This window comes from Bacillus sp. FSL K6-0073 (assembly GCF_038006085.1).
Lineage (GTDB): Bacteria > Bacillota > Bacilli > Bacillales > Bacillaceae_G > Bacillus_A > Bacillus_A cereus.
This window is the reverse complement of sequence record NZ_JBBOUN010000001.1, coordinates 4,081,498-4,195,129: the sequence shown is the minus strand read 5'-3', so window position 1 is coordinate 4,195,129 and position 113,632 is coordinate 4,081,498. Positions and strand designations below refer to the sequence as shown.

Below are 113,632 nucleotides of genomic sequence, written 5' to 3'. Positions count from 1 at the left end.
TCATTCACAATCTGTAGAAGCGATGTTTGCAAACCAACCAGGTTTAAAAATCGTTATCCCTTCTACACCATATGATGCAAAAGGCTTATTAAAAGCAGCCATTCGTGATGAAGATCCAGTATTATTCTTCGAACATAAACGTGCATATCGTTTAATTAAAGGTGAAGTACCAGAGGATGACTACGTATTACCAATCGGAAAAGCAGATGTAAAACGTGAAGGTGATGATATTACAGTTATCACGTACGGATTATGTGTTCATTTTGCTCTTCAAGCGGCTGAAAAGTTAGCACAAGATGGCATCTCTGCACACATTCTTGATTTACGTACTGTATATCCATTAGATAAAGAAGCAATCATTGAAGCAGCTTCTAAAACAGGTAAAGTTCTTCTTGTAACAGAAGACAATAAAGAAGGAAGCATTATGAGTGAAGTGGCAGCAATTATCGCTGAAAACTGTCTATTTGATTTAGATGCGCCAATCGCACGTCTTGCAGGTCCAGACGTTCCAGCAATGCCATATGCACCAACAATGGAAAAATTCTTTATGGTAAATCCAGATAAAGTTGAAAAAGCAATGCGTGAACTTGCGGAATTTTAATCGGGGGGACTATACATGGCTGTAGAAAATATTACAATGCCTCAGCTCGGGGAGAGCGTTACAGAGGGCACAATTAGTAAATGGCTCGTTAATGTTGGCGATCACGTAAATAAGTATGATCCGCTTGCAGAAGTAATGACTGATAAAGTAAATGCTGAAGTACCATCTTCTTTCACGGGTGTTGTGAAAGAGTTAATCGCTGGTGAAGGTGATACGTTAGCTGTAGGTGAAGTAGTTTGTGTTATTCAAGTAGAAGGCGCAGATGAAGTAGCAGCAACAGCTGTTGAGGAAAAAACTAAAGAAGAATCAAAGGCAGAAGTAGCTACGTCTGAAAAAGCACCGAAAGTAAAACAACCAACTGATGGAAAACCACGTTTTTCACCAGCTGTGTTAAAGCTTGCGGGTGAGCATAACGTTGATTTAGATCTAGTAGAAGGTACGGGAGCAAACGGCCGTATCACTCGTAAAGATATTTTAAAGCTAGTGGAATCTGGAAATATCCCACAAGCAGGTGCGGCGAAGAAAGAGGAAGCTGTAGCGGCAGTAGTAGAAGCTCGCCCAGAAGCACCAAAAGCAGCACCAGTAGCGCAAAAAGTAGAAGCTGCGAAACCAGTTTCTGTACCTACAATGCCTGGAGATATCGAAATTCCAGTAACAGGTGTGCGTAAAGCAATCGCAGCAAACATGTTACGTAGTAAACACGAAGCACCACATGCTTGGATGATGATTGAAGTAGATGTGACAAACCTTGTGTCATACCGTAACTCAATTAAAGGTGACTTTAAGAAGCGTGAAGGCTTTAACTTAACGTTCTTTGCTTTCTTCGTAAAAGCAGTAGCACAAGCGTTAAAAGAGTATCCTCAAATTAATTCAATGTGGGCTGGCGATAAAATTGTTCAGAAGAAAGATATTAACCTTTCTATCGCTGTTGCAACAGAGGAAGAACTATTTGTACCAGTAATTAAGCAAGCGGACGAGAAAACAATTAAAGGTATCGCTCGTGAAATTACAGAACTTGCAGGAAAAGTACGTACGAAATCGTTAAAAGCAGACGAAATGCAAGGTGGAACATTTACAATTAATAACACAGGATCATTCGGTTCTGTTCAATCTATGGGTATTATTAATTACCCACAAGCGGCTATTTTACAAGTTGAATCAATTGTAAAACGCCCAGTAATTATGGATAACGGTATGTTCGGTGCTCGTGATATGGTTAACTTATGTTTATCACTTGATCACCGAGTACTTGATGGTTTAATTTGTGGTAAGTTCTTAGGACGTGTTAAAGAAATTTTAGAAAACATGTCAGAAAATAATACATCTGTATATTAATAAAAAGCTCGCTTATGCGAGCTTTTTATTATCTTATTTCTTCATCTACATCCTACTATATGTATAAATATCTTTCCCAGTAATCTTACAATAAACGATTATGTATTAGGAATTTACGAAAATACATTGCTGATATATGGTATATGGATATAAAATAAGAAAAGAATAATTTTTTTGGCAAATCTTACTGATGAAACTGTAGTATAATATATTGTATTGTATGAAAAAGAGAGTTATTCTATATAAGTGTTTTATAGATAATGTGTAATCAGTCGTCAAAACATGAAGAATGTTGACTCCTGGTTTTTTATTTTTGCCGTAACAATGTTTCAGGAGGATGTCATGAAAAGAAGTACCGAGTTTCTAAAAAGTTTAGATGTAAAATTAATTTTAATTTTGTGTGCACTATGTGTGACGAGTATAGCTGCTATATATAGCAGTCAGCAAACGGGACAGTATGGAGCTGCAAACTTTGCTATGAAACAAGGTGTTAACTACATAATTGGGGTTGTATTGTTACTTCTTGTTGCAAGCATCGACTTAGATCAATTGCAAAAATTATCTTGGCCGCTTTATATTGCTGGATTTGCTTCACTTATTCTTTTGAAAGTATTACCACCATCAGGTTTTACACCTGAAAAATTAGGTGCAAAAAGATGGTTTGTTTTCCCAGTATTTGGGCAAATTCAGCCGTCTGAGTTTTTCAAAATTGCATTGCTACTTGTAGTAGCGAGTATAGCAGTGAAACATAATGCACAGTATATGGCAAGGACATTCCAAACAGATTTAAAGCTAGTAGGTAAAATTATGCTAGTGTCACTTCCACCTATGGCGGTTGTATATAGTCAACCTGATACAGGTATGGTGTTCTTATACGCTGCTGCTATTGCATGTATTTTATTTATGTCAGGTATTCAAAAGAAATTGATAGCATTATGTACAGTTATTCCGTTGACCATATTATCTGCTTTAATATTTATTTTCTTTAAGTATCAAGACTTTTTCTATAATAATTTAGTTACTTTACTAAAACCTCACCAACAGTCGCGTATTGTAGGTTGGTTAAATCCATTTGAAAATGCAGATCAAGGTTATCAAACACAGCAATCGATTTTAGCTGTAGGTAGTGGAGGAATGGAAGGTAAAGGGTTTGGGGGAGGAAGCGTCTATATCCCAGAGAAGCATACTGACTTTATTTTCGCTACAATTGCCGAAGAAGGTGGATTTATCGTAGCAGCCTTAGTTGTCTTCTTGTTCCTATTACTACTATATCGAACAATTATTATTGGTTATTCCGCTGATAATTTATTTGGTACATTATTATGCGCTGGATCAATCGGTATATTAACAGTTCAAATATTCCAAAACATCGGTATGATCGTTGGATTAATGCCTGTAAAAGGTATTGCATTACCTTTCTTATCGTATGGGGGAAGTTCCTTATTCTCAAATATGATTATGATGGGGCTCATATTATCGGTACGGAAAACGTATAAAAAATATATGTTTTCAGTTAAGTAAAAAAAGCTGGTTCGTTTTTAAACGAACCAGCTTTTTTACATATATGCTCATAAACGTTGCAAACTAAAACAGGATAGCAGTTTGAGACGGGTAAGGAGTGCAAAGTGATGCATATGCATATTTTTGAAGGAGCACGGCATCTTTCTAATAGTGAATGGGTTATTCGGGCTATTATAGCATACATATTTTTAATATTAGTTGCGAAAGCGATGGGGCAAAGGTCTATCGCACAACTTCGTTTTTTAGATGTTGTATTAGTGTTATTGCTTGGTGGGAATATTTCTAACGCATTGTCTGATGAAAAAGTAGGGTTACTGGGATCGATGATTACAACGTTCATACTTGTTGTACTTCATATTATAAGCTCAGTTTTAATGCTGAAATGGGATAGATGGAGACGTTTTTTAGAGCCTGCACCTATTATTCTTATACACAATGGTTCCATTAATTTTAGCAATTTGAAAAAGGCGAGAATTACCTTGGAATATTTGTTTTCGGAACTTCGTATGCGAAATGTGAGCGATATTCAAACGATTAAATTAGCATTATGGGAAGCAAACGGTGTCGTTTCTATATTTCGGTATCCAGAATATGAAGCAGTTTCGCGGCTGGATCTTAAAGTGGCGGGAAAAAAATCCCCAGTTTCTTTTGTATTAGTAAAGGATGGGAGGATACAGAAAGATGTTCTTGCATTATTAGGAAAAACAGAAGCGTGGGCGAGAGAATTTCTAGAGGAGAGTACAGAAGTCGAATCTATTATGTTAGCTACAGTAGATGAATCACATAAAATAAATATTTTGTTAAAAAAATGAAAAATATACGCATTTTGTCGTTTCGTACATATGATACAATAGTGTGGACAACGAAAAAGGAGGCGATACGGTGGGATATGTAGAAGAATTACGAAAAATAGTTGGTCATCGCCCTTTAATTTTAGTTGGTGCTGTTGTACTCGTTATAAATGAAAATGGATATGTTTTATTGCAGCAGCGGACAGAGCCGTACGGAAAATGGGGGCTACCTGGCGGGCTAATGGAGCTTAGTGAATCACCAGAAGAAACAGCTTATCGTGAAGTATATGAAGAGACAGGAATAAAAGTGAAGAACTTGCGACTAATCAATGTATTTTCTGGAGCGAACTACTTTACAAAATTAGAAAACGGTGATGAATTTCAATCTGTAACAACCGCCTATTATACGGATGAATACGAAGGGGATTTTGTTATGAATAAAGAAGAAGCAGTTCAGCTTAAATTCTTTTCAGTAACAGAACTACCTGACTATATTGTAGGATCGCATAAAAAAATGATTGCTGAATATATGAAGATTATGGAAAAAAAGATATAATAATAGTGAAAGAAATACAAAAACACAGCTCTGGTTGGTAGTCCAGACGCATGATTTCATGTCAGTAACCTTCCCCTCCGGGATGTCCCGTATTTCTAATCTTTTAAAGGAGGGGCTGTCAATGGATTTGACAGTATATCACGATGGCCAATTTTTTGTTGGAATCATTACATGTAAAGAAAAAGGGAAATTGTATGGGGCGAGGTATATTTTTGGGGCGGAACCGTCAGATGAAGAAGTGCTTATGTTTGTGAATGGTTCACTTTTAGAGCATTTTCAGCACTTTGCAAAATGTGGTGTAGAAGTTAAAGAAAAACAGCGTCCTAAAAACATAAAGCGTATCATGCGACAAGCAGCAAAAGAAACAACTATTAAACGTTTTACTAAGGCGCAAGAGGCGATTAGTTTATCTTATGAATTGCATAAACAAGAAAAGAAACTGCAGTCTAAAGAGAAGCGAGAAGCTGAAAAAGAAAGAAGACGTTTAATGAAAGTACAAAAAGCAAAGCAAAAACATCGTGGTCATTAAAGAAAAGGTGTTAGAGCAAGAGCTCTAACACCTTTTCTATACTTAAATACAAGTAAACTTACTTGTATTTCATAAACATTAACTGGTAAGATACAAATAGGTAGTTTTAGAGGAGGGAAAAGAGTGATTAATTTTAACTTTTTTATGAATGATGTTGTCCGCCAAGCGCGTGAAGAGATTGTCTCTGCTGGATATACAGAATTGACGACGCCGGAAGCGGTAGAAGAAGCGTTTAAAAGAAATGGAACAACACTTGTAATGGTAAACTCTGTATGTGGTTGTGCAGGTGGTATTGCTCGTCCTGCTGCTGCGCATTCCGTACATTATGATAAACGTCCTAACCACCTTGTAACGGTGTTTGCAGGTCAAGATAAAGAAGCGACAGCAAGAGCGCGTGAATATTTCGAAGGGTACCCACCTTCTTCTCCATCATTTGCTTTATTAAAAGATGGAAAAATTGTAACGATGGTAGAGCGTCATGAAATTGAAGGTCATGAACCGATGCAAGTTATTGCGAAACTACAATCATATTTCGAAGAGAATTGTGAAGAACTATAAAAAATAAGAGAAAAGGCGGCACGTCCACAATCAAGTGGATGTGCCGCCTTTTTTATTTATTATTAAAATTTCTGAGATATGCATAGTTATGTTATTTTATGCATCATTTTATACATAACAAACAGCATTTATATTGTTTCTTTATTTATTTTTATTTTATATATTGCATAAAAATAAAAGTGCTGATACAATACAAACATCGAATAAATATTCTATTAAACTTTTAAATATACATTATTAGGGGGAAGAAAGATGAAGAAGTTAGTATCAATATCGTTTGCACTTATTTTAATTGTAAGTATATTCAGCGCTTGTAGTAATGGGGAATCGAAAGAAACAAAAGGAAATAAAAAAGTACTCGTAATGGGAACTTCAGCAGATTATAAACCTTATGAATATGTAGATGCGTCAAAGAGCGATGAAATTATTGGCTTTGATGTTGATGTTGCTAAATATATCGGAAAAGAACTTGGGTATGAAGTGAAAGTGAAAGATATGGATTTTGGTGGTTTATTAGCATCTCTTAGTTCAGGAAAAGTTGATTTCGTAATGGCAGGTATGACGCCAACTGCAGAGCGTAAAAATAATGTTGATTTTACAGATATTTATTTTGTTGCGAAAAATATGGTCGTTTCTAAAAAGGATTCTAACATTAAATCTGTAGAGGATTTAAAAGGGAAAAAAGTAGGGGTACAAACAGGGTCTATTCAAGAAGAGAAAGCTTCAGAATTTAAAAAACAAGTAGATTTCCAAGTTGAGGGACGTGACCGTATACCAGAAATCGTACAAGAAATTAAAGCTGGTCGTTTTGACGCTGCAATTATAGAAGATACAGTTGCTAAAAATTATTTAGAGAAAATGAAAGATTTACAAGGAATTGAAATTAAAGAAGCACCAGAAGAAGTTGGAGCAGCAATTGCCCTTCCAAAAAACAGTGATAAAACAGCTGAATTTAATAAAGTAATTAAAAAAATGCAAGAAAATGGAGAAATGGATAAATTAGTGAAGAAATGGTTTGGCAGCGGAAAATAAGCTGCCTTTCACTTTTCTGTGAGGGGAATGAAAAGAATGAACTTAGATTTTTCGGCGATTACGCCTTCGATACCATATATACTAAAAGGTTTAGAAGTTACTTTGAAAATTGTAGCAGTATCAGCTTTAGCAGGATTTATTTTAGGAACGCTATTAGCACTTTGTAAAATTGCTAGAATACGAGCATTAAATATAGCAGCAGATTTTTATACATCAATTTTTCGTGGTACACCCCTTGTATTGCAATTAATGATTATTTATTTCGGCGTCCCACAAATAATTGGTTATGAAATACCAGCATTCTTAGCTGCTGTACTTGCATTTAGCTTGAATTCAGGTGCATACATGTCAGAAGTAATTCGTGCTGGTATTCAAGCGGTTGATAAAGGACAAACAGAAGCAGCAATGGCTTTAGGGATACCGTACGGAAAAATGATGAGAAATATTATTTTCCCTCAAGCATTAAAAAATATATTACCAGCGCTTGTGAACGAATTTGCGACACTTACGAAAGAATCGGCTGTAGTAACAGTAATAGGCGCGACTGATTTAATGCGTCGTGCTTACATTGTAGGCGGTGAGACATTTAAATATCTTGAACCATTACTTTTTGTTGGACTGATTTATTATATGTTAGTCATTATTCTTACATTAGTCGGGAAGGCAATTGAAGGGAGAATGAAGAAAAGTGATTAAAATTGAAAACCTTCATAAATCATTTGGTAAAAACGAAGTATTAAAAGGAATTACAACAACAATTGAAAAAGGGGAAGTAGTCGCAATTATAGGGCCTTCTGGATCAGGAAAATCAACATTTTTACGTTGTATGAATATGTTAGAAGCACCAACGGATGGTCACATTTGGATTGGGACGGAAGAAGTAACGAATCCGAAAACGAATGTTATGCATGTTCGTGAAAATGTTGGTATGGTATTTCAACATTTTCACTTATTTCCTCATATGACTGTATTAGAAAATATTACGTATGCTCCTATCAATGTAAAAGGGGTAACGAAGCAAGAAGCTGAAAAGAAAGCTGAGAAACTTTTAGAAAAGGTTGGATTAGTAGATAAAAAAGATACGTATCCAAATCGTCTTTCGGGAGGACAAAAGCAACGTGTAGCAATTGCAAGAGCGTTAGCGATGGAACCGGAAGTTATGTTATTTGATGAACCGACATCGGCGCTAGATCCAGAGATGGTGAAAGAAGTGTTAGAAGTTATGAAATCGTTAGTTACGACAGGAATGACGATGGCTATCGTTACACATGAAATGGGCTTTGCAAAAGAAGTGGCAGATCGTGTTCTTTTCTTGGACGGAGGAAAGCTTGTAGAAGATAGTGCGCCAGAAGAATTTTTTGCAGCGCCGAAAAGTGAACGTGCGCAACAATTTTTACAAAAAATATTGTAATATGAAAAGGTTATGTGAATAATAAGTAGAAAAGGATGACATTGTGTCATCCTTTTTTTATACTAGCTGTAAATACGTTTATACATATAGGAGTAATGATATGTTTAAAATTGGATATCGTACAGTAAAAACAGCAATAGGGACAGGTGCGGCAGTTTTTATTGCTCAGTTATTAGGGTTAGAATTTTATAGTTCAGCAGGCATTTTAGTTATTTTATGTGTACAAAATACGAAGCGTAAATCACTTCAAGTGTCGTTACATCGTTTTCTAGCGTGTGTATTATCAATGGCATTCGCGTTTTGTATTTTTGAAACGATTGGCTATACACCACTTGCAATTAGCATATTGTTACTTACATTTATTCCGACTGCAGTAATGCTTAAAATTCAAGAAGGTATTGTCACGAGTTCAGTTATTGTTATGCATCTATATTCATTGAAGCAAATTACATGGCTTATAGTTGGAAATGAAATTGCTATATTAACGATAGGGATTAGCGTGGCGTTATTAGTAAATATGTATATGCCGAGTAGTGAAAATAAGCTAAAAGAGTATCAGGATAAAATAGAGAATAATTTTAAAACGATTTTGTTTGAAATGGTTGTGTATTTACGAAATCGAGAAAGTAGTTGGAGTGGAGCAGAACTCATTGAAACCGAGAATATGTTAAATGAAGCAAGAGATTTATCGTTTAAAAAACTTGAGAATGCATTTATGCGAGAAGATGATTATTACTATCGTTATTTTAATATGCGTATGCAACAATTCGAAATTTTAGAGCGAATGATACCACTAGCAGCTTCTTTATCGTGGACATATGAACAAGCTGACATGATTGCAGATGTTGTTGAAAACATTGGTAATGCTATTAGCCCTGAGAGTACTGGCGTTATTTCCTTAAGGCAGCTTCAAGAAATGAGGGGATTATTTAGAGACATGCCATTGCCAGCTACACGCGAAGAATTTGAGATACGTGCGAAACTTGTTCAACTTGTGTATGAAATGGAACAATATTTACTCATTAAAAGTCGCTTTAAGGGAAAGGATAATATAAAAGAACTTATATAGAAGGTAGGAATTATCTATGCCGTATCTTCTCTCTATCATATTATGTCTTTCTTTATCGCCGATTTGGCCTCTTGGGGATAATCCACGTGCCGGAGATCCTTTTATTATTGTAAATAAAGCAACGAATAAATTAGCTTACATTGACGATGGAAAGATTCAAAAGGTTTTTCCAGTAGCGACAGGGAAAACGAATGAATTAACTCCAGAAGGAACTTTTGATGTTGTAATGAAAGCAAAGGATCCGTATTACATTGCGAAGGATATTCCAGGTGGATCGCCAAAAAATCCACTTGGGTCAAGGTGGATTGGATTTAATGCAAGAGGAACTGATGGAAGTAAATATGGAATACATGGAACAAACCAACCGAGTTCAATTGGAAAGTATATTTCACAAGGGTGTATAAGAATGAAGAAAAACGATGTGGAATATTTGTTTGATCGCATTCCAATTGGAACGAAAGTATGGATTGTGAAATCGAAAAAATCATTTCAGCAATTGGCAAAAGAAAAAGGAGCCGTTGCATATGAAAAAGCCAACAAAAAGGTTGGCTTTTTCTATTATAATAAGTTGTCTTGACATGTGTACATAACCGTGCGTTAATGAGAGTATAGAAAGATAAAATTAGATAAAGGGGTTGCTCATATGTACTTGAATCCAAAACTTTCGTATATGCAGTTTTTTATGGGATTTCTATTTGTTATTACATTCATATTGGCAACTTTTAATATATGTTCTTATCTTGTAGCGATTGTATGTATGGCATTACTTAATCTCACTTTTGTTATTGGGGCATTTCAGCAGAAACAATATACAAGTTTTGTAATAGCGCTTGTAATGTCATTTTCCTTTAGTATTGTAGCGATTGTGTTTTATATAAAATAAACCATCTCGATGTCGAGATGGTTTATTTTGTTATGTGTAAAAAGTAAAAAAAGGACGAACACATCGCCCTTTTTACCAAAACATACTCGCGCCAGCAAGTAATGTTGTTACAAGCATAGAAATTAGCATCACATAAACCATAACTTTTTGAGCTTTTTTATGCATCGTTATACCTCCTTGCAAATCAGTACAATTTCATTGTAACGAGAAATGAAATTATGGACAAGGGGAGAGTGAGGACAAAATTCGGGAGGGGATTGCAAAATATAACAGGAAATTTGAGAGTGTGTAGAGAATATAGTAAAAGGGTATATTGTTAATTTTTAGTTGGGCAAGCTGAAGAATGGAGATACGATGATGAAAATATACGAAACAGATCGTTTATACTTAAGGGAAATTGATGAGTCGTATGCTGAAACAGTTCTTCAATATTACGACAGAAATCGTGAATTTTTAAAAGCTTGGGAAGAGTATAGACCGGATGATTTTTTTACGCTAGATTATCAAAAGAAAAAGTTGCAAAAGGATAGAAAAGAGTTCGAAGAAGGGAAAATCATCAGACTATGGATTTTTAAAAAGGGTGATGATACGAAAATAATTGGGTGTATTTCATTTAATTTAATCGTTCGTGGCATTTATCAATCTTGTGTACTTAGTTATAAATTAGATAAAGCAGAGTTAAACAAAGGGTATACGACAGAAGCGCTTAGAAAAGCAATTCAAGTTGCTTTTGGGGAATTTCAGTTACATCGTATAGAAGCTCCGATTATGCCTCGTAATTTAGCATCTATACAAGTAGTAACGAAGATAGGTTTTCAATATGAAGGCGTGTCTAGGAAGATGTTAATGGTAAATGGTGTGTGGGAAGATCATATGCGCTGGGTATTGTTAAATGAGTAATAGAAAGCAGATGGTTATCTAGACATGTAAACCATCTGTTTTTTGTCTTGTATTTCGAAACTTTTGCGAAATTCTGTTATAATTAATAGTGTTACATACATAATGGTAGTGCAGGAGGCGCAGTCTTATGATTAATCAAGAACGTTTAGTAAATGAATTTATGGAATTAGTACAAGTAGATTCTGAAACGAAATTTGAAGCAGAAATCTGCAAAGTATTAACGAAGAAATTTACAGATTTAGGTGTAGAAGTATTTGAAGATGACACAATGGCTGTAACTGGTCATGGTGCAGGTAACTTAATTTGTACTTTACCAGCAACAAAAGATGGTGTTGATACAATTTACTTTACTTCTCATATGGATACAGTAGTTCCTGGTAATGGAATTAAGCCTTCTATTAAAGATGGATATATCGTATCAGATGGTACAACAATTTTAGGTGCGGATGATAAAGCTGGATTAGCATCAATGTTCGAAGCAATCCGTGTTTTAAAAGAGAAAAATATCCCTCATGGTAAAATTGAATTTATTATTACAGTCGGAGAAGAATCAGGTCTTGTTGGTGCAAAAGCATTAGACCGTGAGCGTATTACAGCGAAATATGGCTACGCATTAGATAGCGATGGAAAAGTTGGTGAAATCGTTGTTGCAGCTCCAACACAAGCGAAAGTGAACGCAATTATTCGCGGGAAAACAGCTCACGCTGGTGTAGCGCCGGAGAAAGGTGTATCTGCAATTACTATCGCAGCGAAAGCAATTGCGAAGATGCCACTTGGTCGCATTGACTCTGAAACGACTGCAAATATTGGACGTTTTGAAGGTGGTACACAAACGAATATCGTTTGCGATCATGTACAAATCTTTGCAGAAGCTCGTTCTTTAATCAATGAGAAAATGGAAGCACAAGTTGCTAAAATGAAAGAAGCATTTGAAACAACTGCAAAAGAAATGGGCGGGCATGCAGACGTTGAAGTAAACGTTATGTACCCAGGATTTAAATTTGCTGATGGCGATCACGTTGTAGAAGTTGCAAAACGTGCAGCTGAAAAAATTGGTCGTACACCTTCTCTTCACCAAAGTGGTGGCGGAAGTGATGCAAACGTAATTGCAGGACATGGTATCCCAACAGTTAACTTAGCAGTTGGTTATGAAGAAATTCATACAACAAACGAGAAGATTCCTGTTGAAGAATTAGCAAAAACAGCAGAATTAGTTGTTGCAATTATTGAAGAAGTAGCGAAGTAATGAAATAGAAAAAGCGTGTAAATCAATTGTGATTTACACGCTTTTTATTTTGATTCGATTGCTTTGACAAGACGTATAAGCCAATATAAGAAAACCTATGGAAGTATATACGTTGTTGCTACATGTACTAGACGAAGGAATAATCCTAACGTATTTATATTGAAAATCTGAAGTAGTAAATAATTAATTGCAATGATTAATATAACTACAAGGAATGTATAGTTGAGTTTATCCCGCTATTTGCCGGACAGTAAGCTCCCTACCTCAAAATTCAGCGAAAGTAAAGAAGTTAGGTGGGGGCCCTGCTGCCCGCAAAAACCCGATTGGTGAGGGTTGATTAAAGTTTCACTTTATTAGTTGATCTCATCATAATCAGACCCTTTCACATATATATCCTCTTTATATCGATTATAAAAAAGAACAAGTAATTATTATAATTATTGTGCAAAATTTGATATAATGAAAGAACGAACGTTCTGATTAGGGAGTGAGTACTATGCGAGAAATGTATCCGAAAAATGGTCGTGTTATTTTACATGTAGATATGAATTGCTTTTTCGCATCTGTTGAAATTGCTCATGATCCATCATTACAAGGAAAGCCATTAGCGGTTGCTGGAAATGAAAAAGAGAGAAAAGGAATTATTATAACATGTAGTTATGAGGCGAGAGAATACGGCATACGTACGACGATGCCCCTTTGGGAAGCGAAAAGGTTATGCCCGCAATTAGTTGTAAGGCGTCCTAATTTCACATTATATCGCGAAGCTTCATTTCAAATGTTTCAAGTCCTTTCTCGTTTTACAGAAAAGATACAACCAGTCTCAATAGATGAAGGATATTTAGATATTACAGATTGCTACGCACTTGGTTCGCCTCTTGAAATAGCAAAGATGATTCAACAAGCACTATTAACAGAGTTGCAGCTTCCGTGTAGTATCGGAATTGCTCCAAATCTTTTCCTAGCAAAAACAGCTTCTGATATGAAAAAACCTCTCGGTATTACCGTACTTCGAAAACGTGATATTCCAGAAATGATTTGGCCACTTCCAGTTGAAGCAATGCATGGGATTGGAGAAAAAACAGCTGAAAAATTAAATGAAATTCATATACATACAATTGAACAGTTAGCGAAGGGAGACGAGCATATCATTCGCGCTAAAATTGGGAAGCACGGTATTGATTTACAAAAGCGTGCAAAAGGTACGGATGATAGGGAAGTGGATCCGAGTCAAATGGGCCAACATAAAAGTGTCGGTAACTCGATGACTTTTTCAAAGGATATGGATGAAGAGAAAGAATTACTTGATATGTTAGAACGGTTATCAAAATCAGTGAGTAAAAGATTACAAAAGCGAACCCTTGTCAGCTATAATATTCAAATTATGATTAAATACCATGATAGGCGAACAGTAACACGGAGTAAGCAATTGAAAAATGCAATTTGGGAAGAACGCGATATTTTTCAAGCAGCATCCCGTTTATGGAAGCAACATTGGGATGGTGATTCCGTTCGTTTACTAGGTGTTACAGCTACTGAAATAGAGTGGAAGACAGAATCGGTGAAACAATTAGATTTGTTTTCATTTGAAGAGGATGCGAAAAAAGAGCCACTACTTGCTGTCATTGATCAAATTAACGATAAATATGGAACACCGATTTTACAACGAGGTAGTCAACTACTACGTAAGCAAGAGAAGTCGTTTCAACAAAAGTTAGAAAATAAGTTTATGTAGAAGGTGTCATGAAGTAGTAAAATCATGACACCTTTCCTATTATACAGGTACCAAGTGATACGAGAGCATTTGTCCGTAACCCAGCCATTCCGTGTCTCCATTGTCTTTCCATTCCAATGCAAGCTCCTACAATAATTACGATAACTAATCTGAATACAATGTCGTACCATACCATCATGGTCACCTCCATAAATAAATATGTGTTATGTCTTTTAGAATGAGCGGGGAATACCCACTCATTCTTATTTTTACAACCAGCTATGAAACTTTTTAATATAAAGCTTTTTTAGGAATTGTGTTAAAAAAGCGTAGCCTAATAGTATTCCTACTAACCAAGGGAAGTAGTTAAGTGGCAATGCTTGTAAACCAACGGCTGCACCAAGTGGTGAGAATGGAATATAAATCCCGATTGCCATAATAAGAGCAGTTAATAAAACGACTGGTGTTGATGCAGTGCTTTGAATAAATGGAATCTTTTGTGTTCTTATCATGTGAACAATTAAAGTTTGTGTTAACAATCCAACGACAAACCATCCGGACTGGAATAATGATTGCTCGCTCGGTGTATTTGCACCAAATACATTCCACATGACTACGTATGTGATAATATCAAATATGGAACTAATTGGGCCGATACAAATAATGAAGTTTCGTAAGTTTGCAGTATCCCATTTTCGTGGTTTTTCTAGAAACTCTTTATCCATTTTGTCCCATGGAATAGAAAGTTGTGAAATATCATAAAGTAAGTTTTGAATTAAAAGATGAATGGCAAGCATCGGTAAAAAAGGAATGAAAGCACTTGCTACTAACACGCTAAACACATTACCGAAGTTAGAGCTAGCTGTCATCTTAATATATTTTAAAATATTTCCGAATGTAGTACGTCCTTCTAAAATACCTGCTTCTAATATAGTTAAACTTTTTTCGAGTAGAATAATATCGGAAGCTTCTTTCGCAATATCAGTAGCAGTATTAACAGATATTCCGACATCAGCTTCACGTAATGCTACAGCATCGTTAATGCCGTCTCCCATGTAACCTACAGTGTGTCCATTTCCTTGTAATGCGTGTATAATACGAGATTTTTGCATTGGATTAAGCTTCGCAAATACAGTCGTTTCTTCAGCAAGTTTTGCTAATGCTTTATCTGGTAAAGAATCAATCTCGTAACCGAGGATTGGTTCGCCGATATCTAATCCAACTTCTTTACAAACCTTTCTTGTAACAATTTCGTTATCGCCAGTTAAAATTTTCACTTGTACACCATGTTTTTGTAATGCTTGAATTGCAGCTGCTGCAGATGGTTTCGGTGGATCTAAAAAGCCGATATATCCAGCGAGAATCATATCAGTTTCGTCTTTTACTGCGTACTCTGTATCATTTATTCTTCTATCTTTTTTATAAGCCACAGCAATAACCCGCATACCTTCACTATTTAGTGTCTCACTTAGTTTTTTGACATTTGAACGTATTTCCTCGGTGAGTGGAACGATTTTTTCATCCACTTCAGTGTAGTTACAAATTGATAAAATTTCTTCTACGGCACCTTTACAAACCATTGTATGTTCACCTGAAATATCCTTTACGATAACTGACATACGCCGGCGGGCGAAATCGAATGGAATTTCATCTAGCTTTTGAAAAGCTGATGGATTAAATTTATTGTTTTCCTCTGTATGCTTAATAACAGCTTTATCTATTAAATTTTTCAATCCAGTTTGATAGAAACTATTTAAATAGGCAAATTGCAAGACGCGATTGCATTCATTTCCCTTGGGATCTAAGTGACGAACAAGGACCACTTTATCTTCTGTTAAAGTTCCGGTTTTATCTGTACAAAGAATGTTCATAGCACCTAAGTTTTGAATAGAATTTAGCTGTTTTACAATTACTTTTTGTTTAGACATGTTAACGGCACCTTTAGCTAAATTAGCAGTTACAATCATTGGTAACATTTCAGGTGTAAGGCCAACAGCGACGGCAATAGCGAAGAAGAAAGCTTCTTGCCAATCTCCTTTTGTGAATCCATTAATGAGAAGGACAATAGGTGCCATAATAAGCATGAATGTAATTAAGAGCCAGCTTACTTTGTTTACACCTTTATCAAAGCTTGTTTCTACACGCTTTCCAATTACCTTATTTGCTAAAGAGCCGAAATACGTATCGGTACTTGTTGAGATGACAACAGCTTTTGCGCTACCACTTACAATATTTGTTCCCATGAAGCAAAGGTTTTCCATATCGAGTGGATTGTAATTTTTTTTCATGTTTTTCGGTAAGATATGCTTATTTTCTGTATGGTAGCAGTGTTCGTATTTTTCTACAGGAAGTGCTTCCCCTGTCAAAGAAGATTGATTAACAAATAAATCTTTAGCGGATACAACACGCACATCAGCTGGAACGATATCACCAGCTGAAAGGGAAATAATATCGCCAGGTACAAGTTCCTCAATTGGAATTTCTGTTGTGTAATTTCGGTTTAAATTCTTTACATTTTTTGTTTCATGTACAAATCCATTTATTCTAAATACGCTCGCAGTTGTTCGAACCATAGCTTTTAACTTATCGGAAGCTTTTTGAGAACGAAATTCTTGGGAAAACCGAATCGTTGCACTAAGTAGGACCATTACAGATACGACAATCGTTCCTTGCATATCATCTGTGAAAAAGGAGAGTGCTCCAAGAGCTAATAAAACGAAAATAAATGGATTTTTAAATGCCAATAGAAATTGAATGTACCACGGCGCCATTTTATTATGAGCTATTTCATTCGGACCATATAAAGAAAGTCTACGAGACGCTTCTTGTTTAGATAATCCACCTTGTGTTGTTTCTAAAAGTTTTAACGCAGAGCTTACATCTTGTGTTGCAACCTCCACTAATAATTCGTTATTTGTTTGCATGCTATCTTGCTCATAAGCATGCTTTGTTTCTTGTCTTTGTAAATTAAACATCGGTAGTTCCTCCTCTGTCATGAAGGAGGAAACAATCTGTTACCTAACTATTTGAAATGGTGAGGAACAGTTTCTTTCCTACCTACATGATGAAATATGAATGTAAAACGTATGGGTATCTGGGCCGAATCATCAATTGCCAACTGTTCCTCACCTCCGTACAATTTAGTAGTTTCTGAATATGCTATGTTTGTTTCATAGTAAGGTGCATATAGACGTAAAAAGACCTTTACTCAAAACGAGTAAAGGTCTGAATTCGCAGTTAAAAGAGTCCACAACAAAGACTGTTAGTAGACATAAATAAAAACAGTTTTTGTGTATGACAAAATACATGCACCTCTCCCTCGTTGAGTTTTAGCACTGTATAGCATAGGTACTGAAACCAGCTACGTTAAAAAAGGCCTTCATTCCGACCTTTCCTGTTGACCCATTGGCGTCTCTCGACATTTTTGGGCAGCAGCGTTTCTCTATACAGGAGCCTCACCTAACAGAGACCATATTCAATTACATGTTGAATGTTAGCAATGGAAAATCGTAGTGTCAATATCTTTTTTATCTGTGTTTTTAAAATATTAAACGGATTTATAATAGATATGTGGGATGAAATGCATGATATTGATTATGAATAATATGGAAAAATATTTTTATAAAAGGGGAATTTGTAATGGGACCACAAAATTTTATTATAAATATTGAGAATCAAAAATGGTTGTTTAATGAGCATGAAGATTTATGTTCTCATGGAGAAATATATTTAAATGTGGCTGGAACGATTATTACGCAGACAGGTATGGATGAGGAATGGGGAATAAGTGAATCAGCTTTAGCTTTGTTACGAACTTTAGATAAAGAATATATTTGTGATATTGAAAATGAAGCGGGGCTTATTTTGCACGGATGTGGCACTATGCTAATGTTAGGATGCCCAATTTCAATTCATTGGACTATAAATCATATAGGTGAAAACGTGATTTTAAAGGACTTTGTCAAAGTTATTTCTACTAATCAAAAGGCTATATACTATGAAGGACTTCATATAGAATTGAATGAAAATGAATATAGAAAACAAATTGTTTCTTTTGCACTACAAGCAAAAGAATTATTTAATAAATCAAGTGAAAAGATAATTTCAAATGAGTTTGAGCGAAGTATGTATACCGACTTTTGGACGGAATATGATCATTTGTTAAATAACTATAAATAAAAAAGCACTGTAACCAGTGCTTTTTTATTATAGATTACGAGATTGTAGGGTTTTCAAAAATAACAATTTCTGAACTGTTTGTAGTTGAAACACGTTGGGCGTAATATGTTAAAGCTGAAGAAATATATGCTGGTAACGTATCATTTGTATGTGATGTTGTATATTCATGGATTAATTCCTTTAAAGTTGTCCATTCTAATTGTGCTGGGTGATCAGACACGAAAGAACTTACCCAGCGATCAAATGAAGATGAAAAATCAGTTTGTAAACGAAATACTTCTTTCATAATAAAACGCTCCCTTAAAATGTAGTATAATCATTTTACCATAAAACACGAACAATGGCTAAGTTTTTTAAGTATAACGTTCGTGTTATATAGTTGTCTAGATGATTGGTTATGTAAATTCAATTTGCCATTTGAAATAACATTCCGTAAGATGAGAGATAGAGTATATTTAGAGCTGGAGGAAAGAAAGTGGAATTTGTATTTTTAGGAACTGGTGCAGGTGTTCCTTCAAAAGGAAGGAACGTTTCAGCAATTGCTTTACAATTGTTAGAAGAACGAGGACAAACTTGGTTATTTGATTGTGGCGAGGCCACGCAACATCAAATATTACATACATCTGTACGTCCGCGCCGCATTGAAAAAATATTTATTACGCATTTACATGGCGATCATATTTTTGGATTGCCTGGTTTATTAGGTAGCCGTTCATTTCAAGGAGGAACTACGCCTTTAACGGTGTATGGACCGAAAGGAATTAAACAATTTATTGAAGTGGCATTATCGGTAAGTACGACACATGTGAAATATCCACTTGAAGTTGTGGAGATAACAGAAGAAGGTACCGTATTTGAAGATAATGAATTTTATGTAGAAACGAAAAGATTGTCACACGGTATAGAATGTTTTGGATATCGTATTGTAGAGAAAGATATACAAGGTGCTCTTTTAGTTGATAAGTTGCTTGAGATGGGTGTGAAACCAGGTCCAATCTTTAAACGTTTAAAAGATGGTGAAGCAGTTGAATTAGAGGATGGCACGATATTAAATGGAAATGAGTTTATCGGCCCACCTCAAAAAGGGAGAATTATTACTATCTTAGGTGATACGCGATATTGCGAAGCGAGTAGGGAGCTTGCGCAAGATGCAGATGTACTTGTCCATGAAGCGACTTTCGCAGCAGAAGATGAGCAACAAGCGTATGATTATTTTCATTCTACATCTAAGCAAGCTGCGAGCATTGCACTTCAGGCAAATGCGAAGCGACTAATATTAACTCACATTAGTTCTCGCTATCAAGGAGATACATATAAGGAATTATTGAAAGAGGCTAGAGAGTTGTTTTCTAATACAGAAATAGCGACGGATTTGAAATCATTCCCAGTAGAAAAATGATAATTTTATAAAAAATGGTAACGGCGGGTTACCATTTTTTTATGTCTAAAAAAATTTAAAAATAAAACTGTTATTATTTTATACTTATACTTGGATGATACAGAAAATTAGGATGGTTTGAATATATAGGATAAAAATACGAAATAATAATTATTTAGAAAAACTGTTATATAAGTCAGATGACATACAAGTGATACAAATAGCAGAAATGGACTTTTATTCAGAACTTTTAAAATTCAACAAAAGTAAGCGTTTTATAAAAAACAAGCTATAATGAGGGCAGATTATAATTTATGATAAGTCACATGTATTTTAGTCATTATCGTAACAAGTGAAGTTGACTAAATCATGAGAGAGTAACACGAGAATTATAATAGGAAAGATATTACTATTATTTGTCATAAGTCTTTTTCACTTTTTAGCTAAACGATATGATTAGCGAGTGTATCTATTGCAAGTTCCTTAGTTGAAGCTTTTTATTAATAAGGTGGTGGAGATTTAATTGGTATACCATTCTTTAAAAGAGTTCAGAACATCAGCAGGTAGTCTAGGTGGAATAGCGGATGCAAATTTAGTTGCATTAGCAATGGTTATATCACTTGTTTATGCTATGCTTGCAATGGCTTCTGTGTTAAACTTTGGATTGCTACCAGACTTTATTGTGGATTATCTTGTATCATTTTTAAATGAAAATAATGCTAAGGTTCTTATGTATTATGATAACTGGTATTATTTCAGGTTATATTGAATTACTTTTATTCAAAAACTATCCAATTCGTATAGCAGAACAAATTCGTGGTACAACTGGAAAAGCGACAGATGTAGCAGCTTAATAGAATAGTAGAATAAATTTTTTTCATAGAGGTTTAGGGGGAGTTATGATGAAGTATCGCTCAGTATTTGATATTATCGGTCCAGTTATGATTGGACCATCAAGTTCACATACAGCAGGCGCGGCAAGAATGGGGCAAGTTGCTCGCCAGCTGTTTCGTCATGAACCAGAAAGAGTAAGCATTTCGTTATATGGATCATTTGCAAAGACGTATCGTGGGCATGGTACGGATGTAGCGCTAATCGGTGGAATATTAGGATTTGAAACAGATGACTTACGTATTCCAGAGGCGCTAGAAATAGCAAAAGAGCGCGAAATTGAAGTGGAATTCATTGAAGAAGATGCCAATGCACCTCATCCAAATACAGCGAGAATTCGTTTGTATAAAGGTGAAGAGGAAATTGAAGTTGTTGCTTGCTCAATTGGTGGCGGTAAAATTGAAGTTGTAGAGTTAAACGGATTCGATCTTCAATTATCAGGCACGAGCCCAGCACTACTTATTGTAAATAACGATCGCTTCGGTGCTATTGCAGCGGTAGCTTCAATCCTTGCGAAACATGAGATTAACATTAGTACGATGAGTGTATCTCGTAAAGAAAAAGGAAGAAGAGCGCTTATGGTCATCGAAACAGATGAATTATTAGCAGATGAAGTAATTGAAGAAATAAAAGCGCAACAAAATATTTGTCAAGTAACTATTATGGAATAATTGCAGGGGGGACACACCATGTTTCGGAACGCAGCGGAACTAGTGGCGCAAGCTAAAGAACAAAATGTAAAAATCGCAGAAATTATGATTCAATGTGAAATGGAAACAAGAAGTATTTCACGTGAAGAAGTAATTGCTGGTATGGAAAAGAACTTAGTAGTGATGGAGCAAGCAGTAGAACGTGGTATTCGCGGCGTGAAATCACCAACTGGTTTAACTGGTGGAGATGCTGTAAAAGTTCAAGCGTATATGAAGAGTGGAAAAGGCTTATCTGGAGATACGATTTTGGATGCAGTAAGCAAAGCTGTTGCAACAAATGAAGTAAACGCAGCGATGGGAATTATTTGTGCAACACCAACAGCAGGGTCTGCTGGAACAGTGCCAGGTGTACTATTTGCACTAAGAGAAAAATTGCAACCTACACGTGAAGAAATGATTGAATTCTTATTTACAGCAGGAGCTTTCGGTATGGTTGTTGCGAATAACGCTTGTATTTCTGGTGCGGCAGGAGGATGCCAAGCTGAAGTTGGTTCAGCAAGTGGAATGGCGGCTGCAGCTGCAGTTGAGATGGCTGGTGGAACACAAGATCAAGCAGCTACAGCGATGGCAATTTCATTAAAGAACATGCTTGGTTTAGTGTGTGATCCTGTTGCAGGACTTGTAGAAGTACCTTGTGTAAAACGTAATGCAGCAGGAGCTGCAAATGCGATGATCTCAGCAGATTTAGCATTAGCTGGTGTAACGAGTACAATTCCATGTGATGAAGTAATTGAGGCAATGTTTAGAATCGGACAAACGATGCCAGTAGCACTTCGTGAAACAGCAGAAGGTGGACTTGCAGCAACGCCGACTGGTCGTCGCCTGCAAGAAGAGATTTTTGGGAAGAACAATAACTAAGTGTAATTATAGAAAAAGGAGCTCAAATAAACTTGAGCTCCTTTTTCTATTTTTCTTTTGTTAGTTGTTCTAATGTTTTTCCAAGATTATGTGATCGTTTCGTTGCCTGTGTAATACAAGAAATAAGTGCTTGTTGAAATTTATGTTCTTGTAATACTTCAATACCTGCTTCGGTAGTTCCACCAGGAGAAGTAATTTCCTTTCGCAAAATAGAAGGGTGTTTGTCACTTGCTTTTAGCATTTCAGCAGCACCAATCATCGTTTGAAGAATAAGTGATTTTGCAACATCTTCTTTTAAACCAATTTTTGTTGCAGCTTCTTCCATAGCTTCCACTACGTAATAAATATAAGCAGGTCCACTTCCGGATAATGCAGTGACAGCATGCATATCTTCTTCCTCTACAACAGAGACGAGACCAATCGTTTCAAATAAAGATGTTGCAGTGCGAATATGTTCCGCTGTTGCATGTTTTGAAGGGGAGATAGCGGTAGCTGATTTTAAAATGGCTGCGGATGTATTTGGCATTGCACGAATAATTGGAACGTCTTTTTGAAGTAGTTTTCTAATTGAGTGAGTAGAAACACCTGCTAGTAATGAAATAATAAGCACGTTATTATTTATGTATTCTTTAAAAGGGGTAAGCGCCTCTGCAACATCCTTTGGTTTCATTGCTAGAAAAAGAATATTTGCATCAGTAAGTAATTCTTTTTTATTATGAGTACCTTTTACACCGTATTTTTTATGTAGCTCTTGTAATCTTGTCTCGTTAGAACGATTACTTACAGTAATTTGTTCACCTTTAACGACATTTGCATGTAACAAGCCACCAATAATAGCTTCGGCAATAGAGCCTGCACCGAGAAAGGAAATGTTTTGAATAGACATGATGTTCCTCCTTTAATTTTGGTTAGAAATTCTTATAAATGTACATACATTCGTTTTTTTATAGGAAACACCTCTTTTTATCTGAAAATAATGACAAATATATATAGAAGTTGTAAACTGAAGAAGTATTCATTTTTGAACCGGAAAGAGACAGGGGGGCTAAGCATGACGGCGATTCACCGAATGGAGATTCCTGTACCATTTGCAGTGGAAACTGTGAATGTGTTTTTAGTTGAGGGGGAGACATTAACATTAATTGATACAGGGACGAATACAGAAGAGGCAAGGAATGCGTTAGAAAGTCAATTAGGTGCATTAGGACATACGATAGAAGATATTGAAACAGTAGTCATTACGCATCATCATGCAGATCATTGTGGACTTTTAAATATATTTTCTGAGAAGACGAATATTATTGGACATCCTTGGAATGAGCCTTGGATCACACAAAATCCAGAATTTTTAAAGCGGTATCATGAATTTTTTAGAGAGACGGCCTTACAGTTTGGTGTGCCAGCAGCATTTTTGAAAGACGAGTCGTTATTGACGACGAGGACACTTAAATATTCTTGTAATAGATCGTTAACGCATACTGTGAGAGAAGGAGATCGTATTGATTCTTTGCCTGGATTTATAGTAATTGAAACACCAGGTCATGCTTCTACTCATATTTCTTTATATAGAGAATCTGATGGAATATTAATTGGTGGAGATGCTCTCATCAGTCATATTTCTTCGAATCCAATACTAGAACCACCATATGAAGGGCAAACAGAACGGGCACGCCCATTACTACAATACAATCAAACATTACAGCGTTTAAGCGAAATGAATATTTCACGCATTTTATCAGGGCATGGGGAAGATGTTCTAAATGTGAAACAACTTATTGAAACGAGATTACAAAAGCAAGAAACACGTGCTTTTAAAGTACTTGAGTTATTAAAGGAAAAACCAATGACAGCATTTGAAGTATGTGTAAAACTATTTCCGGTATTATATAAAGAACAATTACCACTTACTATTTCAGAAACGGTTGGACAATTGGACTATTTAGCATATAATCAACAAGTGATGATTGATGAGTCATCGCAACAATTGATTTATTATGCAAAGTAGGTGACAGCAATGACAGGACGTTTACAAAATAAAGTAATCGTCATTACAGGTGCTTCTAGTGGGATTGGTGAGCAAGTTGCAATGCAAGTTGCAGCACAGGGAGCGACTCCAGTATTAATGGCTCGAACAGAAGAGAAACTACAAGCGTTAGTAGACAAAATTAAAGAAACTTATAATACGCCTTGCTATTATTATGTATTAGATGTAAGTGAAGAGATGGAAGTACAGTCTGTTTTTTCAAAGGTATTACAAGAAGTGGGACGTATTGATATATTAGTAAACAATGCGGGATTTGGTATTTTTAAAACGTTTGAAGATGCGTCAATGGATGAAGTGAAAGATATGTTCCAAGTAAATGTATTTGGATTAGTAGCATGTACGAAAGCGGTACTACCTTATATGGTAAACAAGAACGAAGGACATATTATTAATATTGCTTCCCTTGCCGGAAAAATTGCAACTCCGAAATCAAGTGCGTATGCAGCAACGAAACATGCTGTATTAGGATTTACGAATAGTTTACGCATGGAATTAGCGAATACAGATATTTATGTTACAGCAATTAATCCAGGTCCGATAGATACAAACTTTTTTGAAATAGCGGATCAATCTGGTACATATGTAAAGAATATGGGACGTTACATGTTAAAACCAACATACGTAGCAGAACAAATCGTAAAGTCGATGCACACGAAAAAACGTGAAGTAAATTTACCGAAGTGGATGGGAATTGGCCCGAAACTTTATGCTTTATTCCCAGGTTTATTTGAACGTGTAGCAGGTAAATCATTAAGTAAAAAATAGGAGATTTCCACATGGAAATCTCCTATTTTTTATTGTTTTCCAGTCACATAATCATAAACAATATCCTCAATCTCCTCGTATAAATCAATTTCAATATTTGAATGAGTCACCGTTTGAATATGTTTCACTAGCATTTCCTGATCTTCTTTTGATATTGGACTGCATTGATATTGCTGAAAACTTTTTATAATCATTTTCTCAATTAATTTTTCGTTCATATTTTTTCCCGCCTGTATGTACGTATGTATTGTTTTATTGTACTTGAAGTGAAATAAAAAAACTACTATGCACTATTTTTGTATAAAAATTCGGTTGTGTATATTGTTTTTCTAGTAAAATTAAGTTTTTTAAGTTTGTAAAATTTATAAATATTTAATTGACTCTATAAATATACAATATTATAATCATACTTAATTTAAAGAATCGATTTGAGGAGGAACTTATGAAAGTCGCAATTATTGGAGCCACTGGATATGGGGGCATTGAGTTAATTCGTTTATTAGAACAACATTCATATTTTTCTATAGCATCTCTTCATTCTTTTTCACAAGTTGGTGAGTGTATAACAAATGTATATCCGCATCTTCGAAATGTCCTCGTTCATACGTTACAAGAAATTGATGTGGAGACAATAGGGAAAGAAGCAGAAATCGTATTTCTAGCAACACCAGCAGGAGTATCGGCGGAGTTAACTCCCAAGTTATTAGCAGAAGGTTTAAAAGTAATTGACCTATCTGGAGACTTTCGTATGATAGATCCTTCGTCATATGAACTGTGGTATAAAAGGCCAGCAGCGAAAGAAGAAATTCTTAGAAAAGCAGTGTATGGGTTAAGTGAATGGAAAAGGACTGAGATTCAAAAGGCAAATTTAATTGCAAACCCAGGATGTTTTGCTACAGCCACATTGCTAGCGATAGCACCGTTAGTACGTAGTAGCAGGATTGAAGAAGATTCGATTATTATTGACGCGAAATCAGGGGTAACAGGAGCAGGTAAAACACCAACAACAATGACTCATTTTCCTGAGCTATACGATAACTTACACATCTATAAAGTAAACCAGCATCAGCACGTTCCAGAGATTGAGCAAATGCTTACAGAATGGAATAGTGAATTACAGCCAATTACATTTAGCACACATTTAATACCGATATCACGAGGAATCATGATTACACTTTATGCAAAAGTAAAACAAAAGATGGAAATAAAGCAACTTCAAAAATTGTATGAAGAAACGTATGAACAATCGCCTTTCATCCGAACTTGTACGCAAGGGAAATTTCCAAGTCCAAAAGAAGTGAGAGGCTCAAATTATTGTGATATTGGCATAGCTTACGATGAAAGAACAGAAAGAGTTACGGTCGTTTCTGTTATAGACAATATGATGAAAGGCGCGGCTGGGCAAGCGATTCAAAATGCAAACATAATAGCGGGACTAGAAGAGACAACAGGTTTACAACATATGCCGCTTTATCTATAAGGGGGACATGATGATTAAAGTAGCGTCTATTACAAAATTAGAAAATGGTTCAATTGTAACGCCGAAAGGCTTTTCGGCAATTGGTACTGCAAATGGTCTGAAAAAGGAGAAAAAGGATTTAGGGGCAATCGTTTGTGACGTACCAGCATCATGTGCCGCTGTGTATACAACGAATCAAATACAAGCAGCCCCTTTACAAGTAACGAAGGATAGTATAACGGCAGAAGGGAAGTTACAAGCAATTATCGTTAATAGTGGAAATGCAAATGCTTGTACTGGAATGCAAGGATTACAAGACGCATACGAGATGCGCGCATTAGGGGCGGAACATTTTGGGATGAAAGAAAATTACGTTGCAGTAGCTTCAACAGGTGTAATTGGTGTTCCACTGCCGATGGATATAATCCGAAAGGGAGTTGCAACTCTTATACCGACGAAGGAAGAAAGTGAAGCATATTCTTTTTCTGAAGCAATTTTAACGACGGATCTCATAACGAAAGAAACTTGCTATGAAATGATTATTGATGGGAAGAAAGTGGCGATTGCGGGTGTTGCAAAAGGTTCAGGGATGATTCATCCGAATATGGCAACGATGCTTAGTTTTATTACGACAGATGCTCATATAGAGCATGACGTATTGCAAACAGCATTATCACAAATAACGAATCATACATTTAATCAAATTACGGTGGATGGAGATACTTCTACGAATGATATGGTCATCGTTATGGCAAGTGGATTATCAGAAACAAGGCCGATAAATATGGAACATACAGATTGGGAAACTTTCGTATGTGCTTTACAGAAGGTATGTGAAGATTTAGCAAAGAAAATTGCGCAAGATGGTGAAGGCGCTACAAAGTTAATAGAAGTAAATGTGCTAGGAGCTCAAACGAATGAAGAGGCAAAAAAAATTGCAAAGCAAATAGTCGGTTCGAGTCTTGTGAAAACAGCAATACATGGTGAAGATCCAAACTGGGGGCGAATTATTAGCAGTATTGGACAAAGTGAAGTAGCTATTAATCCGAATACAATTGACATTACTCTTCAATCTATATTGGTATTAAAAAATAGTGAGCCTCAAACATTTTCTGAAGAAGAAATGAAAGAGAGATTACAAGAAGATGAAATAGTCATTAATGTGTACTTACACTTAGGAGAAGAGACAGGATCAGCTTGGGGCTGTGACTTAAGCTATGAATATGTGAAAATAAACGCTTGTTATCGTACATAAGGAGAGAGAAGATGAGCGAATATATTGTAGTGAAATGCGGCGGTAGTATGTTGAATCAATTAAAAGCTGTGTTTTTTGAATGTATAAAGAAATTGCAACAGAAGTATAAAGTAGTGATTGTTCATGGTGGTGGGCCAGAAATTGATGCCAAATTAAAAGATTGTAACATCAACGTAGAAAAAAGAGATGGATTACGCGTAACACCAAAAGAAGTTATGGATGTTGTTCAAATGGTGCTATGCGGAAGTACGAATAAAAAACTCGTAATGAATTTACAAAAGCATAATTTACTTGCGGTAGGTTGTTCAGGATGTGACGGCAATTTACTTCAAGTTCAACCTGTCAGTGAAGAGATAGGATATGTGGGGGAAGTAAGTTATGTAGAAACAGCCTTATTAAAAGGATTAATAAATATGGAGTATATTCCTGTTATTGCTCCAATCGGGGTAAATGGTAATGAAGTTTATAACATAAATGCGGACAATGCTGCAGCTGGGATTGCGGCTGCGTTAGGGGCAAAAGAGCTTATTTTTATTACGGATGTAGATGGAATATTACATGAAGGGAATTTGGTAAAGGAAACGGATGAATCTGAAATTGCTACTTTTATAGAAACAGGTGTTATTACAGGTGGGATGATTCCGAAAGTACAGGCGGCACTAGCATCATTAAAAATGGGAGTGCAAAAGATAAGTATTGTGAATGGTACAAAAGATTTTACTGAGGTTACGGGAGAGTGTATTGGAACGACGGTAACGAAAGGTGTGAGTATTGCATGACGAGTCATCTTTTTCAAACGTATGGCAGAAGAACTATTGAGTTTGTAAAGGGAACTGGAACGAAAGTTATTGATAATAACGGTAAGGAATATTTAGATTTCACATCAGGAATTGGCGTATGTAATTTAGGACATTGTCACCCTACTGTTCTCAAAGGTGTACAAGAGCAACTTGATGATATATGGCATATATCTAACCTGTTTACAAACAGCTTGCAAGAAGAAGTTGCGTCATTATTAACAGAAAATAGAGCATTAGATTATGTGTTTTTCTGTAATAGTGGGGCAGAGGCAAATGAAGCAGCTTTAAAGTTAGCACGTAAGCATACTGGAAAATCTCTCGTCGTAACATGCCAGCAGTCTTTTCACGGTAGAACATTTGGAACGATGAGTGCAACGGGCCAAGATAAGGTAAAAGAAGGATTTGGTCCATTACTTCCATCTTTTTTACATATCCCTTTTAACGATATTAAAGCATTAGAGGAAGTAATGAATGAAGAAGTTGCGGCGGTAATGGTAGAAGTTGTTCAAGGAGAGGGAGGAGTAATACCTGCTGATCTATCTTTTTTGAAAGAGATTGAAACATTATGTAATAAGTTCGGTTCCTTATTTATTATAGACGAAGTACAAACGGGGATAGGAAGAACTGGAACACTATTCGCTTATGAACAAGTGGGAATAGAGCCTGATATCGTTACCGTTGCAAAGGCGCTTGGGAATGGGATTCCTGTCGGAGCGATGATTGGCCGGAAAGAGCTCGGAGCGTCGTTTACTGCAGGATCACACGGTTCAACTTTTGGCGGGAATTACATCGCGATGGCTGCAGCGAAAGAAGTATTGCAAGTAAGTAAAAAACCATCGTTTTTAAAAGAAGTACAAGAAAAAGGCGAGTACGTATTAGAGAAGTTGCAAGAGGAATTACAGCATGTCGAATGTATTCAAAATATACGTGGTAAGGGGCTTATGATTGGGATTGAGTGTAAGCATGAAGTTGCAAGTTTTATAGAACAACTAGAAAACGAAGGACTTCTCGTATTACAAGCAGGTCCTAATGTGATAAGACTATTACCGCCACTCATTGTCACGAATGAAGAGTTAGAACAGGCAGTATATATAATAAAAAAAGTAGTTTGTACAAAAAACGTATCAATCATATAAGGGGGAAGTTTCATGTCAACTGTACAAGTACCGAAATTAAATACGAAAGATCTTTTAACACTAGAAGAATTAACGAAAGAAGAAATTATTTCTTTAATTGAGTTCGCTATATATTTAAAAAAGAATAAGCAAGAGCCTTTATTACAAGGCAAAATATTAGGGCTTATTTTTGATAAGCATTCCACTCGTACTCGTGTATCTTTTGAAGCGGGAATGGTACAACTCGGGGGACATGGTATGTTTTTAAGTGGGAAAGAGATGCAAATGGGAAGAGGAGAAAGCGTTTCAGATACTGCAAAAGTATTATCGCAGTATATTGACGGGATCATGATACGTACATTCTCACACGCGGATGTAGAAGAGCTTGCAAAAGAATCAAGTATTCCTGTTATTAACGGTTTAACGGATGATCATCATCCTTGTCAAGCATTGGCAGACCTTATGACGATATACGAAGAAACAAATACATTTAAAGGAATAAAATTGGCTTACGTAGGTGACGGAAATAATGTATGTCATTCATTGTTGCTAGCGAGTGCAAAAGTCGGAATGCATATGACTGTGGCAACGCCTGTAGGGTATGAACCGAATGAAGAGATTGTAAAAAAAGCGTTAGCAATTGCCAAGGAAACAGGAGCTGAAATTGAAGTTTTGCATGATCCTGAATTAGCGGTGAATGAAGCAGATTTCATTTATACTGACGTTTGGATGAGCATGGGGCAAGAGGGCGAAGAAGAGAAGTATACTTTATTTCAACCTTACCAAATCAATAACGAACTTGTTAAGCATGCGAAGCAAACATATCGTTTCTTACACTGTTTACCTGCCCATCGTGAAGAAGAAGTAACAGGAGAAATTATAGATGGACCGCAGTCTATCGTCTTTGAGCAAGCTGGTAATCGATTGCATGCTCAAAAAGCGTTATTAGTGAGTTTATTTAAAAATGTAGAAGAGCCTTCCTAAAAGGGAGGTTTTTTTATATTAAAATGTCGGATGTATATTTGGTTAACCATTTCGATATCATTTATAATAAAAGAGAAAACTAAATTTGTTTTTCAGAGTGTGTAAGGACATACTACATATAAAAATATAGTTAAAGAGATGATGAGGGTGAAAACAACTAAGAAAACATATTCGTTTTTCCAGCGGATGTGGAGAATATTAAAGTTTCAATATTATAAGTTGCTTCGATCGCCAGAAGGCGCAAAGAAAGTATCGTTAGGGTTTGCTATAGGATTCGGCTTAGAAATGTTAGTCATTTATACGGCATCGCTCGTATATGTAATATTTTATCCAATCGTCAGGTTAGCAAAGGGATCTTTTCCTGCGGCAGTTATTGGCAATATTATTGGGAAAATATCGTTTCTCCCAGTATTTTTATTTCCGCTTGCGTATGCGCTAGGAAAAATGATTTATCCATTTCATGTACAGAAAATTCATCATGAACCATTTACCATATCGGACTTGTTTTCAAGTCACATTTTTACGATATTAAAGAGCTTATTACAAAGTGAAGTGTATGTATTAATTGGAATGACGATTTTAGGAGTTGTGTTTGGTCTCATTTCATATTTCGTTGTGCATTATTTATACGAAAAGAACCGTAAGTTACGTTTGAAGAAAAGGAAGAAACGAGTGAGAGAACCACTTGTACAATTATAAACAATGTCACATTCATTTTCTCCTTTGAATATGTTTAAGAAAAAGGAGGAGAGGATAATGTATTATTATTACGTGCCTCAAGTATATCCATATGTAAATTATTATCCGGTTTATGATACGAGTAGACAACACGAATTATATCGGCAACAACAATTACAGCAATTATCACAAATACCACAATTACCAACACAACAGCCTACACAGGAAAAAAAACCATATTTAACAACATGGCCATATTCCAATGTATACTATGGTAATTATTACGAATCATAAAGCTGCTTCTATTTAGAAGCAGCTTTATACGTTTGTTTTCAAAATTAAATTTTGAATGGTTTGAAGAGAATGAATGAGCTTTTCGCGCTCTTCCTCAGATAATGTTTGGAAATTTTCTTTTAGTTTGTCTAAAATGAATTGCTGATACTGATTTACTAATAATTTCCCTTCAGCTGTTAGAGAAATTAAAATGACCCGTCGATCTTTTTCGCTATAATGACGCTCTATTAGTTCTTCTTGAATAAGTTTGTTTAATAGAGGTGTCATGTTAGGCCGTGAAATCGCTAGCCGCTTGCCGATTTCGGAAACTGCTAATGTGCCGTTTTCATGCAAAAGCAGTAATACTTGTGTATGTGATGGCGGCATATGTCTTTGAGAAGAAAATTCTCCAGGAAGCATAAATTTGCGATAAAAAAGAGGCACTAGCGAAAGAAGATGATCAACAATACGTTCCCACTCGCGTGATTCCATATAAAGGCCCCCTTCCACTATCATTGTAACAAAAAAGACATGTTATAAAAATAGAATTGTTTCATGGTCGCTTTAATATTTGTAGGATAACACTTGCTTTGTAAATGTGTTGGCAATAATTGCATAGCCGTTATCATTTGGGTGTACTTGGTCAAATAATAACTCTTTTTTATCATTCGATATTAATTTGCGAATTGGTAAAACGATAGATGGTTGATTTGCTTTGGAAATGGAATAAACAGATTCATTCCAGCCATCTAAAAACATATCTGCATAACTTGCGATGGAGTCATCGAGTTGTAACGGGTTATAGAGTTCTGAGAGAATGAGTAAAGCGTCCGGATTTTGATCTCGAACTGTCTTTACAATACTTTTTATATCCGCTTCAAAATGGGCTTTTTCTTTATTTAACATTTTTATACCATCTATAACACCAACATCACGATTTAAACGAAATAAATTATTTCCTCCAATATTAATTGTAATTATATTTGCTGCTCTAATTTTTTCCTTTACATCTTCTGATTGAACTTTTTTAGCGAGAAGATCTGTTGTAAGACCGTTTACCCCAAGGTTTTCTACTGTAATTGGTTTATGAATTTGTGCTTCTATTTGCTTAGAAGCTAATTCAGCAAATCCACCTTGTGTCGATCCATATCCTTTAGCGAGTGAATCACCTAATACAAGATGATAAAAAGATTCGTTTGTTTGCTTATCAATCCAATTTGGGGCAGATGTTTTTTCTGTTTTTTCTTCAGATTCATTTTGTTTTGTCTCGTCGTTCTTTTCAAAATAAGAATAAGAAATGATCAGAAGGAGGAGACAAACAATTGTTAAGATGACTTTTTTCATAAATTCATCCTCCTTGTAATTGGTAATTGTATCATATTCAGCAGTATTAGCAATGTAAGGGCATATTATATGTTTATGAAAAGTTTATAATAACTTTACAGAAAATTTGTTGAAGTTTGTCAAAAAATATTGACGATAGGAAAGAACTTTATATATGATAATGTCAGATAAGGTGAAACTTTAATGAGTGGGAGCTTTATTTCCTATTAATTAATAGTCTTCATCAATCGGGCGTTTAAGGGGACTACTCGTTAGCGCAGGGTGAAATGAAAATTGTGTCTCTAATAGAAGAAAAAAGGTATGTGGTTAGAGACAGATAGGGATTCATTTCATTATTTCTGGTAATTGTATAAGGGGGATTTTTTGTGAAAAAGTCAAAAAAAATGCTAGCTGGAGCAACTCTTGCGATTGGTGTTATAGCACCGCAAGTAATGCCAACAACAGCTCATGCAGATGAGAACACTGGGGAGAGTACAGTTAACTTACGAATTCTAGAAACATCAGATATTCACGTTAACTTAATGAATTACGATTATTATCAAACGAAAACAGATAATAAAGTAGGTCTCGTGCAAACTGCAACACTCGTTAATAAAGCACGTGAAGAAGCGAAAAACTCTGTCCTATTTGATGATGGAGATGCATTACAAGGGACACCGCTTGGAGATTATGTAGCAAATAAAATAAAAGATCCGAAGAATCCTGTGGATCCTAGTTATACACATCCATTATATCGTGTAATGAATTTAATGAAGTATGACGTCATCTCTCTTGGGAATCATGAATTTAACTACGGCTTAGACTATTTAAACAAAGTAATTAGTAAAACGGAATTCCCGGTTATTAACTCGAATGTTTATAAAGATGATCATGATAATAATGAAGCGAACGATGAAAATTATTTTAAACCATATCATATTTTAGAGAAAGAAGTAGTGGATGAAGCAGGCCAAAAACAAATAGTAAAAATTGGTGTAATAGGATTTGTCCCACCTCAAGTTATGAACTGGGATAAGGCAAATTTAGAAGGAAAAGTAAAAGCGAAAGATATTGTCAAAACAGCGAATAAATTAGTACCGAAACTGAAAAATGAGGAACATGCAGATATTGTCGTTGCACTAGCGCATTCAGGTGTTGATAAGAGTGGATACAACGAAGGAATGGAAAATGCATCATATCATTTAGCAACACAAGTTCCTGGCGTAGATGCAGTATTAATGGGACATTCACATACTGAAGTGAAGGATGTATTTAATGGTGTTCCAGTTGTAATGCCTGGTGTTTTTGGTAGTAACTTAGGTATTATTGATATGCAATTGAAAAAGGTAAACGGAAAATGGGAAGTACAAAAAGATCAATCTAAGCCACAACTTCGCCCGATTGCTAATAGTAAAGGTACCCCATTAGTAGAATCTGATCAAAAATTAGTTAATGAAATTAAAGATGAGCATCAAGCGACAATCGACTATGTAAATACACCTGTAGGTGAAACGAAAGCACCAATTAATAGTTATTTTTCATTAGTACAAGATGATCCTTCCGTACAAATTGTGACAAATGCGCAAAAATGGTATGTAGAACAAGAACTTAAAAAACCAGAGTACGAAAAGATTAAAGATATTCCGGTTTTATCTGCAGGCGCACCATTTAAAGCAGGTGGCCGAAACGGTGCTACATATTATACGGATATTCCAGCTGGAACGTTAGCAATTAAAAACGTTGCAGATTTATACGTGTATCCAAATACGTTATATGCTGTAAAAGTAAATGGGGCACAAGTGAAAGAATGGCTTGAAATGTCTGCAGGTCAGTTTAATACAATTGATCCAAAGAAAACAGAAGAACAGCCATTAGTAAATATAGGCTATCCTACATATAACTTCGATATTTTAGATGGCTTAAAATACGAAATTGATGTAACACAACCGGCGAAATACGATAAAGATGGAAAAGTTGTAAATGCAAATGCTAATCGTATTGTAAATATGACATATGAAGGTAAGCTAGTAGCTGACAAGCAAGAGTTCATCGTCGCTACAAATAACTATCGTGGAAGTAGCCAAACGTTCCCAGGTGTAAGTAAAGGGGAAGTTGTATACCAATCACAAGATGAAACACGTCAAATCATTGTGAAGTATATGCAAAAAATAAAAGATATTGATCCAGCAGCTGATCAAAATTGGACATTTAAACCGATTGTTGCAGATAAATTAAATACAACATTTGATTCTTCACCAAATGCACAAAAGTATATAAAGAAAGATGGAAAGATGTCATATGTTGGACCATCTGAAAATGAATTTGCGAAATATGCAATTGATATAACGAAGAAAAATGATGATAAAGAAACTGGTGAAGGAAATCCAACGACACCGCCAACAGGTGGTGGAGAAAATCCGACGACACCGCCAACAGGTGGGGGAGAAAATCCAACAACACCGCCAACAGGTAATGGAGAAAACCCAACACCACCAACAGAAGAAGGTAATAATGGTAATGAACCAAAACAAGATGGAAACAATACTGGATCTGGACAAACTACAACAGATGATCAAAATACAAAAGAAACAACAACAACTGTAAGTGAAAATAAAGAAGCTGAAAAAGATGAACGTGATTTACCGAAAACAGGTGCAAGTATTGCTTCTACAATTGGAGCTGGTCTTGCGTTTGTTGGAGCGGGATTACTTATGTTATTTAGAAAAAAGAAAGCGAATAGATAGTCGAGAAATATAAAAAGGATTACCGATTTGGTAATCCTTTTTGTTATATTATGAAACTGGTACTGCTTTTTCTTTTTTCCATGAAAGACCGAATCCAGTAAAGCCGACGATAATGGTTACGACTGGACACGCTAAACAGAAGATTGCGTATGGCAGGTAATCGAATGTTGGAACGCTAAGAACGTTTGTTAAGAATACGCCACTTACACCCCATGGTACGAGTGGATTAATTACTGTACCAGCATCTTCTAATACTCGTGATAAATTACGACGTTCTAAACCGACTTCATCGTATTTATTAGCAAATGCTTGTCCTGTTAAAACGATGGATAAGTACTGCTCACCGAGTAAGAAGTTTACACCAATTGCAGTTGAAGCAGTAGAAATAATTAAGCGTGTACTAGTTTTTACGAAGCTAGAGATAATATTCATCAGCTGCGCTATAATACCCATTCCTTGTAATAATCCTCCCATACAAAGAGCTAGAAAAATAAGAGCAATTGACATCATCATACTTTGCAGGCCACCGCGAGATAATAAGCTATCAATATCTTTGATACCAGTTTTAGAAACGTAACCGTCTTGCATAATTTTTATTAAATCAGCTAAAGAAGTGCTAGGTTTAAAAATAAAGAGAATAATAATCCCTACCACAATTCCTGCAAGTAATGTTGGAACTGCAGGTACCTTTTTAAATGCGAATAGGAACAGTAATAAAATAGGAATAAGTGTAACGATAGAAATCGTTGCATTTTTTTCTAATGTGTTAATAAATGCTGAGAAATCAACGTTTCCATCAGATCCGCTTCCTAAAATGAAAAATGCGATAAAAGCAATAATGAAAGCTGGCACTGTTGTCCAAAGCATGTTACGAATATGTTCAAATAAATCTACACCCGTTACAGCAGGCGCTAAGTTTGTTGTATCAGATAAAGGAGACATTTTATCTCCGAAGAATGCACCAGAAATAATTGCACCAGCAATAAGAGCTGGATCGTATCCAAGGGCAGTACCCATTCCCATAAAGGCAAGTCCTACAGTTGCAGCAGTTGTAAAAGCACTACCGATACTCGTTCCAACAATTGCACAAACAACAAAAACAGTTGGAACGAAAATTTTTGGAGATACAAGTTGGAAGCCGTATACCATTAAAGTCGGAATAGTTCCAGCTGCGATCCAAACGCTAATTAATACGCCTACAAGTAAGAAAATAAATATAGATGGAATACCAGCTGAAATACTACTAATCATCCCTTTCTCCATAGTAGACCAAGAGATTCTCTTCAAGAATCCAAATGCTAATAAAAGAACGATACCAAATAAAATTGGGATGTGTGGTGAAACTTCTAATTGAATAACACTAAAACCAATACAGAAAAAGATAAAAATTGTTAAAAGAACAGACTCAATTTTTGAAACCATTGTTTTCCCCTCCTAAGTAATATGAAATAGCTCTTTTTTATATAAAATTCGCCAATATTGTATATTTCCTTCTAAATTTTAGAATTTTGTGACAAATTACCGGTAATTGTTTGTTCTTCTATATGATACGGAAATAATTGGATAAAAAAACGTCCCTGCATATAATTATGCAGGGACGAAGAAATCGCGGTACCACCCTAGCTTGTGAAATGAATGTATCACAAAATAAAGGGTCATATGATATGCGCTTATAAAATAAAAAACGCCCCTGCAATATATGCAGGGACGAAAAATTCGCGGTACCACCCTAAATTGTGAAACAGTGTCGTTTCACCACTCTTTAGACATAACGGTCTATAACCGTCTTTCACTACTCCTCACGTTTCGTAAAAGAAGCTCCAGGGGGTAATTCATAATTCGCTCTGTACTGGTTCGCACCGACCACCAGCTCTCTGAAATCAGAAATCGAAATACTACTAAATCCTATCAACGCCGATTCATATGATGTTAGTTAAATTTTTATCATATTTTCATCTTACATGTCAATAAAAATATTAAATGTTTTTTTAGGGAAATAAAGGATAATTGTTTTTAATGCTGTAAAAATGTACGTTATAATGAATTTGAAAGGGGGAGGAAAGAGTGAAGAAAAAAATAATTCTTTTTACCACTTTATTAGTTATTGGAGGAAGTGCTGGAATTTACACAGCTTTTGCGGCTGAATCAGAGCAGCTGAAACAAAAGCAAATACAACAATCAGAAGTGAAGAAAGTAAAAGAAATAGAAGAGAAGAAATCAATGGAAAAAACAGCAGAGAAACTAGGAGTTTCTACAGAGGGAAAAACAAAAGAAGAGATTACGAAAGAAGTAAATACCGCTAGGTTTGAGAAGCGTCATGATTTATTAATTGAGCACGCTAAGCAACTTGGAATTGATACAGAGTGGAAAAAAGATGAAGAAATTATTTTAGAAATTGGAAAGATACAGCATGGAAAGTAGAACAACTTATCGTATGATAAGTTGTTCTTTTTTAAGAACTATTTGATTTTAAAATAATTGACAGTCATTCAGATTTAATGTTAACTGTATTTATAAACAAGTTAACATTAGGGGTGACAATTGTGACAATAAATAGTAAAACGATTGAAAAATCATCTTATACATATGAAGAATTAGCAGAGAAAAATAAAGCTTACGTATGGCACCCATTTACACAAATGAAAGATTATTTAGAAGAAGATCCTGTCATTATTGAACGTGGAGAGGGAAGAAAGCTATACGATGTAAATGGTAATGAATATTGGGATGGTGTTTCATCTATATGGTTAAATGTTCACGGACATCAAGTACCGGAATTAGATGAAGCAATTCGTGAGCAATTAAATAAAATTGCTCATTCTACTATGTTAGGACTTGCTAACGTTCCATCTATTTTATTAGCAGAAAAAATTATTGAGGTTGTACCAGATGGATTGAAGAAGGTATTCTATTCTGATTCAGGTTCTACCGCTGTTGAAATTGCAATTAAGATGGCTTTCCAATATTGGCAGCATAAAGGGAAACGAAAGAAACAAAGATTCGTTACATTAAAAGAAGCATATCACGGTGATACAATTGGAGCTGTTTCGGTAGGAGCAATAGACTTGTTTCACCAAGTGTATAGTTCGCTCTTATTTGATGCGATTAAAATGCCGTATCCATATACATATCGTTCTCCTTACGGAAATAATAGGGAGGAAATTGTAAAAAGCCATTTAGAAGAAATGGAAGAATTGTTGAAAGAAAAGCATGAAGAAGTAGCTGCCATCATTGTGGAGCCATTAATGCAAGGTGCTGGCGGGATGATTACAATGCCAAAAGGATATTTAAAAGGACTGCGCGATTTATGTACTAAGTACAATGTATTATTTATTACAGATGAGGTAGCGACTGGATTTGGGCGTACAGGGAAAATGTTTGCGTGTGAACATGAAAATGTGACGCCAGACATTTTAACTGCTGGGAAAGGTTTAACAGGTGGATATTTACCAATTGCAGTTACGGTAACGACGGATGAAATATATAATGCCTTCTTAGGAGAATATGAAGAACAAAAAACATTTTTCCATGGACATAGCTACACAGGCAATCCGTTAGGGTGTGCCGTAGCAATCGCGAATTTAGAGCTATACGAAAAAACAAATTTAATAGAAGAAGTGGCACATAAAACGGATTATGTGGCAGCGCAATTAGAAAAGCTCTTTGCGTATAAACATGTAGGTGATATTCGTCAGTGCGGATTAATGGTTGGTATTGAGCTTGTGAAGAATAAGGAAACGAAAGAAGCGTTTGACTGGACAGAAAGAGTCGGTGTTCAAGTATGTAAACGCGCAAGAGAGCTGGGTATGATCTTGCGACCGCTCGGTAATACGATTGTATTTATGCCACCTCTTGCTTCTACAATTGAGGAGATTGATGATATGTTACGTATTTTGTATAAAGCAATCTCGGATGTTACGGAGGGAGAATAATGCGCGGTTTTTTTATAACAGCAACAGATACTGAAGTGGGGAAAACTGTCGTTGCCGGTGCATTAGCCGGTGTATTTAGAGAATTGGGATATAACATCGGAGTATATAAACCGTTGCAAAGTGGGCATGTTGCATCAAACCCTGAGGGAGATGCGGCAAGGTTAAAAGCATTATCAGGTGTGCCGACACAAGAAAATGAAATTTGCCCTTATTCTATTGAAGCACCACTTGCTCCGAGACTTGCCATGAAAAGAGCTGGAAGAGTAGTAAAGTTAAAAGAAATTACTGATTACTATAATGAACTATTAAAAGAGTTTAATAGCTTATTTGTAGAAGGGGCAGGTGGGCTTGCTGTCCCATATACAGAAGATGCTTTAGTAATTGATTTTGCAAAAGAATTACAGTTGCCTCTTATTGTAGTAGCTCGTCCTACATTAGGAACAGTAAATCATACAGTGTTAACGATTGCTTATGCAAAGGCGCATGGCTTAACCGTAGCGGGTGTCATTTTATCAGGTTGCAAAGAATGTGAAATGGAAAGAGTGCAAGAAAATAAAGAGATGATTGAAGAGCTGAGCGGGGTACCAGTTTTAGGATTATTACCATTCTTTGAAGGTGAGTTTACGAAAGAAGAAGTATTAGAATCTGCAAAAGAACATATTATGATTTCAAAATTAGAGGAGTTTATCCAAAATGAATCAAACGTGGCGGGCGCACCTTCAATGTAAATTACAACAATTACATGAGCAAGGGCAGTATCGTGATTTGCATGTAACAGAGAAGGCAGAAGAGACTTGGCTTATTCGAGATAAAAAAAGGATGTTAAATTTAGCGTCAAATAATTATTTAGGGTTAGCTGGAGATGAAAGGTTAAAAGAAGCTGCTATTGCCTGTACAAAAAGATATGGAACTGGAGCGACTGCCTCTCGTCTCGTTGTAGGAAATCATCCATTATATGAAGAGGTTGAGAGAATCATATGTGACTGGAAAGGTACTGAAAGAGCTTTAATTGTAAATAGTGGGTATACGGCAAATATAGGTGCCATATCTTCTTTGGCCTCTCGGCACGATATTGTTTTTAGTGACAAGTTAAATCACGCAAGTATTGTTGATGGAATCATATTAAGCGGGGCAGAGCATAAAAGGTATCGTCATAATGATTTGGATCATTTAGAGAAGCTGTTGAAAATGGCTTCGCCTGAAAGCAGAAAATTAATCGTAACAGATACCGTTTTTAGTATGGATGGTGATACTGCGTATTTGAGAGATTTAGTACAGCTGAAAGAGAAATACGGGGCAATCATTATAGTCGATGAAGCACATGCGAGTGGAATATATGGAATCGGCGGAGCTGGGTTATCTCATATAGAAAAAAATCTTGCTCAAAAAATTGATATACATATGGGGACGTTTAGCAAGGCTTTAGGGTGTTATGGTGCGTATTTGACAGGTGATGAAATTTATATAGAGTATTTACAAAATATGATGAGAAGCTTTATTTTTACTACAGCTTTACCACCAAGTACGTTAGGAGCAGTGCAAAAAGCAATTGAAATTGTAAAAGAAGATAACGAAAGAAGAGAGAACCTTATAGCAAACGGAGAATACTTCAGAACTAAATTAAGGGATGCTGGTTTTGATATTGGGAATAGTTCAACTCATATTGTACCGATTGTAGTCGGTTCAAATGAACATGCTTTACGATTTAGTAAAAGGTTGCAAGAGGTAGGGATTGCGGCCATTGCAATTCGTCCGCCAACTGTGCCGGTTCATAGTTCTCGAATTCGCTTTGCAGTTACATCGCAACATACAATAGCTGATTTAAAATGGGCTATTGACCGAATTATTCACATTGCGAAAGAAGAGGAGATTTTCGTATGAACGAGCTAAAGATTATTTTTATCCCCGGATGGGGAATGGAAGAGAATATTTGGGATTTAGTACTTCCGTATTTTAAAGGATATCCTGTTGAATGCGTAGATTGGCGTAATGTGAAAGAACGAAGTGAATTTGCGGAACGAATTATAGATGTAGCGCATAACGACAACGTAATTTTAGTTGGATGGTCACTAGGAGCGTTAGCAGCAGTTGAAGCTTATAAAAAGATTCAGGCAAAAGGCATCGTATTAATTGGTGGGACTGCTAAATTTACAAATACGAGCGACTATAGTAATGGATGGAATGCTTTGCATGTAGAACGGCTGAAAAGGAATTTGGCGAGAAGGAGAGAGGATACGCTCAAGCGTTTTTATGAAAATATGTTTACGAAAGATGAGCTAAAAGGGAATAAAAACTTTGAAGACATTGTAGACCGTTTTAAAGGTGATTCTATTCAGTCTTTACAACTAGGTTTGGATTATTTAATAGAAACAGATATGAGAGAAGAACTAAAAGAAATTAAAGTACCTATACTACTTATTCACGGAGAACAGGATGTAATATGCCCATTGTCTGCGGCACGTAGTATGACGGAGAATAGCAGCAGCGAGCTGAAAGTAGTAAGTGAAGCAGGGCATGCATTATGTGTAACGAATTTTGAATATTGTGCAAATGAGATAATTCAATTTGTAGAGGGGATACGACATGATCAACAAAACGTTACTACAAAAACGGTTTAATGGGGCAGCCGTATCTTACGATCGATATGCAAATGTACAAAAAAAGATGGCACATTCATTACTTTCAATCTTAAAGGAACGATATAGTGAAACGGCATCAATACGTATTTTAGAACTGGGATGCGGGACGGGGTATGTAACAGAGCAATTATCAAAGTTATTTCCGAAAGCACATATTACAGCAGTTGATTTTGCTGAAAGTATGATTGCGATTGCGCAAACTAAACAAAATGTAAAAAATGTAACGTTTCACTGTGAAGATATTGAGCAATTACGATTAGAAGAATCATATGATGTCATTATTTCAAATGCTACATTTCAATGGTTAAATAATTTACAACAAGTGTTAAGAAATTTATTTCAACATTTGTCTATAGATGGGATATTACTCTTTTCAACGTTTGGACATGAAACATTTCAAGAATTGCATGCTTCGTTCCAACGTGCGAAAGAAGAAAGAAATATAAAAAATGAAACATCGATTGGTCAACGTTTTTATTCAAAAGATCAGTTGCTTCATATATGTAAGATAGAAACAGGGGATGTGCATGTTTCTGAAACATGTTACATAGAGAGTTTTACAGAAGTTAAGGAGTTTCTGCATTCTATTCGAAAAGTAGGAGCAACTAATAGCAATGAAGGATCATATTGTCAAAGTCCCTCACTCTTTCGTGCGATGCTACGCATATACGAAAGAGACTTCACGGGAAATGAAGGGATAATGGCAACGTATCATGCTTTATTTATACACATAACAAAAGAGGGGAAGAGATGAAATGAAACAAGTACAAACAAAAAGGGATTGGAAAAAACTTGCATACGACGTAGTGGAAGAGAAAATGATTACGAAAGAAGATGCAATAGCGATATTAGAAGCTGATGATACAGAAGTTTTAGAAATTATGAATGCAGCTTACATTATTCGCCATCATCACTTTGGTAAGAAAGTAAAATTGAATATGATTATTAATACGAAATCTGGATTATGTCCTGAAGATTGTGGATATTGCTCACAGTCTATTATTTCAGAAGCACCAATTGATAAATATGCATGGTTAACGCAGGAGAAGATTGTAGAAGGGGCACATGAAGCAATACGCCGTAAAGCAGGTACATATTGTATTGTAGCGTCTGGTCGTCGTCCAACGGATAAAGAGGTAAATCACGTAATTGGAGCAGTTAAGGAAATTCGTGAAACGACAGACTTGAAGATTTGTTGTTGTTTAGGTTTCTTAAATGAAGATCAAGCAGGACGTTTAGCGGAAGCAGGCGTGCACCGTTATAATCACAACTTAAATACACATGCAAATAATTACGATAGTATTTGTTCAACTCATACGTATGATGATCGTGTTGATACAGTTCAAAAAGCAAAACAAGCTGGTATTTCACCATGCTCTGGAGCAATTTTTGGCATGGGAGAAACAATTGAAGAGCGTGCTGAAATTGCATTTGAATTACAACGTATAGATGCAGATTCTATCCCTTGTAATTTCCTTGTTGCTGTAAAGGGGACACCTCTTGAAGGGCAAAAAGAGTTAACGCCAGTAGAATGTTTAAAAGTACTTGCAATGATGCGTTTTGTAAACCCAACAAAAGAAATTCGTATTTCAGGAGGACGTGAAATCAATTTACGTTCTGTACAGCCAATCGGTTTATTTGCAGCAAATTCTATTTTTGTCGGGGACTACTTAACGACAGCTGGACAAGAGCCGACTGCGGACTGGGGTATGATTGCAGATTTAGGATTTGAGATTGAAGAATGTGCATTATAAGATAGATGAAAAAGCAAACTTGTAAAAGGGTTTGCTTTTTTTGTAAATAAAATGTAATAAATAGTTGTGAACGCTTGATATTATTGGTTTTTGAGCGAAAAAAAGAATTTTTGTGGACGAATTTTCCAAGCCCTAGTTGTACATAGTAAATATGTAATTTATATTGGGTTGGAGGATTTTACATGTACAAATACATATTAGCGATTATGACTTGTTTAATTTTAATAAAAGCAATAAGTTCTGATCCAGTTAAGGCTGCTGAAAATCCTGAACAAAAAGAGATGCAACAAAGAATCGAACAACACTTTCGAACGAAAGCTGAACATTTTGGATTGAAAACGGAAGGAAAAGATTTAAAGGAAGTTAGAAAAGAAATTACTATTATAGAAGAAGCGAAAAAAAGAGAGAATGTATGGAGAACAGCACAAGCTCTTCATATAAAAACAGAAGGAAAAACGATGAATGAATTAATAAAAGATGTACAAAAAAAGGTGAAAAAATAAAAAGAGGCCGCAGCCTCTTTTTTTTATGTCCATTGTTTTGATAAGTGAGCCATTTCAATTGCAGCAACAGCTGATTCATATCCTTTATTACCAGCTTTCGTACCTGCGCGTTCAATCGCTTGTTCAATTGTTTCTGTCGTTAATACGCCGAAAATAACTGGGATGTCCATTTGTAGTGATAAAGACGCAACACCTTTTGCTACCTCATTACAAACGTAATCGTAGTGTGTTGTAGCACCTCGGATTACAGTACCTAATGTAATAACAGCATCATACTTTCCGCTACTAGCCATCTTTTTAGCGATTAAAGGAATTTCAAATGCACCAGGAACCCAAGCAACATCAATATCACTTTCTTCTACACCGTGACGCTTTAATCCGTCTAAAGCTCCGCCAAGTAACTTACTTGTAATAAATTCGTTAAAACGTCCAACAACAACTCCAACTTTTAATCCTGTACCAACTAAATGACCTTCGAATACCATAATAAATCTCTCCTTTAATTATAAGTTTAGTAAGTGTCCTAATTTATTTACTTTCGTTTGTAAATACGATTTATTTTCTTCTTTTGCCGGCATTTGCAACGGTACACGCTCGACTACTTCTAAATCGTAACCTTGTAAGCCAGCAATTTTTCTTGGGTTATTCGTTAATAATCGTAAGCTTTGTAAACCTAAATCTTTTAATATTTGAGCACCGATACCGTAATCACGAAGATCAGCAGGGAAGCCGAGTTTTTCATTTGCTTCTACAGTATCGAATCCTTCTTCTTGTAATTTATAAGCGCGAAGCTTATTAAGAAGCCCAATGCCTCTTCCTTCTTGTCTCATATAAAGAAGAACACCTTTTCCTTCACGCTCAATTTGAGCAAGTGCTGCATGGAGTTGTGGTCCGCAATCGCAGCGATGTGAACCGAATACATCTCCTGTTAAGCATTCAGAATGAACACGTACAAGTACCGGTTCACCTGTTGAAATATCACCTTTTACAAGTGCGATATGTTCTTTCGTATCTAATGAGTTAGAATAGCCAATTGCGTGGAAAGTACCGAAATCTGTAGGTAATGTAATTTCCACTTCTCTCGTCACAAGTGTTTCATGATGGCGGCGATAAGCAATTAAATCTTCTATTGTAATCATTTTTATATCAAATTGTTTTGCACATTCTATTAAATCAGGTACACGTGCCATCGTGCCGTCCTCATTTATAATTTCGCAAATAACTCCAGCTGGTTCGGCACCGCATAGCTTTGCTAAATCAACAGCAGCTTCTGTATGACCTGCACGACGCAGGACACCGCCTTCTTTCGCAATTAATGGAAAGATATGTCCAGGTCGATTGAAATCAGCGCCTTTTGATGCGGGGTTTAACAATTCTTGTATCGTAGTTGCACGTTCGTGAGCGCTAATCCCTGTTGTTGTAGAAACATGGTCAATGCTCACTGTAAACGCAGTATGATGTGAATCTGTATTATGAGATACCATTGGTTCTAATTGTAGACGTTCTGCGTACCCTGCTGTAATCGGTACACAAACGAGACCACGGCCATGTGTAATCATAAAATTAATTGTTTCTGGTGTAATGTACTCTGCTAAAGCAATAAAATCGCCTTCATTTTCTCGGTTTTCATCATCACATACGATAACGACTTTACCTTGTTTTAAATCTTCTAGAGCTTCTTCAATACGATGAAACATTGTGCTTCCCCCTTATAGAAATCCGTTTTCTTGTAAAAAGCTTTCAGTCATTGAACCTACTCGTTTTGTAGGTTTAGTAATAAAGCGTTCGATATATTTACCAATCATGTCACACTCAATGTTTACGATATCTCCGGCATTTTTTTCTCCAATGACAGACTCGCTTACTGTGTGCGGGATGAGTGAAATCGTTATGGAAGATTCGTCTATATCAAATATCGTTAAACTCGTTCCATCAACAGCAATGGACCCTTTCTGCAAACAATAGCGCAGCAGTTCATCAGAAATTGCTATTTTGTAATAGACGGCATTGTAATGTTGTTTTTTATTTAAAATCGTTCCGATGCCATCAATATGTCCTGAAACGAAATGTCCACCGAATCGTCCATTTGCAGCCATTGCTCGCTCTAAATTTACTTTAGAGTGCGGTTTAAGCATGCGAAGTGATGTCGACTGCATCGTTTCAGGCATTGCATCAACTGTAAATGAAGTAGTTGTAAAGCTTGTTACAGTTAAGCAAATGCCGTTAACAGCGATACTATCACCTAAGTGAACATCTGATAAAATTTTGTTTGCATGAATCGTTAATTTCATCGCTTCTCCGCTTTGTTGCATGTTTGCTATCGTTCCTAATTCTTCTACAATTCCTGTAAACATTTCGTCACCTCGTTTCGGGCATTCGCAACGATTTTTATATCATCACCAATTTGTTTCATCTCTTGAATTTTCAAGGAAAGCGCATCTTGTAATTTTGAAAAACCATTTCCTCCAAATAAAGTAGGAGCATCTTTCCCACCAATTAATTTCGGACTTATATAGGTTACAATTTCATTAAAATTGTTTGTTTTTAAGAAACTTGCATGAATCGATTGGCCACCTTCAACGAATAGAGAAAGAATTTGTTTCTCTCCAAGAAAGGAAAGAAGGTCTTCGATTTCTATATACTTCGTTTCCGTTTGGAATATAGCTATATTTTTAGATTCATAAGAAGATATCTTCTCTTTCTTTACATCCTTACCGACAATAATCCACGTCGGTGCTAAACCATCTGTTATGACATGAGAAGATGGTGGCGTTCGTAAATGGGTATCTAAAATAACGCGAATAGGATGTTTCCCACCATTTGGAATTCTTGTTGTTAAATGAGGATTATCAGCTATAACTGTATTCACTCCAACAAGAATTGCATCATGTGTATGGCGATATTGGTGAACATCAGCACGTGCTTGTTCACCTGTAATCCACTTACTTTCACCAGTTACAGTTGCTGTTTTTCCATCTAAGCTCATCGCTGTTTTGATTGTTACAAAAGGGCGTTTCGTTTTCATGTAGTGAAAAAAGTAGCGATTTAATAAAACTGCTTCTGCTTCAAGAACACCGGTAGTTACTTCAATTCTAGCTTCCTCTAATCTTCTTTTTCCGTTACCAGAAACGAGCGGATTACAATCGAGAGTAGCAATTACAACACGCTTAACTCCTCTTTCGATGAGCAATTCACAGCAAGGTGGTGTTTTTCCAAAGTGGCTACACGGTTCCAGTGTTACATAAACGGTAGCGTCTTTGGCGTTCTGACCAGCCATTTGAAGGGCATGAACTTCTGCGTGTTCTTCACCAGCTCGTAAATGAGCCCCCATACCAACGATGTTTCCATCTTTTACAACAACAGCACCAACCATAGGATTTGGACTTGTTTGTCCTGATGTTCCTTCTGCTAACTGCAGGGCAATCCTCATATATTCTTGATCTGTCATTTTCTTCACCTCTCCAAAAAAAATCAAAAAACCCCAAGGATTTAATATCCTTGGGGTTTGGGAGACGTGATTTCTAGAAATATAGTTTGAATACGAAAGCATAGGAAAGAAACCTAACGATAATTGATATTTCTGTATAAGGAAAAAACCTAGCAAAATATCGAATTTTTAAACGCTAGTTGTCTCTTTTTATTTCAGTATAAAAAATAAGTATAGAAAATTAAACATATATAAAGAATCAAAATGAATCTTTAAAAATATGCATACTGAAATAAAAGTGTATTCACTATATAAAAAACTAGAAACATATCCTTCTCCCATCCAGACTATACTGTCGGCCCTAGAGTTTCACTAGATCCACCGTTTTCGAGTTGAAAACGGGTCACGGACTTAGAAGTTTTCACTTCATCACCGCCGGTTGGGAATTTCACCCGACCCCGAAGGATGCTGTTTGCTCAAATTATAGCACAAAAAAAATAAAAGGCTAGTAAAAAATATTCGAATGTGAAGAATTGTGTGAAAATATATGCAGGCTGGAATGGAAATAAAAGTATTAGAAATGTTGTAAAGAGAAGGGATATAACGGAGTTGCTAAAAAGAAAAAACATGCACAAAAAAATGTGCATGTCACATGTAAAATTATTCTGCCTCTGGTGCTCTAACAACAGACTCGAATTTACCTTTATGCGAAGCGTCGCAATAAGGCATATTTTTTGATAAACCACAACGGCATAAAGAAAATGCCGGTTTTGCTGGGAATACATTCCCTTGTGAGTCGACTAATTCCACGTCCCCTGTAACGCGAAAAGAGCCATTATCATTTACTTTAATTTGTACTTTTGCCAACGTTATCCCTCCTTCCCAAACGCTTAATTTCATCATATAATCAAGGGAAGTGCTTGGCAATATAAAGTGAAACTTTAATTAGTGGGGGAGGCATCCCCCACTAATTATTAGTTGAACCAATCGGGCTTTTAGGGGCAGTTAATCTCCCACCTAACTTCTTTGTTTCAGCCGAATTTTGAGGTGGGAGTTTTACTGCCCGCAAATAGCGGGGAAAAAGAGCACTTTGTTTGAGAAAGAAGAGAGTGTTATAATAGTTTTCATAACTGACTAGAGTAAGGTGACGAGAGATGGATAAACAATTACATACATTACGAAACATTGCAAATGAGCGCACGTGGGCATCATTTTTGAATGATAATCATCCATATAGTTTGTTGCATTGGTCCATTGCAGGTGTAGGGCAAGAGGCAAAGGATGTTTGGTTACTGCAAGATGAAGTAACATTTCAAACGACAGAATTCCCAACGTTAGATGATGCAATGCAATGGATTTCTGAAAATATGGAACAAGTTACAGACGTTTTAGCGCAATAAAAAACAGGCTTATGCAAGCCTGTTTTTTGTTTCTTTCACATATGTGTTTAAAAATTGATCGACGGCTGCTTCGTACTCTTCTTTATTTTCGTTATAAGAGCAAGCGTGTGCACCGTGTTCTGCAATATAAAGTTGCTTATTATTTTCTTTCGCTTCATATAATGCTTTTGTCATATCAGCTAAAATATAGTCGTCATCTTTACTATGAATAAAGAGAACGGGATTGTTAATGTTTTTTATACAATCGATTGGTGAAACTTCACGAATTGTATAACCGTCACGAACTTTCAAAAATGCGTTTGCTAAAGGTAATAAAGGCCATTTTGGTAAATGGAATTCAACCTTTAAACGGTGCTGTAATTGTCCGTGAAAATCAGAGAAAGGACAATCTGCAATATAGAAATCAGCACCATCTTCTACAAATCCTGCGTATTGAAGAAGTGTTGCAGCTCCCATAGATTCACCATGAATACCAAGTGTAATATTGGTGCCAAAACGGTTTTTTAGCCAGTCAACTACGGATTTTAAATCATGTTTTTCATAGTATCCATAGCTTGTTGTTTTTCCGCCAGTTTTACCATGACGACGATGATCGTAAATGAGGACGTTATATCCCCTTTTTAAGAATAAGTTTGCATATTTTACAGAGTTTATTTTATTTACAGTTACACCGTGGCAAAAAACCATAAACTTATTGGTGGAATGACCAGCAGGAATGTAATATCCGTGAAGGTCGTATCCAAATTGTGAAGGGATATGAATTTCTTCTTTATGAAGAGCATCAAAATCCTCTATACGAAAATGTTTTTTCGTTTCTCTTTCGAGTACTTCTTCCTCTGTTTTTTTCTTTAAGTACATCACTTTATTTGTAAAGAAAATCCCAAGCGCAGTTATTGCACCTAGTATAGTAAACAATGCTGCAAAAAAACGTTTCATACTTTACCTCATCCTCCAAATACCGTTACATGTGATACACTTATATTGTATCACAATGATATAAAAGGGGAGAAATAGGAAATGCTGCATATACAAAAAATTACGCCAGCGATGAAAGAAACAATCCGAATGTTCATGTGTGAGAATTGGGGAAGTTCATTGATGGTTTCACGTGGTAAGGGACATCAGTTAGAAGAGTTGCCAGGATTTGTTGCGCTCTCAGATGACAGAATAATCGGAATTATAACGTATGAAGTGACCGGAAATATGTGCGAAATTGTATCGCTAGATAGCTTTGAAGAAAGAAAAGGAATAGGGACGAAACTTGTGGATTGTGTATTACAAGTTGCAGAAGAAGAACGGTGCAGACAGGTTTGGCTTATTACAACTAATGATAATATGAATGCGTTACGATTTTACCAAAAACGTAATTTTGTAATGACTAATTTATATTTGAATGCGGTAGAGGAGGCACGAAAAATAAAGAAAGAAATTCCACGTATTGGATATGATAATATCCCAATTTTACATGAAATTCAGTTGGAGTATCGTTTAGTGAAGTGATGTAACAATTTTCAGAAATGTGAGTTATTAATCTTGACGGATAGTGTAATTTAGGTTACCGTAAAATTGTAATCTATTACCATATTAAGGGGTGACGATGTGGCAACTATACGTGATGTTGCAAAATTGGCAGGTGTTTCAGTCGCAACCGTTTCACGAGTTATTAATGAAAAAGGATACGTTCATGAGGACACAGTAAAACAAGTAAAGGAAGCAATTGAAGAATTACATTATAGGCCAAACAGTGCAGCGAAGCCACTATTTAAAGAGAATTCAACGATAATTGCATTACTTGTAGATAATTTATGTAACCAATCAAACATCACTTTGCTACATTGTATTGAGGAAATAGCATATAAAGAAGGTTATCAAATCATTATTTGTAATATAGAGAATAAAGATAGATACATACATATGCTGAAGCAAAATAACATTGCAGGTGTTATTTTGACAAGAGCAGTTTTTAAAAGTGTAGGAGAAATTCCATTTCCGTTTGTTGTGATTGATGAGCAACAATTACATGGAAATTATTATGAAAGTGGACAGAGAGCTGTTTCTTTATTAAAAGAGAAAGGGTGTCACTTTCTTGCATATTTCGGTGAGGGAGAAGAAAGTGAAGAAATGGAAGATCATATAGCAGGGTTTTTAGACGCTGTTTGGGATGAAGGAATCTCTTATCGAGAAGAATGTGTACAAGGGTATACAAATAAACAATTTATTACATTATTGCAAAACAATCCATATATAGATGGAATTGTAGCCTCAAGTGATCAGATTGCTATTGAGTTAATTCGGTCAGCGAGATTTCTAAATATACATATACCAGATAAATTAAAAATTGTTGGACCGAATGGGAGCATAGAGTGTGAATGGATAGGTTCATCACTACCGACAATTGAAAGCTGTGTCAAAGATAACGGAAAAGTAGCTTTTCAACAATTAAAAGGAAAAATGAAAAAGTAAAAGGTGCGTTTTATACGCACCTTTTTATAATGTAATTGCGGCAATAAAGCCAAATATAAGTAACGGTATATTGTAATGTAGAAAAGTGGGTACACATGTATCCCATATATGATGGTGCTGACCATCAGCATTTAAACCGGATGTTGGTCCAAGGGTACTATCCGATGCTGGAGATCCTGCGTCACCTAGCGCTCCGGCTGTACCGATAATAGCAATTGTGGCCATTGGACTAAATCCAAGCTGAATGCAAAGAGGTACAAAAATGGTTGTTAAGATAGGGATGGTTGAAAAGGATGAACCAATTCCCATCGTAACGAGAAGTCCAATAACGAGCATAAGAAATGCAGCGAGTGGTTTGTTATTTCCAATTATATGTGCACTCGTTTGCACTAGAGATTCAACATGTCCTGTTTTTCGAAGAACAGCGCCGAATCCGGCGGCAGCAATCATAACAAAGCCAATAAAGGACATCATACGCATTCCGCTTGTTAATATCGCATCTGCTTCTTTAAGTGGTAGACTGCCACTAACTGATAAGACGATAATACCTGCTAAAGCACCGAAAATCATTGATTCTGTTGTTAATTGAACAGTTAATGTAGCAATGATAGATAATAACCCGAAAGTAATACTACGTTTTGTATAGGGAACGATTTCATTTTCGGTAGTATGAATTTGTTCTGTTTCATACGTACGAGGTTTTCGGTACGTAATGAATACTGCTACACATAATCCAATAATCATACCGATTGCTGGAATAGTCATTGCTTTTGGAATAAGTGTGACATCAAATGTAAGGCCGCTTTGCGCAGCGTTGGTTTGCAATACGTCATGATAAATTTTTCCGAACCCTGCAGGGATCCACATATAAGGAGTAATCAATCCAAATGTAATAATACATGTGACAAGTCTGCGATCCACTTTCAGCTCATTTAATACTTTTAAAAGTGCTGGAATTAAGATGGGGATGAAAGCAATGTGAACAGGAATCACATTTTGCGAGAAACAAGCCATCGTTAAGATAATGAATAAAATAAGTATTTTAGAATAAACTTGTTTTTTCGTGTCTTGTTCATTGCCAATCCATTTTAATGCAGTTTGAATCATAGCATCTGGAAGTCCTGTTTTGGAAAGGGAAATAGCGAAACCACCAAGCATTGCATAACTTAAAGCGATTGGAGCACTGTTTCCAAGACCAGTTGTAAAAGTGTTAATCGTTTCTGAAATACCGAGTCCGCCGATAATTCCGCCTGTTAAAGCTCCAACAATGATGGCGACAATGACCTGGACACGTAACAAACTAAGCAATAGCATAATTGCTACTGCGACGAGTACAGCGTTCATAATAAATGTAATCTCCCTAAATTTTTATTCTGTTAAGACAAGTAAATATGAAACATTTTGCTATGTTTATACATACTTGCGACATATTATTATAAAATGTTTTCTATGAAATGTAAAAGAGCCTTTTGTTACTAATGCTGAAAAGCTAGCTCTTGTTTAATTGATTGCAAAGAATTAGCGAATAATTCTGGTTCTTCTAAATCAGGAGAATGTGCTGAATTTGGGAACCAAATCATCTTTTTTATAGGCGCTTCAATAATATCGCAATATTCCTGAACGAGTGCATAAGGAGTTTGATAATCATAGCGACCAGAACAAAAATAAACTGGAATAGATAAACTTGAGATAGAAGAAAAGAAATCGATTGTCAGCATTTCTTCCCATAAAACGCCAGATTTTAAATTTCCTGCGAGAAACTTGAACCAATCTAATAGCGTATACTCAGGAGAAAAGAAACCTTTTCGTATGAAAGAAAAGGAAGATCCGTTTTGGATTGCGCCTCCAAATGTGCCAAGCCACTTTCTTTGAATAATGAGACGTCTCGTATCTAAAAATGGTGGTTTGCCTAATTTTAAAAGGGAAGCTAATGCCTTTTTATGATCATGTTTTTTTGCAGAATGAATTAAATGTTGATATAGCAATTCTTCATTTTGTTTCATATGTACAATTTGCCCAATACCGATGTAAGCCTCGATATACTTTGGATATTGATGTGCTATGTTAAGCCCAATAATACTTCCCCAAGAATGACCAGCGAGAAATAGTTTTTGTTTGTTGAACCTTTTAAGTACATATTGAATCACTTCTTTTGCATCGGAAACGAATTGTTCGATTGTGAAATTTGCTCCGAAATCTTTCATTGAAAAGGATTTACCAGCCCCGCGCTGATCCCAATTAATAACAATAAATTGCTTCTCTAATTCTTTTTGAAAATGGCGAATAAATCCGATTTGTGCCATCCCAGGTCCGCCGTGACAGCATAATAAAATAGGTTGCTCTACGTTTTGTCCACGCATAAGGAGAGTTTGTTTTCGATTATTAATCATAACGCTTTCTATCGTAGCGATACTATTAGGAATGAGTTGTTTGTTTTCATTATAGAACTGAGGGGTGTAGCTACGAAAAAGCATATTGAAAACCTCCTTTTGTGAAATCGTATGAATCGCACAGGCTATTCATTTTGCATATACTGTTAGAAAATCATTGTAACATACCATACTAGTGTCATTTCAACACGGGAGGAGGGAAATTGTGACGATTGGAGAAATTATAGATGGTTTAAATAGACGTGAATCCATCGCTATTATAGCAAAACGTCTTGAAATAAGCCCGTATACATTATCGAAGAAATTAAGATTGATTGGATACGAATATGATGGAGAGCAGAAGAAACGTATTTTTGTAGGAGATGGAGAAGAACCACGTCACTTACAACTCCAAGAAGCGACCGCCCTTCAATATGAGAAAACAGATTATCAATTATTAATTTATGAGCAACTACAAAGTATTTATGAGTTATTAAGAAAAAGAGAAGAAGTAATTGCACCAATTGTGAGTAAAAGTACAGAGAAAAAGAGACGAACTTTTTCTATTAATACAGAAATATTAGCAAGATTGGACCTTATATCAGAATCGAAAGGAATTCAAAAATCTAAACTTGTAGAAGAAGCGTTGCAACAATTTTTACAGCAATATGAAGTTGACAAAACATCACATTTTGATAACTAAAGAAAAGGATACTATGTTCATTGGAAGAACGAGTATCCTTTTTATGATGTATATTACGTATAAAATAGAGGATCAGTACAAATCCTTTATGGTGTGAAAAATGAAATTTATTATTAGAGAAACACTTAATTTACTTTTTGAATTCTTCCATCAATAACTGGCTGAATTGGTTCTTTTAATTGTTTTACGTAATCGACTAACGCTTCAAAGTCGTTTGGACCAGTTTCTGCATTTGTACCATTTTTAAATGATACAAATCCGTCACCGCCAGAAGTTAAGAAGGCATTTGCAACTACGCTATACGTTGTAGATGGAGATAATTCTTCTCCGTTTGTTAAACGTATATTTGTAATTTTTTCACCGTTTGGTTTATTTGCATCCCACGTATATTGAATACCTGAAATTTGAAGCATTCTTGTTGTTCCTTTTTGCCATTGCTGATTTAAAATATCGCGAATGTCTTGACCTGTTAAATCTACTTTAATCAATTGATTTCCAAAAGGTTGAATGCCGTATAACTCACCCCACGTAATATCACCAGCATCTAAGTCATTACGAATGCCACCAGGATTCATGAGGGCAATTTGAGTTTGCATCGTTTGACGCTGAGCATCGGCAACTAAATTTCCAAGAGTGGACTCACCAGCATCATTTTGTTTACGGTCGATAGGTGCTGTAGATTTTCCGACCACTTCATTTACAAGTGGTGCGATTTTTTCTTTATATTGATCTAGTTTTTTCTTTACTTGTTTATCAGGTTCTACACCTTCATGATACGTTGTAACAACTTCAGCTTTTTTCTTTACAATATCCTTTGTTTTACGATCAATTGTTACATCCACGTCTGAGAAAGCCGTTCCGTATGAATTTGCTTGGACAATTAGTTTATTATTTACTGTACCATTTACATACGTATGACTATGTCCACCGAAAATAACATCAACTTCTGGGTCTGTTTCATTTGCAATTCGAGTAAGATCGCCATTTGTTACCCCAGACTCATCGGTTGTTCCACCGACATGAGCAAGAACGACGATAGATTTAACGCCGAGGCGTTTTAATTGTTGTGTTGATTTATTAATTGCTTCTACTTCATCAGTAATTTGTACATTTTTAAGCATCGTAGGCATAACGACATTTGGTGTATCAGTTGTAACAACCCCAATGAATCCTACAGGAACACCATCTACCATTTTTACAGTAAACGGTGGTAAAAATAAGCGGCCAGTTGATTTGTTGTAGAAGTTAGCAGCTACATAGGGGAAGTTAGCTCCTTTGAAATTTCCTGTTTTTTCATGATATCCACCGTAAATGAGGCGTTGCATTTCATCAATACCTTCATCAAATTCATGGTTTCCGATTGTACCAACATCAAATTTTAAGTCATTTAAAAATTCAATTGTCGGTTCATCTTGTAATAATGCTGAAACTGGTGGACTAGCTCCGACGATATCACCAGCATGTACGAGAAGTGTATTAGGGTTTTGTTTTTTACGTTCTTTTAAATAAGTAGCTAAGTAATCAGCGCCACCAGCTTCTTTATTATTGATTTTTTTAACAGTATCTAGTTGTCCATGGAAATCATTAATACCAAGCATTTGTACGTCTATGTAGTGGTTTTGTTCAGCTGGATTCTGAGATGGGGGAGCGGCAAATACGCTTGAAAAAGTAATGGTGCTTAAAACAGCAACGGCAGGAATAATTTTTTTCCACATAATATAATTCTCCTTTTTTTATAATCTGACATCATACGACATAATTTTAATAGATTCATAGGATTATAGCTACACAAAAATTTAGTCTTTTCGAAAAATTAACATATTTACAAAAAGTGAATAATAGAGTAAAGACCCTTTTTTATTGTCGATTTCATCGTGTATCTACTATAATGGAGAAAAAAGTAAAAGGTGAGTAGCATGAAGAAAAAGAAACAAAGACAAATACAAAGACAAAGACAATCACAAGTGAATCAACCAAAGAAAGAAACACTTACATTAGGCGATCAATTAAATGATTCACTCATGCAACAATTAAAGAGTAAGAAGAAAGAGTTGCAAGTGAGGGAAGAGGAAAAAGAGGCAGCTGAACTGGAAAGAAAGCGCCAAGAACAAAAAGAACGTGAAAAGAATAAATCATTTGAAGAACTGCTAAGTGAAAGTAACCTTACTTGGAAAGACTTTAAATAATAAAAAATGATCAGTGAAATACCACTGATCATTTTTTGACGAGCTTGTAAGAAAAGGGGAGTTAGAATGAGAAAAATTGTCGTTGTTCCACATGAAAACCATTGGAGTGAAAAATTTCAAATGGAGGCTAAAAGATTAAAATCAGCGATGCCAGAAACGGTAAAAATTCATCATATTGGAAGTACGTCAGTTCCTGGACTGGCAGCTAAACCTATTATTGATATGATCATGGAAGTAGAAAATATCGAAAGAGTAGATGGGTGGAATGAACGATTTATAGAGCTTGGTTACATCGTAAAAGGGGAAAATGGTATTTCAAGACGCCGATATTATATTCATGGAACTGAAGAAAAACGTTCGTATCATTTACACGTGTTTGAAAAAGGAAATCCAGAGATAGTAAGGCATTTAGCATTTCGTGATTATATGATGGCTCATTGTGAAGAAGCAGAGGCATATGCAACCTTAAAGAAAGAATTAGCCGAAAAGTATACATATGATGGCGCGTTATATACGGAAGGAAAAAATGAGTTTGTGCGCAATGTGGATGAAAAAGCGAAAGAATGGAGAAAAAATAACGTGAATGAATGAATTCACGTTATTTTTTAGCTATATAAAAGTGTTATGTAAACTGTACGTATGTTTTGACTTTTGGGATGAATCTTGTTGAAATAAAGTTGTGGCTTATAAAAATGTAACAATGAAAGGGAGACGAATGTGCATATTCCAACAACTACACTTCATAATGGCGTGAAAATGCCGATGATTGGTCTAGGCGTATATAAAGCGAAAGAAGGAGACGAAGTAAAACAAGCAGTAAAAACAGCGTTAGAAGTTGGATACCGTTCGATTGATACAGCAACTGTATATGAAAATGAAAGCGGTGTCGGAGAGGCGATACGTGAATCAGGAATTTCAAGAGAAGATCTATTTATTACAACAAAAGTATGGAACGACGATCAAGGATATGAGGAGACACTCGAGGCATTTGAAAAGAGTTTGAAAAAATTACAAATGGACTATGTAGATTTATATTTAATACATTGGCCGGTAAGAGGGAAGTATGTTGATACGTACCGAGCTTTGGAGAAATTGTATGAAGAAGGTAAAGTGCGCGCGATTGGTGTTTCTAATTTTCATAAACATCATTTAGAACTATTATTACCAAATTGCAAAGTGAAGCCGATGGTAAACCAAGTGGAACTTCATCCGATGTTGACGCAATTTGAGTTGCGCAATTATTGTCAAGATGAGCAAATTCAAATGGAAGCATGGAGTCCGTTAATGAGGGGCGGAGAAGTATTCCAGCATCCAATCATTCAGGCTATTGCTAACAAATATGAAAAAACACCTGCACAAGTTATATTAAGGTGGGATATTCAAAGCGGGATTGTTACAATTCCTAAATCTGTTACACCATCTCGTATTAAAGAAAACTTTACTATTTTTGATTTTGCACTAACTGAAGAAGAGATACGTCAAATTAACACGTTGAATCGTGATTTACATGTAGGAACGAATCCTGATAAATATGATACGTTATAAAAAAGACTGTCTCCTAATACTGGAGACAATCTTCTATTTATCGGTAATTCGATATTTTTAACGATGCAAAGCATATGTGTCATATTTAACAATCTTTTGAAGTTGTATATATTCTTCTTTCGTTAAAGGTAACTGTTGGCTAGCTCGTATATTTTCCTGTAATTGTTGAAGCGAGCTTGCACCAGGTATAACAGCTGCAACAGTCTTATTATGTAAGCAATATTGAATAGCTGTTCCTGTTAAAGAGCGTTCTCCAATCGTTTCTTTTACACTCGCTAGAGTTGTATGTAATTCATCGTAAGAATAAGAGAGATAATCCTTTTCCTTTACTCTTTCTATTTTTCTTGCATTGTTGTCAGTTAAAATTCCTTTTGCAAGTGGCCCGCGGGCAATGACGCTAATTTGGTGTTCATTCAGAAGGGGGAACCATTCTTCTGGACGACGATTTAAAAGGCTATATTCCATTAGTACACTAACGATGTTTGAGCGTTTTGCATACTCACGAACGACATTTGGGCGTATAGAAGAAATACCGTAATGGCGAATAATACCTTCCTTTTTCAATTCTTCAAAAGCTTCAATTGTTTCATCTATTGGATCTTCAATCGTTCCGCCATGAAGTTGGTAAAGGTCAATATAATCAGTTTGAAGTCTACGTAAACTTTCCTTTACTTCAGTCTTTATGTAAGCTTTAGAAGGATCCCAAGACCAGCCATTTTTTTCTTCTGTCCAACGATTTCCAACCTTCGTTGTAAGTACAATTTGGTCTCTTCTTCCCTTCAAGGCTTTTCCAACAAATTCTTCATTTAATCCGTAATCATATAAATCTGCTGTATCAAAAAAATTAATTCCTAAATCGATCGCTTCATCGATAATATGCATAGCTTCTGTTTCAGATGTACCGAGAGACATACAGCCAAGGCCCATTTCTGTAACAAACAAATCTGAGTTTCCTAATTGACGTTTTTTCATAGGTCAACCTCCTTACCTTTATTGTACGAGAGGGAAAAGAGGTTGACAAACGTTTACTTTTCGCTGCGCATTAACTGCCCGTAAAAGCATGATTAATGTTTCACTTTATTTGCTGTAATCCACTCTTGTACAGTTGTATACTCTTTGCTATATTGCTTTAGCTTATGGCGAATTTGCCATGCTTTTCCGACTAAAGTGACGCGATTTGGTAAAATATAAACTTTCATTTCTATCACGCTCCTTTCAATGTGGTAAAATGTATGAGGAAAGAATAGGAAATAGAACAGGGAGATGAAGTAGTGTGAGTAATCTTGCAGAGAGAACAGTAAAAACTGAGCCGATTTTTGATGGTAGAGTTATAAAAGTTCGTGTTGATGATGTAGTATTACCAAATGGAGCAATGAGTAAACGTGAAATTGTAAATCACCCTGGTGCAGTTGCTATTATTGCTATTACTGATGAGGGGAAAATTGTGCTTGTTGAGCAGTATCGTAAAGCACTTGAAAAGGCGATTATAGAAATTCCGGCTGGCAAGTTAGAACCTGGTGAAAAACCTGAGGTAACAGCAGTTCGTGAATTAGAAGAGGAAACAGGATATGTATGTGAAAATATGGAGCTCATTACTTCTTTCTATACATCTCCAGGATTCGCAGATGAAATTTTATATGTATATAAAGCGACAGGTTTGACAAAAAAAGAAAATAAAGCTGAGTTAGATGAAGATGAGTTTGTGGAATTAATGGAAGTATCGTTAGAAGAAGCGATTACTCTTATGAAAGATCTTCGTATTCATGATGCGAAGACGATGTTTGCAGTACAATATTTACAACTACAAAAATAAACACTCGCCAAAGGCGAGTGTTTTTTAATTGATTTTTGCATATACACGTGCATCACGTAAGCTACCATCTGGTGCTAGGAAATCATTTTCCATTGTACCTTCTAGAATGAATTCTAGACGTTCTGCTAAGCTACATGCATTTATATTTGTTGCATCAGTACGAATTTCAATTCTTCTAGCGCCTAGTTTATCAAAGGCGAACTGAATTGCACCTTTAACAGCTTCGGTCATATAGCCTTGTTTTGTATAGGCACTATGTAGCCAGAAGTGAAGTGAAAACTTTGGAATATCCCAGTTTTCAGGCTTTAGTGTAATTGCTCCGATGAATGTACCAGATACTTTATCGTATAAGTGAAAATCAAGTGTTTCACGAAGTAAAAACTGTCCGTGAGCTTCGCGAACAATTTCTTCAGCACTCTCTTCTGTTTCAGCGTTAATTGGTATCCACGGTACTAAGTCTTCTAGAGAAGCTTGGATTGCTTCATATACTTCTGCACCATCACCTGGAAATGGTTTACGAACTTGCAAGCGTTCAGTTTGAAATAATGTTGGAAAATCTAATAATAATGGTTTCAAGAGAAATCCCTCCTATTCTCTACTTTTTAGTTTAGCAAAGTAGAGCGGAATTTCAATGTTAATTCGTCATACTTTTTTCTTTCTTTCATACATTTTTAATAAGAGTGTGAACGGAGGGAAGAAAAATGTGGCGAAAAAATTGGCAAGACCGTGTAATGTCTCACATACAGGAAAACTCTTCATTATATATATTTAACGCCGTTTTATTATTGATGGGAGTAATATTCGGAGCCATTCTGGTGAATAGTTTACAAATCAATCAAAAACAAGATTTATCATTTTATTTACAACGTTTTTTTGGACAAGTCTCTAAAGGAGAATTTGCTATTGCGGGCGAAATGTTTCGAGAAAGTTACTTTTCGCAATTAAAATACATCGGGTTTATTTGGATTTTAGGGATTTCAATTATTGGATTACCACTTATTTTTATTTTATTATTTGTAAAAGGAGTTGTCGTTGGATTTACAGTTGGTTTTTTAGTAAGTCAGCATGGATGGAATGGACTATTATTAGCATTTGTATCTGTTTTGCCACAAAATTTAATTATCATTCCAGTCTTTCTCGTTATGACAACTATTGCTGCAAGTTTTTCTTTACGGATGATTAGGCATCAATTTATTAGAAAAATAACCGAGCCACTATTACCATTATTAATCCGTTATACATGCTTCTTTCTTGTAATTGGAGTAGTGTTAGCACTTGCTTCTAGTGTGGAGGCTTACGCATCACCAGTTTTAATGAAAGAAGTCGTTGAGGCTATTAATAAAAAATAAATACTTTTTGAGAATAATTATCAATTTGTTTTTATTGTTTTTTCTTTTGACAGAAGCCCTTCTTCTGATATAATGGTGTAAGAGTGGCGAGGAGGGAGTAGTACCGAATGGAAGAAAGAATTGAACGAATTAAGAAGCAATTACATGCAGCGAGCTACAAATTAACACCGCAACGTGAAGCAACAGTTCGTGTGCTGCTAGAAAATGAAGAAGATCATTTAAGCGCAGAAGATGTTTACCTCCTTGTAAAAGAAAAGTCGCCAGAGATCGGATTAGCAACCGTCTATCGAACTTTAGAACTATTATCTGAGTTAAAAGTTGTCGATAAGATTAACTTCGGAGACGGTGTTTCACGCTATGACTTACGCCAAGAAGGTGCGCAGCGTTTCCACCATCATTTGATTTGTACACAATGTGGTGCTGTACAAGAAATACAAGAAGATTTACTTGGTGAAGTGGAAAGGAAAGTAGAACGAGACTGGAGCTTTAAGGTGAAAGATCATCGTTTAACATTCCATGGGATTTGTAAAAATTGTCAAGAAAATGAAACGGATGAAAAATAACCTTTTCCTATTTATCTAGGAAGAGGTTTTTTATTTGAATAAGGTATAAATTGGTGAAAGCTTGGCATATGTTGTAATAACTTATATTTTGGAGGAATTTACAATGCGCCGAGCTTTAAAATTAACTTTTGATGGAATAAAAGTATTTTTATTATTTACAAGTTGTACGATTTTGTTTTATTTCGCTATACTATGGATAAATGAAGAATATGAAAGCTATCATCGTTATGAAAAACCTAAAGAAGAGACTGTAGAAAAAGTATCAGGGAATGAAGAACCGGCAAAGGATGCTTTCGTAAATAGAATGATGTTTTTCTATGAAAATGGGGAGTAGTGTAGAGTGGAAGATCAATTAAAAGATTTTATTCATTATATGGTTGTCGAAAAAGGATTAGCAAAGAATACAGTAGTATCTTATGAACGGGATTTAAAAAGCTACGTAAAGTATTTGCAAAATGTGGAACAGACGAAAACTTTTCATGAAGTGACCCGTTTACACATTGTTAACTTTTTGCAGTATTTAAAAGAGAACGGAAAATCTTCGAAAACATTGGCGCGTCATATCGCATCAATTCGTTCGTTCCACCAATTTTTACTTCGTGAACGAGCGGTAGAACACGACCCATCCGTACATATTGAAACGCCACAAGGGGAACGGAAATTACCAAAAGTATTATCAGTTGATGAAGTAGAGGCGTTACTTCAAACACCAAAAATGACAAGTGCTTTTGGGATTCGTGATAAGGCGATGCTAGAGTTACTGTATGCGACAGGACTTCGTGTTTCAGAATTGATTGCACTCAATTTAGAAGATGTACATTTAACAATGGGATTTGTTCGTTGCATAGGGAAAGGGAATAAAGAAAGAATTATTCCACTAGGAAGTTTAGCAACGGAAGCGATTCAAAAGTATATTGAAAAAGGAAGAAGAGAATTAATGGGGAAAAAAGTAGTAGATGCACTCTTTTTAAACCATCATGGTAATCGATTATCAAGACAAGGATTTTGGAAAATATTAAAACGATTAGCGAAAGAAGCAAATATTGAAAAAGAGCTTACACCTCATACGTTGCGTCATTCGTTTGCTACGCACTTATTAGAAAATGGAGCAGATTTACGTGCTGTACAAGAAATGCTTGGACATGCAGATATTTCAACGACGCAAATCTATACGCACGTTTCAAAAACTAGATTAAAAGATGTATATAAACAGTTTCATCCGAGAGCATAGTTACTATGCTCTTTTTTTCATAGATTAAGAGGGGAAGAGCGTTTCACAGAAACTTCACAAACATTTCGTATATTGTTTTCAGCAGAAGACTGGAATATTACAATGTATTTCCTCTATACTAAATAAAGTATAAAGGAGGAAATGATGATGAAAAAACTGATTATAACTTTATTTATCGCGATGCTAGCGTTGGCTGGCTGTAATACAAACAAAGAAGAACCGAAAAAAGAACAGAAACTTGAAGCTGTAAAAGTAGCAGTACAAACAAATCCGAAAGAAATTAAACCAGGTGAAAAAACAGAAGTACAAGCACTTGTTACACAAGGGAAAGAAAAAGTAACGGATGCCGATGATGTAAAGTTTGAAATTTGGAAAGATGGCGACGAAAAACACGAGATGTTAGATGGTAAGCATAAAGGAAAAGGTGTTTATGCAGTAGAGAAAACATTCGAAACGGATGGAGTATACCATATTATCGCTCACACAAATGCACGTGAAATGCACGTTATGCCAGAAGTAAAAGTTGCTGTAGGAAATGCGAAAGTAGAAGATGCAAAAAAAGAAAATAGTGATCACAGTGCAGGACATGGAGATCATAAAAGTGACACAATGATCCATCTTATGGCTGGAGACATAAAGGCAAATGCTGAATCTACAATGAAAGTTCATTTAAAACAAAAAGAAGAAGCCCTAACTGGTGCTGAAGTACAACTAGAGATTTGGAAAGATGGTGTTGAAAAACACGAATTTATTCCAGCGAAAGAAGGGAATAAAGGAGAGTATGAAACGAAACATACTTTCAAAGAGAACGGTGCTTACAAAGTGAAAGTACATGTAAGAAAAGGCGAATTGCATGAACATAAAGAAGAAACAATAGAAGTAAAATAAAAAGTAGCTCTTTAGAGCTACTTTTTATTTTTAATATGAAGAAATAAATCATAAAAAAATTAGCACTTCGTTGCAGAATGGATTACAATAGAAGTGTGAAGAAAATGAGAAATTCTACGAAAATGTATTAAAAAGAAAGCGTAAACATGTTATGATATCAGTATCAGATGTCTGACATCTGACTTAGAAAAAACTAGAAATGTTTTTGAATCGTTTCAAGTAAACGAAATAGGTTAGAAAATGATTTAAAGAAGTACTGTTTGACAATGAGAATTCTTTTGGATAACAGTTTCACTTTATAGCGTTTTGAACATACTACAAGAAGTAGAACTGAACTTATAGGAGGTCGCAGTTATGAATAAATATAAACGTATATTCCTAGTCGTAATGGACTCTGTGGGAATCGGTGAAGCACCAGATGCTGAGCAATTTGGTGATTTAGGATCTGACACAATTGGTCACATTGCTGAACATATGAATGGGTTACAAATGCCTAACATGGTGAAATTAGGTCTTGGTAACATTCGAGAAATGAAAGGTATCTCTAAAGTAGAGAAACCACTTGGATATTACACAAAAATGCAAGAGAAATCTACTGGTAAAGATACAATGACAGGTCACTGGGAAATCATGGGCCTTTACATTGATACACCATTCCAAGTGTTCCCGGAAGGATTCCCGAAAGAATTACTTGATGAATTAGAAGAAAAAACAGGCCGTAAAATTATCGGTAATAAGCCAGCTTCAGGAACTGAGATTCTTGATGAACTTGGTCAAGAGCAAATGGAAACAGGCTCTTTAATCGTTTATACTTCTGCTGATAGCGTATTACAAATTGCAGCACACGAAGAAGTAGTGCCACTTGATGAGTTATATAAAATCTGTAAAATTGCACGTGAATTAACATTAGATGAGAAATACATGGTAGGTCGTGTTATTGCTCGTCCATTCGTTGGTGAACCTGGAAACTTTACACGTACACCAAACCGTCATGATTATGCACTAAAACCATTCGGCCGTACAGTAATGAATGAATTAAAAGATAGTGACTACGATGTAATTGCTATCGGTAAAATCTCTGATATTTATGATGGCGAAGGGGTAACAGAATCACTTCGTACGAAGTCTAACATGGATGGAATGGATAAGCTTGTAGATACATTAAATATGGACTTTACAGGTCTTAGCTTCTTAAACTTAGTTGACTTTGATGCATTATTCGGCCACCGCCGTGATCCACAAGGATACGGAGAAGCTCTGCAAGAATATGATGCACGTCTTCCAGAAGTATTCGCAAAACTAAAAGAAGATGATTTATTACTAATTACAGCAGACCACGGTAATGATCCAATTCATCCTGGTACTGACCATACACGTGAATATGTACCATTATTAGCATATAGCCCAAGCATGAAAGAAGGCGGACAAGAGTTACCACTTCGTCAAACATTTGCTGATATTGGTGCAACAGTAGCAGAAAACTTCGGTGTGAAAATGCCAGAATACGGAACAAGCTTCTTAAACGAGCTAAAGAAATAGGGGGATAAACAAATGAATCGTGAACTTATTACAAAATCAGCTTCATACTTAAAAGAGAAATTTCAAGAGACACCACAAGTAGGACTAATCCTTGGATCAGGACTAGGTGTATTAGCAGACGAAATTGAGAACGCAGTAACAGTACCTTACAGTGAAATCCCTGAGTTCCCAGTATCAACTGTAGAAGGCCATGCAGGTCAACTAGTATTCGGTACACTTCAAGGTGTAACAGTAGTAGCAATGCAAGGACGTTTCCACTTCTATGAAGGATACGACATGCAAAAAGTAACATTCCCAGTTCGTGTTATGAAAGAACTAGGTGTAGAAACAGTTGTTGTAACAAACGCAGCTGGTGGTGTAAATACATCATTTGAGCCAGGCGATCTTATGTTAATTTCAGACCACATTAACTTCATGGGTACGAATCCATTAATCGGACCAAATGATTCTGAAATGGGCGTACGTTTCCCTGATATGTCTACGTCATATACGGTAGAACTTCGCGAAATGGCGAAACAAGTGGCAGCAGACTTAAATATTAAAGTACAAGAAGGTGTATACGTAGGAATGACAGGTCCTGTATATGAAACACCTGCTGAAATTCGTATGCTTCGTACACTTGGCGGAGATGCAGTTGGTATGTCAACAGTACCTGAAGTAATTGTAGCGCGTCATGCTGGTATGAAAGTATTAGGTATTTCTTGTATTTCAAATATGGCAGCTGGTATTTTAGATCAGCCACTTCACCACGATGAAGTAATTGAAACGACAGAACGTGTTAAAGCGAACTTCTTAGCATTAGTAAAAGCAATCGTAAAACAAATGAAGGGGTGACCTCACAATGAGAATGGTGGACCTAATTGCAAAAAAACGTGACGGACATGCATTAACGACAGAAGAAATTAATTTTATTGTTGAAGGATATACAAATGGTGATATTCCTGATTATCAAGTAAGTTCACTTGCAATGGCAATTTTCTTCCAAGATATGAACGATCAAGAGCGTGCTGATTTAACGATGGCAATGGTAAATAGCGGTGATACAATCGACTTATCAGCTATTGAAGGTGTAAAAGTAGATAAGCATTCAACAGGTGGTGTTGGTGATACAACGACACTTGTATTAGGTCCATTAGTAGCTGCTTTAGATGTACCAGTAGCGAAAATGTCTGGACGCGGTTTAGGACATACTGGTGGTACAATTGATAAATTAGAAGCAGTCCCAGGATTCCATGTGGAAATTGAAAACGATGAATTCATGCGTCTTGTAAATGAAAACAAAATCGCAGTTATCGGCCAAAGTGGTAACTTAACACCTGCTGATAAAAAGTTATATGCACTTCGTGATGTAACAGCAACAGTAAACTCAATTCCGCTTATTGCAAGTTCGATTATGAGTAAAAAAATTGCTGCTGGTGCAGATGCAATTGTTCTTGATGTAAAAACTGGAGCAGGTGCATTTATGAAAACGGATGAAGATGCAAAACGTTTAGCAGAAGCAATGGTACGTATCGGTAATAACGTTGGTCGTAACACGATGGCAGTTATTTCGGATATGAGTCAACCACTTGGTGAAGCTATTGGTAACGCACTAGAAGTACAAGAAGCAATTGATACATTACAAGGTAAAGGGCCGAAAGATTTAGAAGAGTTATGTTTAACACTTGGAAGTCAAATGGTGTACCTTGCTGGACAAGCTTCATCTTTAGAAGATGCACGTGAAAAGCTAATTGAAGTAATGAACAACGGAAAAGCGCTAGAATCATTTAAAACGTTCTTATCAGCTCAAGGCGGCGACGCATCTGTTGTTGATGATCCTTCTAAATTGCCACAAGCACAATTTAAAATTGAAGTGGAAGCGAAAGAAGACGGATATGTATCAGAAATCGTTGCAGACGAAATCGGAACAGCAGCAATGCTTTTAGGAGCAGGACGTGCAACGAAAGAGTCTGAAATTGATTTAGCAGTTGGTCTAATGCTGCGCAAAAAAGTAGGCGATAGCGTGAAGCAAGGTGAATCCCTTGTTACAATTTACGCAAACCGCGAAAATGTTGAAGATGTAAAAGCGAAAATTTATGAGAACATGAAGATTTCTAAAGAACATGTAGATGCACCAACTTTAGTACACAGTATCGTAACGAAGTAATAAAAAAAGCTGAGGAGATTTCTCCTTGGCTTTTTTTACTATTTTTTGTTTATAATAATAATGGGTGAAATTATGATTAGAATTTGTGCAGTAACAAAAACAGATGAAGTATTATATGATGTTTCGCTAGAAGAAACAAAGAAAGACCATATTGTATGGTATTGGCTAGATTTATATAAGCCAACGAAAGAAGAGTATACATATATTCTGCAAGACCATTTTAAGTTCCATCCCCTTGCAATTGAAGACTGTATAGAATATGTACAGAGGCCAAAAGTTGATTTTTATGATGGATATAACTTTTTAGTTCTTCATGCATTTGGGGAAGATGGACTAGAACCGCACGAAATCGATTTATTTATTAGTGATCGTTATATTGTTTCTTTCCACTTTTCTCATAACAATGCAATCGAAAGAGTATGGAAAACACTTGGAGAAAAGAAGCGTATTAAAAATAGTCCTTTACACGTAGCTCATACAATTATCGACCAAATTGTAGATGACTATTTTGCGCCTGTATATTACATTGAGGATCATTTAAATGCAATTGATGATAATTTAACGGGGGAGACAGCAGGAAGTGTATTAGAAGAGGTATTTGATATACGTGCAGATTTATCAAAGCTAAGGCGTACAATTATTCCGATGCGTGATTTATTATATCGTATTTTAAATTCGACTCGTTTTTACGGTATAAGCGATCATGAAATTTACTTTAAAGATATACATGATCATTTGCTTAAACTAACAGAAATGATTGAGGCAAGCCGAGAGTTAACAGCAGATATTCGGGATAGTTATTTTTCATTAAACTCACATCATATGAATAACATTATGAAAACATTAACTGTATTCTCGACTATTTTCATGCCATTAACATTTATTGCGGGAGTATATGGAATGAACTTTACGCATATGCCAGAGCTTGGTGGACAATATAGTTATTTTATTTGTCTACTTATTATGGCACTAATTGGCGGCGGAATGATGGCCTGGTTTTATAAAAAAGGATGGTTTAAGTAAAAAAACACCGAGGATTTCCTCGGTGTTTTTTTAACCAATAGCATGTAATACAAACATAGCTAAGAATAAGCATGTAATGATATACATAGATGGTGCGACTTCTTTACGCTTTCCAAGAGCAACTTTTAAGATAGGGTAAGCAATAAATCCGAACGCAATGCCATCAGCGATACTATATGTGAGCGGGATCATAACGATAATTAAGAATGCTGGAAATCCTTCTGAAAAATCATTCAGAGGAATTTGTTGAATGCTTGTAATCATCAGACCGCCAATAATAATTAAGATGGGTGCAATGGCACTATCAGGAATTAATTTGACAAATGGAAGAGCAAACAGTGATGCAAAAAATAGCAACCCAGTAACGATAGACGTCAGACCTGTCTTACCACCTGCAGTAATACCTGCGGCACTTTCTACTGTTGAAACGGTAGGACTTGTGCCAAATAGACCACATGTCATTGCTGAAATTGCATTGGCTTGGTAAGCACGTGGGAATTTACGATCATCTTCTAATAAACCGTGCAGAAGTCCCATGTTCTCAAAAATAAGCACCATGCTTAAAGAGAATGTTGCAATCCAAAATGGTAAGGAAGAAAGTTTCCCAAATGACATAGCTCCAAACACATCACCGTAATTGGCGAATGAGAATGAACTACTTCCCACTTGACTCGTATCCACAAGACCAAATAGCCAGGCGATACCAGTTCCTATTGCAATCGTCCATAAAAAGTTTCCACGTACGTTACGAATAAATAATACAAGTGCAATGATAAGAGTAAGTAATGTCGCAAGAACGACAGGATTACTTAATTTCCCCATTGCCACAGCAGTATTTGGGTTCGAAACGACTAAACCACCTTTTTGCAATCCGATAAACGCTAAAAATAATCCGATGCCGACAGTAATCGCTTCCTTTAATGACTTTGGAATTGATACTGATAGCACGCGAGCGATTGGTGTAAAAGCGGCAATTGCAAAAATAATACCAGAGATAAAGACAGCAGCCAATGCTTCTTGCCAAGTTAGTCCAAGCGTATGCACAGCTGTGTACGTGAAGAATGCATTTACACCCATACCCGGGACAAGAATAGCAGGTGCATTTGCCCAAAATGCCATGAGTAGACATCCGACAAATGAACTAAAAACAGTTGCTAAAATTCCAGCTTCAAGAGGAATGCCAGCATCTGATAAGATTGACGCATTTACAATCATAATATATACGATTGTGAAAAATGACGTAACTCCAGCTAAAACTTCTTGTTTTGGTGATGTTTCGTGTAAACCTAATTTAAATGTTCTTTCAAGTATTCCTTTCATGTTAAACCTTCTTTTTCATATCCCTCTCCCACCCGTGATATCTCTTTTGTAAGAGCTCACCGTTCTTTATTATATCAGAACATCATGTTTTTACAACAAGTAAAATGATAACGTTTACTTGTAAAGAGAATTCGTTATAAATACGTAAAAATAGCCCGTATGGATGAAATGATTTCTAATTCACCCGATTGAATGGGCGGGGCTGCTTGCGCATGTAAAGTAGCATAAGACGTAACCTCCCGTGGTAATTGGGCAGATTCTTCAACGAATGAGAGGGGAACAGGATTAATATTTAAATTATATGTACTCGCAATAGCACGAGCTTTTTCTACTGCTTGGTGCAGAGCTTGAATGAGAGCTTGCTCATAATATTTATTTGGATGAGATACTCGGAAACGTAAACCTTTTGCTACATTTGCGCCATTTGAAACGGCTATATCATATACTTCCCCAGCTTTTTGTACATTTAAAACGGTAATTTCATACAAATGCTCCACACGGTATCCTTGTAGCAATGCTTTATCATTTACATATTCGTATTGAGGAGTAATCGTATAAGAAATCGTTTCTATATCTTTATCGGCAATACCAAGCTGTTTAAGTGCATCCAGCAATTGTTTGGATTGCACTGCATTTTCTTCTTGAGCCTGTTTTACATTTTTATCATCTGTTCGAATGCCAAGCGTTAATATAACAACATTCGGTTTTGCTTTGACAACGCCTTCGCCTTGTACAGTAATAGTAGCTTCTTTACCAGTATTAGCTGTGCGTACGTTGTGTAAATAAGGATTCATTCCACCCTGCATTTTCCATCACCATCCTTTTTATATGTATATGTGTGAACAAAAAAGAAATTTATATGAAAAAAGTTACATAAATGAGAATGTTGAGGAAAGAAAGCATGTACAACATAGGTATTTATAGATTATAATATGTGTAAATATGATAAAAAAGGGACGAGGCTATTGAACGAAAAAAGAGAAACACTGATTTTAGATTTATCTGCATCATTTCGAAAAATGATACGTTTATTACAAAATGATATTAATACACGTTTTGCAGAACATATGCCATATAATGAATTTTCTGTATTACGTGCGTTATTTTTAAAGAGTCCACAGATGGCTTCGCAAATTGCGAGTGAAGTAAACGTAACCTCCAGTCATATTACAGCTGTTACAGATCGTCTCGTACGAAAAGGATTAGTAGAAAGAAAACGTTCTAATTCAGATCGTCGAATCGTGTACTTAGAAATTACAGAGCACGGAAGAGAAGTAACTGAAAAACTTGAAGCTGTGCGTAAAGAATATTATAAAGAGAGATTTAAAGGTTGGAGCGACCAAGAAATAGAAATGGTCTTAGAACTATTTGGCCGCGTATTATAATAAATGAGGATAGGAAGCGAAAGCATTCCTATCCTTTTTCTTTTGAATAAAAATATTTTGAAACTCCGATACTTTAATTAAAAGATCGGAGGAAAGATTATGAAATATATTGCTGCACTTACCATTTTATTTGGTGGTTTTTTCTATTTTCAAACATTTACGTACGCAGATACGCCTATCCAAGTGGTACGAAAAGAAGTGAAGTACATTGAAACCGATAATACAGTCTTATATTCGAAATTATGGGTTCGTTCTATGCAAAACGCAGTATTATTCCACCATAGCGATAATATTCGTAATCAGGACACATTACGTAATGTAACAAGTTCATCGCTTGTTAAAGCGAAACAACTACCTTTTCAGAAAGCGGCCCTCTATATACCGAGATTATCGCAATACGTATCAAAAGCAGGAAAAGAAAACATTCAAGTATACTACATTGCGATTCACTATAATGTGAAAAAAGAAAATGCATATCAACTAGATGGCATGAACTATTTTCTACAAGTATTTGTGAAAGAGCGTGGGGAATGGAAAATTGCTGAAAGTGTAGTTGCACCGACAGAGCAAATTGTGCAAAATGGTGATGGATTTGGGATGAAAGAAGAGATGGTGTACGGAGATAGGAGAGAGAATGTGAAATAACCTCCTTTAAAAGGAGGTTATTTCACACGCCAAGAAAATCTGAATTTTAATAAGCGAGATAATAGTAGGTAGACTATCGTACTGGTCCCTATAAAACCAATATAATAATTTACGATAGAATGACTTCCTCCCGCTGCCATTCCTCCAAACATTCCAATAAAGATTACACAACATATCATACATAGTGTTTTGAGTTTTGGATATAATAGGAAGTTTCCGTTTTGTTCATTAGGTGATCTTGTATATAAGTATATTCCTAAAGGTAATAAAATAAGTATATTTGCGATTGGACCGATAAGTTTTGTTGCTGAAGGAATGTACGTAAAATTAGGTTCATTATGACGTACGCCTTGTTGATCAGTATAAGCACGTTGAGGATCGTAATTAAAATTAATATTGAATCCGCGAACAGGCGCTAAAATACTCACTTTTTCTATTACTGAACCGTAACGATCTACATGCTCCTCCGTATAGACGGGATGATTGGAAATAAGTCCAACCGTATGAATAGAAATAGCTCCGGCAATTAGAGTTGGCAAAATAAAAGGGAATCCAAGTATAGCAACACTGAAGAATCCTTGTGAAATCATATTACCAGCAATTGTTCCTATGCATAATGCAAGTGTATATATAGCAATTAAGATGATAAACATGTATAAGAAATAGGTATGAAATGGTGAAAATATTTGATACTTATTATGAAAAGTTGTCTTTTTCATAATAGCAAAAAGTCCCCAATTCAATATAACGATAGCTACAATATTACACATACCAAAAAGCCATTTTGTCATGAAGAGATGTTTCCGTTTAAATGGCATAGACCATAAAATGTCACTTGAGTGATTTTGACGCTCCCATCCAATAAGAATGCAGGCTAATATAATAAGGAGTCCTCCTTGAACTATGATAGCATCGGGAAGTGAAAGGTGATAATTGTACCGGTATATATATTTCCATTCATTATGTTCATGAAAATATTTTAATTGCTCGGCAGCTGCTAAATAGTATTTATATGATAGTACATAAAAACTTACTAACCAAAATAGCCAAACAATATATTTACTTTGTTTGTAGGTATGCACCCATAATGCTTTTTGAAACATAGGATCTCTCCTTTAAAAAACTTTATAGTTTGTAAGACGTGATAATATAAAATAAGTGACGATTCCAAATAAAAAGAACCCAACATAGTAACTAAATAATAAATCAAAACTTTTTAACATTTGCCCACCTATTAATGCAAAATAAAAGGTAGTACCCCATATCCAGAGTGAGTTGTATTTTGGAAAAAGGAAAATTTTCTTATTATGTTCATTAGGTGATCGTGCATAAAGAAACATACCAATTAGTAAGCTGGAAATAGTATAGAAGATAGGAACAAGTATTACTTTTGCAGAGTAGTAACTATGAAAAGTGGGTCCCCTTTGTATTGCTTTTCCATGATCTTCATCTGATTGGACAGTAGGGTGGTAATTATAACTAATTGAAAAGTCTGATATAGAGCTTGAAATGTTGGTCTTTTTATTGAATTTATAAATGTTTTCGAAATTCGTATAACTTTTATTCCCCTGTATTGCCTCAGCGTGAGCTGTAAAGAAAAGGAGTAAGAGTGAAAAGATTCCCATTCCCATTATGCAAAAAGTAATGCTGAAGATGCTTTGTGAAATAATACTGCCAGTAAATGTACCTATACATAAAGAGACAGTATAGATAGCGATATATGTGAAAATTGCATACAGGAAATATCGATGAAATGGTTCGAAAGATTGATATTCAAAGTGAATCGTAGATTTATAAATAAAATACATAAGACCCCAATTGATTAGAAATGATAGTACAATGAAAAATCCACCGAAAACCCATTTCGATAAGAACATATCACGTCTTTTAAATGGAAATGTCATAAGTGAATCTCCATTTTGATTACTTCGCTCCCAGCCAATTAATATACAGGATAGGATAATTGTAATAATACCTAACCCAAAGCTATTAGAAGAATAAAAAGAATAATGATAGTAAAACTTTTCTTCACCTATTTTTTCTGGATGGAGAAAGAGAGACTGTTGAGTTTCTGCTGCTTGATAGTATTCGAAAGATAAAAAATAAAGTGAACTAAAGAAAAAAAGCAACGCAGCATATTTCCCGCGCTTCCAATTCCACATCCACAATGCTTTATGAAACATACCCATCCTCCTCCAGTGTTGTAACGAAGACATCTTCAAGTGACATTGTTAATTCTTCAATGAGCAGTGGCTGTTCTTTATGAAACTTTTCTAATGTAGCTGCCACATTTCCTTCAATTAAGATTGTATATACTTTTCCTGTTTGATTTAATATTTTAATATTGCTTAAGTTTTCTAGCTTTTGAGGTAATGAACGTTCGTAAGCTACTTGTATTTTTGCAAATCGTGATTTTGCATCGTCTAGTGATGTAATAGACGAGATAGTATGGCCTTTTAATATAATAATTGTATCTGCAATTTGTTCTACTTCATCTAAATGATGAGTGGAGATGAAAATGGTAATCTCTTTTTCTGCAACTTCTCCAACGAGAAACTGTAAAATTTTCCTTTTCACGATAGGATCAAGTCCATTTGTCGGTTCATCTAAAATGACATATTCTGCCTTTGTAGAAACGGCTAAAATGATGGCGAGCAGTGCTTTCATGCCTTTTGAATAGCTACGAATTCGTTTGTTTGGTAAGTTAAAACGTTCTAACAGTTCATAGAAATGTGTTTCATCAAATGCGGTATAAACTTCTTTATAAAACTTTACGATTTCTTTTATCGTATAGCCGTTCAGTATATTAGTAGAATCAGGAACATATACGATTTTTTGTTTCGTTTCAGGATTTTTATGGATGTCGATATCCTCATATGTAACAGTTCCCTCGTCTGGGTCCAAAATGCCGACCATCGTTCGCAATAAAGTTGTTTTCCCCGCGCCGTTTCTTCCGAGTAATCCGATGATACTCCCTCTTTGCAATGTGAAAGAAACATCGTCTAAAATTGTTTGATTATCAATTGTTTTCTTCAAGTTTGTCACTTTCAACATCTGTATTCCCTCCAATCTCTTTATAGTATGAATCTATCCAATCATGAATTTTATCTTTCGTAATACCAAGATAAGAGGCTTCTAATAGTAATTGATGAAATTGCTTTTCAACCATAGCGATTTTCCTTTCGTCTAATGTTGGGGTAATCGATTGGGATACAAATGTTCCTTTTCCTCGTAACGTTTCAATAATTCCTTGTCGCTCTAACTCTTGATATGCTTTACTCACTGTATTTGGATTTATAACGAGTAAAGAAGCGAGTTCGCGTACAGAAGGAAGTTTATCACTTGGAGCCAATATGTTTTTCAATACGAGTTCTTTTATATTTTGAACAATTTGTTCCCATATCGGAGTGTTGCTTCTTGGATCAAGTTGAATATGCAAGAGCAATGTCTCCTTCCTCATATGTATTAAGTGTACTACTTCGTGTAATACACTTAATACAATATAGGGGATGAATGTGTTTGTCAACTGAAAATGTTAGAAAAATTTGGTATTAAAAAAGGATAAATTGGAAAAAATAGGTCTGATATAGAATGGAGGGTTAGTCATGAAGCGAGTTTTTGGAATACTTGTTTGTTTCATGTTATTGCTTTCTGGAACTTCAGTGAGTTTCGCACAATCTGAGAAAACGAAGCAGGAGAAAACAGAAGAAACAACGCCGAAGTTAGCGGAACAAGCGTCGTCAGCAATCGTAATTGAGCAAGATACAGGTAAAGTTTTATTTGATAAAAACCCAAATGAAAAATTACCACCTGCTAGTATGACAAAGATTATGACAATGCTTTTAATTATGGAACAAGTTGAAAAAGGAAAACTAAAACTGACCGATAAAGTTAGAGCGAGCGAACATGCAGCTTCAATGGGTGGATCGCAAATCTTTTTAGAACCTGGGGAAGAGATGACTGTAAATGAGATGTTAAAGGGTATTGCAATTGCATCTGGAAATGACGCATCTGTTGCAGTAGCCGAGCATATCGCAGGTTCAGAAGAAGGATTTGTAAATATGATGAACAAAAAGGCGAAAGATCTAGGGCTGAAAAATACACATTTTCAAAACCCAACAGGTCTTCCGGCCAAAGACCATTATTCGACAGCAAATGATATGGCTATAATGGCGAGAGAATTGATGAAGTATCCACTTATTCGTAAATACACAGGTAAGTACGAAGATTATTTACGTGAAGATACGGATAAAAAGTTTTGGCTCGTTAATACGAATAAGCTAGTACGTTTTTATCCTGGCGTAGATGGAGTAAAAACAGGTTTTACGACAGAAGCGAAATATTGTTTAACAGCATCGGCTGAAAAAAATGGCATGCGTATCATTTCAGTTGTCATGGGAGCACCAACATCAAAAGAACGGAACAACCAAGTGACGAAGCTTCTTGACTATGCATTTGGACAATATATGACAAAGAAATTGTATACGCGCGGCGAAAAAATTAAGACAGTTCAAGTAGGGAAAGGGAAAAAAGAAAAAGTAGATTTAGTTGCATCAGATAATGTTTCTCTTCTTATGAAGAAGGGCGAGAATATGGACAAGGTAAAACAAGAAGTAATTGCTGAAAAGAAAGTAAAAGCACCGATTAAAAAGGGTGACGCGCTTGGTACACTTGTTATTAAAAAAGATAAGGATGTTTTATTAAAACAAACAATTGTAGCAAAAGAAGATGTTGCTGCAGCGAGCTGGTGGGAGTTATTTAAAAGAAGCTTTGGGATGTTTTCAACATCAAAATAGCGGCAAATATTTTGCCGCTTTTCTATTCGTATGTAAGTGAATAATGCTGAAAGGTTTCACTTTATGACGAAATAGTTCTTCTTTTGTCAGCAGGAAGGATTCTTATTTTGTATCACGAAAATCTTTATGTATGTGAATAAGTAAAGTTTGAGCATAAGGAGGAAATCGTGTGAGTCTTTCCATGCAATTAGAAGTAAAACGTGACGTCCTATGTGTGAGACTAGAGGGTGAATTAGATCATCATACGGCTGAAGAGTTGCGAACGAAAGTAACAGATATGATTGAGACACATGGTGTTCATCATATTGTTTTGAGCCTAGAGAACTTATCTTTTATGGATAGTTCTGGTCTAGGTGTTATATTAGGCCGATATAAACACGTAAAGGGATTAGGTGGAGAAATGGTTGTTTGTGCAATTTCACCGCCTGTTAAGCGTTTATTTGAAATGTCGGGCTTATTCAAAATTGTTCGCTTAGAAGAAAGTGAAGCGCACGCGCTCGCGACGTTGGGGGTGGCATAGATGAGAAATGAAATGAACCTTCAATTTTCAGCATTAAGTCAAAATGAATCGTTCGCTCGCGTTACTGTGGCGGCTTTCATTGCACAACTAGATCCAACGATGGAAGAATTAACGGAGATTAAAACAGTTGTGTCAGAAGCGGTTACAAATGCAATTATTCATGGATACGAAGGAAATGCAGAAGGTATTGTTTATATTTCTGTAATTTTGGAAGAAGCAATGGTGAAACTCACGATTCGAGATGAAGGGATTGGAATCTTTAACTTAGATGAAGCGAGACAACCCCTTTTTACAACTAAACCTGAATTAGAGCGTTCCGGAATGGGATTTACTATCATGGAAAATTTTATGGATGAAGTAGAAGTTATTTCAAACGAATCTTTCGGGACAACAATCCATTTGACAAAATACTTATCAAATAGTAACGCTCTATGCAATTAAGGAGAATAGCCTATGGACATAGAGGTCAAAAATGAGAAGAAGAAACCTCAGTTAAAGGACCACGAGCTAAAAGCGTTAATTCAAAAAAGTCAAGATGGAGATCAACAAGCGAGAGATACAATCGTTCAAAGTAATATGCGCCTCGTTTGGTCGGTTGTACAGCGGTTTCTTAATCGAGGATACGAACCAGACGACCTATTTCAAATTGGATGTATTGGGCTCTTGAAATCGGTAGATAAATTTGATTTATCTTTCGACGTGAAATTTTCAACATATGCAGTTCCAATGATTATTGGCGAAATACAACGTTTCTTACGTGATGATGGATCAGTGAAAGTTAGTAGGTCTTTAAAAGAAACAGGAAACAAAATTCGAAAGATGAGAGATGAGCTTTCGAAAGAATTCGGAAGGGCTCCAACGATTAATGAAGTGGCAGAGGCACTAGAACTAACGCCAGAGGAAGTTGTTCTAGCACAAGAAGCGAGCCGGGCCCCTTCATCTATACATGAAACTGTATATGAAAACGATGGAGATCCAATCACTATTTTAGATCAAATTGCAGATCAATCTGAAACGAAATGGTTCGATAAAATTGCTTTAAAAGAAGCGATTAGAGAACTAGATGAACGAGAGCGCTTAATTGTATACTTGCGTTACTATAAAGATCAAACACAGTCAGAAGTAGCAGAGCGCATAGGCATTTCGCAAGTACAAGTTTCAAGACTTGAAAAGAAAATATTAAAACAGATGAAAGATCGAATAGACGAATAATTGTCTATTCGATTTTTTTATGCCGTTAATAGGAGAGAGATGTTAATTTTCGCAAAAATTAACAGAATTTATTGATAATTTAGTTAATTTGAAATATAATCCAAGTATGAGCTTGTCATAAAGGGGGAAGGAAACATGGAAACGAGGCAACAATGGGGAACGAGAGCTGGATTTATTTTCGCAGCGGTCGGATCTGCCGTTGGATTAGGAAACATATGGCGTTTTCCTTATACAGCGTATGAAAATGGAGGAGGAGCATTCTTTTTACCGTACTTATTTGCATTATTAACGACTGGTATTTCATTGTTAGCGTTTGAATTTGCCCTTGGTCATCGTCATCGTGGTTCAGCACCACTTACATTTTTCCGTATTAGCCCGCGTGCCGAATTTATTGGATGGTGGCAAATGTGCGTAACATTTATCGTTTCAACATATTATGCAGTGATTATTGCTTGGTCTATATCGTATACATACTTTGCAATTACTGGAGCATGGGGAAAAGACACGCAATCATTTTTATTTAAAGAGTACTTACATGTTGCAGATAAGCCAGGACAATTTGGAGGACTTGTACCGGAAGTATTAATTCCGTTAGCTCTCGTTTGGATTATTGTGCTTGGCGTTGCATTTAAAGGAGTTAAAAAAGGAATCGAAGTTGTTAACCGTATATTTATTCCTTTATTAGTTGTTATGTTCCTTATTATCGTCGTTCGTGCAGTGACGATGGAAGGTGCTATGCAAGGACTAGATGCATTCTTTAAACCAGATTGGAGTCGTATTTTTGATGGGAAAGTATGGCTTGCTGCTTATGGTCAAATATTCTTTAGTTTATCTTTAGCATTTGGAATTATGATTACGTATTCTAGTTATTTACCGAAAAACTCGGATACAACAAATAATGCCTTTATTACTGGATTTGCAAACTCAGGATTTGAATTATTAGCAGGTATTGGGGTCTTTGCAGCTCTTGGATTTATGGCAAATAATATGGGAGTACCGGTTGATAAAGTAGCAAGTGCTGGCGTTGGGCTTGCGTTCGTAGTATTTCCGCAAATTATTAATGAATTGCCGATGTCACCGTTGTTTGGTGTATTATTTTTCTTATCGTTAACGGTTGCTGGAATCACATCACTTATTTCACTCGCGGAAGTATGTTTTGCCGCTGTATCTGAAAAATTCAGTTTAAGTCGGGAAAAAACCATTGGAATTATGGGAACCCTTCTCGTGTTAGTTTCTCTTGTATTTGCAACACGTGGTGGGCTTATGTTCTTAGATGTTGTCGACTATTTCGCTAATAATTTCGGATTAATTACAATTGCACTTGCGGAAGTAGTGACGATAGGGCTCATTTTACGTCGTTTACCAGTTTATCAAAATCATGCAAACTTTGTATCTGATATTAAATTAGGAACGTTTTGGAGAGTGAGTTTACTCGTTATTACTCCGCTTATGTTAGGGTATATGCTAATTGATGGTACAATCCAAAATATTAAAAAGAATTATGGAGATTATCCGACTGAGTTTGTTGTAACGTATGGTTGGTCGATAGCAGCAGCATTCCTCATAGTTGCAATAATCATTGGCCTGAAAAAATGGGATGCACAAATTCATTCGGATTCTGCCAAGCTTGAAAAAGAATGGAAAGATCGAGGTGTTTCATAATGAGTGGATCAGCGATTATGATGATGGTTATTGGAATAGTAGTCATTTGGGGAGGGCTTGCATTAAGTATTGCAAACTTATTTAAGAAAAAGGCATAAGTAAAAAACATCTGTACCGAAATGGTGCAGATGTTTTTTTATGAAAAAATTGTATTAGAAAAAAATTCAATAACCATACTACAACTACGAGGAAGAGTGAAGGAGTGAATGAAAGTTGGAACAAACGATTTATATTAAAATGCGCAATCGTTTAAAGGTTTCTCCTACTTATGAAGTAAAGCTGGGCGATGTTGCTCAACTTGCCGGAGATTCTTCCGTAGTTGAGTTGTTACAAAATGAGATAGTTTACAAAATAACAGCGCATGATAAGACGCATGTTGTAATTGATGTTATGAAAGTAATTGAGATTATTCAACAGAAAGCATCTCATGTACAAATTAATTTACTCGGTTCTGGACAAACTCTTGTTGAAATTATATACGAAAAAAAGAAGGCGCACCCAATTTTTTTCGGGCTTGTATGGCTGTTACTTTTCATTGGAGCGGCCCTTGCGATCATTTATTTCCATGAAGATGTAAGTATGCAACAAGTACATCAACGGTTATATTACATGATTACTGGAGAATTTAATGCGCAACCACTTTTATTTCAAATTCCTTATTCTTTAGGTCTTGGCTTAGGGATGGTTTTATTCTTTAATCATGTATTTCAAAAGCGAATTAATGAAGAGCCAAGTCCGCTAGAAGTTGAGATGTTTCAATACCAACAGTCACTTGATCAGTATGTAATCGTTAATGAAAACAAGGATAATATGAAACAACTTACCGATGATTGAGTCTGGATTTGTTATTTTAATTGGTTTAGCTGGAGGGATTGCGGTAGGTAGCGGATATGTCGCATTTTTAGCTGTACTTGGTATAATCCCCCGTTTAGCCCAATTAACGAGAAGTGGAAAGCATATTCAATATTTTGAGTGGGCAGTCATTGCAGGTACTTTAACAGGGGCTTGGTGCAGTTTGAAAAACATTACATTTCAAACGTCGCAATATTGGCTCGTTATATTAGGGATATTTTGTGGCACGTTCATTGGAATGCTTGCTGCAGCATTAACAGAGGTGTTAAATGTTCTACCTATTTTAGCGAAACGAGTAGGGGTAGAGGGGAAGATTATTGTTTTACTCGTCGCTCTTGTACTTGGGAAAGTAATAGGATCGTTGTTTCACTGGATTTATTTCGTAAAGTAGGAGGCAGTATATAAATGACAAGTCAGAAATTGAAGGATGATTACATAAATAAAGTGAAGGAGTATCATCCAAAGCCAAACTATTTACTAAATTGTATCAAAGCATTTCTTGTAGGTGGACTCATTTGCACAGTTGGAGAAGTATTGATGAAATTTTATATACATTATTTTCACTTCAGTGAACAAGAGGCAGGAAACCCAACTGTTGCAACCCTTGTTTTATTATCCGCGATTTTAACAGGGTGTGGTGTATATGATAAAATCGGTCAATTTGCTGGAGCAGGATCAGCGGTACCGGTAACAGGATTTGCAAATTCTATGGCGAGCGCTGCCTTAGAACATAAGAGCGAAGGGGTTGTTCTAGGGATTGCTACAAATATGTTTAAACTGGCAGGAAGTGTGATTGTATTTGGGGTTGTTGGTGCATATATCATTGGGTTAATAAGGTATACCTTTAAAATTTTTATGTCTTAAAGGAGGGGCTAGTATGAGGTTGACCGGAAAACAAACGTGGGTATTTCAAAATGATATATATGTGAATGCAACGGGTACTGCTGTCGGTCCGAAAGAAGCTGAGGGCCCTCTTGGGAAAAAATTTGATATTTCATATGATGACTTGCATTGTGGAGAAGAAAATTGGGAGCTCGCCGAACGAAGATTAATGTCAGACTCAATTCAACAAGCAGTGCAAAAAGGGAATATAAAAACATCGCAAATTGATTTCTTTTTAGCGGGAGATTTATTGAATCAAACAGTGACAGCAAATTATGTTGCGCGTAAGTGGGGCATTCCTTTTTTAGGAATGTTTAGTGCTTGTGCGACGTCTATGGAGACTTTAGCAGTTGGCTCAGCTTTTATAGACGGTGGATTTGCAAATCGTGTCTTAGCTACAGTAAGCAGTCATAATGCAACGGCTGAAAGACAATTTCGCTATCCAACAGAGTACGGTGGGCAAAAACCAGGGACAGCAAATTCAACTGTGACTGGTGCAGGATCTATATTAATTAGCAATGAAAAAAGTGCAATTAAAATTACGTCAGCTACAATCGGAAAAGTGCAAGATTTAGGAATTACAAATCCTTTGGATATGGGGGCAGCGATGGCTCCAGCAGCGGCTCATACAATTCAACAACATTTTGAAGATTTAAGAAGAAGTGCCGATGATTATGATTTGATTGTTACGGGTGATTTATCAGCTGTTGGGACGCCGATTGCGAAACAACTTTTACTTGAGGAAGGTTATGATCTTGGGCATATATACAATGATTGTGGATTGATGATTTATGAATCAAGTCAAGAAGAAGTGTTTGCAGGTGGTAGTGGTTGCGCTTGTTCAGCAGTTGTTACGTATGGCCATTTATTACACGAGATGCAAAAAGGGAATTTACAACGAATTTTTGTCGTTGCGACTGGTGCATTATTAAGCCCGATGATGATGCAACAGAAGGAAACGATTCCAACAATTGCACATGGTGTCGTATTTGAGAGAGTTAAAGGAGAGTGAATTGTGGATTTTATATATGCATTTCTTGTAGGTGGAGCTATTTGTTTAATTGGGCAACTATTGTTAGATTTCGTAAAGTTAACACCAGCTCATTTAATGGCAACTTTTGTAGTCATCGGAGCAATTTTAGATGGATTTGGATTGTACGATAAACTAATAAAGTTTGCAGGTGCTGGAGCGACAGTCCCTATTACAAGTTTTGGACATTCACTATTGCACGGAGCAATGCATGCAGCAGAAAAACATGGATATTTAGGAATTGGTATTGGCATGTTTAGTTTAACGTCTGCGGGCATTTCCGCAGCGATATTGTTTTCATTTTTTATAGCACTTATATGTAAACCGAAAGGATAAATCAAATGAGACGAAGGGTTGTTTTGGTCACAGATGGAGATGAATATGCAAAGCGGACAATTGAGCTTTTAACGAAGGAATTTGGGGGAAGGTGTATTTCAGCATCACAAAGTAATCCAACCAAATTGACAGGGAAAAAAGTTGTTGAGCTTATTATGCAAACGCCATATGACCCTGTATTTGTCATGTTTGATGACAGTGGATTTATTGGAGAAGGGTCTGGTGAAAAGGCATTAAAATATGTGGCTACCCATAAACAAATTGATGTGCTCGGTATTTTAGCAGTAGCGTCTAATACGCATCATTGGGAATGGGCACGTGTAGATGTAAGTGTAGATCGGAACGGGAATTTAACCGAATATGGTGTTGATAAATTTGGACTTCCAGATGGTGAAATTGGCAGGATTAGTGGAGATACAATATATTGTTTAGACGATTTAAATGTTCCTGTCATTGTTGGAGTTGGTGATATTGGTAAAATGTGCGGAAATGATGAATGGGAGAGAGGGTCACCTATTACAAAGAAAGCAATTCAATTAATTTTAGAAAGGAGTGGGTTTTATGACGAAGCCTAAAAAAGTGGATATCCCTATATCAACTTTCATAAGTGACAATGAAAATTATTTAAAACAGACAGTTGGACTAGGCGTTACATACGATGTCGGCATTCGTAAATTTCAAATTTTGAATAAAGAAATTGGTGTGCTATTTGTAAACGGACTTTGTGATACAAATTATATTATCCCTATTTTAGAAGAAGCGGTGGATACAAATGAGATAAGGGATGTAGAAGAAGATACAGTGAAGCTTTTAGAGAATCGCTTAATCCATCAACAAGTAAGTAAAGTGAAAACGATGGATGAGGTAATGCTCCAAGTATTATCAGGACTCATCGTGATATTTGTGGAAGGTGAAACGGAAGCGTTCGCGATCGATGTTCGTAGTTATCCAGGGCGAACACCGACAGAACCAGATACCGAAAAGGTAGTACGAGGTGCGAGGGATGGATTTGTTGAAAATATCGTTGTAAATACAGCGTTAATTCGTAGGAGAATTCGAGATCCACGTCTTCGAAATGAAATGGTTCGAGTAGGAGATAGATCGCAAACGGATATTTGTATTACATACGTTCAAGATGTTGCAAATCCAGATTTAGTAAAGATTATAAAACAAGAATTAAATAACATCGATGTAGATGGAATTACGATGGCGGATAAAACAGTAGAAGAATTTGTTGTAAAGCAAAGCTATAACCCATTCCCACTTATTCGATATACAGAAAGGCCAGATGTAGCAGCAAATCATCTACTAGAAGGACATGTGTTAGTACTCGTTGACACATCGCCAAGTGCTATGATTACACCGACAACATATTTTCATCATTTACAGCACGCGGAAGAGTTTAGACAAAATCCAGCTGTCGGTACATTTTTACGCTGGGTGCGCTTTTTAGGTGTTATATTCTCGTTATTTTTATTACCATTTTGGTTAGTGTTTGTATTTGATCCAACTCTTTTGCCAGCAAATCTTGCTTTTATTGGACCGACTAAGATGACGCATTTACCAATTTTATTACAGGTGTTAATGGCAGAGGTCGGACTTGAGTTTTTAAGGATGGCAGCCATTCATACTCCAACGCCGTTATCGTCTGCAGCAGGGTTGATTTCCGCTATATTAATTGGTCAAATTGCAATTGATGTAGGTTTGTTTGTGCCAGAAGTAATTTTGTATGTAGCAGTTTCGATGGTTGGTGCATATGCAACACCGAGTTATGAATTAGGATTAGGGAATAAGGTTGGGAAATTGTTTGTTATTATTTTAACAGGTCTCTTCCATGAGATGGGATTTGTAATTGGTATGACGATATTAATTTTATTTTTAACGTCTATAAAAAGTTTACAAACACCTTATTTATGGCCGTTTTTACCATTTGATTGGGGCGCGTTAACAAAAATTTTACTCCGTCCAACGATGTCTAGTTTAAAAGTACGACCAAGTATTGTAAGACCTCAAAATGTAAAAAGACAAAAATAAACGGGATTATACACCCGTTTATTTTTTTTAGCAAAAATTTATTATTTTTTAACAAAAATCAAACATTTTTTGTGTACACTTAGAGTAGATATTGTGTATGGAAGGGGAAGAGGACATGATTAAATTATTTGTAAGTGATTTAGATGACACGCTCGTTTACGATGTGAATCATATGCAAAAAGAAGATGAACGTGCGCTGTGTTGGTTAGCTGAGAAAGGGACAAATATTTGTTTTGCCTCTGGCCGCTTTACACACAGAATTGATGAAGTTGTAAAAAGGTTTGCATTCCCATATTACACAACTGGCTTAAATGGAGCGACAATGTTACTTCCGGATGGAAATTTATTTCATGAATCGAGTTTTGAAAATGTGGTTGCCCAGGAAATATATCGATATATACATAAAAAAGGACTAGCGGATATTGTTTGTGCAAATGAGCAGCGATATACAAAAAGGAAGAATGAACATCACCATAATTTTGAAGCGTATATGGGCGTGCATATCGCTGAAATTGAAGCGTTAGAAGAAGAGTTTGGTAAGACTGTACACCCTGCAAAATTGTTTGTTTTTGGAGAAGAAGAGAAAATTGTGACGTTAGATCAAGAGCTACGAGATACGTTTCAAGGCGAAGCGGAAGTTTTTATATCAGGTAAACGCTATGTTGATATTATGCCAAGAGGCGTGAGTAAGGGGAGTGCTCTAAAGCGACTAATGGATCATTTGCAAATTGAAGCAAATGAAGTTGCTTGTATTGGAGATTCTTTCAATGATATTTCTATGTTTGAAGTAACCCCGCATTCATTTACTCTTCATCATGCCCATCCGTATGTAAAGGAGAAAGCAAATCATATAGTGCGTTCGGTTGAAGAGGCTGTTATGAAATTACCGTTACTTGTATAAAAAAGAAGCCCGTCATTGGCGGGCTTCTTTTTTACTTGAATAAAGATTTAACAAAATCAATGATACTTGAGAAGAAATCTTTCACTTTATCTAGAAAACTTTGCCCTTCTTCAGATCCTAAAAAGGCAGAAACATGTTCTTTTGCTTTGTTTAATTGACTACCAACTTGATTCCAATCGATATTAAGATTCTTCATTTTATCAAATAACGATACTAAGTTATCTAACTGTTCATCTGTTAATGTAATGCCGAGTTGATCAGCAATTTTTTTAATTAATGAACGTAAATCTTCTGTTGTTTTTGGCTGTTCTTTTGCAATTTCTTCTTTAATTTTTGCAACAAGTTGAACTGCTTTTTCTTCACCAATTTTATCACCAAGCTGGGCTGTTTGTACCATTTCTTCATTCGCTACTTTTTTAACTTCTTCAGGAATTTGTTTATTGGACGCAGTTTCGTATGCTTTCATTAATCCAGTTAAAGCTGCAGTTCCTGAAACTTTAAAAGGTGCAGTAATTTGAATTTCTGCATCTTTTACACCTGCTGTAATCAAAGCGTTAGTGTACATTGCATCTGTTACCCAGTTAATGTTCTTTGATCGTACAATAAGACCAGATCCTGGTTTTGTGTATGTAATCATAGAAGAAGAAATTGCTCTCGTACCAATTTGTGCTTTTGGAACAATGCCTTCTAGAAATTTATGTTCTTCCGCATTAGATACAGTGATAATTGTAGCATCTTTTGGTGCTTTCATTTCTTTTAACAGATCTTGTTTTTGTTGTTCGGATAAGTTCTCTCCTAATGTAACAATTGATTCTCCCTCGATGATGTCTGCAAATGAAGCTGTTGGCATCATAAATACCGTTACAGCTAATAGCAGAGCTAATAATTTCGTTTTCACGAAAAATCGCTCCCTTTCTCTTTCTAAAATTTTCGGGCAACAAAGTTATTATAGTATATATTTCTTATTTGTCACCTAGCTTTTTCCACATTTCAAAAAAGAAGTATCTAGATTGTCGGATTCTTTTTGTTTCTAGTCATGAATGTGGTAATATAGTGCTGAGATAATTGAAAGGAGACATATACGTATGAAAACTTTAGGATACATATTAATGGAAAACGGTGAAAAAATCGACTTGGAATTTTTCCCAGAAGAAGCACCGAAAACAGTAGAAAACTTTAAAAAATTAGCAGAGCAAGGATTTTATGACGGTGTGACATTCCACCGTGTTATTCCTGGCTTCGTAAGCCAAGGTGGAGACCCAACAGGTACAGGTGCAGGTGGCCCAGGTTACTCTATTCCATGTGAAACTGATGGAAACCCTCATAGACACCTTGTAGGATCACTTTCTATGGCTCACGCTGGCCGTAACACAGGCGGTAGCCAATTCTTTATCGTTCATGAGCCACAGCCGCATTTAGATGGTGTTCATACTGTATTTGGTAAAGCAACAAGCGGTATTGAAACAGTATTAAAAATGCGTCAAGGCGATGTAATGAAAGAAGTTAAAGTTTGGGAAGAATAAGGTAAGGAAAAAGAGAGCTTTTGCTCTCTTTTTTATTTTTAATGAGATTGAGTACTTCTTCTACAGCTCATCATACAAGTAGTATTGTTGCTAAAATATATTGCTTGTGAGAACAAACCTTTAACCAATTACATAGAATACATTACATTATATGTTTCAATAAATATTTTTTGTTATATTAATTTTGCTAGAATTGTGTTGCTTTAGGGTAACTATGAATGAAGTGCTGTTGAATGATATGTTTCTTTCCATTCCATATAAAATTTTCTTTTTTTAACTCTATTTATTAAAGGAATAGTGCTGAAACATAGATTTGACTTTCTTCTTTTCGCTTTGTATGATTATCAAGTTGTTTTAGACTCTTCTCACTCTGTTGAAAATATTGTAAAATGAATGTGATATGAAAAGAGTGATTGAGGGGATTATTAGTTTGTAACTTTTGTAAGAAGGGATAAGGGTTATGTTAATTCGTTTTAAAAAAAGTTATGAAAAAATTGCAATGGGGCTTCTTTCGTTTATGCCAACTGAAAAAGATGTGAAAACATTACAATTGACAATGAAAGAATATGAAGCAAAAGATGATTGGCAATTGTATTTGTGGAAAGAAAATGAAGATTTTGTTGGAATAATGGGGATTGTAAAAAAAGAGAATCAAGTATTAGAAATTCAGCATTTGAGTGTGAACCCGTCTCACCGTCATGTGGGGATTGGGACGAAGATGGTTCAAGAGTTAAAGAGTAAATTTCTTGAGTTTACAATTTGCGGAAATGAGCAAACGGCAAGTTTTTGCGAAAAATGTAAAGGGCTAGAACAAAATATACATTCGTGAAAGCAGAGATAAGTAGTTTATTATCTCTGCTTTCTTTTTTGTAATTGTTCGTTTCGTTCAGTAATGACCTCTGTGCGATCACGCAAAGTGTGCTTGTTTATAATATATTCACCTGGGATAGCATTCAAGTCTTTCCAAGAGAGGTTTTGTTTTTGACATAACTCTATGCACTGCTTCTCTAACGATGGATCTGATAAGGGTAAAAATAAAGGTACAAAACGTTCTTTTTTATGGATAGATTGCAATCTGTCATTGAGCAAGGAAAGAAGTTGTACTTGATTAATTCCTAAACGTTGTAAAGGCACACCGCTTTTTTCTAAAATTGTGATTGCGCTTTTCATCATTTTTGTGGAACCATTCCAATTAGCACGTCTTTGGTGGTATAAAGAAACTGCAATTTGAATGAGACCAACTAAGTAATGATCACGATTACCTCTTGGTTTTGTTTTCCAATACTCTTCTAGTATTTCGTGGCATTCAAAATAGTCATAATCTCCATGGAAATGAATTAAAAATTGTATGTATTCGGTAGGATACATGTTTTCTCGCTCCTATCTAACGGTTATACATATAAGTGTATCATAGAAATATGAACAATAAACGACTAGGAGGTTTCCCCCTAGCCGTTATTGTTCATATTAGCAGAAGCAAGCTGCTCCTACAATAATTAGCAAAATAAACAGTACAACAAGTAATGCGAACCCACCGCTAAAACCACAATCAACGTGACCCATAGTTTTTTGACCTCCTACATTGTTCTTACTACACTGTTATCATATGAAGTGGTGGGCATGATGACATAGGCATCGGTCTATTTTTAATTAAATTTCTTAAAAAGGTTGGATAGAACATGAGTATGCTCTATACTTATGTTGTTATAGAAAAAATGTGGTGGGATGCTTTGTGCAATATAATTTTAAAGTAGAGGCTTTTGAAGGGCCGTTAGATCTATTGTTACATTTAATACATCGTTATGAAATTGATATATATAATATTCCTGTAGCAGATATTACAGAGCAATATTTATCTTATGTGCATACGATGAAAGAACTTCAATTAGATGTTGCAAGTGAGTATTTAGTAATGGCTGCAACGTTATTACAAATTAAAAGTAAGATGTTGTTGCCGAAACATGAAGAAGATGTACTTGATAACGGTGATGATTTTATAGATGATCCTCGTCAAGAATTGATGGAGAGGTTAATTGAATATAAGAAATATAAGCAAGTTGCTACTGAGTTAAAAGAAAGAGAACAAGAAAGAGCACAGCTATATACACGTCCACCAATTGACTTTACATCGTTGCAACAAGAAGAGGAGACAAGCTTACCTCTTGATGTTACGTTATATGATATGCTAGCAGCATTTCAAAAATTAATGCGCCGTAAAAAGGCAAAAAAAACTGTAACAACACGTATTACTCGTCAAGAAATACCAATTGAACAGCGAATGACTGATATTTTAAAGCAGTTAAAAATAAAGGGTGGTCGCCAAAGTTTTTATGATTTGTTTGTTGATGATGAACGTGAAATAATGGTTGTAACATTTTTAGCAGTTCTGGAACTTATGAAAAATCAACAAATCATAATTGAGCAAGAACATAATTTTGATGAAATTTTCGTATCAAGCTCTAATAAATCTGCATAGAGCAAGTATGTGAAAATGGGATAGAAACATTTTATCTCATGCTATGTTTTTATGTATCGTTTGGAACAAGAGAAAAAATATTGAACCGAACGCATTAATTGTGATTCGGTTTTTTTGATGTGTATTTTTATGAGAAAATAGAAGGAAGGAGCTCGTGAAATGGATAGGAAAGAACAAAAGTCAATTATTGAAGGCCTTTTATTTGTTTCTGGTGATGAAGGGATTTATCCAGAACAAATAGCGAAAGTTCTTGAAATTGAAATGAATGAAGTAATAAATATTTTAGAAGAAATGCAACAAGAATGTGAAGGTGCAAACCGTGGTTTGCAAATTGTACAGTATGCAAAAGTATATCGTTTTGCTACAAAGAAAGAACATGCTTCATATTATCAAAAATTAATAGATACACCAACAGCTGCTTCACTCTCACAAGCTGCCCTCGAAACTTTAGCGATTGTTGCATATCGCCAACCAATCACAAGGACTGAAATGGAAGAGATTAGAGGAGTTAAAACCGATAAGGCGTTACAAACGTTGGTTTCACATTTACTTATAAAAGAAATGGGAAGAGCAGAAGGACCAGGGCGTCCTATTTTATACGGAACAACAAAAGAATTTTTGGACACATTTGGATTGAAAACATTAGATGATTTACCACTGCTTTCTGAAGAGAATGAACAAATGAATGAAGCAGATTTATTCTTCGGTTCCTTACAAGAGATATCGAAATAAAAGCTTAGCATTTTGCTAAGCTTTTTTTGTATATCAATTATTTACAGTGCCATACTAAATGAAAAAAGGAGACGAGTTATGAGAGGTATGCGGATTATTTTATTATTAGTTTCTGTTTTATTATGTTTTTCTTTAAATAGCGCATCAGCTAAAAGGTATATGATGTCCATTCATACTACGTCTCCTTTACATATGCATCGGCAACATCTTAGTAAAATGAAAGTGAGCTTTTTAAAAGTGGGGCAAGGTGACGCAACACTTATTATAATGCCAAATGGACAAACAATGTTAATTGATGGAGGACCTTATGAAGCAGGAGAGGTTATTATTCAGAAATTAATTGAGAAAGGGATTAATCATTTAGATGTAATTGTCAGTACGCATCCCGATATGGATCACATAGGGGGGTTAATTCCAATTGTAGAGCAAATGCCGGTATCGCTTATATTAGATAGCGGAAAAACATATAGTTCTCTTACTTATCATACGTATCGGAATAATATTAAAAAAAGAGGGATACCTTTCGTTTCAGTAAAGGAAGGACAATATATACCGCTGGATCCACATGTTTCTATACAAGTATTAAACAACGGGAAATCAAAAGATGAAAATAATGAATCCTCAATTGTTTTAAAGGTGCGATATGGAAAAGCGGATTTTTTATTAATGGGTGACGCGGATGTACGGACAGAACATGAAATATTAAAACAATTTGATGTCCATGCAGATGTGTTAAAAGTGGGGCATCACGGCTCATATACTTCAACAAGTGAAACGTTTATAAAAAAAGTGGAACCGCAGTTTGCTATTTTGTCGTACGGGAGTAGTAATCCGTATGGACATCCTCACCAAAGTGTAGTGAAACGCTTAAAAAGGCACGGTATAATGGTATATAGAACGAATAAACGTACAGTAGAAATGGAAACAGATGGTGAACATATTATGTTAGAATCTAGCGGGTTAATGCCATTATTGAAGTGATTTCTAGATTAGGGGGCGATACTGTCCCTTTTTGGAAAAATGAATAATATATATTATAATTATAAGAGACGTAAGAAATTTCCTTTTCTGTTGAATAAAAAGGAAATTTCATTAGAATGTATAGACAACTACTCGTGCGTATATTAAGATGGAACTAGGCGAATAAGGTAATAATAACAAGTAGGTAATTCATGGGAAAGGATCGATGAAAATGAAAACGCAAATTGTCATCAATGCCAAAATTTACACAGGTCAAGAAATAGTGGAAAACGGATTTATTCGTTACGCAGAAACCATTAAAGAAATTGGTTTGATGGCTCAATATGTACCACAAGAAAATGAAACTGTTTTTGATGCTACAGGGAAGATTGTAATTCCAGGTATGATCGATGTTCATATTCATGGTGGATACGATATTGATGCGATGGATGCAAATAGCGATGGGTTAGTAACTCTAGGTAAAGAAATGTTAAAAGAAGGGGTTACAACTTACTTCCCAACAACAATGACACAAGCTCCAGAGGCAATTGAAGCAGCGTTAACTGCTGCAAAAGAAGCAAAAGAAAAAGGAGCGCATTTCGAATATATTCACTTAGAAGGACCTTATGTTTCAAAGAAACGTGCAGGTGCACAACCACTTGAACATATCGTTCCTGCAAATATTGAGCAATTTAAACAATGGCAAGAAGCAAGTGGGAATTTAATTAAATTAGTAACATATGCACCAGAAGAAGAGGGAGCGTTAGAGTTTGAACAATATCTTGCTGAAACTGGTGTAGTTGGCACAATGGGGCATACAGATGCAATTGATGCGCAACTAAAAAATAGAAAGATTACACATGCGACACATTTATACAATCAAATGCGTGGATTACATCACCGTGAACCAGGAGTTGTTGGTCATGTGTTATTAAATCCAGATGTAATGGTTGAAGTAATTACAGATGGCATTCATATTCACCCTGATATGGTGAAATTAGCATATAAGTTAAAAGGACCAAAAAAAGTAAGTGTTATCACTGACGCAATGCGTGCAAAGGGTCTTGAAGATGGATTATATGAGCTTGGCGGACAGCCAGTACATGTAAAAGATGGTAGTGCTCGATTAGAAGATGGAACGTTAGCTGGTAGTATTTTAAAAATGGATCAAGCTTTCCGAAATGTAATTGAATTTACAGGTTGTTCAATCGAAGATGCAGTACTGATGACATCAGTTAACCAAGCAGAAGAGTTTGGATTAAATAATAAAGGTGCATTAGCGGTAGGAAAAGATGCAGACTTTGTTGTGATGAATGAAGATTTACATGTATATGATACGGTTCGTTTAGGAATTCATATGAAGGAAGGGAAGTAATTAAATGAATATTCTTGTTGTAAAAACTCCAGAAGAACTAGCAGAAGCAGGTTATAAATTAATTGAAGAAGTTGTAAAAACAAAAGAAAATCCAACATTAGGAATGGCTACAGGAAGCTCTCCATTAGGTATTTATGCAGAAATGCGAAAAAATAAACTTGATACAAGCCGTGTAACCACTGTAAACTTAGATGAGTACGTAAATTTACCACATGAAGATAAAAACAGCTATCACTATTTCATGCAAGAACAGTTGTTTGATCATCTTCCATTTAAACAAACTTATGTACCAAACGGGATGGCAAGTGATTTAGAGGAAGAGTGCAAACGTTACGAGAGCATTCTAGCTGCTAACCCAGTTGACCTACAGATTCTTGGAATCGGTGAAAACGGTCACATCGGATTTAATGAGCCAGGAACACCGTTTAATTCTCCAACAAACATTGTTGAATTAACAGAATCTACACGCCAAGCAAACCTTCGCTTCTTCGAAAAAGAAGAAGATGTGCCAACTCATGCGATTACAATGGGAATTGGAAGCATTATGAAAGCGAAACAAGTTCTACTAGTTGCTATGGGTTCTAAAAAGGCAGAAGCTGTTAAAGAATTATTGCAAGGTGAATATAGTGAAGAGTGTCCGGCTACAGTTTTACAACGTCATCCGAATGTAACCGTAATCGCTGATCAAGAAGCTCTATCTTTATGCAGTGAGGCGATTGCTGATGAACATCGACAAGTATTCACCATTTCCGATCTATTATCAGATTCAAGAGTGGGTGAAACAGCTAATTGAGGACGGCGAATGGAAGCCGGGAGATAAAATCCCATCTGAGAATGAACTTTGTGATAAGTTCGAAGTGAGTCGAATGACAATCAGACAGGCGATTAATAATTTAGTGGAACAAGGCTATTTATATCGGAAGCGTGGAATTGGAACATTTGTCCAACTTCCGAAAGTGGAACAAAAATTGCAAGGAATGACGGGATTCACAGAAGACATGATTTCTCGTGGGATGAACCCAAGTAGTCAATTACTTAGTTTCCGCCTAGTTCCAGCTACTGCGAAAATAGCAGACCGGTTGAGAATACAGGAGGGGGAATCGGTTTATGAAGTGAGGCGTATTCGCTTAGCTGATGATGAACCGATTGCTTTTGAGACGACATATTTGTCGCCAGCTCTTGTAAAAGATATTAACGAAGAGATATTGCAACAATCTTTATATGAACATTTAGAGAAAAAACTGGGCTTTAAACTTGTTAGCGCTACTCAGTCAATTGAAGCTTCCGTTGCGACGGAAAATGAAGCTGAACATCTGCATATTCCTAAAAAGGCGCCTGTACTTGTAATGCGTCAATGGTCATATTCAGAAGGTGAGGTACCGCTAGAGTACGTGAAATGTATTTATCGTGGAGATCGTTATAAATTTATTACGAATATCGCACGTAACAAATAGTATATTTCAGTTTGTGAAGTACAGTGGAATTGAAAATGGTTAACATGTAAAGAAATAAAAATACGACTCATCCTTATAAGGAATGAGTCGTATTTTTATTATGAGCAATTACGTGGTTAACAGCATCTTTGACGTGATTTACTACATAGTGAGCGTGATTTTTTACTGCATCATCTGCTTGTGACATAGCAAAACTGTGAGGAGTTAAAGAAAACATAGGAATATCATTGTAAGAATCCCCTATACAAGCAATTTCCTCAGGTTTTATTTGAAACTCATTTAATAAAACAGAAATGGCAGAGCCTTTACTAACATTCGGTGGCATTACATCTAAACATTGTTCTGCTGAGATGAAAGTACTAACTTTCCCGTGGAATTTTTCATCAATTTTTTTCTGAAGGAGTTGTAAGTTCTCCTTTGTTCCACCGACAGAAATTTTATTTGGGAAAATTGTATCATCAATCTTCTGTAGTAAGTTTGGTTCTTCAACAGAAGTCATAGTTACTTGTTGTTCAAGTTCTTGAATAAAAGGTGTTTTCTCTTCAATGTAATAATTATGCTCATCACTTACATAACGGAAATAAGGATCTTCATTCGTCATAGCTAACAAATCGGGAAGTATGCTGGAATCAAAAGTTGCAGATAATAGTTGTTTATTTTCATGTGTATATACAAAAACACCATTTACACTAATGCGATGAAAATTTGTATTTACAGCTTTCATTAAGTCTGCAATTTCATTATCAAGTCTTCCGGAAGCGAAGCAAAGAATAACATTTTGTTCGGCAAGGCTGCGTAGTGCCGCAACATCTTGTTTATCAATAAGACCTCCGTGTTGCATCATTGTACCATCGATATCACTTACAAACATTTTAATCATGCTGTTATCTCCTTTCTATGTACAGTTGCTCTTACATTATACGCATCATATATAAACATGTCTAAAAAATGAATTTTTATTAAATGGCAGATGTTTTACATTGACGACAAAGAAGAATATTCTGTAACATGAAAGTAGGCTATTTAAGTACGAGGGTGGTGTTATATGAATAATTATCTAGAAATTAAAAAAGTTTTAAATAATAATGTCATCATTGCTAGCCATCCTGAACACGAGGAAGTAGTAGTGATTGGAAAAGGAATTGGATTTGGGAAAAAAGCGAAAGATGTATTGGAGCAAGAACAAATCGAAAAAATGTTTGTCTTAAAAAATGAACGTGATCGTGAACAATATAAATTATTAGTGCCGCATATTAGTGAAAAATTGATTGAATTGATGAACGATATTATGCTGTACATTCAAGGAAAAGCGAAATCTCCACTAAATGAACATATTCATATTGCGTTAACGGATCATATTTCATTTGCGATTAAAAGGTTAAAACAAGGACTTACAATTGATAACCCTTTTTTAGTTGAAACAAAAATGCTCTATCCAGAGGAATATGAAATTGCGGAAGGTGTTGTACAACTTTTAAATTCTCGTTTGCAAATTACATTGCCAGAAGGAGAAATTGGTTTTATTGCACTTCACATTTACAGTTCGCTTACAAATTCTGATTTATCTTCAGTTAATCAAAACTCCCGTCTCATTGCACAACTTGTATCTTTAATTGAGACAAACTTACAAATTACATTAGACCAAGAGAGCATTCATTATTTACGCCTTATTCGTCATCTTCAATATGCTATTGAGAGGGTGAAAAAAGGAGAAAAAGTAGAAGAATCGCAAAGTTTTGCTGATTTATTAAAGGCGGAGTATCCAGTTTGCTATAACTTGGCTTGGAAGCTAGTTAAGGTCATGCAAAAAGAGTTGCAACTACCTGTATATGAAGCTGAAAGTATTTATTTAACGATGCACTTGCAACGCTTAGTGAAGGCAGAGCATGTGTAAAAAGTCATATATTTTTGTCTAAAATGAAAACGTTAAAAAAAATGATTGAATCGCTTACAATAGTTATGTATAATAACTATTGCAAAGTTATACAAATTTCGACAAACACATTAAGGTGAGTAACGAAAACGTTTGCCTTAATTATAGTGAACTTATACGTAAACCTATTTTTGACACGTGTTACTGATTCGATCAGGCATGAGTGGAGAAAAGTAAGGAATGTAAGCTAGAGAAAGGGATATACTACCCTTTGTATAGCTATCGTTCTATCTTTTTTTCCTCATGTCTTTTTGGCGTTTGTCGGAAGGTATCAATATAGATAAGAGAGGAAGGGTTTCCATGTTTAAGAAGATCTTTGGTGTTCTTCAAAAAGTCGGAAAAGCGTTAATGCTTCCAGTAGCGATTTTACCGGCGGCAGGTATTTTACTTGGATTTGGTAATGCATTTCAAAATCCACAGTTAACAAATGTTATTCCTGCTTTAAAAGCAGATTGGTTCGTAATGGTTGCAAAAATTATGGAACAATCTGGTGATATTATTTTCGCTAACCTTGCATTATTATTCGCAGTTGGGGTAGCAATTGGTTTAGCTGGTGGAGACGGAGTAGCTGGTTTAGCAGCATTCGTCGGCTACTTAATTATGAACAAAACGATGAGTGTGTTCTTAGAAGTAGATAAGCTAGTGAAAGTAACAAGTTCTGGAGCAGACCCAGTAAAAATTGGATTTGCAGATCCAGCGTATGCAAACGTATTAGGTATTCCAACGCTACAAACAGGAGTATTTGGTGGTATTATCGTCGGTATAGTAGCGGCATATTGCTATAATAAATACTTCAACATTGAATTACCATCATACTTAGGTTTCTTTGCAGGTAAGCGCTTCGTACCGATCGCAACTGCAACATTTTCTTTAATAGTAGGTATTATCATGTGCTTCATTTGGCCATACATTCAAGGTGGCTTAAACACGTTCTCACATCAAATGATTGATGCAAATAGAACAATCGCAGCATTTATATTCGGTTTAATTGAACGTTCATTAATTCCATTTGGATTACATCACATTTTCTATTCACCGTTCTGGTTCGAATTCGGTCAGTATACAAATGCAGCTGGCGAATTAATCCGTGGTGACCAAAAAATCTTTATGGCACAGTTAAAAGACGGTGTAGAATTAACAGCAGGTACATTTACAACTGGTAAGTATCCGTTCATGATGTTTGGTCTTCCAGCAGCAGCTTTAGCAATGTACCATGAAGCACGTCCAGAAAATAAAAAATTAGCAGCAGGTATTTTAGGTTCTGCAGCATTAACATCTTTCTTAACAGGTATTACAGAGCCACTTGAATTTTCATTCTTATTCGTAGCGCCAGTATTATTCGGAATTCACGCTGTATTTGCTGGTCTATCATTTATGACAATGCAAATTTTAGGTGTTAAAATTGGTATGACATTCTCTGGTGGTTTAATTGACTTCCTATTATTCGGTGTATTACCAGGCCGTACAGCATGGTGGTGGGTAATTATTGTTGGTCTTGTACTAGCAGTTATTTACTACTTCGGATTCCGCTTTGCAATTCGCAAATGGAATCTAAAAACACCTGGTCGTGAAGTGGCAAATGCAAATGACGGCGCAGGAAAAGCAGAAGCAGGCGAACTTCCTCGTGAAGTATTAGTAGCACTTGGTGGTAAAGAAAACATTGCTTCTTTAGATGCTTGTATTACTCGTTTACGTGTTCAAGTTAACGAACAAAAGAATGTAAACAAAGACCGCTTAAAAGAACTTGGAGCAGCTGGTGTACTTGAAGTTGGAAATAACATTCAAGCTATTTTCGGGCCGAAATCTGACACATTAAAATCACAAATTCATGATATTATGTCAGGTCGTACACCTCATGTTGAAAAAGAAGAACCTGTAAAAGTGGAAGAAACTCCTCAAAAAGTTGATGAAAATGAAACAATTGTATCACCAATCGAAGGAAAAATCTTACCAATTACAGAAGTACCTGACCAAGTATTCTCAGGAAAAATGATGGGAGACGGATTTGCAATTGAACCAACTGAAGGAACAGTAGTTTCTCCAGTGAACGGTGAGATTGTCAATGTATTCCCTACAAAACATGCGATTGGCATTCAATCTGAAGGCGGAAAAGAAATTTTAATCCACTTCGGTATTGATACTGTAAAATTAAATGGTGAAGGTTTTGAAGCGCTTGTAGCACAAGGCGACAAGGTGAAACAAGGCCAACCATTATTAAAAGTAGATCTTGCATTTGTAAAAGAAAATGCACCATCTATCATTACACCAATTGTCTTTACAAACTTACAACAAGGGCAACAAGTCGAATTGAAAAAAGATGGAAATGTTAAGAAGGGCGAAACCGCTATTATTGACATTCAGTAGGAATTTGACGCAAAATGTTTATAATTATAATAGGCGATGTGGTTGACCGAACATCGCCTATTATATACAATAGATGGTGTAGTACTCACGTCTATACAACTAAAAAATACTGTAATTTAAAGGAGATAAATTATCATGGAAAAAATCTTTAAAGTAACTAGCGACTCAGGAATTCATGCTCGTCCAGCAACTCTACTTGTAAACACTGCAAGCAAATTCGGTTCTGACATTAACTTAGAGTATAACGGAAAGAACGTTAACTTAAAATCAATCATGGGCGTTATGTCTTTAGGCATTCAACAAAACGCAGAAATTAAAATCACTGCAAATGGTGATGATGCAGCTCAAGCACTAGCAGCTATCGAAGAAACTATGAAAAACGAAGGATTAGGAGAATAATGACTCTTAACATTCAAGGGATCGCTGCATCAAGTGGGATTGCTATTGCAAAGGCTTTCAGACTTGAAAATCCTGAATTTAACATCGAAAAGAAATCAATTACAAACGAAGCTGCAGAAATTGCACGCTTAGACGCTGCGCTTGAGAAAGCAAAAACTGAATTAGAAGCTATTAAGGACCACGCATTTGCTGAACTAGGTGCTGACAAAGCTGCGATCTTTGAAGCACATTTATTAGTGTTAAATGATCCAGAACTAGTAAATCCAGTAAAAGATAAAGTAAATAGCGAAAAAGTAAATGCTGAATTTGCAATGGATGAAGTTGCATCAATGTTTATTTCTATGTTTGAAAACATGGATAACGAATATATGAAAGAACGTGCTGCGGACATTCGTGACGTAACAAAACGCGTTCTTGCACATTTACTAGGAATTAACTTCTCAAATCCTGGTACAATTTCTGAAGAGGTAATCATCATTGCTGAAGATTTAACACCATCTGATACAGCTCAGTTAAACCGTAAGTATGCAAAAGGTTTCACTACTGATATTGGTGGACGTACATCTCACTCTGCAATTATGGCTCGTTCTATGGAAATTCCAGCTGTTGTTGGTACGAAAGTTGTTATGGAGAAAATCCAAAACGGCGATATCGTTATCATTGACGGTTTAGATGGAGAAGTAATTGTAAATCCATCAGAAGAAACTCTTCGTTCGTTTGAAGAAAAGAAAGCGAAATTTGAAGAGCAAAAAGCTGAATGGGCTAAATTAAAAGACCAAGCTACTGTAACAAGTGACGGACATCACGTTGAGCTTGTTGCAAATATCGGAACACCAAATGATGTACAAGGTATTATCGATAATGGCGGAGAAGGCGTTGGCTTATACCGTACAGAATTCTTATACATGGGCCGTGACAATCTTCCAACAGAAGAAGAGCAGTTCGAAGCGTATAAAGCAGTTCTTGAAGGTGTAAAAGAAGGTCAACCAGTCGTTGTTCGTACACTTGACATCGGTGGAGATAAAGAGCTTCCATACTTACATTTACCAAAAGAAATGAACCCATTCTTAGGATACCGTGCAATTCGCTTATGTCTTGATGAGCAAGATGTGTTCCGTACACAACTTCGTGCATTACTTCGTGCTAGCGTATACGGTAACTTAAAAATTATGTTCCCAATGATTGCAACTCTTGATGAGTTCCGTCAAGCGAAAGCGATTTTATTAGAAGAGAAAGCGAAACTTGTAGAAGCGGGTACAACTGTTTCTGATTCTATTGAAGTTGGTATGATGGTTGAAATCCCAGCTTCAGCAGTATTAGCAGATCAATTCGCGAAAGAAGTTGACTTCTTCTCTATCGGAACAAATGATTTAATCCAATACACAATGGCTGCAGACCGTATGAACGAACAAGTATCTTACTTATACCAACCATATAACCCATCTATTTTACGTCTTGTAAAAATGGTTATCGATGCTGCTCATAAAGAAGGCAAATGGGCTGGTATGTGTGGTGAGATGGCGGGCGATTCACTTGCTATCCCATTATTATTAGGATTAGGTTTAGATGAGTTCAGTATGAGTGCAACATCTATTCTTCCTGCAAGAACACAGCTAAGCAAGTTGTCAAAAGCAGAAATGGAAACATTAGCAGAAAAAGCATTAATGATGTCAACTGCTGAAGAAGTTGTTGAACTAGTTAAAAGCATATAATCAATAAAAAAACCTGAGCCGATTTGAAATCGGTCTCAGGTTTTTTCTATGAGAAAAGTAAATCTTATTTGCTTACTATCGAGGATAAGAGACAGAATTAGATAGCGATTGCAACGATATCAGTTGGGCATACACGTAAAATACCAGTAAAAGTATTTCGATTTTGATTGTGTTTATCGTCTTTATTGTTATCTTTGTCATCTTTGTTATTACGAGCTAAAGCAGAGAAAAGAGCAACACCGTTAGCGAAACCTTCAAAAATTACATTGTTGAAAGTGCCATTACCTCTAATGCTTAAAAGAGAAAGCTCTGTTCCAACTGAAATGCTAGCAAGTACGTTACATACAGCTGGTTGTTGTGGTCTAACTACTTCTCTCTCTTTCTCTTTCTCATGATGTCTGCACTCTCTTTCATGATGATGACAGTCTCTAAAGTTATCACAGCATCCAAATGATCCAAACATAATCCTCATCACCCCCTTCACACTTATAATCTATGTAAGTTCGGTAGTTAGTGACTGGACAGAGAGTGGAATTTTTTCTAGGGGATTTTCTCATTTTAAATGACTAGCTGGGTGTTTAGTATGGAATGATGTTTAAAATAGGGGGAATATAACAAAAAAATGTAAAAACCACCGAAATAAATGAAATGGGTAGCCTTTACACTTTTTTACTTTTATATAAAACGATGATATATACAGGAAGAGCTAGGAGTAGTGGCACAATGGATCGTGCAGTATGTTTTTCTGATTCTAATTGGAATGCTTCTTCTTTTGGAAATTGTAAAATGGAGATGTTTGCGGCATCACCAATAAAATATAGAAGCAGTACAGTTACTATGTAACATAAAAGTGCGATAAAGCTTCCGTATGAACTCAATGAAAATCCCTCTCTTGTTATCTATTTGTTATCATTGTATCACAATTGTAACAAAAATACACGGGTATATTTCAACGCCTTAACAAAATTCGACACGAAACGTCACGTTTATTTATGAGGAGGGAATAGAATATACTTTTCCATAAGTATAAATGTCGAATGATTTGTAGTAATATTACAAAAGTATGACAGGAAATAAAAAACGAAGGCAACGTAGTTACCTTCGTTTTTTATTATTTTGCCCACTCACTCACTTGCTCTACGCTCATGCGAGGTGCAGGGTGGCCTTTTAAAGTTGATTCACCAATTGTAATAAGCATAATTGGAACGTAACGAGATGAAACGTTAAATTCGTCTGTCAGTGCTTGTGGATTGAAGCCACCAATAGCACAAGTATCCCAACCAGTTGCTTTAGCTGCAAGCATAAGTTGCATTGCTGCTAAAGATGCATTTGAAAAGGCAGCATCTCTTGGGAATTGTTCACGAGCATATGCAGATTCAATATTTTTAGCTAAGCGTTCTTTTGCTTCTTCTTTCATAAATCCTTGTTCTACAATTGGACCATATACCGGCTCAACATTTTTATAAGCTTCTAAATCGCCTAAAATAGCGACTACTGCAGAAGCATCAAGAATTTGTTGTTGGTTATAAGCTATTGGGTGTAATCGTTTTTGTACATCTTCACCTTGAAAAACAAGGAATTTCCAGTGTTGTAAGTTCCAAGCGGAAGGTGCTTGTGCTGCGGCTTTTAAAATCTCATGTAATTCTGTAGATGAGATTTCTTTATTTGGGTTGAATGCACGTGTAGATGTGCGTTCATATAGAACATCAAAAAAGTTGTCGTTTGTCATTGTATATCCTCCAAATTGTATATCGAATTATTTTCAAAAAAATAATATACACTACTTACATTTTGTAAGTTATCGAATTTAAGAATATAATATCTTTATTTTAATTGTCAAGTTTTAAAAATTAGCTAGGGCATTCATACAAACGATACAATTCCTACAATCATACACTAAAAAAGGAATTTATAGAGTGAAAAGCGAAGATAACATTCTCAATTAGCTTGTTAATATGTGTCTCTCACAAATTAAAGTTTATTGGAGACCAGTCTTTTAAAAAAATTTGTGAGGAATTCAGTAGAACAAGATATATGAAGTGAGTGAAGACTAGTGATGAACATACTACATTTTTTATTAGAGAATACGGTTTTCCAAAATGTGTTACAAGATCTGCAGTTAAATGTCCTTTATATAGAAAATGGATGTAAGCATCAACAAACGGTAGAAAATATCCATCCAAAATGTATGTTTATAGCAAATAGTTTTGAAGAGGGCGAACTATTATTTCAAAGAACGAAACCACACATTATCATTACGTATGTAACAGATTATTCTCAAATAAAATATATAAAGAATATGTATACTCCGCACAGTACATTCATTGTCATTTGGGATCAACAAATAACAAAAGAATTCACAGATGTACTTGCATTAGGAATACGTAATATTGTAATAGCTCCTGTAACTCCGCAAGCAGTGTTAGAGGAAGTGAATAAGAGTTTGTATCAACTTTCTTTAGTAAGGCAAGTTAGTTTGCAGCAGGAATTGCTTCAAACGATGTTTGATTTTCAAAATGATCTATTATTTATAGTAGAAGATGATGAAATAGTTGATTGTAATACAAATTTTTTAGCTTTTTTCGGATATGAAAATTTATTTGCCTATCGTGAGCAACATTTAGTATTTGCTGAACATTTTATTAGAGAAAATGGATACTACTCGACGACGCATGATATAACATGGCTAGACGATACTTTATCTAGTGGTAGAAGAATTAAGATGTTAAATTATGAAGGGGCAGTATCTACTTTTCTATTACGTGCGACACCATTGCCAGAAGATTTATCAAGATTTATTGTAAAGTGCACGGAAATTACAGAATTAGATGAAACCTATCAAGAACAAGAAAGACTTGCTATGATAGATTCATTGACAGAGATTTATAATCGTTTAAAGTTTCAACAAATACTAGAGGTAGAATGGGAAAAGGTAATACGTAGTGATGAGAAAATAGCAATCATTTTATTTGATATAGATAATTTTAAAACAGTTAATGACACATATGGTCATGATTTTGGCGATTTAGCATTAATACAACTTGCAGAGCTTATGAAATCTAAAGTGGAGCAGCAACATGTATTTGCAAGATGGGGAGGAGAAGAATTCATTATATTAGTGACAAATACAGTAGAAAAGGAAGCATTTCAAGTTGCGGAGTCATTACGATTCTTCATTGAAACAAAGCAATTTACTGGAATTTCGAAGTTAACAGCTAGCTTTGGAGTTGCGTTATATGAACAAGGAACTACAAGAGAAGAATTAATGCAACGAGCGGACATTGCATTATATGAAGCGAAAAAAAATGGAAAGAATCAAGTATGTGTGTATAGAAAAGAAAAAATGTAATTTTTCGCAACAAATTGTTGCGATTTTTTTTTATTGTTTGATAATAGAATAGGGGGGACAATTTTTAGCGAAGGAATTATGGAGGATCGATATGATAAAAAAAGTAATGGTGATGGCTTCACTGTCTGCTATAGTTGGCGGCGGAGTATACTATTTTCTTGTTAGCCCCAATATAAAGGAAAACACTGTATTAACAACTAAAGTGAATCCTACTATTGAATCAGAAGTACAAGGGAATATAGAAGAAAAAGAAGAGCAACAAATTGATTATGCTAGCATATCTCAAAAATTAGATCAATATTTAGTCGGAAAGCAATTTAATGGAACAGTTTTGGTAACAGATAAAGAGCGTGTTATATTGAATAAAGGATATGGGTATGCTGATGTTCAAAATAAAATAGAAAATACGCCTCAAACAAAATATCGTATCGGTTCTATTACGAAAACAGTTGTTGCCACATCTATTTTACAGTTGCAAGAACAAGGTAAATTGAATATTCAAGATAATGTAAATAAATATATTCCTTCATTTCCGGAGAATAAAAATATTACGCTATATCATTTATTAACGCATACCTCTGGTTTACCTGAACATGCAAAAGGAAATGTGAATGCTGCTTCCCGTTTACAGTTAATTAATTGGATTGGACGTCAAAATTTAGAATTTCCTGCAGGAACAGGTTGGAGATATACAGATTATAATTATATGGTTCTTGCTTATATAATAGAACATATCTCCAAAAAACCTTTAGGAGATTACATAAAAGAAAACATATTTTTAAAAGTAGATATGCATGAATCCGGTATGGGAAATATGGTACCTGGAGATAAAAATTTTGCAAAGGGTTATGTGAAAAAAAATCAAGAGCTTGTACCAGCGCAAAAGTTAGGCATGGATTGGCTATATGGTTGTGGTGAGATGTATACGACAGTTGGAGATATGAAGAAGTTAGACGAAGCAATTATAAATGGAAAACTTCTTTCTGAACAAAGTATACAAGCAATGTTTTCGCCTTCAGCAGAACGGAAATATGCATTTAGTTTTTATATATATCCAGATTATTTTCATAATCATGGTGTATTATCTGGTTGGAACACTTTTAATAATTTTAATAAAGAAAAAGGAATTTTTGTTATGTTATTTTCAAATGTGAAAAATAGTATGGATGATGACTTTAATAAAGAGTTCCGAAAGATGGTAAATGATTTATTAGAACAAAGGGGATGAGAAAATGGAACATAAAACTGTATCAATAGGTTTCATTGGTATTGGCGTAATGGGAAAAAGTATGGTTTATCACTTAATGCAAGATGGTCATAAAGTATATGTATATAATAGAACGAAAGCAAAAACAGATTCTTTAGTGCAAGCTGGTGCACATTGGTGTGATACGCCAAAAGAGTTAGTGAAGCAAGTTGATATTGTAATGACAATGGTTGGATATCCACATGATGTAGAAGAAGTGTATTTTGGTATAGAAGGAATTATAGAACATGCAAAAGAAGGTACGATAGCAATTGACTTTACGACATCTACACCTACTTTAGCAAAACGTATTAATGAAGTTGCAAAAAGCAAAAAAATATATACGTTAGATGCACCTGTCTCAGGAGGAGATGTTGGCGCGAAAGAAGCAAAACTCGCAATTATGGTAGGTGGAGAGAAAGAAATATATGATAGATGCTTACCTTTACTTGAAAAGTTAGGAACAAACATTCAATTACAAGGACCAGCTGGGAGTGGACAACATACAAAAATGTGCAATCAAATTGCCATTGCTTCCAATATGATTGGAGTATGTGAAGCTGTTGCTTACGCGAAGAAGGCTGGACTGAATCCAGATAAAGTGTTAGAGAGTATTTCAACAGGGGCAGCAGGTAGCTGGTCATTAAGTAATTTAGCTCCTCGAATGTTAAAAGGAGACTTTGAGCCAGGATTTTATGTAAAGCATTTTATGAAAGATATGAAAATTGCTTTAGAGGAAGCAGAAAAATTACAATTACCAGTCCCAGGCTTAAGTTTGGCGAAAGAATTGTATGAAGAGTTAATTAAGGATGGCGAAGAAAATAGTGGAACACAAGTATTATATAAAAAATATATAAGGGGGTAAACGAGGTGGACCTTCAAAAGTTTGATGAGATGATTGATACTGTACAGCGAGCTACTTGTATGCAAATTAATGAAAGACAAAAAGAAGCTTTTAAACAAAAATATGATTTTGAACCAGAATTTGAATATGGAAGAGATGAGAAGGGACATTATGTAATTCGAACCTCAAAAAAGATGTTAGAAGAAATGGAGTTTTATTTAGCATTGAAATATGATCGTGATGGAGTGGATCTTTATATGCAAGCTGAGATTGACGGCATATTTCATGTATCTGTTAGCTATGGTGAAGATGCCCTACATCTACAAGAATTGTTTCAATTTCTAGAAGAAAGTAAATAAAAGTCCTCAAATGAGGACTTTTATTTATTTAGTCATCTTTAATTTTTATAATTATAAGTTAGACGCGCGGCGGCATCGTTCAACCGGGAACGGGATAATTTGTGCGACGTGATTAGGACCAAATTGTTTTGTACGAGCATGGCGTATTATATAAAAAGCACACAGAATTGAAACAGGAATAGCGCCGAATAAACCAAACAATAAAGCGCTTACACAAGATGCGACAAATCCTAAAACACCAATTTCTAACTCTTCCATAATAGCTCCTAAAATAACAGGAAATGCTCCACATGTAACTCCAAGTATAAGTGCGATAAGTAAGCTCATGATTATCCCCCTCTGTTTGCGATATTATTTTCCTTCTTAATTAATTGTAGTATATCACATATAAAACAGAATTTTCAGAAAAAATTCAATAAATGTTCAAAAAATGTTCGGAAAATGCACTTGAAAAATCAAGGTGTTAAATTTGTGATGAAATAGTACTTTCAAGTAAATAAAAAATCAGGCTTATTTCAAAATGAAATAAGCCTGTTCCATAGGAGGATGTATATATGTAGAGTGAATAAAAGTTTGGAAAAGGGGGTCCAAGTCCTTTTATTCAACTAACTACCTTAATAGATTGGAACCCAGCCTTCAGTTGTCACAAAAATACGAATAGCTACAACTTGGCGATCATCTTGCAAGGTAAAATAATGTCTTGCATTTTCAGAAACAGATATTAAATCGCCTGGCTCAAGTTCAACATCAAAGAATTTCCCATCTTTACCTTCAATAGCGAAAATGCCATGACCACTGACGATAAAGCGAACTTCGTCATCTGTATGATGGTGTTCCTTTTGGAAATTAATTAATAATTCGTCAAGGTTAGGGGTGCTATTTGAAAGTGAAATTACATCATGTGCTTTATAACCACGGCGTGCTGAAACATCAGCGATTTCTTTTGAAAACACAGCTAATATTTCAGCTTTGTTTTCATCTGTTAACGAATAATTTTCATTTAAATGAGTAGGAAGTTTAGAAATATTCCATTTCTCATATAAAACGCCTTCCTCTTGTAGAAATTTAGATACTTCCACTTCATTTTCAATACGAGTATTTACTTCATGAATACGAATTTGCGCCATTAGAAACGCCTCCTTGAATTGATAATAGTTTTATATGAAATTGGAATAAAAACTCATAAGCTTCTAATCTCTTCTTTGCATCAAAGCTATCTCGGCCCCATACGGTAATACCGTGGTTACGGATTAATACTGCACCCGAATCTCCTTGTATATGCTTTCGGAAGTTTTCTCCAAGTGTTGGGATATGGGCATGGTTTTCGATAATAGGAATGTGAATGGTTGCATCTTCTTCCCAAATATCGAGAGCTTTAATAATTTCTTGATTTTGAAGGATGACTGCATCACTATATAAATTTGTGATGACATTATTATCGGTTGTATGAACATGAAGTACGCAACCGGCATTCGTATTGTTATAAATGTGTGTATGCAATATTGTTTCTGCTGAAGGGCGTAATTCAGTCTCTAAAACGGGAACTCCTACATGATCTACTAATAGAAAATCATCTGGAGTGGTTTTTGTTTTATCTTTACCGCTTGCTGTAATAAGAAAAGTAAGTGGTTCATGACTAACCTTTATAGAAATATTACCACTTGTTGCTGGGAACCAATTTCGTGTTGTTAACTCTTTTTTTATCTCGCTTAAGTCATACCATTGACGAAAAAGTTGTTTCATGCCTTCACCTCCAACAAAAGTTTTAATTCAGCTTGCACATCTTGAAATGTTTCAAACGGTGTATAAGCAATATGATTTTCTTCACACTTTGTAATAAGAAAATCGCGAGCGAATACTTTATCAGCTTGTTTCGCGGCTTGTAAATCAGTAATAGAATCTCCAATTACAATATGAAAGTCATTTGTATCACTTAATTTACGGATTAATGATGATTTACATAATCCGCAATGATTTTGACAATGATCATCACAAGAATGAGGCCATTTAACTGTAATAAACTCTGCTGAAAAGTCTGTTTCATTACAATAAATTTGCTCTTTTGGAATGATTCCTTGTAAGAGTGGATAGACGAAGAAATCCATTCCACCTGATATCACGTAAAAAGAAATGTTATTTTCCTTTACGAATTGTATAAACTCATGAAAACCACTACGGATTTCAGCAGTTTCTATTAAAAATTGAATAATATCATCGTGCAGATTAGTAGGTATTAATTGAAATAATTGAGAAACACCTTCTTGAATGGATAGTTCTTGTGATAAAATTTTATTCTTTACTTCTTCGGCTTCTGGTGGTGCGAATTTTTCCATAATGGACATAATGTTATCATTATTTGTAATCGTGCCATCGAAATCACAAAATACTTGAATACTCATAATTTCACCTCATAAGAGGGATTTCCCCATATTTGTAGTGCACTATGCAAATTTATGTCGTCTACTTCATGGAGTGGTTTATTTTGTAAAGTAGCATCAATTGCAGTACGGAAAGCTTTACCGCCGCCTTGCGCTCCATTTGGATGTCCGTGTATCCCGCCGCCAGCATTAATAACAACATCTTTACCGAAATCTCGTACAATAAAGGGAACGAAACCAGGATGAATACCAGCAGACGGAACAGAAAAGCTCTTCTTGAAAAATGCATCGTCTTCAGTTAAATATTTTGAGATAGCAAGAGCCTCTTCTTTTTCTAGCGCAACACTTCCGTATGGAGATGGGAATAATGAAAAGTCAGCCCCAGCATAACGTAGTAGCTTTCCAAGTAATAATGGTGATGAAACTCCATATAACTTGGATGCTGAATAAGCACCACTTACAGCAGGATGTGCCATAATAGGAACTGGGATTTCATCATCTTCTGCAAGTGATTGTAGTACATCTAGTCCGTAAGCAAATACGTTAAATAATAGAATATCAGCTCCAGCTTGCACTGCACGTTTAGCATTTTCTTTTAAATCAAAAGTTCGTCCTGTTAAATTTACGGCATATAACGTTTTATGACCGTATGTTTCGTAGACAGATTGTAAAACTTCTTTTCCAGATACAATGCGTTTCGTAAGTGGTGTTAATGCATTTTCAAATAATATTTCATCATCTTTTACTATATCTACACCACCAATTGCTTGATCGCGTAATTGCGTTTTTAAATACCCAATGTTTCGTCCAATCATTCCTTTAAAAATACTCATTAAAAGGGGACGATCATGCACTTGTAAAAGATTTCGAATACCATCTATCCCCAATTTTGGACCAGGAAAATGTTTTTTTAACTCGTCTGAAAAAGTTAAGTCAATTAGTTTTACTTCGCCATCAAGTGATAGCTTTCCAAATGTAGTCGTTAAAATCGCTGGTAAATCTGGACTGAAGTTTAATAGCGGATATTCGATTTTAATAATTCCACGTTTTACTTTTTTACGTAAATACGAATTGGTATATTCATGTTCAGCTAATTCCTCAACATGAATGACGTTGCCTTTATGCTGCTTTAATTGTTCTTGCAATAAGTGTGGCAAATGAGTCCAAGAGCCAATTGTTAAACCGAGTGCAATTTGCTCAGCTTTTTTTTCTAAGTTATGTGAATCATCATGGATTAAATACGTCGCTATAATTCCGCTCATTGTTATAACCTCCTAGTTAAATAAAAAAACCTCTCAGCTAAGGAGAGGTTTTTTTACAACCAGCTCCTTATCTGTCAGCGTAATGCTGCGAGAATTAGCACCGTGTCTACAATTGTAGATCGGTTGCCGGGTTTCGTCGGGCTCGTCCCTCCACCTGCTCTTGATAAGAAGTATTTAGAAATGTTTAAAATTTTAAGATAACTGAATTTTGTCAGATATTTTTCGTGTTGTCAATTACTTTTTGAAAAAATTTAATTTACCAATTCGATTAATGGCTTCTCGTAATCTATCTTCTGCATGCAAGAGACCAACACGGACATACCCTTCCCCATGCTCACCAAATCCAACACCAGGAGCAACTGCGACATGTGCTTTTTCTAGTAAAATATCAGAAAATTGCTCAGAGGTATATCCTTTTGGAACGGGAAGCCATGCAAAGAATGATCCTGTTGGAATGTCTACATTCCAACCAATTGAGTGACAGGCTGAAATAAGAGCGTTTCTTCGAGATTCGTAACTATTTACAAGGTCTATTACGCAAGACTGTGAACTTAATAGCGCTTCTCGAGCAGCATCTTGAACTGCACCGAATATACTAACATACATATGATCTTGTAATAGGTTAATTGTTTCAATCACACTTTCATTCCCTACAGCAAAAGCGATGCGCCAGCCAGCCATATTGAAAGTTTTTGATAATGTGTAAATTTCAATTCCTATATCTTTCGCACCATCTGCTTGCAAGAAACTAACAGGTTTTTGACCATCAAATCCGATAGCGCCATAAGCAAAATCGTGAACAACTAATATATTATGTTTATTAGCAAAGTGAATGGTTTCATCAAAAAAATCTTTTGATGCAGTAGCACCGGTAGGATTATTTGGATAGTTTAAAAACATTAATTTTGCACGCTCTGCAATAGAGTCATCAATGTTCGTATAATCTGGTAAAAAGTTATTTTCTGCAATAAGCGGCATTGTTTCAAAGTGTGCTTTTGCTAAAGCAACCCCGGATAAATAATCTGGATAACCTGGATCCGGAACGAGAATCGTATCACCAGGATTTGTAAAACAAATCGGTAATTCTACTAGTCCAGCCTTCCCGCCAAACAAAATAGCAACTTCAGTTTTTGGGTTTAATTCGACGCCGTATTCACGTTTATAGAATGTAGCCACGGCTTCCTTTAAGCTTTCATGTCCGCGAAATGGCGGATATTTATGATGAATGGTCTTTTCGGCAGCATCTTGTAAAGCTTTTACGATATGCTGCGGTGTTGGTTGATCTGGATTACCTTGACCTAGATTAATAACATCGTGACCAGCTGCAACGACTTTGTTAACTTTTGCAACAAGTGAAGCGAAAAATTGTGTTGGCAATGATGTTACTATCTCAGAAGGTTGAAATAATTTCATACTTTCCACCTCTTTTGAAAGTTGTTACAATTCTAGTGACAAATGATATAATCTTTCCAGTATTTTGTAAAGAGAAAAATAAGAATGGGGCTGAAAAAATGAAAGTCGCATGTATTCAAATGGATATTGTTTTTGGAGATGTAGAAAAAAATATTGAGAATGCTAAAAATAAAATAAGCGAAGCTATGAAGGAAAGACCAGATGTTATCGTCTTACCAGAACTATGGACAACAGGATATGATTTAACGAGACTTTCTGAAATTGCAGATAGGGATGGAGTGGAAACGAAAGAAAAGTTAATAGAATGGGCGAAGCAATATGATGTACACATTGTTGGTGGGTCCATAGCGAAGCAAACGGATCAAGGCGTTACAAATACGATGTATGTTGTAAATAATGAAGGACAGCTAGTCAACGAATATAGTAAAGTGCATTTATTTCAGCTTATGGATGAACATAAATATTTAATAGCTGGTAATGGTACGGGCGAATTTAAGCTAGATGATGTTGAATGCGCTGGAACAATTTGTTATGACATTCGTTTTCCAGAGTGGATGCGTGTCCATACTGCTAAAGGGGCAAAAGTATTATTTGTTGTAGCTGAATGGCCATTAGTTCGTTTAGCACATTGGCGTTTGCTATTGCAAGCAAGAGCAGTTGAAAATCAATGTTATGTTGTTGCGTGTAATAGAGCAGGAAAGGATTCGAATAATGTATTTGCAGGTCATTCTTTAATTGTGGATCCTTGGGGTGAAGTTGTAGTAGAGGCGAATGAAGAGGAATCAATTTTATTTGGAGAGCTTGTATTCGAGAAAATTAAAGAAGTACGTAAAGGAATTCCAGTTTTTGCGGATCGCCGTCCAGAATTATACAAATAAAATGTTGACAAGTGATTTTTATTCTTGGTATAGTCTTCAACATAAAGTTAAAAATTCAAAAAATTATACAACTCTTATCAAGAGCAGGTGGAGGGATTTGGCCCGATGAAGCCCAGCAACCGACCGTAATACCATTGTGAAATGGGGCGTTTATTACGCCAAAAGGCACGGTGCTAATTCCAGCAGAAAGTAAAACTTTCTGGCAGATAAGAGGGGAGAAGATAAACTTCAAACCTCTTTCTTAGTGGAAAGAGGTTTTTCTATGTTAGAAAAACCTCTGAATTTAAAAAGGGGGAGAAGACGATGGGATATTATTCATTAACAG

The 113,632-nt window shown here is 35.7% G+C and carries 129 protein-coding genes, 1 pseudogene, 4 riboswitches and 1 other annotated feature (2 of these 135 running past the window's edge); of the genes and pseudogenes, 90 read left to right on the top strand and 40 right to left on the bottom strand.

Annotated elements, in window-relative coordinates:
• The 13 genes from bfmBAB to MHB52_RS21540 form a co-directional block, all read left to right on the top strand.
• On the top strand, positions 1-601 hold the 3' portion of the coding sequence (gene bfmBAB, locus MHB52_RS21600; protein ID WP_000290071.1) for a 3-methyl-2-oxobutanoate dehydrogenase subunit beta. Its footprint begins 383 nt before the window's first position; the window shows 601 of its 984 coding nt (coding positions 384-984); its start codon lies off the left edge, out of view; it ends in the stop codon at positions 599-601.
• 15 nt (positions 602-616) lie between these two features.
• Positions 617-1,936, top strand: coding sequence for a dihydrolipoamide acetyltransferase family protein (locus MHB52_RS21595; RefSeq protein WP_000257681.1), 1,320 nt, complete (start codon positions 617-619; stop codon positions 1,934-1,936).
• Between the two features lie 342 nt (positions 1,937-2,278).
• Positions 2,279-3,457: an FtsW/RodA/SpoVE family cell cycle protein gene (locus tag MHB52_RS21590; protein ID WP_000831181.1), complete on the top strand. Its 1,179-nt coding sequence runs from the start codon at positions 2,279-2,281 to the stop codon at positions 3,455-3,457.
• A 107-nt stretch (positions 3,458-3,564) separates the two neighbouring features.
• The gene (locus MHB52_RS21585; RefSeq protein WP_000550964.1) at positions 3,565-4,269 is read left to right on the top strand and encodes a DUF421 domain-containing protein; all 705 of its coding nucleotides are present in this window, start codon (positions 3,565-3,567) and stop codon (positions 4,267-4,269) included.
• A 70-nt stretch (positions 4,270-4,339) separates the two neighbouring features.
• Positions 4,340-4,804 carry an NUDIX hydrolase gene (locus tag MHB52_RS21580; protein WP_000542555.1) on the top strand — a complete coding sequence of 155 codons (465 nt, stop codon included), beginning with the start codon at positions 4,340-4,342 and terminating at the stop codon, positions 4,802-4,804.
• Positions 4,805-4,925: 121 nt separating this feature from the next.
• Positions 4,926-5,333: a YjdF family protein gene (locus tag MHB52_RS21575; protein WP_061663461.1), complete on the top strand. Its 408-nt coding sequence runs from the start codon at positions 4,926-4,928 to the stop codon at positions 5,331-5,333.
• A gap of 144 nt (positions 5,334-5,477) precedes the next feature.
• On the top strand, positions 5,478-5,891 hold the full coding sequence (locus MHB52_RS21570) for a BrxA/BrxB family bacilliredoxin (protein ID WP_001979317.1): 414 nt from the start codon (positions 5,478-5,480) through the stop codon (positions 5,889-5,891).
• Between the two features lie 252 nt (positions 5,892-6,143).
• A complete protein-coding gene (locus MHB52_RS21565; RefSeq protein ID WP_000737676.1) occupies positions 6,144-6,923 on the top strand; it encodes a transporter substrate-binding domain-containing protein in 780 nt (259 codons plus the stop codon).
• Positions 6,924-6,959: 36 nt separating this feature from the next.
• Positions 6,960-7,619 (top strand): amino acid ABC transporter permease, encoded by a 660-nt coding sequence (locus MHB52_RS21560; RefSeq protein ID WP_001046915.1) that lies wholly within the window; start codon positions 6,960-6,962, stop codon positions 7,617-7,619.
• Positions 7,612-8,334: an amino acid ABC transporter ATP-binding protein gene (locus MHB52_RS21555; RefSeq protein ID WP_000590202.1), complete on the top strand. Its 723-nt coding sequence runs from the start codon at positions 7,612-7,614 to the stop codon at positions 8,332-8,334. Before MHB52_RS21560 ends, MHB52_RS21555 begins: the two co-directional genes overlap by 8 nt.
• 100 nt (positions 8,335-8,434) lie before the next feature.
• A complete protein-coding gene (locus MHB52_RS21550) occupies positions 8,435-9,403 on the top strand; it encodes an aromatic acid exporter family protein (protein ID WP_000472666.1) in 969 nt (322 codons plus the stop codon).
• Between the two features lie 16 nt (positions 9,404-9,419).
• Positions 9,420-9,980 (top strand): L,D-transpeptidase, encoded by a 561-nt coding sequence (locus tag MHB52_RS21545; RefSeq protein WP_016118615.1) that lies wholly within the window; start codon positions 9,420-9,422, stop codon positions 9,978-9,980.
• A gap of 66 nt (positions 9,981-10,046) precedes the next feature.
• Positions 10,047-10,286 carry a DUF3894 domain-containing protein gene (locus tag MHB52_RS21540; protein ID WP_000281167.1) on the top strand — a complete coding sequence of 80 codons (240 nt, stop codon included), beginning with the start codon at positions 10,047-10,049 and terminating at the stop codon, positions 10,284-10,286.
• Positions 10,287-10,358: 72 nt separating this feature from the next.
• On the opposite strand, the gene prli42 is transcribed toward MHB52_RS21540, so the two are convergent.
• Positions 10,359-10,451, bottom strand: a complete 93-nt coding sequence (prli42, locus tag MHB52_RS21535) for a stressosome-associated protein Prli42 (RefSeq protein WP_000549040.1) — start codon at positions 10,449-10,451, stop codon at positions 10,359-10,361.
• Between the two features lie 189 nt (positions 10,452-10,640).
• Here prli42 and MHB52_RS21530 point away from each other — a divergent pair, with 189 nt between their 5' ends.
• The 3 genes from MHB52_RS21530 to MHB52_RS21520 all read left to right on the top strand — a co-directional run bounded on the left by MHB52_RS21530 (position 10,641) and on the right by MHB52_RS21520 (position 14,167).
• Complete coding sequence (locus MHB52_RS21530) at positions 10,641-11,186, top strand: GNAT family N-acetyltransferase (protein ID WP_001987197.1); 546 nt, start codon at positions 10,641-10,643, stop codon at positions 11,184-11,186.
• A 127-nt stretch (positions 11,187-11,313) separates the two neighbouring features.
• The gene (locus MHB52_RS21525; protein ID WP_000609803.1) at positions 11,314-12,432 is read left to right on the top strand and encodes a tripeptidase T; all 1,119 of its coding nucleotides are present in this window, start codon (positions 11,314-11,316) and stop codon (positions 12,430-12,432) included.
• 496 nt (positions 12,433-12,928) lie between these two features.
• Positions 12,929-14,167: a DNA polymerase IV gene (locus MHB52_RS21520; protein ID WP_001208856.1), complete on the top strand. Its 1,239-nt coding sequence runs from the start codon at positions 12,929-12,931 to the stop codon at positions 14,165-14,167.
• A gap of 40 nt (positions 14,168-14,207) precedes the next feature.
• Here the strand turns inward: MHB52_RS21520 and MHB52_RS21515 are convergent.
• A pseudogene (locus tag MHB52_RS21515) lies at positions 14,208-14,342 on the bottom strand (MgtC/SapB family protein); the annotation flags it as partial.
• 73 nt (positions 14,343-14,415) lie between these two features.
• Positions 14,416-17,121 (bottom strand): magnesium-translocating P-type ATPase, encoded by a 2,706-nt coding sequence (mgtA, locus tag MHB52_RS21510; RefSeq protein ID WP_061663462.1) that lies wholly within the window; start codon positions 17,119-17,121, stop codon positions 14,416-14,418.
• Positions 17,122-17,452: 331 nt separating this feature from the next.
• A riboswitch (M-box (ykoK) riboswitch) is annotated at positions 17,453-17,620 on the bottom strand.
• 165 nt (positions 17,621-17,785) lie between these two features.
• Here mgtA and MHB52_RS21505 point away from each other — a divergent pair.
• Entirely contained in the window at positions 17,786-18,325 is a 540-nt protein-coding gene (locus tag MHB52_RS21505; RefSeq protein ID WP_061663463.1) for a hypothetical protein, read from the top strand.
• Between the two features lie 34 nt (positions 18,326-18,359).
• Here the strand turns inward: MHB52_RS21505 and MHB52_RS21500 are convergent, their stop codons facing one another.
• A complete protein-coding gene (locus MHB52_RS21500; protein ID WP_000665709.1) occupies positions 18,360-18,611 on the bottom strand; it encodes a DUF3932 family protein in 252 nt (83 codons plus the stop codon).
• Positions 18,612-18,800: 189 nt separating this feature from the next.
• Between MHB52_RS21500 and rnz the strand changes: the two genes are divergently transcribed.
• From rnz to sdaAA, 4 genes are all read left to right on the top strand, one after another.
• Positions 18,801-19,724 carry a ribonuclease Z gene (gene rnz / locus MHB52_RS21495; protein ID WP_000397453.1) on the top strand — a complete coding sequence of 308 codons (924 nt, stop codon included), beginning with the start codon at positions 18,801-18,803 and terminating at the stop codon, positions 19,722-19,724.
• 502 nt (positions 19,725-20,226) lie between these two features.
• Positions 20,227-20,472, top strand: coding sequence for a hypothetical protein (locus MHB52_RS21490; RefSeq protein ID WP_016118609.1), 246 nt, complete (start codon positions 20,227-20,229; stop codon positions 20,470-20,472).
• A 133-nt stretch (positions 20,473-20,605) separates the two neighbouring features.
• Positions 20,606-21,265, top strand: a complete 660-nt coding sequence (gene sdaAB, locus MHB52_RS21485; RefSeq protein ID WP_016118607.1) for an L-serine ammonia-lyase, iron-sulfur-dependent subunit beta — start codon at positions 20,606-20,608, stop codon at positions 21,263-21,265.
• Positions 21,266-21,283: 18 nt separating this feature from the next.
• A complete protein-coding gene (gene sdaAA / locus MHB52_RS21480) occupies positions 21,284-22,162 on the top strand; it encodes an L-serine ammonia-lyase, iron-sulfur-dependent, subunit alpha (RefSeq protein ID WP_000489461.1) in 879 nt (292 codons plus the stop codon).
• Positions 22,163-22,208: 46 nt separating this feature from the next.
• Here sdaAA and proI read toward each other — a convergent pair whose 3' ends face one another.
• The gene (gene proI / locus MHB52_RS21475; RefSeq protein WP_016118606.1) at positions 22,209-23,048 is read right to left on the bottom strand and encodes a pyrroline-5-carboxylate reductase ProI; all 840 of its coding nucleotides are present in this window, start codon (positions 23,046-23,048) and stop codon (positions 22,209-22,211) included.
• 165 nt (positions 23,049-23,213) lie between these two features.
• Here proI and MHB52_RS21470 point away from each other — a divergent pair, with 165 nt between their 5' ends.
• Positions 23,214-24,167, top strand: coding sequence for an MBL fold metallo-hydrolase (locus MHB52_RS21470; RefSeq protein WP_061663464.1), 954 nt, complete (start codon positions 23,214-23,216; stop codon positions 24,165-24,167).
• 9 nt (positions 24,168-24,176) lie between these two features.
• Complete coding sequence (locus MHB52_RS21465) at positions 24,177-24,971, top strand: SDR family NAD(P)-dependent oxidoreductase (RefSeq protein ID WP_000147791.1); 795 nt, start codon at positions 24,177-24,179, stop codon at positions 24,969-24,971.
• Between the two features lie 29 nt (positions 24,972-25,000).
• Here the strand turns inward: MHB52_RS21465 and MHB52_RS21460 are convergent, their stop codons facing one another.
• A complete protein-coding gene (locus MHB52_RS21460; protein ID WP_001003222.1) occupies positions 25,001-25,189 on the bottom strand; it encodes a YqzH family protein in 189 nt (62 codons plus the stop codon).
• A 224-nt stretch (positions 25,190-25,413) separates the two neighbouring features.
• On the opposite strand from MHB52_RS21460, the gene argC reads away from it, so the two are divergent.
• From argC to MHB52_RS21425, 7 genes are all read left to right on the top strand, one after another.
• Positions 25,414-26,451 (top strand): N-acetyl-gamma-glutamyl-phosphate reductase, encoded by a 1,038-nt coding sequence (gene argC, locus MHB52_RS21455; protein WP_061663465.1) that lies wholly within the window; start codon positions 25,414-25,416, stop codon positions 26,449-26,451.
• Between the two features lie 10 nt (positions 26,452-26,461).
• Positions 26,462-27,685: a bifunctional glutamate N-acetyltransferase/amino-acid acetyltransferase ArgJ gene (argJ, locus tag MHB52_RS21450; RefSeq protein WP_016118602.1), complete on the top strand. Its 1,224-nt coding sequence runs from the start codon at positions 26,462-26,464 to the stop codon at positions 27,683-27,685.
• Positions 27,686-27,696: 11 nt separating this feature from the next.
• The gene (argB, locus tag MHB52_RS21445) at positions 27,697-28,464 is read left to right on the top strand and encodes an acetylglutamate kinase (RefSeq protein ID WP_016118601.1); all 768 of its coding nucleotides are present in this window, start codon (positions 27,697-27,699) and stop codon (positions 28,462-28,464) included.
• Positions 28,461-29,621 carry an acetylornithine transaminase gene (locus MHB52_RS21440; RefSeq protein ID WP_061663466.1) on the top strand — a complete coding sequence of 387 codons (1,161 nt, stop codon included), beginning with the start codon at positions 28,461-28,463 and terminating at the stop codon, positions 29,619-29,621. The genes argB and MHB52_RS21440 overlap by 4 nt, the downstream gene beginning before the upstream one ends.
• A gap of 12 nt (positions 29,622-29,633) precedes the next feature.
• Positions 29,634-30,584: an ornithine carbamoyltransferase gene (argF, locus tag MHB52_RS21435; protein ID WP_000108852.1), complete on the top strand. Its 951-nt coding sequence runs from the start codon at positions 29,634-29,636 to the stop codon at positions 30,582-30,584.
• A gap of 138 nt (positions 30,585-30,722) precedes the next feature.
• Entirely contained in the window at positions 30,723-31,283 is a 561-nt protein-coding gene (locus MHB52_RS21430) for a DUF2062 domain-containing protein (protein ID WP_002005691.1), read from the top strand.
• A gap of 57 nt (positions 31,284-31,340) precedes the next feature.
• Positions 31,341-31,556 (top strand): hypothetical protein, encoded by a 216-nt coding sequence (locus tag MHB52_RS21425; RefSeq protein WP_016118598.1) that lies wholly within the window; start codon positions 31,341-31,343, stop codon positions 31,554-31,556.
• A gap of 24 nt (positions 31,557-31,580) precedes the next feature.
• On the opposite strand, the gene MHB52_RS21420 is transcribed toward MHB52_RS21425, so the two are convergent.
• Both MHB52_RS21420 and MHB52_RS21415 read right to left on the bottom strand, forming a co-directional pair.
• Positions 31,581-32,027 (bottom strand): MarR family winged helix-turn-helix transcriptional regulator, encoded by a 447-nt coding sequence (locus tag MHB52_RS21420; RefSeq protein WP_000445819.1) that lies wholly within the window; start codon positions 32,025-32,027, stop codon positions 31,581-31,583.
• A gap of 72 nt (positions 32,028-32,099) precedes the next feature.
• A complete protein-coding gene (locus MHB52_RS21415) occupies positions 32,100-32,879 on the bottom strand; it encodes a GDSL-type esterase/lipase family protein (RefSeq protein WP_016118597.1) in 780 nt (259 codons plus the stop codon).
• A 365-nt stretch (positions 32,880-33,244) separates the two neighbouring features.
• Between MHB52_RS21415 and cpdB the strand changes: the two genes are divergently transcribed.
• Entirely contained in the window at positions 33,245-35,602 is a 2,358-nt protein-coding gene (gene cpdB, locus MHB52_RS21410) for a bifunctional 2',3'-cyclic-nucleotide 2'-phosphodiesterase/3'-nucleotidase (protein WP_061663467.1), read from the top strand.
• A gap of 48 nt (positions 35,603-35,650) precedes the next feature.
• Here cpdB and nhaC read toward each other — a convergent pair whose 3' ends face one another.
• Positions 35,651-37,024, bottom strand: a complete 1,374-nt coding sequence (gene nhaC / locus MHB52_RS21405; protein WP_016118595.1) for a Na+/H+ antiporter NhaC — start codon at positions 37,022-37,024, stop codon at positions 35,651-35,653.
• A gap of 278 nt (positions 37,025-37,302) precedes the next feature.
• Positions 37,303-37,523, bottom strand: a binding site (T-box leader).
• A 143-nt stretch (positions 37,524-37,666) separates the two neighbouring features.
• Here nhaC and MHB52_RS21400 point away from each other — a divergent pair.
• From MHB52_RS21400 to MHB52_RS21365, 8 genes are all read left to right on the top strand, one after another.
• The gene (locus tag MHB52_RS21400) at positions 37,667-38,023 is read left to right on the top strand and encodes a hypothetical protein (protein ID WP_061663468.1); all 357 of its coding nucleotides are present in this window, start codon (positions 37,667-37,669) and stop codon (positions 38,021-38,023) included.
• Between the two features lie 77 nt (positions 38,024-38,100).
• Complete coding sequence (bioA, locus tag MHB52_RS21395) at positions 38,101-39,534, top strand: adenosylmethionine--8-amino-7-oxononanoate transaminase (RefSeq protein WP_016118593.1); 1,434 nt, start codon at positions 38,101-38,103, stop codon at positions 39,532-39,534.
• A complete protein-coding gene (bioD, locus tag MHB52_RS21390) occupies positions 39,534-40,262 on the top strand; it encodes a dethiobiotin synthase (protein WP_001213931.1) in 729 nt (242 codons plus the stop codon). Before bioA ends, bioD begins: the two co-directional genes overlap by 1 nt.
• Complete coding sequence (gene bioF / locus MHB52_RS21385) at positions 40,228-41,415, top strand: 8-amino-7-oxononanoate synthase (protein ID WP_061663469.1); 1,188 nt, start codon at positions 40,228-40,230, stop codon at positions 41,413-41,415. Before bioD ends, bioF begins: the two co-directional genes overlap by 35 nt.
• Positions 41,412-42,152: an alpha/beta fold hydrolase gene (locus MHB52_RS21380; protein WP_001004164.1), complete on the top strand. Its 741-nt coding sequence runs from the start codon at positions 41,412-41,414 to the stop codon at positions 42,150-42,152. Before bioF ends, MHB52_RS21380 begins: the two co-directional genes overlap by 4 nt.
• Positions 42,118-42,927, top strand: a complete 810-nt coding sequence (gene bioC, locus MHB52_RS21375) for a malonyl-ACP O-methyltransferase BioC (RefSeq protein WP_000608903.1) — start codon at positions 42,118-42,120, stop codon at positions 42,925-42,927. Before MHB52_RS21380 ends, bioC begins: the two co-directional genes overlap by 35 nt.
• A 1-nt stretch (position 42,928) precedes the next feature.
• Entirely contained in the window at positions 42,929-43,927 is a 999-nt protein-coding gene (gene bioB / locus MHB52_RS21370) for a biotin synthase (protein ID WP_000815856.1), read from the top strand.
• Between the two features lie 182 nt (positions 43,928-44,109).
• Positions 44,110-44,430, top strand: a complete 321-nt coding sequence (locus tag MHB52_RS21365; RefSeq protein WP_000280032.1) for a hypothetical protein — start codon at positions 44,110-44,112, stop codon at positions 44,428-44,430.
• A gap of 23 nt (positions 44,431-44,453) precedes the next feature.
• On the opposite strand, the gene ribH is transcribed toward MHB52_RS21365, so the two are convergent.
• The 5 genes from ribH to MHB52_RS21340 all read right to left on the bottom strand — a co-directional run bounded on the left by ribH (position 44,454) and on the right by MHB52_RS21340 (position 48,724).
• The gene (gene ribH / locus MHB52_RS21360; protein WP_061663470.1) at positions 44,454-44,915 is read right to left on the bottom strand and encodes a 6,7-dimethyl-8-ribityllumazine synthase; all 462 of its coding nucleotides are present in this window, start codon (positions 44,913-44,915) and stop codon (positions 44,454-44,456) included.
• An 18-nt stretch (positions 44,916-44,933) separates the two neighbouring features.
• Entirely contained in the window at positions 44,934-46,127 is a 1,194-nt protein-coding gene (ribBA, locus tag MHB52_RS21355) for a bifunctional 3,4-dihydroxy-2-butanone 4-phosphate synthase/GTP cyclohydrolase II (protein ID WP_000468983.1), read from the bottom strand.
• A 12-nt stretch (positions 46,128-46,139) separates the two neighbouring features.
• Complete coding sequence (ribE, locus tag MHB52_RS21350; RefSeq protein ID WP_000493915.1) at positions 46,140-46,784, bottom strand: riboflavin synthase subunit alpha; 645 nt, start codon at positions 46,782-46,784, stop codon at positions 46,140-46,142.
• On the bottom strand, positions 46,766-47,878 hold the full coding sequence (gene ribD / locus MHB52_RS21345) for a bifunctional diaminohydroxyphosphoribosylaminopyrimidine deaminase/5-amino-6-(5-phosphoribosylamino)uracil reductase RibD (RefSeq protein ID WP_061663471.1): 1,113 nt from the start codon (positions 47,876-47,878) through the stop codon (positions 46,766-46,768). The genes ribE and ribD overlap by 19 nt, the downstream gene beginning before the upstream one ends.
• A gap of 305 nt (positions 47,879-48,183) precedes the next feature.
• A riboswitch (FMN riboswitch) is annotated at positions 48,184-48,327 on the bottom strand.
• 190 nt (positions 48,328-48,517) lie between these two features.
• Entirely contained in the window at positions 48,518-48,724 is a 207-nt protein-coding gene (locus tag MHB52_RS21340; RefSeq protein WP_001151582.1) for a CDGSH iron-sulfur domain-containing protein, read from the bottom strand.
• A gap of 287 nt (positions 48,725-49,011) precedes the next feature.
• On the opposite strand from MHB52_RS21340, the gene MHB52_RS21335 reads away from it, so the two are divergent.
• Positions 49,012-49,257, top strand: coding sequence for a DUF2552 family protein (locus MHB52_RS21335; RefSeq protein WP_000360793.1), 246 nt, complete (start codon positions 49,012-49,014; stop codon positions 49,255-49,257).
• A gap of 9 nt (positions 49,258-49,266) precedes the next feature.
• On the opposite strand, the gene MHB52_RS21330 is transcribed toward MHB52_RS21335, so the two are convergent.
• Complete coding sequence (locus MHB52_RS21330) at positions 49,267-50,193, bottom strand: alpha/beta hydrolase (RefSeq protein ID WP_016118590.1); 927 nt, start codon at positions 50,191-50,193, stop codon at positions 49,267-49,269.
• An 81-nt stretch (positions 50,194-50,274) separates the two neighbouring features.
• Here MHB52_RS21330 and MHB52_RS21325 point away from each other — a divergent pair, with 81 nt between their 5' ends.
• Positions 50,275-50,757 carry a GNAT family N-acetyltransferase gene (locus tag MHB52_RS21325; protein WP_000902436.1) on the top strand — a complete coding sequence of 161 codons (483 nt, stop codon included), beginning with the start codon at positions 50,275-50,277 and terminating at the stop codon, positions 50,755-50,757.
• 99 nt (positions 50,758-50,856) lie between these two features.
• A complete protein-coding gene (locus MHB52_RS21320) occupies positions 50,857-51,720 on the top strand; it encodes a LacI family DNA-binding transcriptional regulator (protein ID WP_061663472.1) in 864 nt (287 codons plus the stop codon).
• Positions 51,721-51,744: 24 nt separating this feature from the next.
• Here the strand turns inward: MHB52_RS21320 and MHB52_RS21315 are convergent, their stop codons facing one another.
• Positions 51,745-53,064 carry a Na+/H+ antiporter family protein gene (locus tag MHB52_RS21315; RefSeq protein WP_000994810.1) on the bottom strand — a complete coding sequence of 440 codons (1,320 nt, stop codon included), beginning with the start codon at positions 53,062-53,064 and terminating at the stop codon, positions 51,745-51,747.
• Positions 53,065-53,195: 131 nt separating this feature from the next.
• On the bottom strand, positions 53,196-54,194 hold the full coding sequence (locus tag MHB52_RS21310) for an alpha/beta fold hydrolase (RefSeq protein ID WP_000898973.1): 999 nt from the start codon (positions 54,192-54,194) through the stop codon (positions 53,196-53,198).
• A gap of 121 nt (positions 54,195-54,315) precedes the next feature.
• Between MHB52_RS21310 and MHB52_RS21305 the strand changes: the two genes are divergently transcribed.
• Positions 54,316-54,792, top strand: coding sequence for a ribbon-helix-helix domain-containing protein (locus MHB52_RS21305; RefSeq protein ID WP_000151931.1), 477 nt, complete (start codon positions 54,316-54,318; stop codon positions 54,790-54,792).
• Between the two features lie 125 nt (positions 54,793-54,917).
• Here MHB52_RS21305 and MHB52_RS21300 read toward each other — a convergent pair whose 3' ends face one another.
• Positions 54,918-56,507 (bottom strand): bifunctional metallophosphatase/5'-nucleotidase, encoded by a 1,590-nt coding sequence (locus MHB52_RS21300; RefSeq protein WP_061663473.1) that lies wholly within the window; start codon positions 56,505-56,507, stop codon positions 54,918-54,920.
• Between the two features lie 201 nt (positions 56,508-56,708).
• Here MHB52_RS21300 and MHB52_RS21295 point away from each other — a divergent pair, with 201 nt between their 5' ends.
• The 3 genes from MHB52_RS21295 to MHB52_RS21285 all read left to right on the top strand — a co-directional run bounded on the left by MHB52_RS21295 (position 56,709) and on the right by MHB52_RS21285 (position 58,523).
• Positions 56,709-56,978: a YqkE family protein gene (locus MHB52_RS21295; RefSeq protein WP_016118586.1), complete on the top strand. Its 270-nt coding sequence runs from the start codon at positions 56,709-56,711 to the stop codon at positions 56,976-56,978.
• A 66-nt stretch (positions 56,979-57,044) separates the two neighbouring features.
• Complete coding sequence (locus tag MHB52_RS21290) at positions 57,045-57,569, top strand: GrpB family protein (RefSeq protein ID WP_016118585.1); 525 nt, start codon at positions 57,045-57,047, stop codon at positions 57,567-57,569.
• Between the two features lie 126 nt (positions 57,570-57,695).
• Positions 57,696-58,523 (top strand): aldo/keto reductase, encoded by an 828-nt coding sequence (locus MHB52_RS21285; protein WP_061663474.1) that lies wholly within the window; start codon positions 57,696-57,698, stop codon positions 58,521-58,523.
• A 57-nt stretch (positions 58,524-58,580) separates the two neighbouring features.
• Here MHB52_RS21285 and MHB52_RS21280 read toward each other — a convergent pair whose 3' ends face one another.
• A complete protein-coding gene (locus MHB52_RS21280; protein WP_000747213.1) occupies positions 58,581-59,495 on the bottom strand; it encodes an aldo/keto reductase in 915 nt (304 codons plus the stop codon).
• A 92-nt stretch (positions 59,496-59,587) separates the two neighbouring features.
• Complete coding sequence (gene mciZ / locus MHB52_RS21275) at positions 59,588-59,722, bottom strand: Z-ring formation inhibitor MciZ (protein WP_000870302.1); 135 nt, start codon at positions 59,720-59,722, stop codon at positions 59,588-59,590.
• 74 nt (positions 59,723-59,796) lie between these two features.
• Between mciZ and MHB52_RS21270 the strand changes: the two genes are divergently transcribed.
• Positions 59,797-60,336, top strand: a complete 540-nt coding sequence (locus tag MHB52_RS21270) for an NUDIX hydrolase (RefSeq protein WP_000067041.1) — start codon at positions 59,797-59,799, stop codon at positions 60,334-60,336.
• A 24-nt stretch (positions 60,337-60,360) separates the two neighbouring features.
• Here MHB52_RS21270 and MHB52_RS21265 read toward each other — a convergent pair whose 3' ends face one another.
• Positions 60,361-60,912 carry a GNAT family N-acetyltransferase gene (locus MHB52_RS21265; RefSeq protein WP_000803479.1) on the bottom strand — a complete coding sequence of 184 codons (552 nt, stop codon included), beginning with the start codon at positions 60,910-60,912 and terminating at the stop codon, positions 60,361-60,363.
• Positions 60,913-61,067: 155 nt separating this feature from the next.
• On the opposite strand from MHB52_RS21265, the gene spoIIM reads away from it, so the two are divergent.
• The 9 genes from spoIIM (at position 61,068) to corA (ending at position 69,075) form a co-directional block, all read left to right on the top strand.
• The gene (gene spoIIM, locus MHB52_RS21260) at positions 61,068-61,685 is read left to right on the top strand and encodes a stage II sporulation protein M (RefSeq protein WP_013142149.1); all 618 of its coding nucleotides are present in this window, start codon (positions 61,068-61,070) and stop codon (positions 61,683-61,685) included.
• A gap of 107 nt (positions 61,686-61,792) precedes the next feature.
• Positions 61,793-62,248, top strand: coding sequence for a ferric iron uptake transcriptional regulator (gene fur / locus MHB52_RS21255; RefSeq protein WP_000392657.1), 456 nt, complete (start codon positions 61,793-61,795; stop codon positions 62,246-62,248).
• Positions 62,249-62,351: 103 nt separating this feature from the next.
• Positions 62,352-62,582 carry a YqzK family protein gene (locus tag MHB52_RS21250; protein ID WP_001250432.1) on the top strand — a complete coding sequence of 77 codons (231 nt, stop codon included), beginning with the start codon at positions 62,352-62,354 and terminating at the stop codon, positions 62,580-62,582.
• Between the two features lie 6 nt (positions 62,583-62,588).
• A complete protein-coding gene (gene xerD, locus MHB52_RS21245) occupies positions 62,589-63,479 on the top strand; it encodes a site-specific tyrosine recombinase XerD (RefSeq protein WP_000390088.1) in 891 nt (296 codons plus the stop codon).
• Between the two features lie 147 nt (positions 63,480-63,626).
• Entirely contained in the window at positions 63,627-64,367 is a 741-nt protein-coding gene (locus MHB52_RS21240) for a FixH family protein (protein WP_000733456.1), read from the top strand.
• 354 nt (positions 64,368-64,721) lie between these two features.
• Positions 64,722-65,906, top strand: a complete 1,185-nt coding sequence (gene deoB, locus MHB52_RS21235) for a phosphopentomutase (RefSeq protein ID WP_001046079.1) — start codon at positions 64,722-64,724, stop codon at positions 65,904-65,906.
• A 12-nt stretch (positions 65,907-65,918) separates the two neighbouring features.
• The gene (locus MHB52_RS21230) at positions 65,919-66,740 is read left to right on the top strand and encodes a purine-nucleoside phosphorylase (RefSeq protein WP_001078446.1); all 822 of its coding nucleotides are present in this window, start codon (positions 65,919-65,921) and stop codon (positions 66,738-66,740) included.
• 7 nt (positions 66,741-66,747) lie between these two features.
• A complete protein-coding gene (locus MHB52_RS21225; protein WP_001243071.1) occupies positions 66,748-68,052 on the top strand; it encodes a pyrimidine-nucleoside phosphorylase in 1,305 nt (434 codons plus the stop codon).
• 60 nt (positions 68,053-68,112) lie between these two features.
• Positions 68,113-69,075 carry a magnesium/cobalt transporter CorA gene (gene corA, locus MHB52_RS21220; protein ID WP_002000765.1) on the top strand — a complete coding sequence of 321 codons (963 nt, stop codon included), beginning with the start codon at positions 68,113-68,115 and terminating at the stop codon, positions 69,073-69,075.
• 30 nt (positions 69,076-69,105) lie between these two features.
• Here the strand turns inward: corA and MHB52_RS21215 are convergent, their stop codons facing one another.
• Positions 69,106-70,395, bottom strand: coding sequence for an NCS2 family permease (locus MHB52_RS21215; protein ID WP_000676242.1), 1,290 nt, complete (start codon positions 70,393-70,395; stop codon positions 69,106-69,108).
• 134 nt (positions 70,396-70,529) lie between these two features.
• Positions 70,530-71,201, bottom strand: a complete 672-nt coding sequence (locus MHB52_RS21210) for an SIMPL domain-containing protein (RefSeq protein ID WP_001161448.1) — start codon at positions 71,199-71,201, stop codon at positions 70,530-70,532.
• 159 nt (positions 71,202-71,360) lie between these two features.
• Between MHB52_RS21210 and MHB52_RS21205 the strand changes: the two genes are divergently transcribed.
• Positions 71,361-71,780, top strand: coding sequence for a MarR family winged helix-turn-helix transcriptional regulator (locus MHB52_RS21205; protein ID WP_001003305.1), 420 nt, complete (start codon positions 71,361-71,363; stop codon positions 71,778-71,780).
• Positions 71,781-71,879: 99 nt separating this feature from the next.
• The gene (locus MHB52_RS21200; protein WP_000873783.1) at positions 71,880-72,425 is read left to right on the top strand and encodes a hypothetical protein; all 546 of its coding nucleotides are present in this window, start codon (positions 71,880-71,882) and stop codon (positions 72,423-72,425) included.
• A gap of 17 nt (positions 72,426-72,442) precedes the next feature.
• Here MHB52_RS21200 and MHB52_RS21195 read toward each other — a convergent pair whose 3' ends face one another.
• From MHB52_RS21195 to MHB52_RS21180, 4 genes are read right to left on the bottom strand one after another with little or no spacing between them, the layout of a single operon-like run.
• The gene (locus MHB52_RS21195; RefSeq protein WP_061663475.1) at positions 72,443-73,528 is read right to left on the bottom strand and encodes an acetoin ABC transporter permease; all 1,086 of its coding nucleotides are present in this window, start codon (positions 73,526-73,528) and stop codon (positions 72,443-72,445) included.
• 12 nt (positions 73,529-73,540) lie between these two features.
• Positions 73,541-74,608, bottom strand: a complete 1,068-nt coding sequence (locus MHB52_RS21190; RefSeq protein ID WP_044795949.1) for an ABC transporter permease — start codon at positions 74,606-74,608, stop codon at positions 73,541-73,543.
• Positions 74,598-75,479 (bottom strand): ABC transporter ATP-binding protein, encoded by an 882-nt coding sequence (locus tag MHB52_RS21185; protein WP_000922107.1) that lies wholly within the window; start codon positions 75,477-75,479, stop codon positions 74,598-74,600. Before MHB52_RS21185 ends, MHB52_RS21190 begins: the two co-directional genes overlap by 11 nt.
• Positions 75,445-75,864 (bottom strand): GntR family transcriptional regulator, encoded by a 420-nt coding sequence (locus MHB52_RS21180; RefSeq protein WP_000548022.1) that lies wholly within the window; start codon positions 75,862-75,864, stop codon positions 75,445-75,447. The genes MHB52_RS21185 and MHB52_RS21180 overlap by 35 nt, the downstream gene beginning before the upstream one ends.
• Positions 75,865-76,030: 166 nt before the next feature.
• Here MHB52_RS21180 and dacF point away from each other — a divergent pair, with 166 nt between their 5' ends.
• The 14 genes from dacF (at position 76,031) to MHB52_RS21110 (ending at position 86,650) form a co-directional block, all read left to right on the top strand.
• Positions 76,031-77,221, top strand: a complete 1,191-nt coding sequence (gene dacF, locus MHB52_RS21175; protein WP_000831995.1) for a serine-type D-Ala-D-Ala carboxypeptidase DacF — start codon at positions 76,031-76,033, stop codon at positions 77,219-77,221.
• A 169-nt stretch (positions 77,222-77,390) separates the two neighbouring features.
• Entirely contained in the window at positions 77,391-77,741 is a 351-nt protein-coding gene (spoIIAA, locus tag MHB52_RS21170; RefSeq protein WP_000059135.1) for an anti-sigma F factor antagonist, read from the top strand.
• A complete protein-coding gene (gene spoIIAB, locus MHB52_RS21165; protein ID WP_001243398.1) occupies positions 77,742-78,182 on the top strand; it encodes an anti-sigma F factor in 441 nt (146 codons plus the stop codon).
• Between the two features lie 12 nt (positions 78,183-78,194).
• Positions 78,195-78,953, top strand: coding sequence for an RNA polymerase sporulation sigma factor SigF (gene sigF, locus MHB52_RS21160; RefSeq protein WP_000350729.1), 759 nt, complete (start codon positions 78,195-78,197; stop codon positions 78,951-78,953).
• Positions 78,954-79,088: 135 nt separating this feature from the next.
• Complete coding sequence (locus MHB52_RS21155; protein WP_000450088.1) at positions 79,089-80,615, top strand: sodium-dependent transporter; 1,527 nt, start codon at positions 79,089-79,091, stop codon at positions 80,613-80,615.
• Positions 80,615-80,713 carry a methionine/alanine import family NSS transporter small subunit gene (locus MHB52_RS21150; protein ID WP_000016826.1) on the top strand — a complete coding sequence of 33 codons (99 nt, stop codon included), beginning with the start codon at positions 80,615-80,617 and terminating at the stop codon, positions 80,711-80,713. The genes MHB52_RS21155 and MHB52_RS21150 overlap by 1 nt, the downstream gene beginning before the upstream one ends.
• Before the next feature lie 115 nt (positions 80,714-80,828).
• Positions 80,829-81,449 carry a stage V sporulation protein AA gene (locus tag MHB52_RS21145; protein WP_061663476.1) on the top strand — a complete coding sequence of 207 codons (621 nt, stop codon included), beginning with the start codon at positions 80,829-80,831 and terminating at the stop codon, positions 81,447-81,449.
• The gene (gene spoVAB, locus MHB52_RS21140) at positions 81,442-81,858 is read left to right on the top strand and encodes a stage V sporulation protein SpoVAB (protein ID WP_000572936.1); all 417 of its coding nucleotides are present in this window, start codon (positions 81,442-81,444) and stop codon (positions 81,856-81,858) included. The genes MHB52_RS21145 and spoVAB overlap by 8 nt, the downstream gene beginning before the upstream one ends.
• Positions 81,859-81,872: 14 nt before the next feature.
• Positions 81,873-82,331, top strand: coding sequence for a stage V sporulation protein AC (gene spoVAC, locus MHB52_RS21135; protein ID WP_000203810.1), 459 nt, complete (start codon positions 81,873-81,875; stop codon positions 82,329-82,331).
• A gap of 13 nt (positions 82,332-82,344) precedes the next feature.
• Positions 82,345-83,361: a stage V sporulation protein AD gene (spoVAD, locus tag MHB52_RS21130; protein ID WP_001241163.1), complete on the top strand. Its 1,017-nt coding sequence runs from the start codon at positions 82,345-82,347 to the stop codon at positions 83,359-83,361.
• A gap of 3 nt (positions 83,362-83,364) precedes the next feature.
• The gene (spoVAE, locus tag MHB52_RS21125; protein WP_000345904.1) at positions 83,365-83,715 is read left to right on the top strand and encodes a stage V sporulation protein AE; all 351 of its coding nucleotides are present in this window, start codon (positions 83,365-83,367) and stop codon (positions 83,713-83,715) included.
• A gap of 5 nt (positions 83,716-83,720) precedes the next feature.
• A complete protein-coding gene (locus MHB52_RS21120) occupies positions 83,721-84,290 on the top strand; it encodes a stage V sporulation protein AE (protein ID WP_001254415.1) in 570 nt (189 codons plus the stop codon).
• Complete coding sequence (gene spoVAF / locus MHB52_RS21115) at positions 84,277-85,749, top strand: spore germination protein SpoVAF (RefSeq protein WP_000165596.1); 1,473 nt, start codon at positions 84,277-84,279, stop codon at positions 85,747-85,749. Before MHB52_RS21120 ends, spoVAF begins: the two co-directional genes overlap by 14 nt.
• A gap of 97 nt (positions 85,750-85,846) precedes the next feature.
• On the top strand, positions 85,847-86,650 hold the full coding sequence (locus MHB52_RS21110) for a Cof-type HAD-IIB family hydrolase (protein ID WP_002000777.1): 804 nt from the start codon (positions 85,847-85,849) through the stop codon (positions 86,648-86,650).
• 31 nt (positions 86,651-86,681) lie between these two features.
• Here MHB52_RS21110 and MHB52_RS21105 read toward each other — a convergent pair whose 3' ends face one another.
• Complete coding sequence (locus MHB52_RS21105) at positions 86,682-87,548, bottom strand: DUF1002 domain-containing protein (protein WP_000850515.1); 867 nt, start codon at positions 87,546-87,548, stop codon at positions 86,682-86,684.
• A gap of 187 nt (positions 87,549-87,735) precedes the next feature.
• Between MHB52_RS21105 and MHB52_RS21100 the strand changes: the two genes are divergently transcribed.
• Together MHB52_RS21100 and ribT are read left to right on the top strand one after the other, a co-directional pair.
• A complete protein-coding gene (locus tag MHB52_RS21100) occupies positions 87,736-88,173 on the top strand; it encodes a peptidylprolyl isomerase (RefSeq protein WP_000853782.1) in 438 nt (145 codons plus the stop codon).
• 460 nt (positions 88,174-88,633) lie between these two features.
• A complete protein-coding gene (gene ribT / locus MHB52_RS21095) occupies positions 88,634-89,002 on the top strand; it encodes a GNAT family N-acetyltransferase RibT (protein WP_000908401.1) in 369 nt (122 codons plus the stop codon).
• Between the two features lie 20 nt (positions 89,003-89,022).
• On the opposite strand, the gene MHB52_RS21090 is transcribed toward ribT, so the two are convergent.
• Both MHB52_RS21090 and MHB52_RS21085 read right to left on the bottom strand, forming a co-directional pair.
• The gene (locus MHB52_RS21090; protein ID WP_000283589.1) at positions 89,023-89,541 is read right to left on the bottom strand and encodes a DUF309 domain-containing protein; all 519 of its coding nucleotides are present in this window, start codon (positions 89,539-89,541) and stop codon (positions 89,023-89,025) included.
• A 99-nt stretch (positions 89,542-89,640) separates the two neighbouring features.
• On the bottom strand, positions 89,641-89,736 hold the full coding sequence (locus tag MHB52_RS21085; RefSeq protein WP_000510194.1) for a YjcZ family sporulation protein: 96 nt from the start codon (positions 89,734-89,736) through the stop codon (positions 89,641-89,643).
• Positions 89,737-89,905: 169 nt separating this feature from the next.
• On the opposite strand from MHB52_RS21085, the gene scpA reads away from it, so the two are divergent.
• From scpA to phnF, 6 genes are all read left to right on the top strand, one after another.
• On the top strand, positions 89,906-90,649 hold the full coding sequence (scpA, locus tag MHB52_RS21080; RefSeq protein WP_061663477.1) for a segregation/condensation protein A: 744 nt from the start codon (positions 89,906-89,908) through the stop codon (positions 90,647-90,649).
• Between the two features lie 159 nt (positions 90,650-90,808).
• Positions 90,809-91,381, top strand: coding sequence for a segregation/condensation protein ScpB (scpB, locus tag MHB52_RS21075; RefSeq protein WP_000375170.1), 573 nt, complete (start codon positions 90,809-90,811; stop codon positions 91,379-91,381).
• A gap of 78 nt (positions 91,382-91,459) precedes the next feature.
• Complete coding sequence (locus tag MHB52_RS21070; protein ID WP_001214829.1) at positions 91,460-92,362, top strand: ComEC/Rec2 family competence protein; 903 nt, start codon at positions 91,460-91,462, stop codon at positions 92,360-92,362.
• Between the two features lie 211 nt (positions 92,363-92,573).
• Positions 92,574-93,716 carry an N-acetylglucosamine-6-phosphate deacetylase gene (gene nagA, locus MHB52_RS21065; protein ID WP_001987227.1) on the top strand — a complete coding sequence of 381 codons (1,143 nt, stop codon included), beginning with the start codon at positions 92,574-92,576 and terminating at the stop codon, positions 93,714-93,716.
• Positions 93,717-93,720: 4 nt separating this feature from the next.
• Complete coding sequence (gene nagB / locus MHB52_RS21060; protein WP_001024210.1) at positions 93,721-94,509, top strand: glucosamine-6-phosphate deaminase; 789 nt, start codon at positions 93,721-93,723, stop codon at positions 94,507-94,509.
• Entirely contained in the window at positions 94,439-95,170 is a 732-nt protein-coding gene (phnF, locus tag MHB52_RS21055) for a phosphonate metabolism transcriptional regulator PhnF (RefSeq protein ID WP_021727649.1), read from the top strand. Before nagB ends, phnF begins: the two co-directional genes overlap by 71 nt.
• Before the next feature lie 73 nt (positions 95,171-95,243).
• On the opposite strand, the gene MHB52_RS21050 is transcribed toward phnF, so the two are convergent.
• Positions 95,244-96,050, bottom strand: a complete 807-nt coding sequence (locus MHB52_RS21050) for a Cof-type HAD-IIB family hydrolase (protein WP_061663478.1) — start codon at positions 96,048-96,050, stop codon at positions 95,244-95,246.
• A gap of 165 nt (positions 96,051-96,215) precedes the next feature.
• On the opposite strand from MHB52_RS21050, the gene glcT reads away from it, so the two are divergent.
• The 4 genes from glcT (at position 96,216) to ptsP (ending at position 101,578) form a co-directional block, all read left to right on the top strand.
• Positions 96,216-97,064: a glucose PTS transporter transcription antiterminator GlcT gene (glcT, locus tag MHB52_RS21045; RefSeq protein WP_061663479.1), complete on the top strand. Its 849-nt coding sequence runs from the start codon at positions 96,216-96,218 to the stop codon at positions 97,062-97,064.
• 339 nt (positions 97,065-97,403) lie between these two features.
• The gene (gene ptsG / locus MHB52_RS21040; RefSeq protein WP_000473174.1) at positions 97,404-99,467 is read left to right on the top strand and encodes a PTS glucose transporter subunit IIABC; all 2,064 of its coding nucleotides are present in this window, start codon (positions 97,404-97,406) and stop codon (positions 99,465-99,467) included.
• A gap of 135 nt (positions 99,468-99,602) precedes the next feature.
• Positions 99,603-99,866 carry a phosphocarrier protein HPr gene (gene ptsH / locus MHB52_RS21035; RefSeq protein WP_000411080.1) on the top strand — a complete coding sequence of 88 codons (264 nt, stop codon included), beginning with the start codon at positions 99,603-99,605 and terminating at the stop codon, positions 99,864-99,866.
• Entirely contained in the window at positions 99,866-101,578 is a 1,713-nt protein-coding gene (gene ptsP, locus MHB52_RS21030) for a phosphoenolpyruvate--protein phosphotransferase (protein WP_000174207.1), read from the top strand. The genes ptsH and ptsP overlap by 1 nt, the downstream gene beginning before the upstream one ends.
• A 97-nt stretch (positions 101,579-101,675) precedes the next feature.
• Here ptsP and MHB52_RS21025 read toward each other — a convergent pair whose 3' ends face one another.
• The 3 genes from MHB52_RS21025 to MHB52_RS21015 all read right to left on the bottom strand — a co-directional run bounded on the left by MHB52_RS21025 (position 101,676) and on the right by MHB52_RS21015 (position 103,307).
• Positions 101,676-102,041 (bottom strand): DUF3915 domain-containing protein, encoded by a 366-nt coding sequence (locus tag MHB52_RS21025; protein WP_000468016.1) that lies wholly within the window; start codon positions 102,039-102,041, stop codon positions 101,676-101,678.
• Between the two features lie 196 nt (positions 102,042-102,237).
• Complete coding sequence (locus MHB52_RS21020; RefSeq protein ID WP_000100485.1) at positions 102,238-102,456, bottom strand: hypothetical protein; 219 nt, start codon at positions 102,454-102,456, stop codon at positions 102,238-102,240.
• 233 nt (positions 102,457-102,689) lie between these two features.
• Positions 102,690-103,307 carry a nitroreductase family protein gene (locus MHB52_RS21015; RefSeq protein ID WP_000180372.1) on the bottom strand — a complete coding sequence of 206 codons (618 nt, stop codon included), beginning with the start codon at positions 103,305-103,307 and terminating at the stop codon, positions 102,690-102,692.
• Positions 103,308-103,634: 327 nt separating this feature from the next.
• On the opposite strand from MHB52_RS21015, the gene MHB52_RS21010 reads away from it, so the two are divergent.
• From MHB52_RS21010 to MHB52_RS20995, 4 genes are all read left to right on the top strand, one after another.
• Entirely contained in the window at positions 103,635-104,927 is a 1,293-nt protein-coding gene (locus MHB52_RS21010) for a GGDEF domain-containing protein (RefSeq protein WP_001023191.1), read from the top strand.
• Between the two features lie 91 nt (positions 104,928-105,018).
• Positions 105,019-106,155 (top strand): serine hydrolase, encoded by a 1,137-nt coding sequence (locus MHB52_RS21005; protein ID WP_061663480.1) that lies wholly within the window; start codon positions 105,019-105,021, stop codon positions 106,153-106,155.
• A gap of 4 nt (positions 106,156-106,159) precedes the next feature.
• Positions 106,160-107,038 carry an NAD(P)-dependent oxidoreductase gene (locus tag MHB52_RS21000; protein WP_000400471.1) on the top strand — a complete coding sequence of 293 codons (879 nt, stop codon included), beginning with the start codon at positions 106,160-106,162 and terminating at the stop codon, positions 107,036-107,038.
• A gap of 5 nt (positions 107,039-107,043) precedes the next feature.
• Positions 107,044-107,376, top strand: coding sequence for a DUF3909 family protein (locus MHB52_RS20995; protein WP_000365623.1), 333 nt, complete (start codon positions 107,044-107,046; stop codon positions 107,374-107,376).
• A gap of 51 nt (positions 107,377-107,427) precedes the next feature.
• Here the strand turns inward: MHB52_RS20995 and MHB52_RS20990 are convergent, their stop codons facing one another.
• From MHB52_RS20990 to MHB52_RS20965, 6 genes are all read right to left on the bottom strand, one after another.
• Positions 107,428-107,703, bottom strand: a complete 276-nt coding sequence (locus MHB52_RS20990; RefSeq protein WP_000054660.1) for a hypothetical protein — start codon at positions 107,701-107,703, stop codon at positions 107,428-107,430.
• 287 nt (positions 107,704-107,990) lie between these two features.
• Complete coding sequence (locus MHB52_RS20985; protein ID WP_061663481.1) at positions 107,991-108,503, bottom strand: 1,2-dihydroxy-3-keto-5-methylthiopentene dioxygenase; 513 nt, start codon at positions 108,501-108,503, stop codon at positions 107,991-107,993.
• Positions 108,481-109,119, bottom strand: coding sequence for a methylthioribulose 1-phosphate dehydratase (locus MHB52_RS20980; RefSeq protein ID WP_000811338.1), 639 nt, complete (start codon positions 109,117-109,119; stop codon positions 108,481-108,483). Before MHB52_RS20980 ends, MHB52_RS20985 begins: the two co-directional genes overlap by 23 nt.
• Complete coding sequence (locus tag MHB52_RS20975; protein ID WP_061663482.1) at positions 109,116-109,775, bottom strand: 2-hydroxy-3-keto-5-methylthiopentenyl-1-phosphate phosphatase; 660 nt, start codon at positions 109,773-109,775, stop codon at positions 109,116-109,118. Before MHB52_RS20975 ends, MHB52_RS20980 begins: the two co-directional genes overlap by 4 nt.
• Entirely contained in the window at positions 109,772-111,016 is a 1,245-nt protein-coding gene (gene mtnW, locus MHB52_RS20970; RefSeq protein WP_016118578.1) for a 2,3-diketo-5-methylthiopentyl-1-phosphate enolase, read from the bottom strand. The genes MHB52_RS20975 and mtnW overlap by 4 nt, the downstream gene beginning before the upstream one ends.
• 64 nt (positions 111,017-111,080) lie before the next feature.
• Positions 111,081-111,186, bottom strand: a riboswitch (SAM riboswitch).
• Positions 111,187-111,250: 64 nt separating this feature from the next.
• Entirely contained in the window at positions 111,251-112,429 is a 1,179-nt protein-coding gene (locus MHB52_RS20965) for a pyridoxal phosphate-dependent aminotransferase (RefSeq protein ID WP_044795960.1), read from the bottom strand.
• A 14-nt stretch (positions 112,430-112,443) separates the two neighbouring features.
• On the opposite strand from MHB52_RS20965, the gene MHB52_RS20960 reads away from it, so the two are divergent.
• Positions 112,444-113,307 carry a carbon-nitrogen family hydrolase gene (locus tag MHB52_RS20960; RefSeq protein ID WP_061663496.1) on the top strand — a complete coding sequence of 288 codons (864 nt, stop codon included), beginning with the start codon at positions 112,444-112,446 and terminating at the stop codon, positions 113,305-113,307.
• A 71-nt stretch (positions 113,308-113,378) separates the two neighbouring features.
• A riboswitch (SAM riboswitch) is annotated at positions 113,379-113,520 on the top strand.
• A gap of 90 nt (positions 113,521-113,610) precedes the next feature.
• On the top strand, positions 113,611-113,632 hold the 5' portion of the coding sequence (mtnK, locus tag MHB52_RS20955; protein WP_061663483.1) for an S-methyl-5-thioribose kinase. The gene runs 1,160 nt beyond the window's last position; the window shows 22 of its 1,182 coding nt (coding positions 1-22); it begins with the start codon at positions 113,611-113,613; its stop codon lies beyond the right edge, outside the window.

What these genes read in the sequence shown, in the direction of transcription:
- MHB52_RS21595 (WP_000257681.1), top strand. Translation starts at nt 617, where the DNA reads ATGGCTGTAGAAAATATTACAATGCCTCAGCTCGGGGAGAGCGTTACA.
- MHB52_RS21590 (WP_000831181.1), top strand. Translation starts at nt 2,279, where the DNA reads ATGAAAAGAAGTACCGAGTTTCTAAAAAGTTTAGATGTAAAATTAATT.
- MHB52_RS21585 (WP_000550964.1), top strand. Translation starts at nt 3,565, where the DNA reads ATGCATATGCATATTTTTGAAGGAGCACGGCATCTTTCTAATAGTGAA.
- MHB52_RS21575 (WP_061663461.1), top strand. Translation starts at nt 4,926, where the DNA reads ATGGATTTGACAGTATATCACGATGGCCAATTTTTTGTTGGAATCATT.
- MHB52_RS21570 (WP_001979317.1), top strand. Translation starts at nt 5,478, where the DNA reads ATGAATGATGTTGTCCGCCAAGCGCGTGAAGAGATTGTCTCTGCTGGA.
- MHB52_RS21565 (WP_000737676.1), top strand. Translation starts at nt 6,144, where the DNA reads ATGAAGAAGTTAGTATCAATATCGTTTGCACTTATTTTAATTGTAAGT.
- MHB52_RS21560 (WP_001046915.1), top strand. Translation starts at nt 6,960, where the DNA reads ATGAACTTAGATTTTTCGGCGATTACGCCTTCGATACCATATATACTA.
- MHB52_RS21550 (WP_000472666.1), top strand. Translation starts at nt 8,435, where the DNA reads ATGTTTAAAATTGGATATCGTACAGTAAAAACAGCAATAGGGACAGGT.
- MHB52_RS21545 (WP_016118615.1), top strand. Translation starts at nt 9,420, where the DNA reads ATGCCGTATCTTCTCTCTATCATATTATGTCTTTCTTTATCGCCGATT.
- MHB52_RS21540 (WP_000281167.1), top strand. Translation starts at nt 10,047, where the DNA reads ATGTACTTGAATCCAAAACTTTCGTATATGCAGTTTTTTATGGGATTT.
- prli42 (WP_000549040.1), bottom strand. Translation starts at nt 10,451, where the DNA reads ATGCATAAAAAAGCTCAAAAAGTTATGGTTTATGTGATGCTAATTTCT.
- MHB52_RS21530 (WP_001987197.1), top strand. Translation starts at nt 10,641, where the DNA reads ATGATGAAAATATACGAAACAGATCGTTTATACTTAAGGGAAATTGAT.
- MHB52_RS21525 (WP_000609803.1), top strand. Translation starts at nt 11,314, where the DNA reads ATGATTAATCAAGAACGTTTAGTAAATGAATTTATGGAATTAGTACAA.
- MHB52_RS21520 (WP_001208856.1), top strand. Translation starts at nt 12,929, where the DNA reads ATGCGAGAAATGTATCCGAAAAATGGTCGTGTTATTTTACATGTAGAT.
- mgtA (WP_061663462.1), bottom strand. Translation starts at nt 17,121, where the DNA reads ATGTTTAATTTACAAAGACAAGAAACAAAGCATGCTTATGAGCAAGAT.
- MHB52_RS21505 (WP_061663463.1), top strand. Translation starts at nt 17,786, where the DNA reads ATGGGACCACAAAATTTTATTATAAATATTGAGAATCAAAAATGGTTG.
- MHB52_RS21500 (WP_000665709.1), bottom strand. Translation starts at nt 18,611, where the DNA reads ATGAAAGAAGTATTTCGTTTACAAACTGATTTTTCATCTTCATTTGAT.
- sdaAB (WP_016118607.1), top strand. Translation starts at nt 20,606, where the DNA reads ATGAAGTATCGCTCAGTATTTGATATTATCGGTCCAGTTATGATTGGA.
- sdaAA (WP_000489461.1), top strand. Translation starts at nt 21,284, where the DNA reads ATGTTTCGGAACGCAGCGGAACTAGTGGCGCAAGCTAAAGAACAAAAT.
- proI (WP_016118606.1), bottom strand. Translation starts at nt 23,048, where the DNA reads ATGTCTATTCAAAACATTTCCTTTCTCGGTGCAGGCTCTATTGCCGAA.
- MHB52_RS21470 (WP_061663464.1), top strand. Translation starts at nt 23,214, where the DNA reads ATGACGGCGATTCACCGAATGGAGATTCCTGTACCATTTGCAGTGGAA.
- MHB52_RS21465 (WP_000147791.1), top strand. Translation starts at nt 24,177, where the DNA reads ATGACAGGACGTTTACAAAATAAAGTAATCGTCATTACAGGTGCTTCT.
- MHB52_RS21460 (WP_001003222.1), bottom strand. Translation starts at nt 25,189, where the DNA reads ATGAACGAAAAATTAATTGAGAAAATGATTATAAAAAGTTTTCAGCAA.
- argC (WP_061663465.1), top strand. Translation starts at nt 25,414, where the DNA reads ATGAAAGTCGCAATTATTGGAGCCACTGGATATGGGGGCATTGAGTTA.
- argJ (WP_016118602.1), top strand. Translation starts at nt 26,462, where the DNA reads ATGATTAAAGTAGCGTCTATTACAAAATTAGAAAATGGTTCAATTGTA.
- argB (WP_016118601.1), top strand. Translation starts at nt 27,697, where the DNA reads ATGAGCGAATATATTGTAGTGAAATGCGGCGGTAGTATGTTGAATCAA.
- MHB52_RS21440 (WP_061663466.1), top strand. Translation starts at nt 28,461, where the DNA reads ATGACGAGTCATCTTTTTCAAACGTATGGCAGAAGAACTATTGAGTTT.
- argF (WP_000108852.1), top strand. Translation starts at nt 29,634, where the DNA reads ATGTCAACTGTACAAGTACCGAAATTAAATACGAAAGATCTTTTAACA.
- MHB52_RS21430 (WP_002005691.1), top strand. Translation starts at nt 30,723, where the DNA reads ATGATGAGGGTGAAAACAACTAAGAAAACATATTCGTTTTTCCAGCGG.
- MHB52_RS21425 (WP_016118598.1), top strand. Translation starts at nt 31,341, where the DNA reads ATGTATTATTATTACGTGCCTCAAGTATATCCATATGTAAATTATTAT.
- MHB52_RS21420 (WP_000445819.1), bottom strand. Translation starts at nt 32,027, where the DNA reads ATGGAATCACGCGAGTGGGAACGTATTGTTGATCATCTTCTTTCGCTA.
- MHB52_RS21415 (WP_016118597.1), bottom strand. Translation starts at nt 32,879, where the DNA reads ATGAAAAAAGTCATCTTAACAATTGTTTGTCTCCTCCTTCTGATCATT.
- nhaC (WP_016118595.1), bottom strand. Translation starts at nt 37,024, where the DNA reads ATGGTTTCAAAAATTGAGTCTGTTCTTTTAACAATTTTTATCTTTTTC.
- bioA (WP_016118593.1), top strand. Translation starts at nt 38,101, where the DNA reads ATGTTAACTGTATTTATAAACAAGTTAACATTAGGGGTGACAATTGTG.
- bioD (WP_001213931.1), top strand. Translation starts at nt 39,534, where the DNA reads ATGCGCGGTTTTTTTATAACAGCAACAGATACTGAAGTGGGGAAAACT.
- bioF (WP_061663469.1), top strand. Translation starts at nt 40,228, where the DNA reads ATGAATCAAACGTGGCGGGCGCACCTTCAATGTAAATTACAACAATTA.
- MHB52_RS21380 (WP_001004164.1), top strand. Translation starts at nt 41,412, where the DNA reads ATGAACGAGCTAAAGATTATTTTTATCCCCGGATGGGGAATGGAAGAG.
- bioC (WP_000608903.1), top strand. Translation starts at nt 42,118, where the DNA reads ATGATCAACAAAACGTTACTACAAAAACGGTTTAATGGGGCAGCCGTA.
- bioB (WP_000815856.1), top strand. Translation starts at nt 42,929, where the DNA reads ATGAAACAAGTACAAACAAAAAGGGATTGGAAAAAACTTGCATACGAC.
- MHB52_RS21365 (WP_000280032.1), top strand. Translation starts at nt 44,110, where the DNA reads ATGTACAAATACATATTAGCGATTATGACTTGTTTAATTTTAATAAAA.
- ribH (WP_061663470.1), bottom strand. Translation starts at nt 44,915, where the DNA reads ATGGTATTCGAAGGTCATTTAGTTGGTACAGGATTAAAAGTTGGAGTT.
- ribBA (WP_000468983.1), bottom strand. Translation starts at nt 46,127, where the DNA reads ATGTTTCATCGTATTGAAGAAGCTCTAGAAGATTTAAAACAAGGTAAA.
- ribE (WP_000493915.1), bottom strand. Translation starts at nt 46,784, where the DNA reads ATGTTTACAGGAATTGTAGAAGAATTAGGAACGATAGCAAACATGCAA.
- ribD (WP_061663471.1), bottom strand. Translation starts at nt 47,878, where the DNA reads ATGACAGATCAAGAATATATGAGGATTGCCCTGCAGTTAGCAGAAGGA.
- MHB52_RS21335 (WP_000360793.1), top strand. Translation starts at nt 49,012, where the DNA reads ATGGATAAACAATTACATACATTACGAAACATTGCAAATGAGCGCACG.
- MHB52_RS21330 (WP_016118590.1), bottom strand. Translation starts at nt 50,193, where the DNA reads ATGAAACGTTTTTTTGCAGCATTGTTTACTATACTAGGTGCAATAACT.
- MHB52_RS21325 (WP_000902436.1), top strand. Translation starts at nt 50,275, where the DNA reads ATGCTGCATATACAAAAAATTACGCCAGCGATGAAAGAAACAATCCGA.
- MHB52_RS21315 (WP_000994810.1), bottom strand. Translation starts at nt 53,064, where the DNA reads ATGAACGCTGTACTCGTCGCAGTAGCAATTATGCTATTGCTTAGTTTG.
- MHB52_RS21310 (WP_000898973.1), bottom strand. Translation starts at nt 54,194, where the DNA reads ATGCTTTTTCGTAGCTACACCCCTCAGTTCTATAATGAAAACAAACAA.
- MHB52_RS21300 (WP_061663473.1), bottom strand. Translation starts at nt 56,507, where the DNA reads ATGTGGAAAAAAATTATTCCTGCCGTTGCTGTTTTAAGCACCATTACT.
- MHB52_RS21295 (WP_016118586.1), top strand. Translation starts at nt 56,709, where the DNA reads ATGAAGAAAAAGAAACAAAGACAAATACAAAGACAAAGACAATCACAA.
- MHB52_RS21290 (WP_016118585.1), top strand. Translation starts at nt 57,045, where the DNA reads ATGAGAAAAATTGTCGTTGTTCCACATGAAAACCATTGGAGTGAAAAA.
- MHB52_RS21280 (WP_000747213.1), bottom strand. Translation starts at nt 59,495, where the DNA reads ATGAAAAAACGTCAATTAGGAAACTCAGATTTGTTTGTTACAGAAATG.
- mciZ (WP_000870302.1), bottom strand. Translation starts at nt 59,722, where the DNA reads ATGAAAGTTTATATTTTACCAAATCGCGTCACTTTAGTCGGAAAAGCA.
- spoIIM (WP_013142149.1), top strand. Translation starts at nt 61,068, where the DNA reads ATGTCTCACATACAGGAAAACTCTTCATTATATATATTTAACGCCGTT.
- fur (WP_000392657.1), top strand. Translation starts at nt 61,793, where the DNA reads ATGGAAGAAAGAATTGAACGAATTAAGAAGCAATTACATGCAGCGAGC.
- MHB52_RS21250 (WP_001250432.1), top strand. Translation starts at nt 62,352, where the DNA reads ATGCGCCGAGCTTTAAAATTAACTTTTGATGGAATAAAAGTATTTTTA.
- MHB52_RS21240 (WP_000733456.1), top strand. Translation starts at nt 63,627, where the DNA reads ATGAAAAAACTGATTATAACTTTATTTATCGCGATGCTAGCGTTGGCT.
- deoB (WP_001046079.1), top strand. Translation starts at nt 64,722, where the DNA reads ATGAATAAATATAAACGTATATTCCTAGTCGTAATGGACTCTGTGGGA.
- MHB52_RS21230 (WP_001078446.1), top strand. Translation starts at nt 65,919, where the DNA reads ATGAATCGTGAACTTATTACAAAATCAGCTTCATACTTAAAAGAGAAA.
- MHB52_RS21225 (WP_001243071.1), top strand. Translation starts at nt 66,748, where the DNA reads ATGAGAATGGTGGACCTAATTGCAAAAAAACGTGACGGACATGCATTA.
- corA (WP_002000765.1), top strand. Translation starts at nt 68,113, where the DNA reads ATGGGTGAAATTATGATTAGAATTTGTGCAGTAACAAAAACAGATGAA.
- MHB52_RS21215 (WP_000676242.1), bottom strand. Translation starts at nt 70,395, where the DNA reads ATGAAAGGAATACTTGAAAGAACATTTAAATTAGGTTTACACGAAACA.
- MHB52_RS21210 (WP_001161448.1), bottom strand. Translation starts at nt 71,201, where the DNA reads ATGCAGGGTGGAATGAATCCTTATTTACACAACGTACGCACAGCTAAT.
- MHB52_RS21200 (WP_000873783.1), top strand. Translation starts at nt 71,880, where the DNA reads ATGAAATATATTGCTGCACTTACCATTTTATTTGGTGGTTTTTTCTAT.
- MHB52_RS21195 (WP_061663475.1), bottom strand. Translation starts at nt 73,528, where the DNA reads ATGTTTCAAAAAGCATTATGGGTGCATACCTACAAACAAAGTAAATAT.
- MHB52_RS21190 (WP_044795949.1), bottom strand. Translation starts at nt 74,608, where the DNA reads ATGTTTCATAAAGCATTGTGGATGTGGAATTGGAAGCGCGGGAAATAT.
- MHB52_RS21185 (WP_000922107.1), bottom strand. Translation starts at nt 75,479, where the DNA reads ATGTTGAAAGTGACAAACTTGAAGAAAACAATTGATAATCAAACAATT.
- dacF (WP_000831995.1), top strand. Translation starts at nt 76,031, where the DNA reads ATGAAGCGAGTTTTTGGAATACTTGTTTGTTTCATGTTATTGCTTTCT.
- spoIIAB (WP_001243398.1), top strand. Translation starts at nt 77,742, where the DNA reads ATGAGAAATGAAATGAACCTTCAATTTTCAGCATTAAGTCAAAATGAA.
- sigF (WP_000350729.1), top strand. Translation starts at nt 78,195, where the DNA reads ATGGACATAGAGGTCAAAAATGAGAAGAAGAAACCTCAGTTAAAGGAC.
- MHB52_RS21155 (WP_000450088.1), top strand. Translation starts at nt 79,089, where the DNA reads ATGGAAACGAGGCAACAATGGGGAACGAGAGCTGGATTTATTTTCGCA.
- MHB52_RS21150 (WP_000016826.1), top strand. Translation starts at nt 80,615, where the DNA reads ATGAGTGGATCAGCGATTATGATGATGGTTATTGGAATAGTAGTCATT.
- spoVAB (WP_000572936.1), top strand. Translation starts at nt 81,442, where the DNA reads ATGATTGAGTCTGGATTTGTTATTTTAATTGGTTTAGCTGGAGGGATT.
- spoVAC (WP_000203810.1), top strand. Translation starts at nt 81,873, where the DNA reads ATGACAAGTCAGAAATTGAAGGATGATTACATAAATAAAGTGAAGGAG.
- spoVAD (WP_001241163.1), top strand. Translation starts at nt 82,345, where the DNA reads ATGAGGTTGACCGGAAAACAAACGTGGGTATTTCAAAATGATATATAT.
- MHB52_RS21120 (WP_001254415.1), top strand. Translation starts at nt 83,721, where the DNA reads ATGAGACGAAGGGTTGTTTTGGTCACAGATGGAGATGAATATGCAAAG.
- spoVAF (WP_000165596.1), top strand. Translation starts at nt 84,277, where the DNA reads ATGACGAAGCCTAAAAAAGTGGATATCCCTATATCAACTTTCATAAGT.
- MHB52_RS21110 (WP_002000777.1), top strand. Translation starts at nt 85,847, where the DNA reads ATGGAAGGGGAAGAGGACATGATTAAATTATTTGTAAGTGATTTAGAT.
- MHB52_RS21100 (WP_000853782.1), top strand. Translation starts at nt 87,736, where the DNA reads ATGAAAACTTTAGGATACATATTAATGGAAAACGGTGAAAAAATCGAC.
- ribT (WP_000908401.1), top strand. Translation starts at nt 88,634, where the DNA reads ATGTTAATTCGTTTTAAAAAAAGTTATGAAAAAATTGCAATGGGGCTT.
- MHB52_RS21090 (WP_000283589.1), bottom strand. Translation starts at nt 89,541, where the DNA reads ATGTATCCTACCGAATACATACAATTTTTAATTCATTTCCATGGAGAT.
- MHB52_RS21085 (WP_000510194.1), bottom strand. Translation starts at nt 89,736, where the DNA reads ATGGGTCACGTTGATTGTGGTTTTAGCGGTGGGTTCGCATTACTTGTT.
- scpB (WP_000375170.1), top strand. Translation starts at nt 90,809, where the DNA reads ATGGATAGGAAAGAACAAAAGTCAATTATTGAAGGCCTTTTATTTGTT.
- MHB52_RS21070 (WP_001214829.1), top strand. Translation starts at nt 91,460, where the DNA reads ATGAGAGGTATGCGGATTATTTTATTATTAGTTTCTGTTTTATTATGT.
- nagA (WP_001987227.1), top strand. Translation starts at nt 92,574, where the DNA reads ATGAAAACGCAAATTGTCATCAATGCCAAAATTTACACAGGTCAAGAA.
- nagB (WP_001024210.1), top strand. Translation starts at nt 93,721, where the DNA reads ATGAATATTCTTGTTGTAAAAACTCCAGAAGAACTAGCAGAAGCAGGT.
- phnF (WP_021727649.1), top strand. Translation starts at nt 94,439, where the DNA reads ATGAACATCGACAAGTATTCACCATTTCCGATCTATTATCAGATTCAA.
- MHB52_RS21050 (WP_061663478.1), bottom strand. Translation starts at nt 96,050, where the DNA reads ATGATTAAAATGTTTGTAAGTGATATCGATGGTACAATGATGCAACAC.
- glcT (WP_061663479.1), top strand. Translation starts at nt 96,216, where the DNA reads ATGAATAATTATCTAGAAATTAAAAAAGTTTTAAATAATAATGTCATC.
- ptsG (WP_000473174.1), top strand. Translation starts at nt 97,404, where the DNA reads ATGTTTAAGAAGATCTTTGGTGTTCTTCAAAAAGTCGGAAAAGCGTTA.
- ptsH (WP_000411080.1), top strand. Translation starts at nt 99,603, where the DNA reads ATGGAAAAAATCTTTAAAGTAACTAGCGACTCAGGAATTCATGCTCGT.
- ptsP (WP_000174207.1), top strand. Translation starts at nt 99,866, where the DNA reads ATGACTCTTAACATTCAAGGGATCGCTGCATCAAGTGGGATTGCTATT.
- MHB52_RS21025 (WP_000468016.1), bottom strand. Translation starts at nt 102,041, where the DNA reads ATGTTTGGATCATTTGGATGCTGTGATAACTTTAGAGACTGTCATCAT.
- MHB52_RS21015 (WP_000180372.1), bottom strand. Translation starts at nt 103,307, where the DNA reads ATGACAAACGACAACTTTTTTGATGTTCTATATGAACGCACATCTACA.
- MHB52_RS21010 (WP_001023191.1), top strand. Translation starts at nt 103,635, where the DNA reads ATGAACATACTACATTTTTTATTAGAGAATACGGTTTTCCAAAATGTG.
- MHB52_RS21005 (WP_061663480.1), top strand. Translation starts at nt 105,019, where the DNA reads ATGATAAAAAAAGTAATGGTGATGGCTTCACTGTCTGCTATAGTTGGC.
- MHB52_RS21000 (WP_000400471.1), top strand. Translation starts at nt 106,160, where the DNA reads ATGGAACATAAAACTGTATCAATAGGTTTCATTGGTATTGGCGTAATG.
- MHB52_RS20990 (WP_000054660.1), bottom strand. Translation starts at nt 107,703, where the DNA reads ATGAGCTTACTTATCGCACTTATACTTGGAGTTACATGTGGAGCATTT.
- MHB52_RS20985 (WP_061663481.1), bottom strand. Translation starts at nt 108,503, where the DNA reads ATGGCGCAAATTCGTATTCATGAAGTAAATACTCGTATTGAAAATGAA.
- MHB52_RS20980 (WP_000811338.1), bottom strand. Translation starts at nt 109,119, where the DNA reads ATGAAACAACTTTTTCGTCAATGGTATGACTTAAGCGAGATAAAAAAA.
- MHB52_RS20975 (WP_061663482.1), bottom strand. Translation starts at nt 109,775, where the DNA reads ATGAGTATTCAAGTATTTTGTGATTTCGATGGCACGATTACAAATAAT.
- mtnW (WP_016118578.1), bottom strand. Translation starts at nt 111,016, where the DNA reads ATGAGCGGAATTATAGCGACGTATTTAATCCATGATGATTCACATAAC.
- MHB52_RS20965 (WP_044795960.1), bottom strand. Translation starts at nt 112,429, where the DNA reads ATGAAATTATTTCAACCTTCTGAGATAGTAACATCATTGCCAACACAA.